Source organism: Mesorhizobium sp. LSHC420B00 (assembly GCF_000503055.1).
Classification (GTDB): Bacteria; Pseudomonadota; Alphaproteobacteria; order Rhizobiales; family Rhizobiaceae; genus Mesorhizobium.
Genome location: NZ_AYVY01000020.1, coordinates 1 through 110,986, shown reverse-complemented (window position 1 = coordinate 110,986; position 110,986 = coordinate 1). Strand labels below are relative to the sequence as shown.

The following is a 110,986-nucleotide window of genomic DNA, read 5'->3' as shown; positions in this document are numbered from 1 at the left end:
AGGCGCTCGAGAGGATTTCCGGTCGGATCGGGAATGATGTTTGCTGCGATGCCGGGCAGGCCCTGCAATGCGGTTTGCCACAGATGCAGTGCGGCCTCTTCCCGCTGGCGGATGCCGGCATGGTCGCGCCGTTCCCAGGCTTCCAGGGCCGCCATGGTGCCGGCAATGCTCTCCTTGCCGACCTTCATGGCGCGCGCAACGCCGCGGTTCTGGAGATAGGCGGCCCGCACCAGATCCTTGCGGCCGGCAACGATGCCGCTTGTCGGCCCTGAGAGAAATTTGTGCCCGCTATAGACGACAATGTCGGCGCCGCGCGCCAGAAAGCCGCGCAAATCGTATTCCGAGGCGGCGTCGACGATCACCGGCACGCCCTTGGCGTGGCAGATCTCGCAGAACTCTTCGAGCGAGAGCATGCCGTATTGCACGGTGTGGTGCGCGACGACGTAGAGGGCTGCCGCCGTCCGGTCCTGGATCGCCTCGCCTACATGATAGTCCTGCGTAACGCTGACCGTGCCGGCGGGCACTGCCTTGGCTCCGGCAAGCCGGATCGACTGGTCGATCGGCGCGCCATAATTGACGATGTGGCCAAGCTGGACGATGACCTCCGATTTGAGGCCCTCGGTGTCGTCCGGCAGCCGCTCGATCGCAAGAAGGCTGGTTCCGGTCATCGCGCCGGCAATCGCCATGGTTATGCCGCTGGCGCAGCATGCGGTGATAAAGCCGGCCTCGCCGCCGGTGAGGCGTGCAATCACCGTGCTTGCGGCGCGCTGCAGATCGTCCATCTCGACCCATTGCGAGGCGATTTCCGACATTGCGGCAATCGCTTCCGGCACGATGATCGAAGCGCCGAGCGCCGTCATCGTTCCGGAAACATTAATGATCGGGCGAAGGCCGAGCCGTTCGCGGATTGTCGTATTGGAACGGTCAGCGGAATAGGTCGTCATCTCTGTAGATCCTGTTTTCAGGCGGCGATCTCGACGACCGCCTCGATTTCAACTGTGATGTTGCCCGGCAGCGAGCCGACACCGATCGCGGAACGGGCGTGTCCGCCAAGCGTATCAAAGACGGCCGCGAAAAGATCGGAACAGCCATTCACCACCTTGGGGTGCTCGCTGAATGTCGGCGTTGCATTGACAAAGCCAAGCAGCTTGACGACGCGCACGATGCGGCCGAGGTCGCCGGCCGCGGCATGCATGACGGCGAGCAGGTTCAGGCCGGTGAGACGGGCATGCCCATAGGCCTCCTCCACGGAGACATCCTCGCCAACCTTGCCGGTGCAGAGCGCGCCATCAGCGCGCAACGGCCCCTGGCCGGAGAGGAAGATCAGCCGTCCGCTCTCGGCATAGGTGACGAAGTTGGCGATGGGCTTCGGCGGCTCGGGCAGCGTCAGGCCCAATTCCGCGAGCCGGATGTAAGGCGTCATAAAAGCTCCTTGCGACAGCTTTCGCCGTCCGGTGTCAAAAATGCGAGGCGCGAAACCGCGCCAGGAAGCTGCGAAGGCGTTCATTGTCGAAGTCCGCAGCCAGGATCTCGGCGGGAGGTCCGACGGCACTGACGCCGCCATCCGCCATGAAAACGATGCGGCTCGATGCATCGCGTGCAAAAGCCATCTCGTGCGTGACCATCAGCATCGTCATGCCGTCTTCGGCGAGGCTGCGTACGACCTCGAGCACCTCGCCAACCAGTTCGGGGTCGAGCGCCGAGGTTATCTCGTCGAGGAGCAGGATCTTCGGCTCCATCGCCACAGCGCGGGCGATGCCGACGCGCTGCTGCTGGCCGCCGGAAAGCTCGGCCGGCAGACTGTCGGCCTTGTGGGCGAGCCCGACCCGGCCGAGCCAGTGCTCGGCAATGGTGCGGGCCTCGGCATTGCTCTTGCCGCGCACCTTGCGCAGGCCGAGCATGATGTTGCCGGCCGCAGTCAAATGCGGAAACAGATTGAAGCTCTGGAACACCATTCCGGTCTCGGCGCGCATCGCCGCCAGGTCGCGCTCGCTGCGTCGCTGGCGTGTTCCCGCCTCGCGGTAGCCGACCTCTTTACCGTCGATACGGATCGAGCCGTTATCATAGCTCTCCAGGAAATTGACGCAGCGCAGCAGGGTGGTCTTGCCGCTGCCGGATGGGCCGATGACCGTCACCACCTCGCCGCGCGTCACCTTGAGGCTGACCGAGCGCAGGACCTCGACGGATCCAAAGGCTTTGGAGACCTCGGAGATATCGAGAAGCGCCGGATTTGCGTGCGAGGCTTTGGACATCTTGTTATTCCCGGATGAAGGAGAAACGCCGCTCCAGCCGCCGGCTGGCCAAGGAGAGGGCGTAGTTGACGGCGAAGTAGACGAGCGCGCCGAGGAGGTAGAGCGGCATCGCCTCATAGGTGCGGCCGATGACCTGGTTGATCGCTTGCATCAGGTCGGTGATGCCGAGCAGCGAGACCAGCGCGCTGCCTTTCACCGCGTCGGTGACGCCGTTGATCCAGGGCGGCAGGAAGCGCCTGAACGCTTGCGGAAAAATGACGTAGGCCAGCCGCTGGCGGAAGGTCAGCCCGATCGCCATCGCCGCCTCGGACTGACCCTTGGGAATCGAGCCGACGGCGCCCCTGAGATACTCGACGACTTGTGCGGTCTTGAAGAGGGTGAGGGCGAGTACGGCCGCCCAAAAGGACTCAAGATGCAGTCCCACCGCGGGCAGGCCGTAATAGACGAAGAAGATCAGCACCAGGATCGGAATGCCGCGTATGGTGTCACTGAAGATGCGCACTGCCCAGCGCAGCGGAGCCGGACCATAGACGAGGCCGACACCCATCAGCACGCCGGCGATAAGCGATAACACTACGACCAGCAGCGACACCCACAAGGTTACGGCAAAGCCTTGGGCGAGGAACGGCAAGGCGTAGATGATCTGGCTCAGCATGTCAGCGCGCCGCCTTGAACCGGCGCTCGACCAGCCGCAGCGCGAAAAGCAGCGCGTAGCCGGTCAACAGGTACATCGCAGTCACCACCAGATAGACCTCGACAATGCGGAACGTGTTGAAGTTGATCCACTGGGCGCCATAGGTGAGCTCGGGTACCGAAATGACCGACGCCACCGACGTGTCCTTGAAGAGCGATATGAAAGTGTTGGAAAGCGCCGGCAGCGTTATGCGCAGCATCGTCGGCAGGCGCACATGGAGCAGCCTTTGCCATGGTGTCAGGCCGATTGCCTTGCCGGCGTCGAGCTGTCCGCGCGGCACCGCCTCGAGCCCCGAGCGAAATACCTCGACCAGATAGGCGCCGCTGTAGAGCGACAGCGTGGCAATGAACGAGGTTTGCGCGCTGTAGGCGATATCGACCACGGTCGGCAGGCCGTAGAAGACCAGGTAGACGAGCAGGATCAGCGGCACGTTGCGGATGAACTCGACATAGCCCGCGATGACGGTCCGCACCGCTCGCCCGGCCGACACGTACCAGACCGCCAGAAGCAGCCCGATGACGATGCCGATCGCGATGGAGATGACGGCCAGCTCAAGGCTGAGCAGCAGCCCCCCCCAGAGCTTGTCGAAATGCCGCCAGATCAGGTTGAAGTTGAGGGTATAGCCCATGCGTCCTGCTTAGTGCCGACAGTCCGGGAACGAGGCGGAAGGGCGCCGGAGGCATCCTTCCGCCTGATGGATCAGATAACCGGGAATCCAGGATGGCGGGCCGGCGGCTCCTGTCCGAAATAATCCTTGAACGCAGCGTCGTAGAGTGCCGTTTCATGGCCGAACATGGCGATGGTGAAGGTCTGGTTGACGAAGGTCAGCCAGTCGAGGTCGCCCTGCCGCAGTGCGGCACCATAAAGCATCGAGAACCAACTCTTGCCGGCATCGAAGTATTTGTCCGGATTGCGCGAGGCGAGCCAGCGGACCGTCGACAGATCGACGGCGGCGGCGTCGGATCGTTTCGATTCCAGTGCCTGCAGCACGTTGGCCTGCGTGTCTATCTGCATCACCTGCGCCTCCGGCAGGACGATGCGCACGTTCGCCTCGGCATCGACGTTTTGCAGGATGGAAATCCGGGTCGCCGAACCGGCGGCAAGCAGCTTGTCGAAGGTCTTGTTCTCTGCGTTCGGAAGGGTCAGCAAGGCGATGCCTTCGACGTAGTAGGGCCTGGAGAAGTGGATCAGCTGCGAGCGCTGGGCGGTCATGGTCATGAACTGGATGGTGATGTCGACCTTGTTGGTGGTCACGTTCGGAATGCGCTGAGCCGGATCCTGCATGACGAATTCGACTTTGGTCGGATCGTCGAAAAGCCCCTTGGCGAGAATGCGACCCATGGTTATGTCCATGCCCACCAGTTCGCCGGCATCGTTCTCGAAGTGCCAGGGCGCGTTGGTGCTGCCGGTGCCGACGATCACCTTGCCGCGCTCGAGAACGGTGCGCAGCAGGCTGTCAGGCGCTGCCTGGGCCGCAGCTTTCTGGACATCGACCGCAGTGGCGGCACTCATCACTCCGGCCGTTGCAAGCCCGGCCATTCCCAGTTTCAGAAATTCACGCCTTTTGGATGTGTCGTTCACGGCGACCTCCTTCGTGTTGTGTTCCCCGTTGGACCAGCAGCGCAGGCATCGGTTGCAACTGACGTCATTGTCCCTTACAAGGGATGCCTGTACTCTGTACAAGACAGATTAACATCAGGAATCGATAATGCAAGAAGGCAATGCCTTGGCCGCTCGACCGGACGCCGGTCTGGACGAAGACAAGAATTCGGGCTCGCGGGAGAAGGGCCTCAACCGGGTCCTCCAGATTCTGGAGTTTCTCCACGCGACCCAGCGCGCGATCGGCATTGGCGATCTTGCCAGAGGGGTGAACGCACCGCGGTCGACGACCTATACGCTGGTGCGCTCGCTGGTCGACGCAGGCCTGCTGGAGATGGCCGGAGACGGCAATCGGGTCTATTTTGGAAAGAAGCTCTATCTCTACGGAATGGACTATGTGCGGGGCAACGACCTGCTCAGGCGAGGGCGCCAGGAAGTCGACCATCTGTCACGCGAGTCCGGCGAGACCTCGGAGCTGTGCATGCTGCAAAGCGGCCGCTACACCATCGTCCATTCAAGCCCGGGAACCAGGCCATTCAGGATCAGCTCGGCGACGGGTCTGCAAATACCGCTTCCCTGGACAGCTTCCGGGCGGCTGCTCCTCGCCGGCTTCGACAGGGCAGCGATCGAGGATATGGTCTCGGAAGACGACCTCGTACTGCCGGACGGCCGCAGGTTGCAGCTCGACGATTTCATAGCCGATATCGCGGTGGCCAAGTCGGCCGGCTACTGCGTCACCTCCGGCCTTGTCGATGCCTACACGAAATGCCTGGCCGCGCCGGTCTTTTCGGCGCCGGGCAGGGTCGAGGCGACGATGTGCCTGGTGGTTCCCATCGATACCTCGACCGAAAAGACCGATGACCTGATAGAGCTGTTGCTCGAGCGCGCCGCGCGGCTTTCGATCGCGGCATAGGCCGCCTTTTCAGCAGGCCAGCGCCGGCGTCCATTCAAGCGATAATGTCTGGAATGATCTTGTCTTCCAGCGCCATCAGCCTGTCCTTCAGGAAAAGCTTCTTTTTCTTCATGCGCTGGATCTGCAGCGGGTCGCAATTCATGGCGATCATCGCATTGATGGCCGCGTCGAAATCGGCGTGTTCCTGCTTCAGCCGGGAATATTCGAGGCGGATATCTGCCTGTTCCTGATCGGACATTTTTACCGTCTGCACGTCTGCGGCGCCCAAACTATGGGCCTGATTGGGCGGGACCGGGGGTCTTCTTGCACCGGCGCGCAGCCCATACCACATTTCATATTGTCGTGGAATGCTACCACGCAGCATTCGACATCGGTGCGCGATGGTGGCACACTGTCATTATGCCGTCACAGAAGCGAGCCTGCGGTGGACGTGCCATGACGGCTGCAATCCGAGGAAACCATGAAAGGGAGAACCAATCATGTCTCTTGCATCCCATCTTGATGAGCTGCAGCGGAAACACGGCGACATCGAACGCGAAATCGACGATGCGATGACCCATCCGTCGGTAGACGACCTCGAAATCGTGAATCTCAAGCGGCGCAAGCTGGCGCTCAAGGACGAGATTGAAAAACTGAAGGCGAAACCGACGACGCATTGACGCCCATCCAGGACTAGCTGCGCCGCCTGGCGCGCGATTTCTTTCCGGTGGCATGTCTCTATGCTGCCGGAAACGCTTATGGATTTGCGGCAAGCTGCCGTCTTGCCATTTCCGATTTGCTAGGTCTGCGCGCCAGTCGCCATTGACAAGCCATCTTTGCTCCTCCACCTCATGCCCGGACCTTCAAGATTAAAGGCAGCCGGCATGACCGGATATTTTTCCTCACCCTTCCCGCGCCGCAGGTCGGTCGGTGTCGACGTCGGCGGCGTGATGGTCGGCGGCGGCGCCCCAGTCGTCGTCCAGTCGATGACCAACACCGACACGGCCGATGTCGACCAGACGGTGGCGCAAGTGGCGGCGCTGCATCGCGCCGGCTCCGAGATCGTGCGCATAACGGTCGACCGCGACGAAAGCGCTGCCGCTGTGCCGGCCATCCGCGAGCGACTGGAGCGGCTCGGGATCGACGTGCCGCTGGTCGGCGATTTCCATTACATCGGCCACAAGCTCCTGGCCGATCATCCGGCCTGCGCCGAGGCCTTGGCCAAGTACCGCATCAACCCCGGCAATGTCGGTTTCAAGGACAAGAGGGATCGGCAGTTCGCGGCGATCGTCGAGATGGCTATCCGATACGACAAGCCGGTGCGCATCGGTGTCAACTGGGGTTCGCTCGACCAGGAGCTGCTGACCCGGCTGATGGATGACAACCAGGCCCAAGGCTTTCCGCTGACCGCGCAGGAAGTGATGCGCGAAGCGATCGTGCAGTCGGCGATCCTGTCGGCCGAAATGGCCGAAGAGATTGGCCTTGCGCGCGAGAAAATCATCCTCTCGGCCAAGGTCAGCGGCGTGCAGGATCTGATCGCCGTCTACACCGAGCTCGCCACCCGTTCCAACCATGCGCTGCACCTCGGCCTGACCGAGGCCGGCATGGGCTCGAAAGGCATTGTCGCATCATCGGCTGCGATGGGCATCCTGCTCCAGCAAGGCATCGGCGACACCATCCGCATCTCGCTGACGCCGGAGCCGAACGGCGACCGCACACGCGAAGTGCAGGTGTCGCAGGAGCTGTTGCAGACCATGGGCTTCCGGCAGTTCGTGCCGATCGTCGCCGCCTGCCCGGGCTGCGGCCGCACGACCTCGACCGTGTTCCAGGAGCTTGCCCAGAACATCCAGGCCGACCTGCGCAAGAACATGCCGGTGTGGCGCGAACAATATCCCGGCGTCGAGAACCTCAAGGTCGCGGTGATGGGTTGCATCGTCAACGGTCCGGGTGAATCCAAACATGCCGATATCGGCATTTCGCTGCCCGGAACCGGTGAGACGCCGACCGCCCCGGTGTTCGTCGACGGCAAGAAGGCGGCGACCCTGCGCGGCCCGTCGATCGCCGCGGATTTCGAGAAAATGGTTTCCGACTACATCGAACGGCGGTTTGGCCAACACGGCAAAGCCGCGGCGGAGTAGTTCGATGCGGCGTTTGCTTGGGGCGACGCTGGTTGTCATTTGCTGGCTGGGCTGGGCGACAGCCGTCCAGGCCGATCCGCCGCGGCCCGCCAAGCAGAAGCTGATCGATCGAGTTTGCGATCTTATCGAGACGCATGCCGACCAGAACGGCCTGCCCCGGGATTTCTTTGCCCGGCTGATCTGGAAGGAGAGTCGCTTCGATCCCAATGCGGTCAGCCCCGTCGGTGCGGAGGGTATCGCCCAATTCATGCCGGGTACCGCCAAGATGCGCGGGCTCGCCAATTCGTTCGATATCGAGCAGGCTATCCCGGCCTCGGCAAAATACCTCGCCGAAATGAAGACCGGCTTTGGCAATCTGGGCCTCGCCGCAGCCGCATACAATGCCGGCGAGAGCCGGGTGACGCGCTGGCTGAATTCCGGCGGCTTCTTGCCGATGGAGACCGAAAGCTACGTTTTGGACGTCATGGGCGAGCCGGCCGACAGGTTCACCGATGCCGCGTATGCCGGCGTCATCCGGCCGCTCGACAAGAAGGCGAGCTTCGCTGCCGCCTGCCGCACGCTGCCGGTGATCATGTCCAGAACCGTGCCGATGTCGTCGATCAACATCAAGCCATGGGGCGTGCAGGTGGCCGGCAATTTCCGCCGCGCCGCGGCGCTCAATCAGTGGAGCAATGTGAAACGGCGGTTTCCAGCCTTGCTCAGCGGTCGCAATCCGGTGGTCAGCCGGGTGCGCACACCGATCGGCAGGCGCGGCATCTATGCGGTGCGGATCGGCGCCGACACCAAAGCCAAGGCCGACGATATTTGCCAGAAGCTGCACAGCGTCGGCGGCGCATGCATTGTGGTGCGCAACCGGTAAAGCCATATGTCGGCGCGTTTCGCGCCATTGCTGCCCATCTCGCTCCCGCTGGGCGCTTCATCTTCGACACGCGATCACATTTTCCGTGAACCCTTAAGCAGAACCGTCAGGCAGGTCTTGCATCGTCGTTGATGCGGGGTAAGGTCCCCGCGATTTTTCGCGAAAGGGATCAGCATGGCCGACTTCAAGACACTGGACGACATCGGCAATATCAGCGGCAAGCGTGTGCTGGTGCGTGTCGACCTCAACGTTCCCGTCACTGAGGGCAAGGTCACCGACGCCACCCGCATCGAGCGCATTGTACCGACCATCGCCGAGCTGTCCGGCAAGGGCGCCAAAGTCATCCTGCTTGCACATTTCGGTCGTCCCAAAGATGGACCGGCGCCGGAATTCTCGCTCGAGCCGATCGCCAAGGCGACGGCGGACGTGCTCGGCCGCCCGGTTGGCTTTGCCACCGACTGCATCGGCGACAAGGCCGCGAGCGCCGTCGCCGCCATGGAAAGCGGCGATGTGCTGCTGCTCGAGAACACCCGCTTCTACAAAGCCGAGGAGAAGAACGACCCGGCCTTCACCGAAAAGCTCGCCGCCAACGGCGACATCTTCGTCAACGACGCCTTCTCCGCTGCGCACCGCGCCCATTCGTCGACGGAAGGGCTGGCGCACGTGCTGCCGGCCTTCGCCGGGCGCACCATGCAGGCCGAGCTCGATGCGCTGGAAAAGGGCCTCGGCAATCCCGTCCGCCCGGTTGTCGCCATTGTCGGCGGGGCCAAGGTCTCGACCAAGATCGACTTGTTGATGAACCTGGTGAAGAAGGTCGACGCGCTGGTCATCGGCGGCGGCATGGCCAACACGTTTCTCGCGGCACGCGGCACCGACGTCGGGAAATCCTTGTGCGAGCACGATCTCGCGACCACCGCCAAGCAGATCATGATCGAGGCGGCCGAGGCCGGCTGCGCCATCATCCTGCCCGCCGACGCCGTTGTCGCCAGGGAGTTCAAGGCCGGTGCCGCAAGCGAGACCGTCGCCATTGCAGACGTACCAGCCGACGGCATGATCCTCGATGTCGGCGCGAAAACCGTGAAAACCATTGCCGAATGGATCGACCGTGCCGCGACGTTGGTCTGGAACGGGCCGCTCGGCGCCTTCGAGATCGAGCCGTTCGACCATGCGACGGTGGCGACGGCCAGGCACGCGGCAGCGCGCACCAAGGCCGGCAGGCTGGTCTCGGTGGCCGGCGGCGGCGATACGGTGGCCGCCCTCAACCATGCCGGCGTCAGCGATGATTTCACCTATGTCTCGACGGCCGGCGGCGCTTTCCTCGAATGGATGGAAGGCAAGCCCTTGCCCGGCGTCGACGTCTTGAAGCGCTGAGCGCGGCGTTAATAACAGCGCGAAGCAGTGCGCTCGCGATTTTCAATCGATTCGCGCTTCTCCGACGAAAGGGTTCGACTTGAACCTGCGTTGCTCTGGTGGTCTGCTGGGTACGGGTCAATTCTTTCAGGAGAAGCACGATGAGCGAACGTCTCGAGGACATTGCCGCCGCGATGGTGGCCAACGGCAAGGGCCTGCTGGCTGCCGACGAGAGCTCCGGCACTATCAAGAAGCGCTTCGACGTCATCGGCGTCGAGTCGACCGCCGACAGCCGCCGCGACTATCGCGAGATGATGTTCCGCGCCAGCGATGCAATGACCAAGTACATTTCCGGCGTTATCCTCTATGACGAGACCATCCACCAGAAGGCCGCCGACGGCACGCCGCTGGTCGACATCATCAAGGCATCAGGCGCCATTCCCGGCATCAAGGTCGACGCCGGCGCCAAGCCTCTGGCAAGATTTCCCGGCGATACCATCACCGAAGGCCTGGACGGCCTGCGCGAACGCCTCGCCGACTATTACAAGCTTGGCGCCCGCTTTGCCAAATGGCGCGCGGTAATCGACATCGATGTTGCCAAGGGGGTGCCTTCCGCCACCTCGATCGGCTCGAATGCCCATGCGCTCGCCCGTTACGCCGCGCTTTGCCAGGAAGCCGGCATCGTGCCGATCGTCGAGCCGGAGGTGCTGATGGACGGCGCTCATGACATCGACACTTGCTACGAGATCAGCAAGGCGACACTGACAAAGCTATACACCGAGCTCTATGCGGCCCGCGTCGTCCTCGAAGGCACCATCCTGAAGCCAAACATGGTTCTCGCCGGCAAGAAATCGGGCAAGGTCAGCAGCCCCGACGAGGTCGCCGAAAGGACGATAAAACTGTTCCGCGAGACGGTGCCAGCCGCGATCGGAGGCATCGCCTTCCTTTCGGGCGGACAATCGGACGAGCAAGCGACCGCCAACCTCAACGCCATCAACGCCATCGGCCCGCATCCGTGGAAGCTGACCTTCTCCTACGGCCGCGCCTTGCAGGCCGCTCCGCAGAAGGCCTGGAGCGGCAAGGCGGCGAACGTCGCCGCCGCGCAGGCCGCCTTCGCCCATCGCGCCCACATGAACCATCTGGCAGCGCTTGGACAATGGCAGCCGTCGCTGGAGCAAGCCGCTTAACCGAATCCATCTTGCGTTTCTCCCGACCCGGGCCACGTGCCCGGGTTTTGCTTGAAAGCAGCAAGGGCTGCAATTTTCTTGCAACTGAAAATGCAGCTCTGTGTCGGCATTCCTCGCTGCCGAACGTCCTCCGTGAAAAGAGGAGCAGACCTATGCCAAACAACAAGACCGTTTCGCAGGAAGACTGGTTTCAGGCGCACAAGGCGCATCTGGCGCGCGAAAAGGAATTGACGCGCTTTCGCGACCGCGTCGCCGCCGAACGCCGCGAATTGCCATGGCTGAAGATCCGCAAGGACTACGTCTTCGAGACCGAGCAAGGGCCAAAGAAACTGCCCGACCTGTTTGGCGGCAACAGCCAGTTGATCGTCTACCATTTCATGTTCGGGCCGGGCGCCGATTATCGTTGCGAGGGCTGCTCGTTCCTTGCCGACCACATCGACGGCGCCAACCAGCATCTCAGGCACCACGATGTTTCGCTTGTGGTGGTGGCGCGGGCTCCGCTGGCCGAGCTTCTGCCCTACAAGCAGCGCATGGGCTGGAAATTCGACTGGGTGTCGTCCTACGCCTCGGACTTCAACTTCGATATGCAGGTGTCATTCACCGACAAGCAGATCGCGGCCGGCGACACGACCTACAATTTCGAGCGGCGCGCGCGGAGATCGAAGGACCTTCCCGGCACCAGCGTGTTCTATCGCGACGAGAAAGGCGACATCTTCCTGACTTTCATCTCGCGCTCCAGAGGCGGCGATCCGCTGATCGGCGCCTATCACTATCTCGACCTGACGCCGAAAGGCCGCAACGAAACCGGGCCGCATCATAGCCTCGCCGACTGGGTGCGGCTGCATGACGAGTATGAAGACCAATCCGGGACGCATGACTGCTGCCATTGAGGCGACAGGCTGTCGCTGCAAGGTCGTTCACCTTCAGTGCAACATGCGCTAAGTGCTGTTCGCTGTGCCTTAAAAGGGATTTGCCATGCGGCGCTTTCCGACCCTTCTCACCTGGCTCGCCTTTCCGGTCTATGTCTGGCAAGGACTTGGCGTGCGTCGCCGCACCACCCGCATGCTGCCGGCACAAGGTCCGGTCATGCACGAGATATCAGGCCAGGCGCCGGCAATCTCGCTGCTGGTGCTCGGCGATTCCTCCGCCGCCTCAGTCGGCATCGGCAATTCCGAAAACGGATTGGCCGCGCAACTGGCCGTTCTAATTGCGCAACGCACCGGCCGCACCGTGCGCTGGCGGGCAGCCGGCTTCAACTCGGCAACCTCTGGCCAGATCCGCGATCATGTGCTGCCCAATCTGTCGGCCGATCCGTGGACGCATATCGTGCTCGCCATCGGCACCAACGACACCAAGAATTTTCATTCGGTACCGCGCTTCAAGCGCGATTTTGGCGGCCTGCTCTACGCGCTGCGCGCCAAATGGCCGGAGGCGCGCGTGGTGTGGTCGCCGGTGCTGGAGTTCACCCGGGCGCCGGCAATGCCGCCGCTGCTCGGCAAGATCCTCGAGATCCGCGCCGGCGAGATGAACCGGATGGGCGAGCGCCTTTGCCTCGAGCGCGGCGCCATACCGGCGCCCCGCCTGCCGATCACCGACGCCGAGGCCGGCTTTGCGTCGGATGGATTTCATGCTTCGGAAGCCGGCTACCGCGCCTGGGCGGAACATCTGGCCGGCTTGGTGCTCGCCAACGAACCGGGCGTCGCGTAGCGGCTGCCGGCACTAAAGCGCGTCGCGTTCGATTGGCCTCATGCGACGCTACTTTAGGTTCTTTGTTTTATGTATGTCGTTGGCGCAAAACCGCTGCACACTTTTGCGCGACATGCATTACGTCCAGTGTCCGAGCACCGCCGTAATCGAAATCGCCGCCATAGCCAACAGCGCCAGCTTCCAGAAATCGCTGCGCCGCTTCAGCCCCGGCCAGCCGAGCGGCTTGATGAGCTGGATGACCATCATGGCGATGATGACGAGCGCGAGAAGTTTCGACATGCAGCCTTTGATCAGCATCGCGGCTGGCTGTCAAAGCGGCTCCGCGATCGCGGTCTTTCCACCGCGGCACGCCTCTTTTCAGCACTGTTCGATCACTTCGGTGGACAAATCGGAACGCCGGTCGCGAGAGCCGCACCCTCCTGACAGACTGCTGTCAGTAGGGGTGTGCGATAGTGCCTGCATCGAAAGAGAGGAGACCAGCCATGAACGGTTTTACCATTCTGCGTAGCGTGCAGCACTATGTCGGCAAGATCCGGACGATGCGCAATGAGATCCGCACCCAGCGTTTCATGAACACCCTGCCGGCGGACATCCGCAAGGATATTGGCTGGCCGGACATGTATGGCGACCGCCACAATGGCGGCAATTGAGGCAATCTTTCTGCCCGGCGTCTGGATGCGGCCCGGCGATAAACAGGCATGCTGAAGCCTCCTGACAGTATGGTGTCAGGAGGCTCGTGCCATAGTGGGATGGCCGTCAGAGACGGACGGCCGAGAGGACGATCGATGAAAAGCTGGACCGACAGGCTGAACACGCCTGGCATCAACGGCATAACACCGTCGCCACGCACCATCGCTGATGTCGTCGAAGGCCAGCCGATGCTGGTTCCCACAGCTCGCCAGGTCGATGCATTCATCTGCGCCATCCCCGAAGGCATGGATATGGATATCCGGGCTTTGCGCACCGCGCTCGCCATCGAGCACGGTGCCGAGGTGACATGTCCGGTCACCATCGGCTATCATCTGCGTACCGTCGCCGAGGCCGCCAACGAGGATCTTGAGCGTGGCATGGCGCTGGGCGACATTGCGCCGTTCTGGCGGGTGCTCGACGCAAGCACGCCGACAACGAGGAAACTGTCCTTCGGCGCGGCCTCCGTCGCCGCGCAGCGCAAGCGCGAAGGGCTAGAGCAATAGACGCCGAGGGACCATACGATGCGCCGCGCCGACAGGCTCTTCCAGATCGTGCAGCACCTGCGCGGTGGCCGTCTGGTCACCGCCCAGAAGCTGGGCACGTGGCTCGAGGTTTCCGAGCGGACCATCTATCGCGACATCGCCGACCTGCAGTCGACCGGCGTGCCGATCGACGGCGAGGCCGGTGTCGGCTACATGATGAGGGAGGGTTTCGACCTTCCGCCGCTGATGTTCACGCGTGACGAGATCGTCGCGCTGGTCGCCGGCGCCCGCATGGTGCGCGCCTTTGGCGGCGCGGCCATGGCGCGAGCCGCCGACGAGGCGCTGGTCAAGATCGGCGCCGTGCTGCCCGACGCCGAAAAGGACCGCATCGCCCGCACCGAGATCCACACGCCGATGTGGGTGGTAAGCGACGCCGCCCGCGAAGCCATCGACCTGATTGAGCGGTCCATCGAGAAACGTCAGGTGCTGACCATCGACTATTCGGATGAGGCCGGCCGCAGCACCGCGCGCGACATCCGCCCACTCGGCCTGTGGTTCTGGGGCAAGGTGTGGACCTTGGTCGCCTGGTGCGAGATGCGCGGCGATTTCCGCGCCTTCCGCATCGACCGCATCGCCTCCGTGGTCATCGCCGGCCGCACCTTCAAGCCGGAGCGCGGCAAGCAGCTCGCCGATTTCTACCGCGCGGTGGAACGCAGCGAGGACTACGGCATGGCACCGGACCGGGCGGCGCGAAGCTGACACGGAAGATCGAAAAAAAAGCCCGCTTGAAAGCGGGCTTTTTGTTTTGGATGCGAGACCTCTATTCCTCTTCGTCCGTATCCTTGTCCTTCGACTTCAGCGCCGAAAGCTTGGCGAAGACGGCGTTGGCGTCGAGTTCGCGGTCCTCGTCCTTCGGCTTTTCCGGCGCCGGCACCAGCCGTTCGGTCAAGGCGGCCGGCAGCAGCGTATCGCCGACCGGCTGCGCCTGCTCGCGGCCGCGCGAGGCGCGGTTGATTTCCATGTCGAGGTCGATCTGCGACGTCAGGCCGAGCGTCACTGGATCCATCGGCTGGAGATTGGCGGAGTTCCAGTGTTTTCTGTCGCGGATCTGGTCGATCGTCGACTTCGTCGTGCCGACAAGGCGGGAAATCTGCGCATCCTTGAGCTCGGGATGGTTGCGCACCAGCCAGAGGATGGCGTTGGGCCGGTCCTGGCGCTTGGACAGCGGCGTGTAGCGCGGACCCTTGCGCTTGGATTCCGGCACCCGCACCTTGGGGTCGGAGAGCTTCAGCCGGTGGTTCGGGTCCTTCTCGGCGCGCGCGATCTCGTCGCGAGTGAGCTGGCCGGTCATGATCGGGTCCATACCCTTGATGCCTTGCGCCGATTCGCCGTCGGCGATCGCCTTGACCTCAAGCGGATGCAGTCCGCAGAACTGCGCGATCTGCTCGAAGGAAAGCGCTGTGTTGTCAACCAGCCAGACGGCGGTCGCTTTTGGCATCAGCAGCGTATTGGCCATTACAAAAATCCTTCTCGTTCGCCCGCGTTCCCGCGCGGGCGGTGGTTTACAGCCACCAAAATGGGAAAATCGCGGTCTATATAACTGCTCACTCGCCATTTCGCAATGTTTTTGGCAGGCGCGCGTCAAGGACGGCATGGCGGCGCGACCAGCAGACCGCGAAGGGTCGGCACATGAAGCCATGCAGTCGAAAGCTTCAAAAAGACAAAGCCCGCCAGACCAAGGTCGGGCGGGCTCGGAACCGACGACGGAAATCCGTCTGCTACGGCTCTGGCTTCTAAGGCTTGATCCCGAACCGCGGCTCGGCGTTGCGGAAAAGCAGCGCCCGGTCTTCGGACAGGATCGTGCTCGAGATCAAAGCCCTTGGCGGGCGATTCTCTCTATGTCGCCGCGGTTGATGCCGAGATCATTGAGCTGACGAGCGTTCAGCCGGTTCAGTTCGCGCACGGTTTCGTTGTACATGCGCCAGTTACGGAAAGCGCGGATCGGGTTCATGGTAGTCCTCCATCGTTTCGATGCCGCGCAAATAGGCATCGGCGATGAAAAATTGAACAGACGCTTTTGCATGGCGGCAATGCGTTTGTTGCATTGCACCATTAAGCCTTCGTTCAGCCTGTTTACCGGCCGTCAGGCGACATCGAGCACAATCTTGCCAATGTGCTCACCCTCCTCCATCCGCTCATGCGCCCGCCAGGCTTCCTTGAGCGGGAAGATCGTGTCCATCACCGGTGCAACCTTGCGCGTGCCGAGCAGCGGCCAAACCTGCGCCTCCAGCGCAGCCGCGACTGCCGCCTTGAAGTCCACCGTGCGTGGCCTGAGCAGCGAACCCGTGTGCACGAGTCGCTTGGCCATGATTTTGAAGAAATCGGCGCTCGCCACCGCTCCGCCCTGCGTCGCGATCTGGACGATGCGGCCCTCCACGGCCGCAGCCTCGTAGTTTCGCGCGACATAATCGCCGCCGACCATGTCGAGGATAACGTTGGCGCCCTTGCCGCCGGTTGCCTCCTTGACCGCGGCGACGAAGTCCTCCTCGCGGTAGTTGACCGCCCGGTCGGCACCGAGCTTGAGGCAGGCGTCGCATTTCTCCTTGCTGCCGGCGGTGGTGACGACATAAGCGCCGAAAGCGGCAGCAAGCTGAATCGCCGTCGTTCCGATACCCGATGAGCCGCCATGCACGAGCAGCGTCTCGCCGCTCTTCAGGCCGCCGCGCTCGAAGACATTGTGCCAAACAGTGAAGTAGTTTTCCGGCAGCGCCGCCGCTTCGGTGTAGGTAAAGCCGGCGGGCAGCGGCAGCACGCTGCCGGCATGAACCTTGACATATTCGGCATAGCCGCCGCCCGCCGTCAGCGCGCAGACCCGGTCGCCGACGCGCCAGCGCGATATCTCGTCGCCGAGGGCGGCGACTTCGCCCGCCGCTTCCAGGCCCGGCAGATCCGACGCACCTGGCGGCGGCGGATAGGCACCCTTGCGCTGCTGCACGTCGGGCCGGTTGACGCCGGCGGCACGCACCCGGATCAGGATCTCGCCAGGGCCGGGTACCGGCACGTCGCGGGTTTCCGGTTTCAGCACCCGCGGCCCGCCCGGCTCCGAGATGGCGATCGCCATCATCCTGGCCGGAATTTTCTGTGCGTTCGCCATGAATTTTCCCGTCGTGTTTCGCCGGTTTCTAGCGCCAGCTATTGCCTGCCATTTGCATCCATACCCCTGCCCTATGTATGCTCATTGGCAAATCAGGCAAATGGGCAATCACGGAGGAGCGACGATGGCGGTCTTCGACGACGAACCCAAGAAGAAAGCGCGCCCGCACGAGATCGGGCAGGATCTGTCGCTGCTTTCTGTCGATGAATTGTCCGAGCGGATCGGCATCCTGCGCGGCGAGATCGCCCGGCTGGAAGCCGAGCTCATGACCAAGGGCTCCACCAAGTCGGCGGCAGAGGCGCTGTTTCGCCGCGGATAGTACTGCGGGCAATTCCAAAAGCTCGGGCACGCCGCCGAAAAGCCCGAATGCCGCTGTCTCCAGACCTGTGCCCCGAACCCCAGCCGGATTGAACAATGTTCGCAAGCTACAGACCGATCCTCTCGCTGCTGCGCGGCACCGCGTTCCTGCTGGCGGCATCCGGGCTGCACGGGCTGCTGTTGCCGCTGCGCGGCCAGGTGGAGGGCTTCTCGACCGCATCGCTCGGCCTGATGGGCACGGCTTGGGCCGGCGGCTTCGTCACCGGCTGCTTCTTTGCGCCACGCATCGTGCGCCGCGCCGGTCATGTCAGGGCTTTCGGCGCCTTTGCCGCATCGGGAGCGATCGTCGCACTGCTCACCGGCCTGATCATTGATGAATATACCTGGATCCTGCTGCGCGCCTTCACCGGCTTCACCATGGCCGGTGCTTTCATGGTCATCGAAAGCTGGCTGAACGAGAAGGCCACCAACGAAAACCGCGGCACCGTCTTCGGCCTCTACATGATGGTCACCTATGCCTCGATCATGGGCGGTCAGATGATCGTTGCCGGCGGCGATGTGAAATCGGCGTCGCTATTCATGATCACCGGCATTCTGTTTTGCCTATCACTGATCCCGACGGCGGTCTCGACGGCGTCGCACCCCAAGCCGCTGCAGGACGTGTCGCTTGACGTCAAAGGGCTCTACGTCAATTCGCCGGTGTCGGCGATCGCCTGCGTGCTGATCGGCATCGCCAACGGCGCCTGGGGCACGCTTGGTGCCGTTTATGGAGCTCGCATCGGCATCTCGACGACCGAGATCGCGCTCATGATGAGCCTGGTGGTCATCGCCGGCGCCGCCATGCAGCTTCCGGCCGGGCGGCTCTCCGACACGACGGACCGTCGTTTCGTGCTGGCGGGCGCGGCTTTCGGCGCTGCGCTGTTCGCCATCGCCATCTTCCTGTTCGAACCGCGCTCCGGCGTCTTCGTTATCGTCTGCACCGCCGCCTACGGCGCCTTCGCCTACACGCTCTATTCGATCGCGGTGGCGCATGCCAACGACCATGCCCGATCGGAAGACTTCGTCAAAGTGTCGGGCGGCCTGCTGCTGCTTTATGGCTTCGGCACGATGATCGGCCCGCTGCTGGCCGCCGGCCTGATGGGCTGGATGCGTCCCGAGGGGCTGTTCCTGGCTACTGCGTTGGCGCATCTCTGCCTGGCCGCCTATACGCTGCTGCGCATCAGCCGTCGCGCGCCGGTGCCAATCGAAGGCCGCGATGCCTTCAAGACCCAGCCGGCCGACCGCTCGGTGACGCCGGAAGCGTTGCGGCTCGACCCGCGCAGAAAAGCTGAAACCGACGGTTGAGATTCGAGACGCTTTGCCCCACAAATAAGGCATGATGCTTTCCGACGCCTTCATGGCGATTGCCGATCCCAACCGGCGCTATCTCTTGGAAGAGCTCCGGCGCGGACCGAAGACCGTCAACGAACTGGCCTCTGGCTTGCCGGTGTCCCGCCCGGCCGTTTCGCAGCATCTGAAGGTGCTGCTTGATGCCGGGCTGGTCAACGCCAAGCCGGAAGGCACCAGGCGCGTCTATACGGTCAGCAATGCCGGCTTCCTAAAGCTCAACATCTGGCTCGACCAGTTCTGGGATGCAGAGCAGCTCGGTTCACCCGGAAGCTGAGAGGCGTCGTCCGCGCGTCGGGCAGCTCGTGCAGCCTCGGGCCTGGAGCAATTCCAGGAAAAGTGTGAAACGGTTTTCCGTCCGGAATTGCGCAAAAAACAAAAGGATAGAGCGGTTCGGCGTTTCCGTGAAACGATGAACCACTCTCTAGCCGTTGTTGTAGGGGAAGAGCTTGAAATAGGGCTGCGCTTCCTCGATCACACGGGCAACCGACGGGCGCCGCAGCAGCCGGTCGTGATAGCGCCTCACCGCAGGATATTTGTCGCCGAACGGCTCGACCTTGTTAGCGTAGAACAGCGCGGGGGCGGCGGCGCAGTCGGCCATGGTGAAGCTCCCGCCCACCGCCCATGTCCTCGACTGCATGTCCTGTTCGATGACGGCGTAGGAGCTGCGCAGCTGGGCGCGCGCCTGCTCGACGCCGAACGGATCGGTCTTGCCCTCCGGCCGCAGCCGGTCGCCGACGATCTTCTGCATCGGTTCCTGGACGTAGAAGTCATAGAAGCGGTCGGCGAGCCGGGTCTGGCGAGCGAGATCGACATCGGCGGGGATCAGTTCGGCCGGCCCAGGATAATACGCGTTGAGATATTCGATGACGATTGTCGATTCCGGCACGGTCCGATCCAGCGCTTCATCACGCAGTACCGGCATCTTGCCGAGCGGCCACAATTTCAGAAACGCCACGCGCGACTGTTCATTGCCGAGATCGACGACAACGGATGTGAATGGCGTGCCGTTCTCATAGAGCGCGATCAGCGGCTTCCAGCAGAAGGAGGCCAGTGGATGAAGATGCATAGTCAGGGACATTGGTTGTCGTTCCTTGGGTGGTTCGTCTCGCGGAAATTCGGTGTTGAGGTCAGGCTTGGTACTATTTGGCTTGGCTGTGGGTGACGATGGCATCGATGATCGCGGCCCAGTCGTCGGGATGCAGCTCGTGGCCGCCGCTCTCGATCCGGACCAGCCTTGCGCCGGCGACCGCGTCGGCAAGAGCGGCGCCATGCTCGACTGGAAAGATCGGATCGTCGGTGCCGTGGATAACGAGGAGCGGGATCTTCATCTCGTGCAGCCGCCCCGTCCAGTCCTCGCCGCTCCGATCTTCGCCGCTCCCATCTTCGCCGCTCTTGAGCATGAAATGATTGGTGGCGCTTAGAAAGCCGCCGGACCGGTCGTAATCCTGTTCGACGAAAGCCCGCGTGCGCTGCTCGTCGAATGAGCGTGCGGTGCCGGTGAGCGCATACGCGTCCTTGACGATGAAATCGACCGCCTGGCCACGGTCAGACCAGTCGACCTTCGCGCCTTCGTCCGAATGTTTCCTGTAGGCCTCGGTGGTTCCGGGCAGATGCGACGTATCAATGCCCAAGGGCGAGCTGCTGATCACCGTAAGCGAAGTGACACGCGACGGGTATTTCAACGCAACGAGCTGCGCAATCACGCCGCCCATCGACATGCCGACCACGTGCGCCTTTCGGATTCCCTGGTCGTCAAGGACGCGGATGGCATCGTCCGCCATGTCGTCGAATGTATAAGGCGGCTCGCCCGGCGCGTATTTCGTCGAACGGCCGGTATCGCGATTGTCATAGCGGACCACGAAGCGACCCTCGCCGGCCAGCTTCCGGCAAAACGCTTCCGGCCACCAGAGCATGGAAGCCATGGCGCCCATGATCAACAATACCGCCGGATGTGCCGGATCGCCGAACGTCTGGGATACGATTTCGGGGTGTCCGGCGTTTCTCATGGCTTTCCTCCTCGGGTCGCGAATCTGATTGCAATTTGCAATCGGTTGCACGATATTAAAACCGATACGATAATGCAACCGGTTTTTGGAGATTCGCATGAACATCGATCGCCGGTCCGGATGTCCGATCAATCTGTCGCTCGAAGTGTTCGGCGATCGGTGGAGCCTGATCATCCTTCGCGACATCATCTTCGGCGGCAGACGCCACTTTCGCGAGCTGCTCAATGGCTCGATGGAGGGCATCGCCTCCAACATCCTCGCCGACCGGCTGAAACGGCTGATGGAGCTCAGCATGCTGACCAAGGCGGACGATCCCTCCCACAAGCAGAAGGCGATCTACAGCCTGACCGAAATGGCTATTACGCTGGTGCCGATCCTGGCGCATCTCGGCGCCTGGGGCCGCGTCTGGCTCCCGGTCAGCGAAGAGCTCTCTATCCGTGCCGAGCTTCTGGAAAAAGGCGGCCCGCCGATGTGGGATAAGTTCATGAACGAGTTGCGCCACGAGCATCTAGGTGCGTCTCCCGCCCCATCTGGACCCACCGTGCGCGCGACCTTGCAGGCCGCATACGATGCGGTGATCGCCCGCAATGCGGAGCGAGTCGGGTGCGATCCGGCGCCATGACCAACTTATTTTCCCAATTGCGGGCTGGCTCTGCTATCAAGGGACTGAAGATAATTTACCGGATTGGATAACGCTCTTGGTCGAGAACTCTAAGGACACTGCCCGTGCGCGGGCCGATTTGCGTTTCAAGAAACAGGAAGAGGCAGCCACGGTGCGCCAGAAGGCCATGGCGGAATATGTCGCCGAGAGCGACGCTCGCCAGGCCAAAACCAACAAGCTGCGGGCGCTGCGCCTCGCCAAGGAAGCGGAAGACCTGGCCAATGCGCCTCCGGCGCCGGTGAAAAAGTCCCGCGCCAAGAAGAAATAAGCCGGCGCTCCTTGGATCGCATTGCTTCGTTTCGTACGCGGAACAGTTTTCACCGCGATCTGTTCTGCCGGTTGATAACTGGCGCGTTTAGGAGGCGGCCATGACCGCACTGACGCTCGACAAAGCCCTTGAGATCATCGCCGCCGCCTTTGCCAAGGGTGCCGAGCTCAAGCTCAGGCCGCTTGGCGTCTCGGTGCTCGATGCCGGCGCCCATCTGGTCTCGTTCCAGCGTCAGGACGGCGCCTCGTTCCTGCGTCCGCAAATGTCGGCCGGCAAGGCCTATGGAGCGCTCGCTATCGGCATGGGCTCGCGCCGGGTGGAGGCTTTCGCCAAGGAGCGCCCGCATCTGATAGCCGGCGTCTCCGACGTGTCGGGCGGACGCGTCCTGCCGGTCGTCGGCGGCGTGCTGATCCGCGATAAGGCTGGCACGATCATCGGCGCCGTCGGCATTTCCGGCGATACGTCGGACAATGATGAAACGGCAGCCATCGCTGGCATCGAGGCGGCTGGCTTCACCGCCGACCCGGGCTGAGCCGGAATCCTTAATTCATGTTGATGTCGCGGCTGGCCGACCGCATCGACACCGAAAAGCCGGCCAGCACGTCGATCAGTGCTATGACCATCAGTGTGAAGAAAACGGAATGGGCGGCGCCCTTCACCAGCAGGAATTCGACCAGATAGGCCACAAAGACGAAGGTCGACAAAAGGTGGTCCATGATCGAGGCATTTGTCGTTCGCGTCGACTTCACCACTTCGACGAACAAGAAGATCAATGCGATCAGCACGATGAGATCGCCGAGGGTCATCGAGAACACCCCGCCCGACATCATCCGGACCGAAAACATTTCGGTCGCCCACGGGTCGTCGCCGCTGCCGAATATTCCCAGAAGCCCGAGATTGTAGAGAATGAAAGGCACGATCAGCAGCGGAATGGCACCGAACATGTGGCGGCTCCGGTTGGACTGATCTTTGTAGAGTGCGCCCGGCGTTCGCCGTCAAGAATTTTCGTGCGGCCCATAAACACGGACAAAGACGGCGTGAAACAACAATGTCAGCCCCGGTCGACACGATCAGTTGTCGACGAACGCAAAAAGACCGGCCAGTAGCCGGTCTTTTGCAATAATAAACCGTCGAAAGCTGTCTCAGCTTTCCTTCGGCTCCAGCACCTGGCGACCGCGATACATGCCGGTCTTCAGGTCGATATGGTGCGGACGGCGCATCTCGCCGGAGTTCTTGTCCTCGACATAGGTCGGGGCCTTCAGTGCGTCGGCGGAACGGCGCATGCCGCGCTTCGACGGAGAGGTTTTTCGTTTCGGAACGGCCATGGATATGCTCCACTACATGGTCAAAACGCCCCGGCGGCCCTCGTGAAAGGGCCACGTCAGGGGCCGGAATCTGAGAAAGTCGGCTGCCTATACACGCCCGATGGCGTTTTGGCCAGCGTCGCGGTGTTTTTTTTTGACACTATCGCAGGCAGCCGACATAGGCGCCGGCGCGGCCCGCGCGCCGTTCGATCAACGCGGCAAGCCGCCTCAGTCCCGGCCCGGGCTTCGCCGGATTGCGCACGATCGGGTTCGGCAAGGTGACGGCAAGCAGCGCTGCCTGTCGGCGCGACAGCTGTTTTGCCGAGACGCCGAAATGATGTTGGGCGGCGGCCTCGATGCCGTAGATGCCCGGTCCCCATTCGGCGATGTTGAGGTAGATCTCCATGATCCGCCGTTTCGACAGCACCGCATCGAAATAGACGGCCAGCGGCAGTTCGACGACCTTACGGACCGAGCCCAACGGCCGCGACCATAGATAAAGGTTCTTTACCGTCTGCATGGTGATGGTCGAGGCGCCACGCGTCATCTCGCCGGCGAGCGCATCGTCGACGACGCCGCGCAACTCGCCTAGATCGACGCCGCGATGGAAACAGAACTGCCCGTCCTCCGACATGATGACCGAATATGCCAGCACCGGCGCCACATCATCGATAGAAACCCAGCGCCGATCGTAGCCGGAAAACGTCGCGAGGTCCTTCAGCATCAATGTCGACACCGGGTGCACGAATGACGGCAGGTACAGAAAGGTCAGAACCACCGGCATCAGCGCCAGCACGATGGCGACAGCGATGCCGCGCCGGACCCAGCGTTGAAGACCGATGCGGCTGCCGCGTCTCGGTCTCGCCATGTCCAACCCTTCGGTTTCGTGATCGACGATCGGTTCCGCCAAGCCACCCAATCCGCGCTACTCCCTGCCCCCGGCATAATGGCGCTTGGCTTCTTGCGCAACGTCTGAGTGTCGGCTACCGCTCCCGACCATGACGAAAGACGACCAAATGGCGTTCGAGGCTGCACTTATTGCCCGGGCAGTTCCGCTCGAGGCGCTGCTGAGGCGGTTGCTCGACGGACGCACGCTTTCAGGCGAGATCGCGCGGCCGGAACGCCTGATGGCCGCGATGCGACATGGCGTTCTGAACGGCGGCAAACGACTGCGCCCCTTCCTGGTCATGGAAAGTTCTGCACTGTTTTCAGCCGACGTCGAGCCGGCGCTGCGCGTCGCGGCAGCGCTCGAATGCGTGCACTGCTATTCGCTCATCCATGACGATCTGCCGGCCATGGACGATGACGATATGCGCCGTGGCCAGCCGACCGTGCACAGGGCTTTCGATGAAGCGACCGCCATTCTTGCCGGCGACGCCTTGTTGACGCTTGCCTTCGACATCCTTGCCGACGAGGCGACAATGCTGCCGGCCGAGCGCAGGGCAGCGCTGGTGCTGGCATTGGCCCGCGCCGCAGGGGCCGGCAGCATGGTCGGCGGCCAGATGCTCGATCTCGAGGCCGAACAAAGCCGGCCGGACGAGGCTGGCATCATTCGGCTTCAGGCGATGAAAACCGGTGCGCTGATCCGCTTTGCCTGCGAAGCGGGCGCCATCGTTGCCGGCGCGCCGTCGGGCGACCGCGAAAGGCTGGCCGAGTTCGGCTCGGCGATCGGGCTTGCCTTTCAGCTTGCCGACGATCTGCTCGACCTGACCGCCGACGCGCATCAGATGGGCAAGGCAACCGGCAAGGATGCCNAAGGATGCCGCGGCCGGCAAGGCGACGCTGGTCGCGCTGCACGGACCGGACTGGGCGCGGGACCAGCTCCATGGCCTCGTCGACCAAGCTCATGCGCTGCTCGAGCCCTATGGCGAACAAGCCGCGCTTCTGAAACAAGCGGCGCAGTTCGTTGCGGCCCGCAACAATTAAGCTGCCCCCTATGGCGCGCCGTACAGCCACGGAGAATTGGCGACTGTTCGGCCAGATGCCCTCGCAGCCGGCCGATCGGGATGATTTCCGGCGATGTCGGACCACATGGACTCGCCACGCCAGTTGCCGAACCATTCTTCAGCCTCGCGGCAGGGCTCCGCGGCTCGGGTCGACGCGGTCAGCCTTCGCCAGTTGTCTTTTCCACCACGGGCTGCGGAACCGGTTCCATTTCGGCCACCGCCTCGACCGCTCGCGCTTCGGCCGGCTTGCGCCGGTTGCGGATGAAGGCGGCGATACGGTCGCGGATTTCGCCGGCGCTGAGGAACACCGGAACGCGTGCCACCGGCGCGGTCGGCTCGAAGGATAGGCCAAGGCCGGTGATCCTGCCCTTGTCGTCGACGTCGCGGACGATCAGCTCGATCGGACCGAGCAGCACGCGGTCGGCATATTCGGCGTGGCCGCCGAGCCGCGCCGTGACCAGATCGCCAATGGTGAGCTTGCGTTCCGCTTCGGTCAGGCCCGGCGCGTAGGCGGTCTCCAGTTCCTCGGCGGAGCGTGACGGATCGACGGCAAAGGCGCCGAAGAAATCCGCATCCTCGGGATCGACCACGGCACGGCTGGCGAACAGCTTGTCGAGCAGGCGCGGATAGCGGTCCGGCACGAAGATGTAGACATGATCGCCAGCCGCCAGCCGGCCCATATCCTGGAAGCGCATCGAGCGTCCGTCTCGCAGCACAAGCGACGGCCGCGCCCAGCGCGGAATGCGTTCGCCCCGCGCCACCGGGCTGCCGGGTGCCACACGGTAGGCAAGAAGCTCATGATGGGCGGAGCCCGGCAGTTCCAATTCGACCTTGTCGAGCGGTCCCAGGCGGGCCGGCACGATAAGGCCGAGGCGGCGCGCCAGCGGCCCGACGGTCCATCCCTGGATGACCAGAGAGACCAGCACGATGATGAAGGCGGTGTTGAAGATGAGGCGGCCGTTCTCAAGACCGCCGAGCAGCGGCGTGATAGCAAGCAGGATCGACACGGCGCCACGCAGGCCAACCCATGAGACAAAGGCGACTTCCGGGCGTGGCAGACGGAACGGCACCAGGCATAGCCAGACGGCGACTGGCCGTGCGACAAATATCAGGAACAGTCCGAGCAGCACCGCCGGCACCAGGATCGCCGGAAATTGCGAAGGCGTCGCGAACAGGCCGAGGATCAGGAACATGATGATCTGCGCCAACCACGACATCCCGTCCTGAAAGCGCTTGAGGATGGTGACAGCCCGGATATCGGAATTGCCGGCGATGAGGCCGGCGAGATAGACCGCCAGGAAGCCGGAGCCGCCGACGGCGCCGGCGGCGGCAAACACCATCAGCGACAGCGTCAGCACGAAGATCGGCAGCAGGCCGTGATCTAGATTGAGGCGATCGACAAGGCGCACGATGGCCATGCCGCCGAGAATACCGATGACCGCACCGAGCCCCATGTTGACAAGGAAACCGACGGCAAGATCGGTAACCAGCACCTTGGCCTCGGGGTGGGTGTTGGCGGCGATGACCTCGACCAGCGTGATGGTCAGGAAGATGGCGATCGGGTCATTGGTGCCGGATTCCACTTCGAGCGTCGAACGCACGCGCTCGCGCAAATTGATCTCGCCGGCGCGCAGCAGGAAGAACACCGCCGCGGCGTCGGTCGAGGCGACGGCGGCACCGAGCAGGAAGGATTCCAGCCATGTCAGGTCGAGCAAATAATAGGCGGCGGCGCCGAACAAGCCAGTGGTCAAAAGGACGCCGAAGGTCGCCAGCGACAGCGCCGGCCCGGCCGCCTGCCGCAAGGCATTGAGCGGCGTGCCGAAGCCGGAATCGAAAAGGATGACCGCCAGCGCCAATGAGCCGGCAAAATAGGCAAATCGGGCATTGTCGAAATGGATGCCGAGACCGTCGGTTCCGGTGGCAAGGCCGATGCAGAGAAACAGCAGCAGGAGGGGGGCGCCGAAACGGAAGGCGATCAGGCTCGAAAACGCGGCGGCAACGACAAGTGCTGCGCCAACGAGCGTCACCAGATAGATACCATGCTCCATTCGTTGGTCGCCCCTAGTCGATATGCTCCGGCATCACGGGAGAGTGGGGCGAAGACATGGCCGCTGCAAGGCAGCAGCGCGGCTTTTCGCCCTACGCTGCCGATAGTCGAATGTTTTGGCACCTCCGAGCAGCTGAGGCTGCCTCGGGGGGGCGTGCTGCAACGAAAAACGCCCGGACTGAGCCGGGCGTTGTCCAAGTCGAGAAGATGGTTCTGCGATCAGGCGATGGTCTTGCCGAAGGCGACAGCGGTGTCGCCCATGCGGTTGGAGAAGCCCCACTCATTGTCGTACCAGGCCAGCACCGAAACGAAATTGCCGTCCATGACCTTGGTCTGGTCGAGCGCCACGATCGAGGAGTGCGGATCGTGGTTGAAGTCGATAGAAACATTGGGATGACGAGTGACGGCAAGGATGTCCTTCAGCTTGCCGTTCGAAGCCGCGATTACCGCGTCGTTGATTTCCTGGACGGTGGTCGACCGCTTGGCGATGAACTTGAAATCGACCAGCGAGACGTTCGGGGTCGGCACGCGGATGGAGATGCCGTCGAGCTTGCCCTTGAGCTCGGGCAGTACCAGGCCGATGGCCTTGGCGGCACCGGTCGAGGTCGGAATCTGCGAAAGCGCGGCGGCGCGGGCGCGGTAGAGGTCCTTGTGCATGGTGTCCAGCGTCGGCTGGTCGCCAGTATAGGAGTGGATCGTCGTCATCATGCCCTTCTCGATGCCGACGGCCTCATTCAGCACGGCCGCCAGCGGCGCCAAGCAGTTGGTGGTGCAGGAGGCGTTCGAGATGACGATGTGGTCCTTGGTCAGCTTGTCGTGATTGATGCCATAGACGACGGTGAGGTCGGCCCCCTCCGCCGGAGCGGAGACGAGAACGCGCTTGGCACCGGCGGTCAGATGGGCGGCGGCCTTGTCGCGGGCGGTGAAGATGCCGGTGCATTCGAGCGCGATGTCGATGCCGAGTTCCTTCCACGGCAGTTGCGTCGGATCCTTGATCGCGGTGACCTTGAATTTTTCCTTGCCGACGATGATCTGATCGCCGTCAACCGTCACCTCATGCGGAAAGCGGCCATGCACGCTGTCGAAGCGCAGCAGATGCGCGTTGGTCTCGACCGGGCCGAGATCGTTGACGGCGACGACGTCGATATCCTTGCGGCCGGATTCGTGGATGGCGCGCAGGATGTTGCGGCCGATGCGGCCGAATCCATTGATGGCAACTCTGACGGTCATTGTTCTCTCCCTGGGAGTTGGGGGCCGAAGATCAAGTCCGCAGCTTCATAACGGCGGACGGGCAAAGAATCCAGCCGCCGAGGCTCGGATTTAAATCGATTAGTGCTCCGCCGGCCGGCAAAACCGCTATGCCAGCCTTTGCGGATCGGGGCTTAATTTCATTTGCCGTGCAGACGGGCTTCCGCCGCCTTCACCGTTGCTTCGGCGGTGATGCCGAAATGCGGATAGAGCTGTTCGATCGTGCCGGAGGCGCCGAAGCCGGTCATACCGATAAAGATGCCTTCGGTGCCGATGAAATAATCCCAGCCCTGACGGATGCCGGCTTCGATGGCAATCTTGAGCGGCGCATTGCCGATCATCCTGCTGCGATAGTCGGCGCTCTGCTTGTCGAACAATTCGAAGCACGGCACCGAGACGACGCGGGTAGCATGGCCGTGCTTTTCCAGCGCCTCGCGCGCGGCCAGGGCGATCTCGACCTCGGAGCCCGAAGCGAAGATTGTCACCGCCGCCTCGCCACTTGCGGCGGCAAGTTCATAGGCGCCGCGGCTGGAGAGGTTTTCCGCAACGAAGTCGTTGCGTACCGTCGGCAGGTTCTGCCGGGTCAGCGCCAAAGTCGAAGGCGTCTTTTCCGATTCAATGGCCAGCTGCCAGCATTCCGCGGTTTCCACCGCGTCGGCCGGGCGGAAGACATTGTGGTTCGGGATGGCGCGAAGTGCTGCCAGATGCTCGACCGGCTGATGGGTCGGGCCGTCTTCGCCAAGGCCGATGGAATCATGGGTCATGACGAAGATCGAGCGGATGCCCATCAACGAGGCAAGCCGCATCGCCGGACGGGCATAATCGGAAAAGCACATGAAGGTGCCGCCATAGGCGACAATGCCGCCATGCAGCGTCAGCCCGTTGAGCGCGGCCGCCATGCCGTGCTCGCGAATGCCGTAGTGGACATAGCGCTGGCCGTAATCGTCGGCAGTGATGTTCTTGGTCTGGCTGGTCTTGGTGTTGTTGGAGCCGGTCAAATCGGCCGAGCCGCCGATGGTTTCGGGCACGGCGCCGTTGATGACCTCCAGCGCCATTTCCGACGATTTGCGGGTGGCGACCTTCGGCTTGTCGGCGGCGAGCTTCTTCTTGTAATCGCCAATGACAGCATCGAAGTTGGCCGGCAGCGTGCCACCGATGCGGCGTTCGAATTCGCCGCGCAATTTGGTGTCGGCCTTGGCAAGGCGGCTTTCCCAGTCGGTGCGCGCCTTGACGCCGGCCCGGCCGGCGGTACGCCATGCGTCGAGGATATCGGCCGGAACCTCGAACGGCGGATAATCCCAGCCGAAGAATTTTCTGGCGCCGGCGATTTCCTCGGCGCCGAGCGGCGAGCCATGCGCCTTGTTGGTACCGGCCTTGGTCGGCGCGCCGAAGCCGATCGTCGTCTTGCAGGCAATCATCGTCGGCTTGTCGGAGTGGCGGGCCGCTTCAATGGCATAGGCGATCGCTTCCGGGTCCTGGCCGTCGATATGGCTGGCGTTCCAGCCGGACGCCTGGAAGCGGGCGACCTGATCGGTGTTGTCGGCCAGCGACACCGGGCCGTCGATGGAGATGTTGTTGTTGTCCCAGAAGACGATCAGCTTGTTCAGCTTCAGATGTCCGGCAAGCGCGATGGCTTCCTGGGACACGCCTTCCATCAGGCAGCCGTCACCGGCCAGCACATAGGTGTAGTGGTCGACGAGATCGTTGCCGAAAGCGGCATTCATGATGCGCTCGCCGAGCGCGAAACCGACCGAATTGGCAAGGCCCTGGCCGAGTGGGCCCGTCGTCGTCTCGATGCCGGCGGCATGGCCGTATTCCGGGTGGCCCGCGGTCCTCGACCCCAATTGGCGGAACTGCTTGATCTGGTCGATGGTGATGTCTTCGTAGCCGTTCAGATAGAGCAGCGAGTAAAGCAGCATCGAGCCGTGGCCGGCCGACAGGATAAAGCGGTCGCGATCCGGCCAATGCGGGTTCTTCGGATCGTATTTGAGAAAGCGGGTGAACAGCACGGTGGCGATGTCGGCACAGCCCATGGGCAGCCCGGGGTGGCCGGAGTTTGCCTTCTCGACGGCGTCCATGGCGAGAAAACGGATCGCATTGGCCATCCGGTCATGTTGTTCGCGCGAGGTCATGCTTCCTCCAAAATGGGGGTTTGGGCCTTGGGAAAGCCCTTGAAAAGGGTGCGCGACACATAGCAGGCGCGGCCTTTTAGTCAACAAATCGGTGTGCTTTTGCCGGTCTTGTGATGGCCATGCACCACTTACATTAGCGTTAGCAGGGGACAGTCGCGATCGCTTTATTGACGTGCGGTTCACACGGCGCGTAATGTTTCAGGGATAACGCGTTCTGAACGTGGATGATTCGGTGATGGGCAGGGCGCAGGACGAAAGCCATGACCGGGGAAACGACCCTCAAGGAAGTCATTGCCAGGCTGGGTAAGGCCATCGAAGGGCTGGAAAACGCCGTCGCGGCCAAGCTCGAGCACGAGCGGGACTATTCGGAAGCCGAGGCCGAAGTGCAGCGGATGAACGCCGACCGCTCGCGGCTGGCGCAGGAACTCGACAATTCCGAGGCCCGCGCCGAACGGCTGGAAGATGCCAACAAGGAAGTGTCGCGAAGGCTGGTGACAGCCATGGAGACCATCCGCGCGGTACTGGACAGGTAGGCCAATGGCACAAGTCACGGTTTCCATCGACGGCAAGCAGTATCGGATGGCCTGCGACGAGGGCCAGGAAGAGCATCTGATCGATCTTGCCGAGCGCTTCGACCGCTATGTCTCGCATCTGAAGGATTCTTTTGGCGAGATCGGCGACCAGAGGCTGACCGTGATGGCCGGCATCATGGTCATGGACGAGCTTTCAGAACTGCAAAAGCGGGTCAAGGGCATGGAAAGCGAAGTGCTGACGCTGCGCAAGACGCGCGACGACGCACTGACCAAGGCCGACAAGAACGATTCCGTGCTGACCGGGGCGCTCGGCGCGTTGGCCCAGCGCATGGAAGACCTGACGACGACGTTAGCAGTGAGCAAGGCCTGAGCCAGCGCAGCGAAAATTCCTGCTGCATTTGCCGAGAAGCAATGAAAATATTTCGCCGCCGGCCTCGATGCCGGCGCAACAGCCGTTTGAAGGATGACGCCGGAGTGGTAGAAAGGCAAAAGCAGCGCCGGTCAACGCCGGCTGCGATCTGCACTCACAAGGTAGGGACATGTCATGAGCCTCCGCATCAACGATATCGCGCCGGACTTCACCGCTGAGACCACGCAAGGACCGATCAGCTTCCATGAATGGATCGGCGACGGCTGGGCGGTATTGTTCAGCCATCCGAAGAACTTTACGCCGGTTTGCACAACCGAACTCGGCACGATGGCCGGGCTCGAAGGCGAGTTCAGGAAGCGCAACGTTAAGATCATCGGCATCTCGGTCGATCCCGTCGAAAGCCATGGAAAGTGGCAGAACGACATCAAGACGGCGACCGGCCATTCGGTGAACTACCCGCTGATCGGCGACAAGGATCTCAAGGTCGCCAAGCTTTACGAGATGCTGCCGGCGGGTGCCGGCGAGAGCTCGGAGGGCCGCACGCCCGCCGACAATGCCACGGTGCGTTCGGTCTACGTCATCGGGCCCGACAAGAAGATCAAGCTGGTCCTCACCTATCCGATGACGACGGGCCGCAACTTCGACGAAATCCTGCGCGCCATCGATTCCATGCAACTGACCGCCAAGCACCAGGTGGCGACGCCGGCGAACTGGAAGCAGGGCGAGGACGTCATCATCACCGCTGCTGTCTCGAATGAGGATGCCATCAAGCGCTTCGGCGCCTACGAGACAATCCTGCCATATCTCAGGAAAACCAAGCAGCCTTCCGCCTGAGCAGGCAGAGGCGGCACGGAGAAATTTTTGGTTTTCCTAGCCGTGTGAGCACGGGGTGCTTGACGACGCCTGGTTGACGGACAACCATGCCTTTCATTTGCCGTGGCTGAGAAAATCATTCCTGCCACGGTGAGAGATCAAGGGGGCTGGGATTGGACGCATTATCGGCTAGGTCGCAGGTCACCGGCTTCTATGACAAGCCGAGCGGGTCCGTCCAGTATGTGGTCGCCGACATGGCGACCCGCAAATGCGCCATCATCGATCCGGTGCTCGACTTCGACGAAAGGTCCGGTGCAACGGCAACGAAAAACGCCGACGCCCTGCTCGACTTCGTCAGGGAAAGCGGGCTGGAGGTCGAGTGGATCCTCGACACGCATCCGCATGCCGACCATTTGTCCGCCGTCCATTATCTGAGGGGGAGAACCGGAGCGCCGACGGCAATCGGCGAGAGGATCATCGACGTCCAGAAATTGTGGAAGGTGATCTACAACTGGCCGGAATTCCCCGCCGACGGTTCGCAATGGGACAGGCTGTTCGCCGACGGCGCGACTTTTTCGGTCGGCGGCCTTCCGGCAAGAGTGCTGTTTTCGCCGGGCCACACCCTGGCCTCGATTACTTACGTCATCGGCGACGCCGCCTTCATCCACGACACGCTGTTCATGCCGGACAGCGGCACCGCAAGGGCAGACTTTCCCGGCGGCAGCGCCGAGCGGCTCTGGCGTTCGATCGAGGACATCCTGGCACTGCCGGACGAGACACGTCTGTTCGTCGGTCACGACTACCAGCCGGGTGACCGCGAAGCGCGCTGGGAAAGCACGGTCGCGGAACAGAAAGGCGGCAACATCCATGTTGCCGGCTGCAAGACGGAAGCCGACTTCGTCGCGCTCCGCCAAGCCCGCGACAGGACGTTGCCGATGCCGCGGCTGATCCTGCACGCGCTGCAGGTCAATATGAATGGCGGACGCCTGCCGGAACCGGAATCCAACGGGCGGCGCTATCTGAAATTTCCGCTCGATTGCCTGTGAGGAGATGGGTCGTTGGCACTACAATGCCATTCAAACTCTGCGATGGTCATCCAAGTTATTGATCCAGATTCGATTTTTGCGATGTTTGAATCCGAGAGGTCCATGCGGGAAGACGGTGGCGGCAGCCGGATGAGGAGCGGCGCAGACGCCAGCTAAGTGTTTAGTCCAGCGTCAGGGTTTTGTTCGGCGGGCTAAATGTTCATACGTGATTTGCCAAGGATCGCTCTCGGAAGATCTTTCCTCGCCGATCCAATGGAAGCTGTTGGCAGTGATCTCAGTGAAACGCCATCGAGTTTTCAGACCGCGCGAGTCATTGCCGAGCTGGACAATGTCCTTACCCTCGGCCCGGCCGATCTGGCGCGAGTGATCCCGGTTGAGCGGGTCGTTCCATATGATATGCCAGCCATCGATCCCAGGGTCGAAGATGCGCAAGGTTGTGCCATACATCGCGGACGGAGCAGGGCGCTTGGGCCTGATCCAAACGTCCTGAACCGCGCGGCCTTCGAGCACCCAGCCAAAATGGCATTCTCCATTCCATTTCTGGATTGTCCCGTCATCGAGGTAGTGGACCGTGTCCATTTCCCAGCTTCCAATTAGCCATCCATACAGGTCCATGTCTTTCGCTCGGTCGGCTGGGGGACCTTCGGATCCGAGAGCGGTCAGAAACGGAGAAATCGTCATCGTCATACTGCCTTTCGTTTCCGAACAGACGAGTTCAACTGCCCGGCGCGGCCCGGCGGCCCGTTGTCGCCCGCCTGCCGCAAGCGCCGCCTTGTGGAATTTTGCAACGGAAGCCCGTGTCGGCGCCGGAACATTGCCGCCACAGCTTGCAGCGTTGCGGTTTCCAGGGCTTGGGGAAAATTGCGGTAATGCCGCTATCGATGAGATCGTCTGCGGACACGATGGCGAGGCTACTGAGCAGTTTGTGGCAGTGGATCGGACATCCGCGAAGGCGCCGCGGAACTGGCAACCCTCTAAAATACAGGCGGCGCCAGTTACGTGGCGCCGCCGTTATTTGTTTCTATCGGGAGGCTTTACGCCGCCGGCTGCGCCTCGATGGTGCGAAGCGCCTGCATCTGGCGCTTGGCCGCGGCCTTGACCGCGTCCTGCACCTTCTCGAATGCGCGCACCTCGATCTGGCGCACGCGCTCGCGGCTGATATCGAACTCGGCCGACAGCTCTTCCAGCGTCAACGGCTCATCGGCGAGGCGGCGCGCCTCGAAGATGCGGCGTTCGCGGTCGTTGAGCACGGCAAGAGCGCCCGACAGCATGCCGCGCCGGTTTTCCAGCTCGTCCTGCTCGATCAGCATCTCTTCCTGGCTTTCGTGGTCGTCGACCAGCCAGTCCTGCCATTCGCCGGATTCGCCTTCGCTTGCCCGGATGGGCGCATTGAGCGAGGCGTCGCCCGACAGACGACGGTTCATCGACACGACTTCCGCTTCCGAGACGTTCAGCCGGGTGGCGATCTCGGTGATCTGGTCGGGCTTCAAATCGCCTTCGTCGAGCGCCTGGATCTTGCCCTTCACCTTGCGCAGGTTGAAGAACAGGCGCTTCTGGTTGGCGGTGGTGCCCATCTTAACCAGGCTCCACGAGCGCAGGATGTATTCCTGGATCGAGGCCTTGATCCACCACATCGCATAGGTGGCGAGACGGAAGCCGCGCTCCGGTTCGAATTTCTTGACGGCCTGCATCAGGCCGACATTGCCTTCCGAGATCACCTCGCCGATCGGCAGGCCGTAGCCGCGATAGCCCATGGCGATCTTGGCGACGAGCCGAAGGTGGCTGGTGACGAGCTTGTGCGCAGCCGTGGTGTCCTCATGCTCGGCGTAGCGCTTGGCGAGCATGTACTCTTCCTGCGGCTGAAGCATCGGAAAACGGCGGATTTCTTCCAGGTAGCGGCTGAGGCCGCCTTCGCCGGAAACGATACTGGGTAGTGACTGGGCCATTATAGCGCCCCCTCTCTATTGGAGTGATGCCCCCGAAACGCGGCAGGCATGTGGCGCGAATGCCAAAGGCACATTCGCGCCAACCGACATATATAGGAACAAAACCAGAAAGACAGGCATTTGTTCAACACGAAACAGTGTGTCACGCTGAAGTGAACAACGCCGGTCAGGTTTTCAGGTGGTGGTTCAAAGCTTGCGGAAGCCGTCGACGAGGTTCTCCATGTCCCACGGTATCGGTGCTTCGAACCTCATCGTTAAATGGGTATCCGGATGCCGAAATGCAAGGAGGCGGGCGTGCAACGCTTGTCGCGGAAATGCTTTCACTTTGCTGGTTAGCGGCGCAGGCAACCGGTTGGCCTTGGTGCGGAAAGCCTGGCCGTATTCGGGGTCGCCAATCACCGGATGGCCGATATGGGCCATGTGGACGCGTATCTGGTGGGTGCGACCGGTTTCCAGCCGGCATTCGACCAGGCTCGCCGTGGCGAATTCCTGCTGCTGCTCGCCAAAGCGCTCAATGACGGTGAAATGCGTTATGGCGTGGCGGGCATCGTCGCGGCCTTGCGGCACCACGGCGCGGCGTACCCGGTCGGCGGCGCGGCCGAGCGGCGCGTCGACCATCCCCGTCGGCCTTGCCGGTATGCCCCAGACCAACGCCAGATAGGCGCGCTCGAGATCGCCGGTCAGGCCGTGGTCGGCAAAGGCCTCCGACAACGCCTTGTGGGCGCGATCGGTCTTGGCGACGACCATGACGCCACTGGTCTCCTTGTCGAGGCGATGGACGATGCCCGGCCGTCTCACCCCGCCGATGCCCGACAGGCTGTTGCCGCAATGATGGATCAGCGCGTTGACCAGCGTGCCGGTCCAGTTGCCGGCGCCGGGATGCACGACCAACCCGGCCGGCTTGTTGATGACGATCAGCTCGCTGTCCTCGTAGAGGACATCCAGCGCAATATCTTCGCCTTGCGGCTCCGCCGGTTCCGGCTCCGGCATGTCGACCGACACGCTGTCACCTTGTGCCATCTTGCGCTTCGTCTCGCTGGCTGGCCTGCCGCCGATCCTGACCGCGCCCTGCTTTATCAGCATCTGCACCCGGCTGCGCGACATGTCGGGGCCGAGCCTGGCCGCCAGCCATTGGTCGAGCCGTTGGCCGGCCGCATCGGCGCCGGCCTCCAGCACGATCTGTCTGGCCCCTATTAATTGTCTGACCTCTTCGTTATGAGCGCTCATCGAAAACAGTTCCGGAATCTGCTGCCATGGCCCAGCCGCTTGCCGACGAAGACGAGGAAAAGCCGCTCGACCCCGAGGTCGAAAAGGTGCGGAGGAAGCTCGTCCGCTTCGTCGCCATCAATCTCGGCCTGCTGTTCCTCGCCCTTATGGTGGTGATCGCGGCGCTTGTCTACAAAGCGCGCAATGCACCGCCTGTCAGCCCTCCGCTGAGCAGCGACATCCAGGTGCCGATCGGCGAACCGGTCAATGGCGACATCGTGCTGCCGGTCGGCGCCAGGGTGGTCAGTCAATCGCTCTCCGGCAATCGCCTGTCGATCGACGCCGAGCTGGCAGACGGCAGCCGCGCCATCTTCGTCTATGACATCACCGAACGACGCATCGTCGGCCGTTTTTCGATCAGGAACAAATGACCGGTTTTGCCGAACACCGCAGCATTGCCACGGTCGCGCTCGTCGTCGCAAATTATGACGAGGCGATCGCCTGGTATGTCGACCGGCTGGGTTTTGTCCTCACCGAAGATGTCGATCTCGGCGGCGGCAAACGCTGGGTCACGATCACGCCAGGCAACGGGCAGGGGGCGCGGCTGCTTCTGGCCGAAGCATCCGGCGATGCGCAAACGGACGCCGTCGGCAACCAGGCCGGCGGGCGGGTTTTTTTGTTCCTCGAAACCGACGATTTTGCCCGTGACCATGCGCTGATGCTCGAAAAGGGCGTCGAATTCCGTGAGGCGCCCCGGCACGAGACCTATGGCACTGTGGCGGTTTTCGCTGATCTCTACGGCAATCTCTGGGACCTGATCGAGCCAAAACGCTAGGCTTGCAGCGGATATTTCACCGGCGCGACAGGCAGCCTTAAGCCTAGTTGCTTTTTGCCAGCCGTCAGCCTATATCGCCGGTTCTTGAACGCGCCCATCGTCTAGCGGTCAGGACACCGCCCTCTCACGGCGGGAACAGGGGTTCGATTCCCCTTGGGCGTACCAAGTAACTCATTGAAATCGCTATCTGTTATTTCGAGATGGTCACAGACCGTTTCGATGGAACAAATATCCGACCAAATATAAAATCGGCAGTTTGGCGGGAATCAGTCCAGGTCTCGCGCCCCGATATCCTGCACGCGCTCGAATAGCGCATGATAGAGATCGGCTCGAAAGCCCTGAGTGTCCTGACCCTTATGATATTTGATGACGATGTATGGGTTCCATAATTGGACGTAGTGCAGGTTACCTGACACACCTGGCTTGGTGATCAGAAATCCCAATTCTTCCAATCTCCTCACCCGCTCCTTCCATGTAGACACTGTCCGCTCGCCGGAGAAGCCGGAGGCGAACGCCGTTTCTGCTTGCTTGCTCAGGGTCACGAAACCATCATCATTACTCCTGCACCAAAGTTCTAGGAACGTCCTAGCGACCGGCTTACCCTTGCCAGATAACGCATCCATGATTGCGCCGATGAGTGGCATGGTGCGAGGAATGGTGGTGAACCCCTTCGCCGTTTTTCGCGACCATGTAAGCTCGGGGTCTAATAGGCCAAAGACCTCCTTTCGAAGCTCCGCCTGCTTGTCTTCGATCGTCTTCTTTGCGACGGCTCTTGCTGCGTTCATTTTTTGCGCTCCCTAAGTTAAATGGGTTGGCTGCGGGTTTGGACCCCGCAGCCGTTAGTGAAGGTGGCTTCGGGATTGGAAGCCGGAGCCGCTAGAAGGTTGGCTGCGGGTTTGGACACCGCAGCCGTTATAGAAGTTCTGCAGCTCGGGTTTGGACGCCGAACTGATTGAACTGCCTAAATGAAGAGTAATTCTCCAATGTTTTCAATGGTTTACTTGGTGCTTCGCGGTATCTCCGATCTGCATATAACGGCAATTCAATTGCCGATCTTTGCACATATGATGTCAACTCGAAAGCCGTTTACCTTTGCGCTAAAGTTCCTTCTCTAGCGAAATCAACGAGTTACGCTGCTTTGCCCGTGCTCCCATGTTATCTTGTTATCCGAATGTGCTCCACTGTGCTCCCGGTGCTCCATATGGGAGTGTGAGGGAACCCGGTCAGCGTTTTTGCTAAGATCGAAAACTACGGCCGTAGGCAGGCGTTCGCCTCGCCCTGTGTATCCGGTGCGCCGGATCGTCCGCGCGCGTCCTGCACAGAGATAGATGGGGCTAGCCACGTATTCGAGACTCAGTAGGATAGCGCTTCGCGGGAGGGTGCTGTGCTAGACACGATTCAATCGGTATTGACTGCCGTCGCTACGGGGGCCGGCATATACGCTGCCTTCGATGGTCTCCACGCGTGGAAGCGAGAGATGACCGGCAAGCGCGACATCGAGCTATGCCAAAAAGTCATCGAGATATTCTACGAGGCCGAACACAAGATGAATGTGCTGAGGTCGCCAATGTCGTACTCTCAGGAGGGCGAGGGCCGAGCGAAAGAAGAAGGCGAAACTGAACGAGAGACGGATCGCCGAAACCATCTGTTTGTTCCATTAGCAAGGTTTAATTCCCAATCCGAATTTTGGTCGGAATTCTTTTCTTATCGATTTCGGATGAGAGCTTTGTTCGGTGATTCAGCATCAGACGCATTCCGCCCGGTAGATGAAGCTGTCCGAACTTTTCGCGCAACAGCAGCGACGAGGTACCAGGCGCTCTTCAGAGATGAACGCGGGTTGAATCCCGAAACAAGCCGATCGTTCGACAATAAAATATGGGCGGGTACGAGCGATCCTGACGTGATTGCCGACAAGATGAAGGAAGCAATCGCCGCTATGGAAGCAATTTGTATTCCAATCGTCCGCGCTACCAAACCGTCCGAATGGTGGAGTGGGATTTATAAGAAATTTCGTTTGTTCTAGTCCGACGAGCCCGCTCTCGCGCGCGCGACCCCCCCTGGAACGAACGTGACGCTCACGTTTGCGCCGGCGTTCCCAGTGCTTTCTCGAAAGCGGCGGTGGCTTCAGTCATCGCCTTGGCGTCCTCAAAGGCGCGGCCTTCCGCTTCGACATCGCGCATCCGTTCGGCTTCGCGGGCGAATGTGTCGACCGCGATGTTGAGGTGTGTCTCGGCAATTTTGAGGTCCTCAAGCTCGGTGTCGAGTGCCGGCGATGTTCGCGAAATAATCAAGTCTTCGATGACCGACATTGGAAGGCCGATCTTGCCGGTGAGCAACGGCGACTGACCCCTGATGCAGGCAATGACCCAATATTCGCCGCGATCGATGGCGGCGTTGATTTCGGCATCGCGTTCCTTTTGCGAAAGGCCGCGCAACACCTGCCGAACCTCATCGGCCTGAGGAAATTTGCCGTTCAGGCCCGACTTTTCGAAGGCTTCCGTGCGGAGGCGTTCGCGGCGATCGCTCAGGGCTTTCCGCGCCTGCTGGGTGATCAACCCGATCTTTGCCAACGCTTGATCGTGCAACTTTCTGTATTCGAACGCTCGCGCTTCCGGTGTTTGGCGGCGATCGGTGGTGGACCGGACTTTGGCCAAGGCCGAATGGAGCTCGCCCATGCGCTCGATGCCCGCGCCCAGAAGGTCGAATTCCGGGACGTTTTTCTCATGGTTCAAATGCCTTACGCCAGCGGCCCTCAACGTTGCTGGTGTTGTTCCTTGGATTAGGTGCCGCATGGCGTTTTACTCCTGAGTTTTGATGAGGTTGAGGTAAGCGTCACGGAAGGAGTTCCGCATTGAATCGCGGTCCATGCTGCCGTCGCCGGTGTTGATGTAGTCGACGCCGCTGAACAGCATGGATCCATTTTCTGGCGCCGGCTCATGATAGCCGACAGGGATGCCCCCGGACCCAGCGCCGTATCGTCCGACCTGCATCTGCGGTGCGTCGGCATCGTTCTTCGCGATGTAAAGACACCCGCACAAAACGTTGGCGTAATCGTCCGAGCCAGAAGTGGGATGGTCGACGCTGTCCTTACCGGAGCGGTGGGTGCGCCTTTCGAGGAGGCGGAGCTCCCGGACCAAAATTGGCAGGTCGGCAAACGAGATCGCGCCACGGACGAAGGAAGGCACTGCCTCGACGTAAAGCTGGCTCTTCGGGACCGGCGCGCGGACATAGGCCATGCCTGCCGCTTCGAACGCGCTTACGACCCATTCGCCCGAATAGTTGTCGCCGGTGACGCTGGAGCAGCCATAGTCCTTCGCCAGCTTGGCGAATTCTTCGGCAACGTTGTTCGGGTCGAAGGGCGGTTTGCGGCCGACGATCGCGGCGGCGACGAAGCGCGAGCCTTCGGTGTAGCCGATGCACATTGAGAAGGCGTCATGACGTCCGGCGCTGGCGTCGACGAAGGCGAAATAGTCGTGCTCGCGCTGCGGCGGAAGCTGGATCGGGCGGTTCGGATCGATCGCCCGGTCAATGGAGTTATCGTCAAGGAGCGCGGAAATGTCGTTGCGGAAATTGCCGCCCCACTCGGAAGCCGCTGCTTCGGGATCGGCTGCATACTCCTCGTCGATCCGAGCTTGGTCGATCGTCGGATTGAGCCGGCGCGTGTCGGCCTTGATGACCAACACCGGGCCGTCCTTGTTGAAGTTGTCGCGGTGCTTTTGGTAGATCAGGCCGATCTTCCTGTAGGGGCTGGAAATGCCGATCAACATGCCGCCGGTGGTGATCAGCGCCGGGATGGTGGCCCGATAAATTTCTTGGTCGGGGTTTGCGGAGGTCTCGTCGCGCCAAAATGCCGTTTCGTCGAAGATGGCCGCGAGCAAGGTCCGGGAGCGAACTGTGCGGAAGGAGTTGGTTGTAACCGCGATCGTGATGCGGTTGTCCAGTTCGATCTCGTCGCTGTTGTGGTTGACGACCATCTGGCGCAGGACTGGGGAGGCGGCGAAGAAGGCCTTAATGTAATTGAAGATTGTCTTGGACTGGTCCTTCGTCGGAGACATCACGACAATGAAGCCAGTTTCGCCGGGAGCGAGCTTGCCCGAATGGTCGAGTGTCGCGATGTAGCTGGCGATGAGGGCTGCTGCCCTCGACTTGCCGCCTCTTCTGCCTGCCAAAACCCAAAGCTCACGGACGCGCTCGGTGGGCGGGGATCGACCTGGCCCTGCCAGTTCGGCGAAGAGGTCTAGCTCATCCTCCGTGAGGGGCTGACCCCACGCGGCGCGAAAGATGGAGCGCCACGTTGCCCATGACGCGAGATCGCCAAGGGCGGCTCCGAGCAAGAGCGGGTCAGCTAGGGCATCGTCGATCGTCTCGTGGATCACAGGCCACCTGCCTGCCGCTGGGCGCGATACTGCTGGAGGGTGGGTGTGACGTTCTTGGCCTTGCGCTCGATCCCCAATGTTTCCAAGATTCGGCGAAGGTGTCCGGCCAGCCGGCCGAAGAGGTCCATGTCGGCGTCGAGGCCTTCCGACAATCGGCCTTCCATCTGTTCGAGTTGGACCGACAGCGTGGCGGCGCGGCGGATGAGGGAGAGTTGGGATTGGGACAACGCCTCTGCCCCGCCAAGGTCGCTCGCGTGCTCCGAGCACAGGTCCTTGTACCGACGAGACCAAGGGCTGTTCCCGTCTCCCTCGATGAACAGCTTGCGGCCGTTGGTAACGGCGCTGCGCTGGGTAGGCGCGAGCTTAGCGGCGGGCGGGCGGTTCGCGGGCATATTTGCTCGGATATTTGTTCGGGAGCGCTGATAATCGCCCGAGAGAGCCATAAAGTCTTGATTTTTGTAGGTTTTCTGGAGTTTGTCTTAGTTCCGTTCCCGCCTGACGAAGGCGAAGCAGCCTAGTCGAGGGATGCCTGCGCAGGAAAATTCTGGGGAAGTGGCGTGTCTTTGGGGCTTGGTTTCCACAAGCCGAGAGGGGGTAAAGAACTACCGGAGATACGGAGATACCGGAGAATTTATGGTCATAGGCTGAAAAAAGGGAGAGGAGCTAAATTCCATAGCTCGCTCGAAATAACCCCGGGAACCCCGGAACTCCGGTAACTGTCATCTCATTCTGGACCACTGCCTAGGGCTTGCCAACTTGGACGATTTTCCAGCGCTTCTGGTTCGCAATCTTGTCATTGGCCCCCTCCAGCCGGCATCCATCGATGATGCGTCCATGATGGCGAGCTAGCCAATGTCCGAGGCGAAGGTTCGATATGCTGCCACGATCGCCCGCAATGACCATTAACGCGGCGCGCAACGCCGGCTTAGCAAGCCTCATCGCTTCAAGCTTGACCGTACCGTCGAAAAGGCCAGATGCTGAACCTATCGCCTCCCCGATCAATTCACCTGTGCTGAGTGGCTTTTCGAAACCTACATCATCACGTAAGGCGATCATGACACTGACGAAGTTTGAACGCTCAGGATCATTGTCGCGGGCAGCTTCTATCGTCGCGCAAGGATCGGCTTTACCCAGCCAGACAAGTGCCGATCTTATAAGGTCAGACCATTCTTCGAACGATCCAAGCTTTGGCAATCGATCAGGCATTCCAGCAACGAAATAGGCACGTACGACGGTCAGCGCCGCCGCAATGTATTTGCCCCGATCTTCAAGCACCCGCGTCACCGGATGGAAATTGAAAGTTCGAAAGTTCGGGTCCTCCATACCAGCATCCATCATGCAGGAGATCGCCCGCCTCACAATGTCACCGGACAGTTGGAGATTGTTCCCATTGGCGACTACGGTGGCCCGGTTCTCAATCGTAATGCTTTCCGAACGGCCTAGTGGCCGGATGTTGACAGACGGACGATCGAGCATCTGGCACAGGGCGTCACCTCGCAAAATTCCGTTCAGGTTATCAATCGAGACGATCGCTTGGCCTGCAATCATTTCGGCCGCAATCCGCTTTTCAAGTTCATCCGAATTCCAACCGGCCGAGATCACTGGGCTTGGCTGACCAAACGCGATGGCCGCGACGGTATCGCCAAGTACAGATTTCCCGGTGCCCGCGACGGGAGCATTAAAGACATGCATGGGGACAGCGGTGCATGCCCCGCGAGCTATGACTGAGAGGATCGCCGATAGCGCTACCGATCGCGATGCATCATCTACAAACGGGAATTTGACGAGGAGGTCGTTTAACAGCGACAGTGATTTTTCGGCGTCTTTCTTTGTCGGCTTGTCCGAGATGGGTGGCATCGGCGGCGGGTCTATAAGGTACAATTGCGTGTCCGGATCGTACCCGGCGGCAGTTAGTATGCTACCGTCCGGGCGAAATGTCGGATGAGAGATCACGCCGGCAAGCTTGCGAAGTTTGTGGCTACCGCCCCTCTGAATCAACGCTTCGGCGGTTCGATGGGGCGGATTGGCAGGAACAAACTTCTTCTGTTTGAGGTCATAGCGGATCCAGTTCGCCGCCGGTGATAGGAACTCAACGGCAAGATTAACGGCCGACAGTTTTACCGCACGGCCGACCTTCGTTGTGCTGCCGCGTCTCGACTTGACTGTCTCGACGCGAGGAGTGACCAGAATGCCGCCGCGATCGAATACGGGCAGTCGCTCTATGCTAAGCGCCTCCTCCGCGTCAGCGAGCATCCGATCTTCTTTACCGGCTGCAATGACGATGGTCATTTTCCAAGGCACGCAGCGATCGGCCAATGACATCAGTTCCTTCTTGATCGCAATATTGGCTGCTGAAGTATTGCCGTCCTTCTTCCTGTTTCCCTTCTTGTATCCGAACTCGCCGCGACAGGCTTCTATCCAATCGCTAGCATCACCGCCGTCATCCCGTAGTTCCGGGAGCTCCAAGACGCGAACACTCTTCGCACCATGTCGCTTAACTGATCGAGCGACACGTTCGGCATGCCATTTCCCTGGCTGATCGTTGTCAGGCAGGATGATGATATCGCGTCCAGCAAGCTCCTTGGAGAATTCGTCGTGCCACACTCCGGGCGCAGTTCCCCCATCGCAAGTCACGGCGACACAGCCAATGCCTCGAACTGCATCACAGTCTTTCTCCCCTTCCGTTATGAAAACGGGAGCAGTGGTGGGCGCGGCCAGATATTCAGGAAAGCGGTACAACAATCGCTCTGTGCCATCTAAACCGTCAACCCATTCTGGCCCACGCTCGGTCGACGGCCGGCTTACGCGGAATGTCTTCGGAACGCCACGTTCTTTCCGGTAGCAGATGTTGCTGAACCGGTCTTTGTAATAATAAGTGGCGTCGACTTTGGTATCTGCTGTCCAAGCAGGGGTTCTCGCGAAATAGTCGTCATTCATTATCGCCGCATCCAATTCACTTAAAGGCGCGGCGGATCGTTTCAAGCTTTACCTCGTGAGTAAAAGCTTATAAGATCAGAGCCGCATTGACCTGCATTTATCGAGAGACGTTCACTGCTGCCGGGTTACATCCATCGCCCGGCAGTTTTTTTCTATATTGGCACCACATCGACAACCGGCTCGTAGGCGATAGGCCAGTTTCTCGGCGACGAGCGAAAATGCCGCGCGATGATGAAAACCGTTTCGAGGTCTCTGTCATCAAGATCGAAAACGCACTCAAGCCAGCCCTCAAAATTGCGCCACAACCACCAAACTTTTTCGGTGTTTCGAACGCTCGGAAACAGGGCCTGATTGACGAAATTGGCGGCTTCTAAGATCGCCCACTGGCGAAGGATGTCGGCCTCATCCTCATCATCCTCCCAGAAGCGCTCGCCCAAGATCGCTTCCTGTTCAATTTGGCGGAGTTCGGTGGCGGAAAATCCGTATGCCTTGGCCAAAATGGCAAGAACGCGCGACCGGTACGGTTGCTCGAAATAGGCAACCATTGAACCCGCCACGGAAATAGTCGTTCCGGGAAAATCTCTCATCGCGTACGCTCCTTTTTCTTCCGGCTTCTGGCGACCGATAGCGCATAGCGATAGCTAGTCACGGCGGCAGGCACCTTGCCGACCTTCATCTCAGCGCGGTAGGCGATCGCAAGCTCGCGAGCGGCCACCATGTCTTCGTCCGAAATGCCATGCCGTTGTTGAGCGGCGACGAGATCGGCGCGCAAGATCGCGCCCCAACCGACAGCCAGCGCGGCGGCTATTTGGGAAACAATGTCACGAGTAATAGCGGTGCCAGGTTCGGCGGCGACAGTCTCAGACATTTAGGCTGCGTTCCGCTGGCGCCGGCCGTTCTTGCGGTCGCGCTCGTTGACCGAATGGGTGGCCTTGGCGACCATCCGTTTCCGAGCCCGCTCAATCGCGGCGGCATCTTCCGGCGACGGGTTTTCCAAACGCTGCTGCCACGCGCGCTCGGCTTCTGCGCTGATACGGACAATGGTTGTGCCGGGAATGCGCATTTCGGAAGGGCCAGTGCCGGCGCTTTTGGCCTTGTGATAGCTGTTGGGGCTAATGCGGTTACGTTTACAGAATTCCCGAATCGTGAACGCGGCGCGCGGCGCTTCATTCGTCTCATCCATGAGAACACTCCATAGGGAGCGCGCGCCGGTAAAGCGCGTCGATGCTCTTCTGCCGTTTGGTGTCTCGTGGTCGAAGGCGACTTATTAGCGGACCCCTATCCGCTGCGGAGACCCCTAGAGATTCCTCTAGAACGTCTCCGAAGTAAAGCGGTATAAAAGAACTTTTCTTTTATTTGTGGATTGCGGTGACGTTACTCACTTCAACAGCACCATAGCGCGGCGCACCCGCCATGATTGCTTCATCGATGAAATTTGAGGTCAGGTGAGCATAATGACGCTCAACCATCGTCGTGTCGCGGTGCCCCAAGTTCATCGCCACGACCATCAGCGGCGTCCCGTTCATCACCGCCAAGGAAGCCCAAGTGTGGCGCAATTGATGAAAGCCGACAGCCGGGACGATCCTGGCCGCTTTGCAGGTCTCCCGCATCGGACGGCCCTGCGATGACTCCTTCCATATTTCGGAGCCGTCGCGGCGGAACATCGGCTCGTCGCCAGCGCGGCCTGCAACGAGCGCGGCGAAAAACTCCACGCCTTCCTCAGTCAAGCGGACGGTGCGTGGCTTCCCGGACTTCGACGTATGGATCATGATCTTGCCGCCCGCGAAGTCGCGGACCTTGAGCGCGCATAGCTCGCCATAGCGACACCCCGTTAGGAGCGCGCCGTGCACGAGGTCCCGAAAGCCGGAGGCGCGATCGGCCGCATTTATCAGACGCTGGGCCTCGGCGACCGACAGGAAGTCCGGGCGCGCGGCGTCGACCTTCCCGAACGGCTTGACCGTGCGCCAGGCGTCCGGCTTGTCGGCAATTTCGTCGTTCTCGGCATAGGCGCGGTTGAGCGCGGCTTTGAGGGTCGTCAGCGTCCTGTTGACTGTCGCCTTGCGGGCGCGAATTTCATTTTCGGTCTCAGGAGCCTTGGCGGTCTTCGGTTCCTTGCCCTTCCTGGATCGAAGGAGCCGGCCCTTTTTGGCGAGGTCGTCGCGCCATTTTTCTATCTGCCGTTTCGTGAGTTCGGACACTTTGTACTTGCCGAGCACTGGAAGGATGAGGGCGTTGGCGCGGCCTTCGGCGTCCTTGCCGCTCTTCTTTTCGGCCTTCAAATAGCGGATGTAGTCTTCAACGGCCTCGGCAACAGTCAGGTTCGCAGTTTTCGGCCTGCCCTCGACAAGGTTGCGATGCAGCAGGGCGAGCTTCTGGGCCTCCTCGAAAGTGAACGTGCCCGGGGCCTTTGAGCTCTCGTCGGCCGTCTCGTGCGCCGTTCCTAGGAGGGACACCCGATAACGCTCACGGCCAACATAGCGCCGGACCAACCAGACGCCGGCCGCGTCCCTAGACTTGCGGCGGTATCCGAGATGAAGCCTTTCCGGAACGAGGGTTTTCCAATGAGGCCGCTTACCAATGGCGAGCGCCTTTCTCGCGGTCGGATTATCCAGTTTCGCGTCTTTTACGGTCTTCGGCACTTCGCCCTCCATCACAACTCGGAACAAATATGAACCAAATATCCGTCCGAGTTTGCCGGAGTTCGCTTTGGTTCGATTTCAACCAAGTATATGATATTGCATGGCTTTTGGATACCCGGAAAAACTCGGAAAGGCTGTCCGGACGCCCTCTCACGGCGGGAACAGGGGTTCGATTCCCCTTGGGCGTACCAAGTCTCTCCAAGCTCTCCGCAAACCATCAATCCGATCCATCGCCTTGGGTCGCGGCGGGTTTGGCTCATTGCCGCTCAGTCATGGCTTCGCACGATACCAAGATATGCTGCGAACGACACATCCACGGCGCGCTCAACCATTCGATCTATTCCGGTAAGCCGAAAAGTGTTTGCGCGCCTGCTATTCCTCCGAGCGGATGACTGCCCATGGCGATCATCGGCTCGGTAGTTTCTGCCTCGAACACTGTCGACGCGAGCACCGTCCGTCCCAACGGCTTGCACAGCCCTTCGATGCGGCTGACAAGATTTACAGCCTTGCCGATAGCGGTGAAGTCCAACCTGCCGGCAGTGCCGATATTCCCCCAGAGTATCTCGCCGACATGCAGGCCAATGCCATATCCGAGCTCAGGGCCGCCATTGCGGCGCCGAGTTTGGTTGAGATGATCTATCCCGGCGCGCGTGGCCTTCACGGCGCGTACCGCAGCGTCACATGCGGCATTTGCATCGCGCTCGCCAATCGGGAAAATCGCGAGGACGCCATCACCTATAAACTTGAGAACCTCACCACCAAATGCGTGCACCGCGCCGGCGACGCAATCGAACCAGGCATCAAGTACCAATACGATCTCGTCTGCATCATGAACCTCGGATAGATCGGTGAAACCTCGAAGGTCCGCGCACAGAAGCGCGGCCCGTATCGTCTCTCCCTTTACTCGACGAGAATGACCGTTGAGCACATGTGCTGCACTGCGCTTTCCCAAATATGCTTCGAGCAATGCGCGTTTCGCGGACCGTTCTGCGAGTGCGGTCATCGGAGCCGCAGCAAACCGGGAGATTTGCCGCAGCAGCTCTGACTGCGCCTCATCCGGAGTATGATCGAACGCCCACACCAAAGTCGGTGCGACACCGCCCGCTCGCTCGTCGAACACCATCGCCCGCGTCGTGCCAAGCCACTCCCGCAGCACGAGCCGGGGATCGGCATTCTGGCGGTCGGCGCCTATGCCCAAAGCCTCGACCACTTCATTCCCAGGCGCTCGCCAGAGCCAGATGCGGCGTGAAATGATCGGGTCGGGAGCATCCTGCGCCAGCGCGCCGGCGATGATCGGCAGGCCGTCTTCCATCAAATGCGTTGAGAGCTGCAATAGAAGTCGCCCACCGTCGCCAATATGCGCGGCGTCGTCCAGAAGGAATGAAAGCGAGTTTGCGAGAAGCATCGGTAGAAGGTCACTCGGCACAGGCTTATGCTTACGCCTCGAACATCTTCTTGCAACTCCCCACATTCGCTTCAATCATGCACGGCATTCGATGCGGATGTGACCTGGAGTGAGCGATGGCGGAATCGGTTTACACAGAGATTGAGGTCGCCGCGCCACAAGCGACCGTGTTCGCGCTTTTGACGGATCCGGACCAGATCGTGCGATGGATCGGGACCGAAGCGAATTTGGATGCATCGCCGGGCGGTCTGTTCCTCGTCAATGTCGGTGGTCGCCATATGGCCCGCGGTGAGTTCACCGAGGTGATCCCGGTCCACCGTCTTGCCTACAGTTTTGGCTGGGAAGACAACGAGACCGTGCCGCCCGGCTCCAGCCATGTCGAGATCGACCTGATCGCGAGGGATGCGGGGACACTGATCCGCTTCACGCACAGCGGACTGCCGAACGCAAAGGAGCGTGACAGCCACCGAAGGGGATGGGAGCACTACCTCTCACGGCTGAAGATCACTGCTGATGGGGGACATGTCGATCCCGACGTGCCGATGAAGAATATGTGATTTTCATCTAAGGGCCGCGGATGCCCGTAATCCGAACCAGGCGCGGCATGCGTCAACGAGGCCCCTTTGACCTGCCGTCGCCAAACCGGCCGCTCGGGAAACCCAGCGACCTGCGGGCTGCCGCACCATTACAGCTGCCGGCGACGGATCGTTTCGGCGAGCTCGGCGAAGGCGTCCGCGATCCCGGTGCCGCTCTTGGCGCCTGCGTGGAGTTCTTGAAACTCAGCGCTTCTGGCGCAACGCCTCGGATTGAATTAGCATCCGTTCATCAAAGCTCCGGCCGCACTCCTGCAGGATGCGGAATGCGGAGCGCAGGCGAGCGAGGCCGGGCGCGGTCACATGCCGGGCGCTGATCCAAGCGCGACTGGGCATCCGAACTTCCGTTCGGCGGCAAGACGGCGTGGCCGGGAGGAGTCAGATGCAGAAGCTGCAATCACAAGGCGTCCATCACATCACGCTGGTCGGCGCCGATCGCCAGAGCTCCATCGATTTCTGGGAAGGCGTGCTCGGCATGCCTTTCATCTTCGAGCAGCCCAACCTCGACAAAGCCAGCGAAAGCCATCTTTATTTCGATCCGGGCGACGGCCGGCTGATCACCGTCTTCACCGACGAGAGCCGCACGCCGGTCAAGCGGCGCACGCCAACCGATACGGGCTGCGTCCATCACATCGCTTTCGCGGTGTCGCGCGTCACCTTTTTGCAGGCGGTCGGCCGGCTCGACGAGCGCGCCATCAAGCACAGCGGCGTCAAGGATCGCGGCTTCATGGACTCGATCTACTTCGAGGATCCGCTCGGCCTGCTGATCGAGCTCGCCTCCTACCGTTTCGAGCCGCCGGCGGGCTTCACCCATGCCGACGTGTTGATGCAGGCGCACAAGATCCGCGTCGCGCGCGGCGACTACGCAATAGCCGAGGTGCATCTCGCCGACGCGATCCAGGCGCTTGTCGAGCGCTCCCGCGCGACCTTGTCGGAAGACCGCGCTCCGAAAGATCCATACTGACGACAGGCCAAACAAAGGGAGGACACAATGGCAAAGACGACAACGAAGAGTGCGAAGAAGCCGGCCGCCAAGGCCGCTCCGAAACCAGTTGCCAAGGCCGCGACAAAGCCTGCAGCCAAGGCGTCGAAAGCGTCCGCCAAGTCGGCAACGAAAGCCGCCGCAAAACCTGCAGCCAAGGCATCCGCGAAGTCCGCGCGGAAGGCCGTAGCGAAATCAGCGAAAAAACCCGCGCTGATGCTCAGCATGCTGAAGCCGAGCGTCAACAATATGAGCGTACGGGTGTTTGCGCGCGCGGCCGGGCTCGACCATTCCGAGACCGACGTATGGGGCCACACGCGCTCGCCTGAATACATGGCGCGAAACCCGGCCCATTTGACGCCGATGATCGAGGACAAGGGCCTGCCGAGAGGTGTCTTGTGGGAAAGCTGCGCCATCATGCAGTACCTCGCCAACAAGCACGGGCTGGAGAAACTATATCCCAAGGCGCCGGCCAAGCGGGCAATGATCGACAGCGCCATGTTCTACCTGATCGGGACGCTCTACCCCTATGTGGCGCGCGCCACCTATCCTGCACTGAATTTCCCGCAATATGCCGGCGAGGTCGGCCACAGCGACGCTCATCCCGACAAGAAGTCGGAAGCCCAAAAGGCCGCTATAGAAGCGATAGCCGAGCCGCTGGAGGTGTTTCACAGCTTCTTCAGGAACGGCAAGCCGTTCATCGGCGGCAAGAACCCGTCGATCGCCGACATCCGTCTGGCGGCGACGCTCGAGTTCCTCGCCGTCATCGACTATGCGCTGCCCCAATGGGCAAAAGACTATATGACGGCGATCGAGAAGAAGCTCGGCAAGGCCTATGCCGAGCCGGCCGGCGATGTGCGCGGCTATATCGCCTATGTGCGGTCGCAGGCCAACGCCTGAGGCACGTGCAGGCCGGCGATCGTCCGTACGTTCTGCAGGAGCCGGTAACGATCTGGGGTAATTCTTTTTTACTCTCCCCTGTTTGCACGATGTGGGGAGCTTAAGGTTTCGTTAACCGAAACCCTTTCTACTGTATCCACCTCCAGCCCGCGACCACGGATGTACTGGCGCGGATGGAAAGCAAAGGTCGGCTGCTCGCCGGCCTTTTGCTTGTTGCAGCCCTGCCGAAGTTGCGGCCGACGGCGCTTCACGACGCCTGCATGGCTGATGAAGCGCGTTGCTGGCACCTTGTCATCGCCGATGTCGGCCCTACCATCGAAGTTAGTCACGTCCTCGAGGGCGGTTCAAGGACAGAGGCCCTGTCATGAAAAGCATTGCTGGAATGGTGGTGATTGCAGGCGCCATGCTGGCGGGCACAGCCGGTCAATCGAATGCAGCAACGCTCAACTCCATGCCCGAGGTCGGGGCTGCCATCCAGGCGTGCTGGACCCCGCCAGCGAATGCCGGGAACTCCACCGTCACCCTGAGCTTCAGCTTCAGGCGCAATGGCACGCTGATCGGCCGGCCCAAGCCGACTGCCATCCGCGTGGCCGGCGACGAGAAGGCGCGGCAAGCTTTTGTCGATGCGGCGATTGCGGCCGTGGACCACTGCCTGCCGTTGAGCCTTTCACCGGCGCTGGCTGAAGGCATCCCGGGCAAGGTGTTCACTCTGCAATTCAACTCGCCCAAACAAAAACAGCCTGCAACGCGGGTGCAGGCTTCGCCTTGATCTTTTCCGACAACCGGATTCTACTTTTCGGGATCTAGCGCATGTCGAGCAAAAGTGTGCAGCGGTTTTGCGACAACGACATGCATAAAACAAGAACCTAAGCGCGTCGCATGAGGCCCGGTCGACCGCGATGCGCTTTAGTGGCGGCTTCGTCTGGCCTCGACATGTCGCGCCAGTTCCGGCATTTCGAAGACATAGTCGCTCCAGGCCGATTCCGGAATCTGGCCGGCGAGATAGCACTCCAGCAAAAGCCTCTGCTCGTGGTCGAGCGGCCTCGGTGTGCGTTCATGGTCCAGCCCAAGTGAATGGAACAGATTCCTGGTCAGGCCCGCGACAGTGAAATGAATCGACATTTGCGGTCTCCTCCTTTGGCCGCTCAACGCCGAACTTGGGGCTAAGGTTTCAGCAACGGCCGGCCGGTAACGCCGGATTGATCGCGGTGCGGAACCGGCCGGGTGCTTCAAACTTCGCCGTGGCGCGAGTTCGCCGGCGTTGCTGCCGGTTCGTCTCAATCTTGAAATAAAAATGTAATATTGAATTTACGCCAGTGGATATAATACACTAGAACTAAAGTCTCTGGTGGCGGGGCGGTCTACTTCAATTAGGTAAAACTGATTTAGCCAGTACTTATCCATAGTCGACAAAGAAATCCTGTTCTCGGCGCAACAAGAACAATGGTCGCTCCAATGACACGCTTCTGGCTTCTCACGATTCTGATGCTGGTGTCGGCAATAGCCGTTGCGCTCGGCACGTCCTCCTCCTATGCGGATAGCTGCGGCGCGATCAGGAGCCAATTGCTTTCGGCGGGGCGTGGCGCCGGGACCAGCCCCGAGCTTGCCCAACTACGCCGGCAACTCGCCGCGATTCAAAGGCTGGAGAGACAGCGCCGATGCACGGCGAAAACGGCCGGGTTCTTCTTCAACCCCTGCGCCGACCTCGTAAGCAGCAAGGCGGAGGTGCAACGGCAGATCGCCAGACTGTCGAATTCGGGCAGGGACACCTCCGGCCTGAAGGCCAGGTTCGTCGCGCTGGGCTGCGCCGCCCCCGCTGCCAAGAAGCAGCAGGCGCAGCAAGACCAGCCGCCGGCGCAGCAGCGCACAGCACCCAAAACCCAGTCCGCAGGCGCAACAATGGGTGGCAATCGGATGCTGTTTTGCGTTCGCTTGTCGGACGGATATTTCTTCCCCGCGCCAAAATCGCAGTTCGCCAAGAACGACGATCTGAAGGAAACGGTCGATCAGTGCCGCTATATCTGCGACGATGCCGGCGTCGAACTCTATACGCTGAGCGATGCCACCCGCGAGACCGAAGAGATGATCGCGCTCGAGACGCAAAAGCCCTATGTGGAGCTTGCGACCGCCTTCAGGTACCGCGACGACGCGAACTTCAAGGCCTGCGACGTCAAGCGCTATTACCAGCGCGTCGCCGAACTCAGGGCACGAACCGTGACACCGGCCAACATGAGCAACGCCATCATTCCGTTGCCGACGGCAAAGCCGGATTTTGGCATCGTCGCGGAAATTCCTGAATCCGGGATCGAAACCGCCGGTACCGCTCTCGCAGGGGCAAAAACGCCGGTTGCCGAGGTGCCAGGGGCTGCCCAGCATCAGTCGGTCGAAAGAGCGATCGGCGCGCGGCCGGTGAGAGTGGTCGGGCCGGCCTTTTTCCCGGCGGACTGACCAGGGCAGGCGATGTCCCGAGACGGCGAACGGCTGGCCGGATAGCCGCTTCAAGGCCTACAGCCGCACGTATCGACCGACGGCCGGTTGGTTATTCGCAGACCATGCGGGCCCGTTTGCCGGGCTGGCTGACATTCCTGCAGGTGAGCGGCTTCGCCGGCTCCGATGACAGCATGGGCGGATTGGCGACCTTCCTTCGTGGCGCTGCAACGGAAGCTGCGCTCCGGCGCACCGCCGGCCTTTTCGGCGTTTGAGGCGCCACAGGAAAGACATCGGTCTCCAGCTGCGACTGTTCGGCTTGCGCCTGCGGAGAAGGCCGGTCCCAGAAACGGCGAACATCGAGCGGCTTGGGAATGATCACGGTGCCGTCATAGCTGCGCGCGCAGCCGGTTCCCAGAAGCAGCGCCAGGCACAGGAAGACAGGCAGAATCCGTCGAAACATCAGCAACACCCCTGCAAGCTTATAACGCTGCTTCGGCCCAACCGACAACCGGCGGAATAGTGCAGAGGGAGTAGGTAAGGTGAAGTAGAAATCGCCGCACTTCCAGTCGAAGGCCCCGCTCGAAAGATCGATCGCCGGGTCGGGCGCGGATGGAGGTCCAGCGCGAGGCGAATTAAAACCTTGCGATTCGTCACCGCTTCCAGCGTAAGGCCATGGTGCGATCGCACCATACCCAATGGCGCGCTCAGTCGCGACAATGGGATATTCGAAGTTCCGCTCCTCCAGTTACGGGCGGGAGCAGCGACCGCCGGCAAGAAACAGGGTCAGATTTACCCCAACGGACCTGTTTCGGCGATGGCGCGGCCATGACACGTTCTGGCTGCATGCAACGCGCTCCCGTCCGGCTTTTTTCTTCTCAAGGTCAGTGGCTGCTATCGTCGAGCGGACAAAGCCGGCCGGAATTCACGCAAGCTGCTGATTCCAGCGGCAAACCGCGGCCCATGCCGACAAAGCCCGCGGCCGTTCCTTCTTAACCCGGCTGGACGACGTTACCGGAGCGACATGAAACTGTCATGCGACTGTAATAATCGGGGGCTATTGGCCTCAGCGGGCGCCGGAGGAATGGCGCCGAGAGACCATATTCCGAACAGGAGCAGGCCACATGAGACATTTCATCCGCTCGGCGGCCGTTGCGATTGCAATGGCTGCGGCGACGACTACCCTCACCCTGTCCGCCGCGCTCGCCGCGGACATCTCCGGCGCCGGCGCCACCTTCCCCTACCCGATCTATGCGAAGTGGGCCGACACTTACAAGAAAGACACCGGCATTGGGCTTAACTATCAGTCGATCGGTTCCGGCGGCGGCATCAAGCAGATCAAAGCCAAGACCGTTACCTTCGGCGCTTCTGATGCGCCGCTGAAAGGCGAAGAGCTTGAATCGTCCGGATTGGCTCAGTTCCCGATGGTGATGGGCGGCATCGTTCCCGTCGTCAACCTCGAAGGCATCAAGCCGGGCGAGTTGGTTCTCGACGGCCCGACGCTGGCCGACATCTTCCTCGGCAAGATCACGAGCTGGGATGACGAGGCGATCAAGAAGCTCAATCCCGACGTCAAGCTGCCTTCGCAGGCGATCGCGGTCGTTCACCGTTCCGATGGGTCGGGCACGACGTTCAACTTCACATACTACCTCGGCGACGTCAGCGCGGACTGGAAAGAAAAGGTCGGCGTCGACAAGGCCGTGGAATGGCCCGTGGGCATCGGCGCCAAGGGCAATGAGGGCGTTGCCAACAACGTCTCCCAGACCGGCGGCGCGATCGGCTATGTCGAATACGCCTATGCCAAGCAGAACAAGCTCACCCACACCGATATGATCAACAAGGACGGCAAGAAGGTCGAACCCACCGCGGCGGCATTCTCGGCGGCAGCGGCCAATGCCGACTGGAGCTCGCAGCCGGGCTATGGCGTCATCCTCGCCAACGAGCCGGGCGCCGAGTCCTGGCCAATGACGGCGGCGACGTGGATCCTCCTGTACAAGAAGCCGGACGACGCGGCGACCACCGGCGAAGCGCTCAAATTCTTCGCCTGGGCATACGACAAGGGCGACGAGATGGCCGGCGAGCTGGACTACGTTCCGATGCCCGACAAGGTGGTCGAGAGCGTCAAGGCCATGTGGGCCAAGGAAGTCGTCGGCAGCGACGGCAAGCCGCTCTACTCGGCTATGTAATCTCCTCCAGGGAGGGCGTCGACGGCGCCCTCCCTGTTGCCTTCAATCGCGAGGACCCAATGACCATCGCTTCCGATGCCATGCTATCATCTGCAGCCCGGGCCAGGGAAGCTACGGTGCGGCGCTTCGCGCTCACAGACGCCATATTCCGCGGACTCACCCGCGCTTCCGCAATTCTTGTGCTGGTCATCCTCGGTGGTGTCGCAATCTCGCTGTTTGCCGGCTCATGGCAGGCCCTGTCGTCCTTCGGGTTCTCTTTCCTGACGACTGAAAGCTGGAATCCGGTAACGGAAAAATTTGGCGCGCTGGCGCCGATCTACGGCACGCTGGTCACGGCGGCCATCGCCATCCTGATCGCGGTTCCGATCGGCATCGGCATTGCCGTGTTTCTCACCGAACTCTGCCCGCGCCCGCTCAGGCGCCCGATCGGCATAGCGGTCGAGCTGTTGGCCGGCATTCCCTCGATCATCTACGGCATCTGGGGCCTGTTCGTGTTCGCGCCGTTCCTGCAGACGACGATACAGCCCTTCATCATCAACATCTTCCACGGCGTGCCGGGACTATCCAGCCTTTTCGCCGGCCCTCCTTACGGCATCGGCCTTCTGACCTCGGCGCTGATCCTCGCCATCATGGTGCTGCCCTTCATCACCTCGATCACCAAGGACGTCTTCGATACGGTGCCGGCGGTGCTGAAGGAATCGGCCTACGGCATCGGTTGCACGACCTGGGAAGTGACCCGGCGCGTGGTCATTCCCTATACCCGCATCGGTATCATGGGCGGCGTCATGCTTGGCCTCGGCCGCGCGCTCGGCGAAACCATGGCGGTGACCTTCGTCATTGGCAACGCCCACCGCATCAGCGCCTCTCTGTTCGCGCCGGGCACGACGATCTCGGCGACCATCGCCAATGAGTTCACCGAGGCCGACGGCGATCTCTACACCTCCTCTCTGGTTTCGCTCGGCCTGATCCTGTTCGTCATCACTTTCCTGATCCTTGCCGCCGCCCGCTATATGCTGATGCGGATCGACGCCCGTACGGGAGTCTGACCGATGTCGACATCCTCATCGCTCCACAGCCGCCGCAAAGCCAGGAATTCGGTGATGATGGCGCTTTGCGTCGTCGCCGCCGGCATCGGGCTTGCCTGGCTGGCGCTCATTCTCGGTGCACTGGTCTATAAGGGCACAGCCGGGCTTTCGTTCGCGGTCTTCACCGAGATGACGCCACCGCCAGGCGAGGCCGGCGGCCTGCTCAATGCAATCGCGGGCAGCCTGCTGATGACGATCATCGCCGTTGTCGTCGGCACGCCGATCGGCGTGCTGGCGGGAACCTACATGGCCGAATATGGGCGTTTCTCGCGCATCACCACCGTCGTGCGCTTCATCAACGACATCCTGTTGTCGGCGCCGTCGATCATCATCGGCTTGTTCGTCTATGAACTGATGGTGCGGCCAATGGGACATTTCTCGGCCATAGCCGGCGCCGTTGCGCTTGCCATCCTGGTCATTCCGGTGGTCGTGCGCACCACTGAAGACATGCTCAACCTGGTGCCGAACGCGTTGCGTGAAGCCGGCGCCGCGATCGGCGCGCCGCGCTGGGTGGTGATCCGCTCGGTCGCCTACCGCGCCGCATTGTCCGGCATCGTCACCGGCATATTGCTGGCGATAGCACGCATTTCCGGCGAGACGGCGCCGCTGCTCTTCACCGCGCTCAACAACCAGTTCTGGAGCAGCAATATCAACGCGCCGATGGCCAGCCTGCCGGTGACCATCTTCCAGTTCGCTCTCAGCCCTTATGAGGAATGGCAGCAACTGGCGTGGACCGGCGCACTCATAATCACCCTGACGGTTCTGGGCTTGAGCATCCTCGCCCGCAGCCTTACCGGACGCAGAGAGGACAGATGACACAGATGTTGTCCCCGGACATGACGATGACCGAAACGGTCGCCGAGAAGACGAAGATCGAGGTCAAGAACCTCAACTTCTACTACGGCCAGAGCAAGGCGTTGAAGGACATCACCTTGTCGCTGCCCGAGCGCAGCGTCACTGCCTTCATCGGCCCTTCGGGCTGCGGGAAATCGACGCTGCTGCGTGTGTTCAACCGCATCTACGAACTCTACCCGAAGCAGACAGCCGAGGGCCAGGTGCTGCTCGACGGCAAGAACATTCTCGACCGCTCGCAGGACCTCAATCTCCTGAGGACCAAGATCGGCATGGTGTTCCAGAAGCCGACGCCGTTCCCGATGTCGATCTACGAGAACATCGCCTTCGGCGTCAGGCTTTATGAGAATCTGGGCAAGTCCGAAATGGACGGCCGCGTCGAACAAGCGTTGAAGCGGGCCGCGCTGTGGGGCGAGGTCAAGGACAAGCTCAACGCCAGCGGCTTGAGCCTGTCAGGCGGCCAGCAGCAGCGGCTTTGTATTGCCCGCACCGTGGCGGTGAAGCCGGAAGTCATTCTGCTCGACGAGCCGGCTTCGGCACTCGACCCGCTGTCGACCGCCAAGATCGAGGAACTGATCGACGAATTGCAAGCCGACTACACGATCGTCATCGTCACCCACAACATGCAGCAGGCGGCGCGCGTGTCGCGCCAGACCGCCTTCATGTATCTGGGTGAACTGGTAGAGTTCGACCGGACCGAGAAGATCTTCACGTCGCCCCGCGAGAAGCGCACGCAGGATTACATCACCGGCCGCTTCGGCTGAGCCGTTCCGATCACGCATATGAGGACAGGACCATGGGCGAACACACAGTCGCTTCTTTCGACGAGGATCTCGAGCAGATCAGCAAGCTGATCCGCGACATGGCCGACCTCGCCGGTTCGATGGTCGGCGGGGCGACCAAGGCCCTGTTGAATTCTGACAACGTGCTGGCGCAACGCGTCGTTTCCGACGATGCCATCATGGATGCGCGTCAACGCGAACTGGACGACCGCGCCATCACCCTGATCGCCAAGCGCCAGCCGATGGCCCACGATCTGCGCCATGTCGTCGGGGCGATCCGCATGGCCGGCGATCTCGAACGCATCGGCGACCTTGCCAAGAATATCGCCAAGCGTGTGAGTGCGGTCGGCCTTAGCGTCACACCGCGCGACCTATCGCATTCCATCGATGCGATGGCGCAGCTGGTGCTCATCCAGGTGCAGGGCGTCATCGAGGAGTATGCTGCAGGCGATGCGGCCGCGTTGGCCAAGCTACGCGCCGCCGACGAGCGCATCGACGTCAAATATACGTCGGTGTTCCGCGAACTGTTGACCTACATGATGGAAGACCCGCGCAACATCACCGCTTGCACGCATCTGCTGTTCTGCGCCAAGAATCTGGAGCGGATCGGCGACCATGTCACCAACATCGCCGAAAATGCGTATTATGTGCTGACCGGCGAGCAATTGCCGGTCAATCGTCCGAAGCAAGACGAAACGACAATGTCCGCACCGGCGACATGATGGGGGTGCCCAGCCGATGATCGCACCACGCATAATGGTGGTGGAGGACGAGGAGCCGTTGGGTGTGCTGCTCCGCTACAATCTCGAATCCGAAGGCTACCAGGTCGAGGTGGTGACACGCGGCGACGAAGCCGAGATCCGTTTGCAGGAGAATGTGCCCGATCTTCTGGTGCTCGACTGGATGATACCAGCGGTTTCCGGCATCGAGCTCTGCCGCCGGTTGCGGGTGCGCCCCGAAACCGAACGGCTGCCGATCATCATGCTGACCGCGCGCGGCGAGGAGAGCGACCGGGTACGCGGTCTTTCGACCGGCGCCGACGACTATCTGGTCAAACCGTTTTCGACACCGGAATTCATGGCCAGGGTCAAGGCGCTGCTGCGCCGCGCCAAGCCGGAAGTGCTGTCCAGCGTGCTGAAGGTCGGCGACATCGTGCTCGATCGCGAATCGCACAGGGTGTATCGCAAGAAGACCGAGATCCGGCTCGGGCCGACCGAATTCCGGTTGCTCGAATTCATGATGCGGCATCCGGGCCGCGTCTTCTCGCGCAGCCAGTTACTCGATAATGTCTGGGGCGAGACGATCTATATCGACGAACGCACCGTCGACGTGCATGTCGGGCGGCTGCGCAAAGCCGTCAACAACGGCCGCATGCCTGATGTCATCCGCACCATCCGCGGTGCCGGCTACGCGATCAGGGAAGATTGACCCGCCCAGTCAGGCTACGTTCTTTCTGACGCCGGGCCTCATTTGCGCGCCCGGCGCGAAAATCTGCTGGTCGACGAAGCTTAACGCCCGCATTGCACAGCCTTCGCGGATCAGCGGCAATTCGTTCGGCTCGGTATCGAAGGAGATCGAGCCCGAATGCTGGCCGCCGGCGGTCTGGGCGATGGCCTTCCGCAAGGCCGGCTCGATCAGATCAAAGGCGGCGGCACTGGCGCCGACCATTGCGACCGGTGCCGGATCGATCAGCGCGAACAGCGAGCCGAGACCGAAACCCAGCGCTTCGCCGGCCTTGCGGTAGGCTTCGCGTTCCGGCCCGTCCTTCTCGCGCGCCCGAACCGCCAGCGCGCGCATGTCGGCGTCGCTGACGTCGGCGACCGGTTGGCTGTCTTCGCTCATCTGCGTGGCGTTGCGCCAGATGGCGTAATTGCCGGCATAGGCCTCGATGCAGCCGCGCCGCCCGCAACGGCAGAGCGCGCCGCCCGGACGATGGATCATGTGGCCAAACTCGCCGCCCGAGGAATGCGTGCCGGTGAACAGCTCGCCCTTCAACACCAGCCCCATGCCGATGCCGTGCGAAAGCAGGATGGCGATGAAGTCGTCGCGATAGCGATCCGGATCGCGCCAGCGCAAAGCCACCGCCATCATATTGCAGTCGTTCTCCACCGTGGCCGGGATGCCGAATTCATCTTCCAGCATGTCGGCAAAGGCGATGTCCGTCTGCGGCGTGATCGGCGACCACAGCATGGCGCGTGCAGGGGAGTCGGTAATTCCCTGAATCGCCAGGGCGATGCGGGCGACACTGCGGACGTCAAGATCTGGATCGTCCAGCCGGCGCCGGACGATGGCCATGCATTCGCGGATCAGTTCGTCGCGCGGCATGGTCAGCGTGTCCAGCCGGCGCTGTTCCTCGGCGACCACCTGCCCCGCATAGTCGATGATGGCGGCCGACAGGAAATTCAGCGACAACACCACGGTCAGCACCGCCGCCGCTTCCGGATTGAGGGCGAGGCCGACCTGCGGACGACCGCGTTTCAACGAAACGGGTTCGCTTGCCTTGCTCTCGGCGAGGATGCCTTCCCGTATCAGGTCGGAGGAGATCGCCGATATGGTCGAATGGCTGAGGCCGGTGGTTGCGGCGATCTCCGTACGCGATGGCTGGCCGGCCCGGCGCACGGCCGAGATCACCATCGCCCGGTTGCGCCGGCGCAAATCGTCATGGCGGATTCCGACCGACATCGTTTTGCTTTCCTCCCGGTTTGCCGCGGCCGCTCATGAACCGGAAGCCGTCGGTAATGCCGACAAATAGTGTCGGATGAGGCAAATAGTGTCAGATGCAGGTGGCGCTGTCATCGTTTATTCCGAAGCTCGAAAAAACTCGCAGCAACATCAAAATCCATCAGAATCGATGTTGACAGCAGCGGGAGATCGGGCCAGTATTTTTTCGAGGCTCGAAAAAATTAGCGCCTCTAAGCTGGCCTTTGGGGCCAATTGGTCACGCCGTACGCGGCGCAGGGAGGATATGATGAAGAAATTCACGACCGCCATTCTGGCGGGTGTCGCCATGACGCTGGCGCTTGCGTCGGTGGCGCAGGCTAAGGACAAGGTCATCGGCGTTTCCTGGTCGAACTTCCAGGAAGAGCGCTGGAAGACCGACGAAGCCGCAATGAAGGCGGCCATCGAGGCTGCCGGCGACAAGTATATCTCCGCCGACGCACAGTCCAATCCGGGCAAGCAGCTAACCGACGTCGAGAGCCTGATCTCGCAGGGCGCCAACGCACTGATCATCCTGGCGCAGGACGCCTCGGCGATAGGGCCGGCCGTGCAGAAGGCGCTGGACGAAGGTATTCCGGTTGTCGGCTACGACCGGCTGATCGAGAACAAGGACGTCTTTTACCTGACCTTCGACAACAAGGAAGTCGGCCGCATGCAGGCCCGCGACGTGTTCAAGGTGAAGCCGGAAGGCAACTATGTCTTCATCAAGGGCTCGGGCGCCGATCCGAATGCCGATTTCCTTTTTGCCGGTTCGATGGAAGTGCTGAAGGACGCCATCGACAGCGGCAAGATCAAGAATGTCGGCGAGGCCTATACCGACGGCTGGCTGCCGGCCAACGCTCAGAAGAACATGGAACAGTTCCTGACCGCGAACGACAACAAGGTCGATGCGGTGGTCGCCGCTAACGACGGCACTGCCGGCGGCGTCGTCGCCGCACTGACGGCGCAAGGGTTGGCTGGATCGGTTCCGGTCTCGGGCCAGGACGGCGANCTCGGCAAGAACGCCGCCGAGATCGCCTCGCAATTGGCCGACGGCAAGCAGATGACCGACATTGCCGGCGTGAAGGATTTCACCACGCCCGGCGGCAACACCGTAAAGTCCCTGTTCCTGACCCCGGTCGCCATCACCAAGGACAACCTCAACGTCGTCATCGACGCCGGCTGGATCAAGAAAGAAGAGGTCTGCGCGGGCGTGGCGGCGGGCGCTGTTCCGGTCTGCAACTGATCCGAGTTTCCGAGAAGTCCGAACGCCGCGGCCGCTTGCCGCGGCGTTTTTTCAAGAAAGAATTGTTTTTCCGCTTCCGGCGGATAACTTCTAGGCTGCTTCCGGCATCCGCGGCAGACGGCAACCCGGCGGGAGAAACATCATGACCGACACGACTTCCAACACGCCGGTCGACAGCTCGACGGCAGACCGGGCGCGGGAATCGGAGCTCGGCGTCGTTGCCCGATTTCTGAAGGCAACCGAACTCGACACGCGCATGCTCGGTATGGTCGGCGCGCTGCTGGTCATCTGGGTCGGGATCCACATACTGTCGGGCGGGCTCTTCCTGACGCCGCGCAATCTCTGGAACCTTTCGGTGCAGACCTCGTCGGTGGCGATCATGGCGACCGGCATGGTGCTGGTCATCGTGATGCGCAACATCGATCTTTCCGTCGGCTCCGTGGAAGGCGTGATCGGCATGGTGATGGGCGTGGCGCAGGCCGAATTCCTCGTCCGCATCATGGGATTTCAGCTTGGCAGCCCCTGGCTGTGGGTCATCGCACTGGCCGCCGGCCTGGTGCTCGGCCTGGCTATCGGAGCGTTTCAGGGTTTCATCATCGCCTATCTCCAGGTTCCTGCCTTTATCGTGACGCTCGGCGGATTGCTGGTCTGGCGCGGCATGGCATGGCTGATCACCAGCGGGCGCACCGTTGCGCCGCTGGACAGGACCTTCCAGCTGATGGGCGGCGGACCACGGGGCTCGATCGGCGCCACCTNCGCCACCTGGAGCTGGATCGTCGGTGTCCTCGCCTGCGCGGCCGTTGCCTTCATGCTCTTCAACGGCCGCTCGCAGCGCAAGCGCTTCAACTTTCCGCTGCGCCCTGTCTGGGCGGAAAGCTTGCTCGGCGTGATAGCCTGCGCCGCCATCCTCGGCGCCGTGTGGATCGCCAATTCCTATCCTTGGCCGGTCGGCATCGTACGCCAATATGCCCAGCAGAACGGCATCACCGTTCCCGAGGGCGGGTTGTTCATCGCCCACGGCATCGCCATACCTGTGCTGATGGCCGTGGCCGCGGGCATCGTCATGACCTTCATCACCAGACGCACCCGTTTCGGCCGCTATGTCTTTGCCATAGGCGGCAATCCGGAAGCGGCCGAACTCGCCGGCATCAACACACGCTGGGTCACCATGAAGGTGTTCATGATCATGGGCGTGCTGGCCGCGATCAGTGCGGCGATCGCATCGGCGCGCCTCAACGCGTCGACTAATGCGCTGGGGACCCTGGACGAGCTGCTGGTCATCGCGGCGGCCGTGATCGGCGGCACGTCGCTCGCCGGCGGCTCCGGCACGGTGCTCGGCGCCATGCTCGGCGCGCTTTTGATGCAGTCGCTGCAATCCGGCATGGTGCTGCTCGGCATCGATTCGCCGCTGCAGAGCATCGTTGTCGGCGCCGTGCTGGTGGTCGCGGTGTGGCTCGATACCGTCTATCGCAAACGGGTCTAGTGAGGAGAACGAGCATGGCAGACAGGACCGCTCCCACGGGCACGCCGCTGATCGACATGCGCAACATCTCGATCGCCTTCGGCGGCATTCGCGCCGTCGACGATGCCTCGGTCGATCTTTTTCCGGGCGAGGTGATGGCTTTGCTCGGCCATAACGGTGCCGGCAAATCGACGTTGATAAAAATCCTGTCCGGCGCCTACAAGCGCGATGCGGGCCAGATTTTCGTCAACGGCGAGGAGGCTTCGATCTCCAATCCCCGCGACGCCAAGAAGTACGGTATCGAGACGATCTACCAGACGCTGGCGCTGGCCGACAATGTCGACGCGGCTGCCAACCTGTTTCTCGGCCGTGAGCTGATGACCGGCTGGGGTACGCTCGACGACGTCGCCATGGAGGCTGAGGCGCGCAAGGTGATGGGCAGGCTCAATCCGCGCTTCCAACGCTTCAAGGAGCCGGTGGTAAAGCTTTCGGGCGGCCAGCGGCAGTCGGTTGCGATCGCCCGCGCCATCCTGTTCAACGCCCGCATCCTGATCATGGACGAGCCGACAGCGGCACTCGGGCCGCAGGAGACGGCACAGGTCGGCGAACTGGTCAGGCAGCTCAAGGCCGACGGCATCGGCATCTTCCTGATCAGCCATGACATCCATGACGTGTTCGAGCTTGCCGACCGCGTCTGCGTCATGAAGAACGGTCGGGTTGTCGGCACGGCGCGCACGACCGATGTCACCCAGGACGAGGTGCTCGGTATGATCATCCTCGGCAAGTGCCCGCCCGGCGCCATCCCAGGGCCGGGCGCCCTGAAGATCGCGGCCTGAACGAGAATTAGCCGGCTAATCACAAGTCGCCAAAATGTGCCAGCAGTCACCATGCTTTGGCCTCGCCATTGTGTTGGCGTCGGGAGTTGCCCATAAAGATGCCGAACCGTCCACGGGACGTATCGGCAATTGAAGAAACTCTTTCCGACCGTAGCTTTCATCGCCGTCGCGCTGATCAGCCTGACGATGGCGGGTTTTGCCTATTTTGCCACCCAGGAAGCCGCCCGTATAAAATTCGAGGCGACGGCGGACGACGCGCTTAACCGGATCGAAAGCCGCATCGACCTGGACCTGTCGCTGCTGCGCTCAACCCGGGCATTGTTCGATGCGCGCAATGGCGGTATCTCGCAAGGCGAGTTCAAGGCTTTCTTCAACGCGCTCGACATCGACAATAATTTCGCCGGCCTGCGCGGCATCGGCTTCCTCCGCCTGGCGAAAACTGAAAACGAGGCGGCGGTCGAGCGCGATATCCTGCACGATCACGGCGCAAGCCATCCGATCTATCCCGACACGAACTTGCCGTGGCGTACGCCCATCGTGCTGTTCGAGCCGCTGGACCCGTCCAATAAATCCAGCATCGGTTATGATATGTTCACCGGGCCGGTGCGGCGCGAGGCGATCGAAAAGGCGATGGTCGACGACCAGCTGCACGCCAGCGGGCTCGTGCAGCTCGGCAAGGATACGGGTGCCGCGCAGACCTTCACCGGGTTCCTCGTCTTCGTCCGGCTCAATGTCGAAACCGCGCCGGACGCCGTCAACGCATCGAGATCTTCGACTGCCGGCTTCCTCTATGCGGCCTTCCGCTCCCGGGACCTGTTCCAGGCTGCGCTCAGCCGGGCACCTCTGTTGCCGGTCAACACCGAAATCTATGACGGCGCTGTGAACAGTGACAACCTGCTGTTCCAGTCGGAAACGCCGCCTGTTTCAGCCCTTGGCGACAGGCTGCTGATCACCCGCAAGATCACCGTTGCCGGTCGGCCGTGGGTCGTCCTGTTCAGGCCGACAAGTGCTTTCTCGCAACCTTCCTCGCGTGCCATTCCGGTGATGCTCGGATTGTTCGGGCTACTGCTTGCGGGCGCCATCGCGCTGGTGGCCCGCTATCAGGAGCGGGCCTATGAGGCGGTCTCGCTGCTTCACGAAACGACCGAAAAGAGCCTGCTGGAAAAAGACCTGATGCTGCAGGAGATGAAGCATCGCATCAAGAACTCGATCACGCGGGTGCTGGCAATCGCGCGCCAGACAGCATCGCACACCGCCGACGTCCAAGAGTTCTCGGCATCATTTTCGGCTCGGCTGCAGGCGATGGCGGCTTCCCAGGACATGCTGACGCGCTCACGCTGGCAGAAAGCCGATCTCGGCGACCTGCTGCGCATCGAGCTTGGCCAGGTGTTCGGAAGCGAGCTTCCTGAAGGGCTGTTGTCGGGACCGGAGGTTCTTCTCGACGAAAAGACGACGCAGGCACTCGGCCTCGTCTTTCACGAACTGGCGACGAATGCGCTGAAGCATGGCGAAACCGGCAATTCAGTCGGTGCGCTCAAGGTCGACTGGTCGCTCGAAGGCCGCGGCGGAGCCCGGACATTGGCTCTCAACTGGCGCGAGGCCGGGCAGAGGAAGCTCGAGACACCGGCGAAGAGCGNGTGACGATCTCTGTATTGGCAGTAGCCATTTTGCAGACGGCGAACGAGCAGACCGCCAATCGCACCAGCGCCGGCGCCGATCAAAGCGCCCTTGCCGCCGCCGACAGCGCCACCAATGAGCGCGCCGCCCACAGTGCCGATACCCACGTTCTCTTCCGTGGTGGTGCAGCCGCTGACCGCAACCACGGCAACCATGGCAATAATCATCTTCCGCATGGAGTCATCCTCACTTTTGTCCTCACTTTAATAAGCTCCAGCCGCCATTTAGCATGAAAGTACGGCCTTTGCCCGCACGATTTCATTGTTGATTAAGATAGTCTTTTTCGGGGCGTGCGCCGTTCGATGCTACCACGAACCCGGAAATCTCCAAGGACGCATCGAGCGTGCCGTTGGGACGCACGTTCCAGACGATCCTGTCATAGTCGGTCTCGCCGGATCGACGGCAAGGCATCTGGCGACGGCATGTTGGGCCTGGCCCTGCAGGTCGGTGACCGCGAACGGGCACGGCCGAGCACTCGGGCAGTGGTTTCAAAGCGATCAAGCAGAGGCGAGTTCGATTCAGATCAGTTGGGACGCGGCGGTCAGGACGATCGCGGCCATAAGCGCGACGGCGGCGAAGCGGAGGGGCGAAGCACGAGGCGCGGGCGCTGCGGACGCGTCGGGATCCTGAAAACCGCCCATCGAGACGCGAGCGGCCTGTTCCAGTCTGTTCAAGTCGGCAGCCGTCAAGGCCCATTCCCTTCATTTTGTGCCAAACTCAATCCGGTGGATCGGCACGTTCGGACAGGATCGGACTTTATGGTGAACAGTCGGTTAAAGATGGCGATGCGCAGCAAGCCTTCGCGCGCAGACCGCCGCTCGTTAATCCGTCTCGAAATTGCCGTGAGGAACGACAAGGCGGTATTCGAGGCGGTTCCCGGTGATCTCAAGTGTCGCCGTTCCATTCAATGAAGTGGGCACGACGCGTTCGAGCGCGACGCTGCCAAAACGCTTCTCACTGCGCTGATTGTCGTTGGCTCCGATCACTTCGGCCCATGTCAGCGACAGCGCAGGCTCGCCAGCGGAAGCTGCCGTCAGATCGGCCGTCACCTCGACGAAACCGTCGCTGCGCGACAGCGCGCCATAGCTGACCGAATTGACGGCGAGCTCATGCATGGCCAAGCCGATGTGCAAGGCGGCATTGGGGTTGAGATATGGATTTGCGCCGCGGAAGCGTAGGCTGTGCAAGGGATCCGCGCCGTACCTGCCGACCTGACCGGAAACCAGCTCGCGCAGCGCCGCTCCCCGCCAGTTGGATGACGTAACCAAATCCTGCGAGGAGGCCAGCGACTGCAATCGGCCCCGGAAGCGCGTCAGGAAATCGTCAATGCTGCCGGAATAACGGCCCGTCTGGGTGGCGATGCTCTGGATGATGGCCAAAAGGTTCTTGGAGCGATGACTGACTTCGCGCAGCAGCGCCTTCAACGTCTGCTCCCGGCGTTTCTGCTCGGTTGTTTCGACCATGGTGGTCACGACGCCCTGCACCGCGCCGGTCTCGCTGCGGTCGGCGTCTATCCACACCTGAAACCAGCGGGCGCCGTCATCGGCCGGCACGCTGAGTTCAAGATGTTGAGGATTGCCGGATGCGATGACGTCGTGCTTGGCGGCGCCGATACGCTCCGCCTGCGCCGGCGGCAAGATGCCGTTGTTGTCGGAGGCATCGGAAGTCCAGGGCGCGCGCATGTTGCGCGCCCACACCGTCTTCATCTCGCGATCCTGGTACAGGACGGAAATCCCGGCATTGTGCAGTGCATGGAGAAGGGCCCGGCCAAGCTGCATCCCGCTTTCGGCAGGATGCAAAGCGATGATCTCATCACTCTGGCCGCGGTCTTTCATTTTTCCGACTCTGGAACGCATCGGTCAATTTGCTCAACCCATGTCGGGCTGAACGGTTCGCGGAAAAATGGGTTCCAAAAGGAGGAGCTTCGTATCAAGCCTTAAAAAGCGGTCCGCCGAGCGGCATCCCGTTGGAGGACACTGCCCGGCGGTGGCTGGAAACCGTTTGAGGGGTGCGGCTTCCAGTGTTCGCTTGAATGGCCGCTTGGCATTCACGCTCGTCTGATCAGGCCGGCAATAAGCGATATGATCAGGAAGGCGAGAAAGATGAAGAACAATATCTGCGCTATGCCGGCCGAGGTGCCAGCGATACCGCCGAAACCAAGCGCACCGGCGATGATCGCCACGACGAGAAATACGAGCGCCCAGTAAAGCATGATCCATCTCCTTCCAATGCTGCGGTGAAAACGTGATTCGCCTCCGTTTGTTCCACCATTTCCCGAAAAAGACGATGCTGAAAATCGTTACGGCCCGAATTGCTGCGGTGTGTGCGAAAAGGTTCTCGTCAGGTTCGGCAGCAGTTGGCTGTCGTGTGTTAAGTCGGCGTCACGCCCCCATCCGGTCCAAGGGGAGTGGCTATCCCACACCCTGGCGGCCGCAACTCGGTCGCCAGCTGTTTTATGCCGCGGCCTTCGCGTGCCGGTCAAAGAACAGGGCCTGGCTGATAAGAGCCTTGACCATATCCGGGTTGAATGGCTTGGTGACGAGGAAAGCCGGTTCCGGCCGCTCGCCGGTGAGCAACCGCTCGGGAAAGGCGGTGATGAAGATCACCGGCACCGAGGTGGACGACAGGATTTCATTGACGGCCGCGATGCCCGAACTGCCGTCGGCGAGCTGAATATCGGCAAGCACCATCTTTGGCCGCGCCTTGCCGAACATCGCCACCGCCTCCGCGTGGGTGCGCGCTGTTCCGACGACGCGGTGGCCGAGGCTTTCGACCATTTCCTCGATATCCATGGCGATCAGCGGCTCATCCTCGATGATCAGCACGTCGGTTGCCACCTGACGGGAGATCTCGTTGCTCGCCTGAGCGAGAAGTTCTGAGAATTCCTGTTCGTCGACGTCGAGAATCTCCGCCGCCTCGTCTTCGCTGAAGCCTTCGACGGCGACCAGCAGAAAGGCCTGGCGGGGACGAGGCGCGATTGCATTCAGATTGGCCGCGGCGCGCTGCTCCCATGCCGATTGGGCATGCTCCTGCGGAACGCGAATGGCCACCGAGGTGAAGAGCTTGGCAAAGACCTTGTAGAGTGCGATGCGGTCGTTCGATGCGTCCGGAAAGATATCGACATCGGCAATGATGGCCTCGAGCATTGCGGCGACCAACGCGTCGCCGCTCTCCTGCGATCCGGATACCGCGCGCGAGAAGCGGCGCAGGAACGGCAGGTGCGGAGCGATGGTTGCTGATAGGCTCATATCGGACGTCTCCCTCATATGACGTGATTACATGTTACAGCTAAAAACGGTTCGCAAGCCCAAAGTTAAAAACGCGGGTTGTGCGAAAAAGTTCCGGTCATGCGGAACTAAGTATGCGGGCTGGCGTTTAGGGCGGGGTTGGGCAACCAGACGAGGCTGCCGCTTGCCTTGCGTTATGTGTTGAAGGGCGGCTTAAGGCTGGGACAAAGGGCGAAATGAAGAACATGACGAAAGCTACCACGGCTGGCGTTGGCAACGGGCGCCGGGCTGCTTCCCGCGACCCGCTTGGGCCGAACTCGGAAATCGGCCGCAAACTCAAACAATATTACGACGAGCTGGTCTCCGACAATGTGCCGGATCGCTTCGCACAACTGCTCAGCCAGTTGGAAAAGGCCGAACCTGTACAGAAGAAGGACTGAGGCATGGCGGCCGTCTCCCAGGGCTTCAAGACCGACTTGCTCGGCTCGATCCCGAGCCTGCGGGCTTTTGCCGTGTCGCTGACGCAAAATGCCGACAAGGCCGACGACCTGGTGCAGGAAACATTAGTCAAGGCCTGGGACAAGCATGAAAGCTTCCAGCCCGGCACCAATCTGAAGGCATGGCTGTTCACGATCTTGCGCAACGAATTCTATTCGCAGATGCGCAAGCGCGGCCGCGAGGTGCAGGACAGCGATGGCGTCATGACGGCCAGACTTGCCGTTCATCCGGCCCAGCACGGCCAGCTTGACCTCGAAGACTTTCGCGGCGCGCTCGAGTTGCTGCCCGAAGACCAGCGCGAAGCCATTATCCTCATCGGCGCATCGGGCTTCTCCTACGAGGAAGCGGCCGAGATCTGCGGCTGCGCCGTCGGAACGATCAAGAGCCGCGTCAGCCGCGCCCGCACGCGGCTGCAGGAAATCTTGAAGATCTCCGGTGAAGACGAGTATGGCCCGGACGCAATTTCGGCTCAGGTAACGGGGTCGACGGCAGCGTGAAGCGTGGGCGTGTTCGAGCCGCTCCGCGCCCTCAGCGCCTGCAGGCCGCTGCCACTGCCTCGACGAGATCGTCTCCCGAATAGGGCTTGGTGACCAGTCTGACGCCGGGAAAGGATTTCTTGATCTCGTCCATATCCGACTGGCCCGAGGCGAAGACGAACGGGATGCCAGCTTCACGCAGCCGTGAAGCAAATTGAAGCGTCGAAACGCCGCTCAGCATGAGGTCGACGATGGCCACGTCGAACTGCGCGGTAACGTCTTGCTGTTCGATCTCAGTCAGATCACGGGCGATGACCACATCGAGCGCGCCGTAGTCGCGACAAAGCTGCTCGATATCCATGGCAATCAGGAACTCATCTTCCAGGATAAGAATCCGCAAACCGTCAAGCGATGGGCCCACGCAGCAATATCTCCTTAAATGCGCCTCTATCTTCAAACCGGGGAAGTCATGATCGCTATTTGGCATGCTGTCATTTAAAAAGACATGCCGGCGGATGCGTCGGCCGCGGCCCTTGCAAGGCATTTGCAACGAGCGCTGCCGGAGATAGGGTTAGAAGAGGTTCGTGCCGGAACCTTGGGGTCTGTTGGGCGTTTTCGACCGAGCAAAAGCAAGGAGAGTGAAGCAATGGCGACTGCCGCAGGAAAGGCCGCGAACGAAGCCCGCACGAATTCCGATATTGAGGCCGACATCGCACAACTGAAGGCCGACATCGACCAACTTACCAAGCTGTTGGCCAAAACTGGCGAACATGGCTACGGGGCTGCGCGGCGCGCCGCCGCCGAGGGCGTCGAGCAGTTGCGAACCCAGGGCGAAGCAGCCTTCGACAGCCTGCGCAGCAACGCCAAAGACATCGAGGCGCAGCTGATAGCCCATATGCGCGAAAAGCCTGTGACTTCGCTGGCGATCGCCGCAGGCGTCGGGTTCCTCTTCGCACTCCTCGCGCGCCGCTAGTTCTGCACGCATGGGAATGCTTGCATCGCTGATCTCGGGCCTCGCCTCGGGCGAAACCATTGCGGCGATACAACGCGCGCGCGTCGCTGCGATGGTCTATTCGGTCGCAGCACTCGCGGCGCTGTGCGGCCTCGGCTTCCTAGTCGGGGCAGCCTATATCTGGACGGCGGCCCGCTATGGACCGATGGCAGCGTCGTTGAGCTTCGGGATCGGCTTTCTGGCAATCGCCGGTCTCATCCTGCTCGTCTACCGGATGTCGGCCGGCTCGCGCGCCAGACGCCGGGCGAAGCGACGCAACGCCGACATGAAGGCGGTCGGCATCGCCGCAGCACTCGCCGTGCTGCCGGCGCTGCTCAAGGGCAAAGGTGGCGTGGCGAAGGGCGGATTGGGCGCCATTCTCGGCCCGGCGATAGCACTCGCAGCCTACGCCATCTACCGCGAGAACGTGAAGCCCGACTCCGACGATCCGGATACCGGCAAAGGGAAATAGTTCGGAAGCGGATAGTTCGGCCCAAACGATTCTGGCGCCCGGTCGAAAAATCCTCGCGTCACAAATCGTCGAGCGGCATCGATATTTCCGCGATTACGCCGTCGGGCCGGAATTCATGGGTCACCTCGCTGGAAATGACCTTGGCCAGGCTGCGGCGGATCAGGATCGAGCCGAAGCCATGGCGTTCGGGCGGCGCAACCCGCGGGCCGCCGCTTTCACGCCAAGCCAGCAACAGACGTCGTGCACCCTTCCTGCCTTGCACCTTCCAATTGAGATCGACCTTTCCGGAAGAAACCGAGAGCGCCCCATGTTGTAGTGCGTTACTTGCCAGTTCATGCAGGATCAGGCCGAGTCCGACTGCCTGGTCGGGTGAGAGCAGGACATCGGTGCCGGAGATCGCCATGCGCGATTGTCCAGCGGTTTGAAACGGCTTTACTTCGATCTCCACCAACTCCCGAATGCCGATGCCGCGCCACTCGCGGTCCGACAGCAGGCTGTGCGCAACGCCCAGCGCCTGCAGCCTGGCGCTGAAAGCTTCAAGGAATTCGCTTGGCTGACGGGCATGGCGAACGGTCTGCGTCGCCAGCGCCTGTACGGTTGCCAAAGTGTTCTTGACGCGGTGATTGAGCTCGCGCAGCAACAGCCGTTGACGTTCTTCGCCAAGCTTGCGTTCGGTGATGTCGTAGTTGACGCCGAAGATCAGCGTCGGCTTGCCCTCGCCGTCGCGCTCTATGACGCGGCCGCGCGTTGCGATCCATCGCGGCGGATCGAGGCCTTTGACACGGTATTCGCCAAAATAATCGTCGCTGCCGGTCAGCGCGTCGCGAAAGCGTGTTTCGGTCTGATGAACGTCGCGCGGGTCGATGGCGGTCAGGATGTCGCGCGCTCTCAGCCTGTTCGACTTGGGCAAGTTGAACAATTCGGACAGCAGGACATCGCAGTCGATCATGTCGCTGCGGATATCCCATGCCCAACTGGCGAGCGAAGCTGCATCGAGCGCAATAGCGCGCCGCTTTTCCTCTCGAGCCAGTGCGGCCTCGGCAATCGCTGCGCTGCGGGTTGCATCCTTCAGCGTGAACAGGCTCGCGGCGAGGCCAGCTAGCGCCGACAGTTGGTCGATCTGGACAGAAGAGGGACGTGCGTGCGGCTTCCGGTCGAGCACGCAGAGCGTGCCGATCAGTGCGCCGTCGACTACGATCGGCACGCCGGCGTAAAAGCGGATATGATGCTCGCCGGTGACCAGCGGATTGGCTTTGAACCGCGGATCCGTCGCCGCGTCGGCCACCACCATCGGCACGTCGCCGGCTGCGATGGTATAGGCGCAGAACGATGTCTCGGTTGCGGTTTCGGTCTCGTTGAGGCCGATACAGGACTTGAACCACTGCCGCTCGGCATCGACCAGCGTGATCAGTGCGACAGGCGTTTGCATCGCCGAAGCGGCAAGACCGCTGATACGGTCGAAATCAGGGTCGGCAGCCGTATCCAGCGCGTCGAGGCCGTGCAGCACGGCAAGGCGGTCCGCAGCGCCCACCACATGGCGAATATCGACCGGCAGGCCCGGCTTTGTCTGGCTATTGTCGTCCACTACGCCCCCAGTGGCCGGCCCCGCTGATTGATCAGGCCAACCGGCCCGTTTGCCGCCTTGTCGAGCCGGAACTTTCGCAGCGGGGAGCCGTTACCAGCCAATGCCCTGCTAGCTACGCCTGCCGGCGCCAAATATGGAGCCAGACCATGCCAAAAATCGTTCCTGAAAACAAAGCCCGACAAGGGCGGCGGGGTCAGCATGTCCTTCGTATCCTGATCGCCGCGCTGTTGCTGGCTTTTATCGCCTGGGGCGTCGCCGAAATCTACGGCTGGATGATCGAGACGCCTAAGACCGAGCAGGGCAACACACCCAGCGGCTAGACTCTCTCCATCTCTCGTGCCAACCCGCATCACGCAACCCCACATCACGCTACCTCACGTCAGGCAACCTTTGCCTCGGCGGCGCGCGCCGGGACGAGAACATTCAACGCGCGCGGATGGATTTCGACGGTCGTCTCGCGATCGAGCTTTACCAGTTCGCCGTCCATGACGGCCTGAACTTTCCTGTTCGTCGAATGGATTTTCAAAACGGCGCGGTTTGCCTGATGGATTTCGACATGCTCGTTGCCGCGCCATTTCCCACGGGCGACGTCAAAGAGGAACCTGATCAATTCGCCGCGCCGCCGTGCCACGGTGACATAGATGCCCAGCACGCCGCCTGCCGGATTGTCGGCATAGGGCAGGTGGCCCTCGCCGAACAGATTGTTGGTGATGCCGATACCGGTGATCCGGGTTCTGATCTCGGCCTCACCGACCGTCAGCGTTACGTTCATCGCCGGTGGATTGTTGATCGTTGCCCAAGCGGCTCGCACCGAAGCACGCATCTTCCCCAGCCGCGAGCCGAATTCCATCTTCTGGCGCAGTTGCACCATCCTGGCGTGCATGCCGATCGAGAATTGATGCACGAAAGGCCGGCCGTTGGCTGTTGCAATGTCAATCGCCATCACCTCGCCGTCCGCAAACGATTTCAGTGCCGCATCGAGGGTCTGCGGAATACCGAGGCCGCGCGCAAAAAGGTTCATTGTGCCAGCCGGCAGAATTGCCAGCGCCTTCTCCCCATTCATCAAACGGGCTGCCGCGGCCGAAATGGTGCCGTCGCCGCCGCCCGCCAGCACGACGTCGATGCCGCGCCTGGAAGCTACGCCGTCCAGCGTGGCGACGATATCCTTGCCGGCGACGATTTCGATATCGATCGAGTGGCCGGCAGTCTCAAGCGTGCCGCGCATCCAGCTGGCGAAGGCCTCAAGATCGATGGTGCGCAGGGTGCCCCCGTCCTTGTTCAGCACCGCTGCAAACCGCATGGCCGTTCCATTTTCCAGCACCTATCGGGCCGGGGCGGGGCCCCAGCCGGGAGTGGAACGGGGCGGCCGAGAAAATGTTCCGTTCGACCAGCGCGGCGAATCCGAGAACCATTGACATCGCACAGGGTGCACCGCGGCTTTTTTCGGAACAACAGTGTGGTCACAACGTTGTGAACATGCAGAAGACGCTGCGCCCGCAGTGACGCCAGGCGGGCAGGGCGTGCACGAAATCACCGACGAGGAGACACTAAGATGATCCGCACCCTTTTAACCACGACAGCAGTCGCAACATTGATTGCGACGGGTGCATTTGCGCAATCGGCGACGACCCCGGCGCCGGCGCAACCACCCGCCGCCCAGGATACCGCTCCGGCGATACGTGCCGAGGGCAGCCTTGCCACCAACATCATCGGCGAATCCGTCTATAATGGCAGCGGCGACGATGCCCAGAATATCGGCAACATCAGCGACGTCGTCTTCGACGAGCGCGGCGAGGTAAAATCCGTCGTCATCGGCGTCGGCGGTTTTCTTGGCATAGGAACCAAGAACGTCGCTTTCGACTACAAAAAGATGCAATGGGCCGAAAGAAATGGCGACCGTTGGCTGATAGCGCAAACGACGAAGGATGAGTTGACGGCTCAGCCGGATTTCGACCGGAGGCCTTACGATCCGCCTCCGCCACCAGCTTCGGCGGATAATGCGGCGCCTGCCGCCCCTTCCACCAGCGCGCAAAATACAACCCCGGCGCCTGCCGCGCCGGCTGAGCCAGTGAAGCGCGCCGAGGGCAATCTCGCCACCAATATCATCGGCGAGACCGTCTATAACGGCACCGGCGACGACGCCCAAAACATCGGTGACGTGAACGACATCGTCATCAACAAGGAAGCCAAGGCGCAATCGCTGATCATCGGTGTCGGCGGCTTCCTCGGCATCGGCGAAAAGAACGTCGCCTATGATTTCGACAAGGCGCAGTGGGCCGAGAGGAACGGCGATCGCTGGCTGGTCGCGCAAACGACCAAGGAAGAGCTGCAGGCACAGCCGGACTTCAACCGCAAGGCCTATGATCCGGCCCCGGCAACCACTGCGTCGAACGATGCCGCGGCTACTGCGCCTGCCACCGTCACGCCTACCGTGACGGCCAGCAACACCGCGACGACCAGCAACACTGACCAAGCCAGTAAAACGGCTCAAAATGCCCCGGCGCCGGCGCCCACGGCTAATTCCGCGGCCGACCAGACCAAGACCGGCTCGATCGACAAGTCGACGCTGACTGAAATGCCGATAGGCGAAATCCGGGCCGAGGATCTGGTTGGAACAACCGTTTACGGCGCCAATGATGCCAATGTCGGCGAGATCGGCGACGTCGTGCTGAGCGGCGACAAGAAGGTCGACGCAGTCATCATCGACGTCGGCGGCTTCCTCGGCGTCGGCGAGAAGGAGGTGGCAGTCGGTATGGACAACCTGAAATTCATGACCGACAAGAACGGCAAGCGCTATCTCTACACGAACTTCACCAAGGAGCAGCTCGAGGCGCAGGCCGCCTATGACAAGGGCAGCTATGCGCAAAACCGCGACAAACAGCGCATGATCATGCGGTAAGCTGCATCTCAGTCGACAGGTAAGCCCGCGCCGGCAACGGCGCGGGCTTTCTCATGTCGACGCAAAAGGCAGGCCCGCGACATGGCCGGTAACGCCGTCATGCGTCAATTCGGCGAGCGCCAGCGACTGGTCGAGATGCTCGGCCCGCCAGGCAAGGAGCTTTTCGGCAAGTTCCAGCCGCGCCGGCCGATAGGCTGGGTCGTCCGCGACGCTGGTCACCTCGCCGGCGTCTTTCTCGAGGTCGAAGAGCAAGGGCGGCAGGCCACCGCCGAAATGCACATATTTGTACTTTTCCGTACGGATGACGGCGAGATTGCACTGGCGTTGACCGATGCCAAAATACCGTTCGGCATCACCATCCGCGATCGAGCGGAAATCGAACTCCCAATGGGCCGCGTCGCGCCAGGCGTCCGGCTCCGTCGCGTCCAGGAAAGGCGCCAGCGAGCGGCCGTCGAGATGCGGCAGCACTTCGCCGCCAGTGAGCTCGAGCAAGGTCGGCGCCAAATCCACCGCCTCGGTGAAGCGGTCGACGCTGCTGCCGACAGCCTTTCGGCGGCGCGGATCGCGAATGATCAGCGGAATATGGAAGCTGCCGTCGAAGAAGCCGCCCTTGCCCAGCATGAAATGGTCGCCCATCATCTCGGCGTGGTCGGAGGTCAGCACGATGACGGTGTCGTCCCATGCATCGGCCGCCTTGACTGCTTGCCAGACCCGGCCAAGCTGCGCATCGCTCTCCGAGATCATGCCGTAATAAAGCGCCCGAATGCGGCGAAAATTATCGTCGCCCCAGTCGCGCACCTTGCCCTCCGAGCCGGGCCGGAATTTCGACCGTTCCTGCCGGTCAAGTTCATAGGCGAGATAAGGGTGGCTTGCTGCTTCGGCCTGCCAGCTTTCGGCGCGGTCAAAAGCTGGACCGATGGCCAGATCGTACATGGCGTTGTAAGGCGCCGGCACGATGAAGGGTGGGTGAGGACTGATGAAGGAAAGGTGCGCGAACCACGGCGCATCGCGCTCCTGTTCGCCGAGCCAGCGGATAAATTCGCCGGCCAGGAAGGCCGACGGCGTTTCGTCCTTCGAATAGACGGGCGGGGCGTTGCTAACCCCGCCGTCGTTTTCCGGGATTTCACCCACCGGGAGATGGATGTCGGGGGAGCCGGCGCCGGCATCGACGCCGCGCGCCTTGAGCCATGACAGCCAAGGCTTCTGGTGCTCGGGCAGAAGCTGACGTACGGTGAAGCCGGGCAGCACGCCTTCATAGCTCTTCAGCTGCGGGTCGCCAGGCGCCAGCGTACGCGGATCGCGTGCCATATCAGTATAGCCGAACAGCGTCGGTTCATAGCCGAGGGCACGCGCCCGGAGCGCTATGTTGCCGTGGCGGGCGTCGAGCGGTGTGCCATTGCGGCAGACACGATTGTTCATCTGGTAGAGGCCGGTGTAGAGGCAGGCGCGCGCCGGCGAGCAAGGCGCGGCGCCGCCATAGTGCTTCTTGAAAAGAATGCCCTCTGCAGCCAACGCGTCGGCATTCGGCGTTCTTACCACCTTGTGGCCAGCAGCCGATAGGCAGTCGCCGCGCCACTGGTCGCAGGTGATCAGGAGAATGTTGGGGCGTTTTCCAATCAACCGCTATATCCTCATGCCGGCTACGTCGCTCATGGAGCGCAATTTCGGCGAATATGCAAGCCGGTCCAGTTTGCCGAATGGTGAACAAAACCTGTTTGATCGTTCACTTTAACAGCACAGTCCATTCTGTGTTTGCCATCTTTGCAGCCAGGAGCCGGATCCTCATATTTGCGTGGACAGCGGCAAGGGCCGCACCAGTACAAGGGAAGGAGCAGAAACATGCTCGACCAGGTCAAGGGCCTGCATCACGTCACCTCGATGGCCAGCGACGCGCGCCAGAACAATGAATTCTTCACCGGGACGCTCGGCCTGCGGCGGGTCAAGAAAACCGTCAATTTCGACGCGCCCGACGTCTACCACCTCTATTACGGCGACGAGGTCGGCATGCCCGGCTCGGTGATGACCTATTTCCCCTTCCCCAACATCGGCAAGGGCCGCCATGGAGTCGGCGAAGTCGGCACAACCACTTACTCGGTGCCCGAGGGCACGCTCGGCTATTGGGAGAAACGGTTTGCCGAGCAAGGTGTCACAGGGCTTTCTCGCGAGGAGACGTTCGGCGAGAAGCGTCTTGCCTTCGCCGGTCCCGACGGCGACGGTTTTGCGCTGGTCGAGGACAGAGCGGACAGCCGAGCGCCCTGGGCCAAGGGTGGCATTCCCACTGACGAGGCGATCCGCGGCTTTCACTCAGTGTCGCTCAGGCTGAAAGATAGTGGCGCCACCGAAGAGTTGCTGAAATTCATGGGTTATGAGGAGGTCGACAAGTCCGGCAATGTCAGGCGGCTAACGGTGAAGAACGGCAACGGCGCCGATGTCGTCGATATCGAATCGCTGCCAGGGGCCGGCTTCGCCAATCTCGGCGCCGGCTCGGTCCACCATGTCGCCTTCGCCGTCGAGAACCGCGCCAAGCAGCTCGAAGTGCGCAAGGCGCTGCTCGATACCGGTTATCAGGTGACGCCGGTAATCGACCGCGACTATTTCTGGGCGATCTACTTCCGCACACCGGGCGGCGTGCTGTTCGAAGTCGCTACCAACGAGCCCGGCTTCGACCGCGACGAGGACACCGCCCATCTTGGTGAGGCGCTGAAGCTGCCGTCACAACACCAGCATTTGCGGCCCTATCTCGAGCAGCATCTGCAGAAACTGGAAGACTGAGGGCAACGTCGTGAGTAAGGATTCGTATATTCACAAGGTGCTGCCCGGTTCGCCTGATGGACCGCTGCTCTTCGTCTTCCATGGCACCGGCGGCGACGAGGCCCAGCTTCTGTCGCTTGGACGCGATCTTGTGCCGCAGGCGACGATCGTCGCTCCGCGCGGCGATGTTTCGGAACAAGACGCTGCACGCTTCTTTCGCCGCGCCGGCGAGGGCGTCTACGACATGGGCGACCTCACGCGAGCGACAGAGAAGATGGCCGGCTTCGTCAAGGCACATGTCGAGGCGGCAAAGCCATCTTCGGTGCTCGGCCTCGGTTACTCCAACGGCGCCAACATCCTGGCCTCGGTGCTGTTTGCCGAGCCGTCGCTGTTCGACGCAACGGTGCTGATGCATCCGCTGATCCCGTTCGAGCCGGAGGTCAAGGGCAGCCTTGGCGGCAGTCACATCCTGGTCACCGCCGGCAGGCGGGACCCGATCTGTCCGCCTAATTTGACGGTGCGGCTCGAAGCCTATTTGCGCGCCGATGGCGCCGATGTCACAGTCGAGTGGCATGACGGCGGCCATGAGGTGCGGCCGAGCGAGATCGAGGCGGCGCGGCGGTTGTTCGCCGTGGCGCCGGACGAAAGGACCGCAAGCCATGTCTGACCTATTGCCGGAGATCGAACTGCAGGACCGCGGCTCGAAGGGCCGCTATCTCCTGCGTGGGCCGGGCGGCGCCGAGGCGGAGATGACTTTCACCAAGATCGGCGAGCACCAGATCATCATCGACCATACCGAAGTGCCGGATGCATTTCGCGGCCAGGGCGCGGGGCTTCGCCTGGTCACCCGTGCCGTCGAGGATGCGCGTGCGGCGGGCAAAACGATCATCCCGCTTTGCCCGTTCGCCAATGCCCAGTTCCGTCGCCATCCGGAATGGGCGGACGTGCTGAAGCGGTAAGAGACAGCCATCGATGAATGACAGGAGAAAGGGTGCGCGGCTTTACCGCGGGCCTCTTCGGCCATTGGAGGCGTACAAACACACCGGCAACATGCGGGATTTGCGAAAAGCGCCCGTCTTGCCTAAGTATTGCCAACAAACCGGCTCGCCGTCTGCGGCCCGACCACTTCAACCGAATGGCCCTCCATGACCGAATCCGATCTCGTTCCCGTCTTCGACGGCCACAACGATACGCTGCTCAGGCTCTACCAGTCGAAGGATGCGGACGTCGAAAAGCTGTTCGTCGAGGGGACGCCGGGTGGCCATATCGACCTGCCGCGCGCGAAGAAAGGCGGATTTGCCGGCGGCATGTTCGCGATCTTCCCGCCGCCTGTCGAGAAATCCAAACGCGGCTCGGTGCCGCTGGCGCCGAGTGACAGCGAGCCCTTGCCGCCCGAGGTTCCGCGCGCCGATGCGCTCAACTCCACCATGGCGATGGCCTCGATCCTGTTCAGGCTGGAGCGGGCTTCGGCGCTCACCGTTTGCCGCAGCGCCGGCGACGTGAGGAAGGCGATGGCGCAAGGCTCGATCGCGGCGGTGTTCCATATCGAAGGGGTCGAGGCGATCGATCCTGAGCTCACCCTGCTTGACGTCCTCCACGCAGCCGGCCTGCGTTCGCTCGGTATCGTCTGGAGCCGTCCCAATGCCTTCGGCCACGGCGTGCCGTTCCGTTTTCCGTCGTCGCCCGATACAGGGCCAGGGCTGACCGATGCCGGCAAGGCGCTGGTGAAAGCCTGCAACCAGCTGAAGATCATGATCGATCTTTCGCATCTCAACGAAAAAGGTTTTCGCGACGTCGTCGAAATCAGCGATGCACCGCTGGTCGCGACCCACTCCAACGTGCACGCGATTTGCGGCCATTCGCGCAACCTCACCGAATGGCAGCTCGGCGCAATCCGCGACTCGGGCGGCATGGTCGGGCTGAACTTCGCCACCGGGTTCCTGCGTGAGGACGGCAGGATGAACGCCGACACCAGCCTCGACATCATGGTGCGCCATGTCGATTCGCTGCTGCAGGCGCTGGGCGAAGACGGCGTTGGCCTCGGCTCGGATTTCGACGGCGCCATGATTCCTGCCGTGATCGGCGACGTTGCCGGCATGCCGAAGCTGCTCGACGCGTTCGCAGCACGCGGCTTCGGGCGCGCGTTGATCGAGAAGATCGCCTATCGCAATTGGCTCAGTATGCTGGAAAAGACCATCGGCTAGGGCACCCAAAAGTACGCTCCGCTCCGGTTCTCGGAACCCACAATTTTCGACTCGGCCTGACCTGAATCTCAACACGCCCCAGGGCGAGTTATTCAAAACCTATGCGTTTAAGCCAGTCCTGGCCAATGCCGCGATCGCGGATGATCGGCAGCGGATCGGTCGAGTCCAGCCTCGCACAAATGCGGTAGACCTCCAGCGTTTCAGCGCTCATCTCGCCGCGTTTGTAGAAGAACATGGCCGCGGCATAGCGGGTGCGGCCCGACCATTTTTCGCCGAGCGGCGTGTTGACCAGCTGCCACTGTTCGGCGGCTTCGGCGTCATCCTCATGACGTTCGGCTTCGTCGGACATGCTCAGAAATCCGCGGGCGGATTGGCGGTGCGGCGGTCGAGCCTGACGAACGGCCGCGCCACGATTTTGGCCCGCTTCATCAGCTTCTGGTACTGCAGCTCGCGCATGGCGTAGATCTCGACCCAGAGGTCGTCGACGATGGTCTCGCCGAACGGCCGCGTCAGCGAGGCGATGGCGATGTTGCGCTTGGCCATTGGCGACCACATGGCGGCGCTGACCAGCCCGACCTCCTGGCTTTTCCTGTGGTAGACGATCGCGTGCTCGGCCGGGATATTGCCCTCGATCTGCAACCCGACCAGGACATGGCGAAGACGCTTCTTCGCCCGTGCGTGGAGTATTGCGCGGCGGCCGTTGAAATGACCCTTTTCCAAGTCGACCATGAAGCCGAGGCCGATCTCGTCCGGCATGCGCAGGCGATCGGCGCGGATGGCATGCTCGGCGGTGACGAAATCTGCATTGGCGACGATCAGCCCGGCTTGGAGCCGGGCGCGGTTCAATGCGGCGTAGCCGATGGCGCGGATGCCGCGCAGCTCGCCCGCCGTCATCAGCCGATCCCAGAGGCTGAGCGCCTTATCCGTTTGCACGAACAACTCGTAGCCGAGATCGCCGGTGAAGCCGGTGCGCGAGATGGTGATGGTGACGCCGTCATGCGGAAACTCGGCGAGGTCGAATATTTTCAGTTTTTCTATACCTGCAAAACCTACATCGCGCAGCACGGCAAAGGAGGTCGGGCCTTGCAAGGCGAGGCCGGCGACGGTTTCGGTCTCTTCTTCAACCGCCACGTCGAAGCCAATGGCGCTGTCCAGAAGCCACGGCAGATGCCGCTCCTGCGAGCACAGCCGGAACCGTGTCGGCGATAGCCGAAACAACGTGCCGTCGTCGAGGACAAAGCCCTGATCGTCGCACCAGGCGGTGTAGTTGACGCGGCCGGGCTTCAGCCTAGTTACGTCGCGCAATGTCAGGCGGTCGAGGAAGGTCTCGGCATCCGGTCCCTCGATGCGGTACTTCGTCATCGGCGAGATGTCGAACAGAGCGGCCTGGCTGCGGATGGCGAAATATTCGAGATCCTCGTCCCATAGGGAATGTGGGGCGCGATAGCCGGCCCAATTGTACCAGTCGTTCGTCTTCGCCAGCGCATCAATGCGCGCCTGGAACGGCGTGTCGAGGCGCAAACTGCGGAAATGGGATTGTGCCGCGATGCGGGCATCGGATGGGCCAATGGGCTGATGGTTCATCACGGCGTTCTTTCGCCGTGGAGCACGGTCTTGGCTCGTTGCACCATGACAGCTACCCCCTCACCGTAATGATGCGCCTTGCGGCATTCAGGCCCGGCACGCCGGAGACCCCGCCGCCCGGATGCGAGCCGGCGCCTGCAAGGAACAGCCCGTCCACCGGCGTGTCGTAGCCGGACCAGCCGGAGATCGGCCGTGACATCAGCATCTGGTCGGCCTGCAGTTCGCCGTGGTGCCAGTGCCCACCCGGCATCCGGTAGCGCGCCTCGATGTCGGCCGGCGTCAGCAGGTCGGCATGGAGCACGCTGCCGCCGATTCCCGGCGCATAAGCCTCGAGTTCAGCCATTAAGACTTTGAGGAATTTCGGCTTGCCGACGCTCCAGCCCTCTTTCAAGGCATAGGGGGCGTATTGCACCACCGCGGACAGCACGCAGGCCCCCTCGGGCGCGAGCGAGGCGTCCGACAGCGAGGGCAGCGTGATCTCCATCACCGGTTCGGGTGAGAATTCGCCATATTTCGACGGGTTGAAGGCGCGCTCGACATGATCGGTCGAGGGCGCGATGACGAGACGGCCACGGTGGCCGGCGGCATCGACGCCGACGAATTGCGGTGGCTGGTCGAGCGCCAGATTGAGCTTCGCAGCATCGCCCTTCATGCGGATATTGCCGACCTTGCGAACGAAGCCGGTGTCGACTTCACGCGGGCCGACAAGGTCGACCATGGTCGTCGCCGGGTTGATGGCGGACACGACCGTTGTCGCGCGGATTTCCTCGCCGCTGTCGAGCAGCACGCCGACGGCGCGGCACTTCTCGACGATAATCTTTGCCACCGGCGTCGCGGTGCGGATGGTCACGCCGGCCTGTTGCGCCGATGCGCGAATGGCGGCTATGACGGCGCCCATGCCGCCCTTCGGCATCATCTGCGCGCCGGCGGAACCGCCGGTCTCGCCGGCCAGGCGGTAATAGAGACCGAGCAGCGAGGTCGGCGAGCGCGGGCCAAGATGGCTGCCGAGCGTAGCGTCGAAGGCAAGCAGGCCCTTCAGCCGGTCGTCGGCAAGCTGCTCGTCGAGCAGGTCGGCAACGTTCATCAACAGCACGCGCAGGAAATCGCGCATGTCCTCCTTGCCAAGCTTCTTCAGCGCCAGTCCGGTTTGGCCGAGCGCTGCCGTGTTGGCGAGCGACATGGCGCCGAGATCGGGCGGCCGGCGTGACAAGAACAGCTTCAGGATGCCGGCGTAGCGCAGCAGCTGTGCCCGCAACTCCTTCCAGGCGGACTGCTCGGCAGGACTGGTGCCGGTCAGCACCTCGCCATAGGCGCCATGCAGGAAAAGCGGCGGACCGCTTTTCGCCAGCACCACCGACGGCGCGAAGTCGCCGCGTGCGACCTGCAGCCCGTGCTTCTCCAGCTCCAATACCTTCACCACATCGGGGTGCAGCCGGTTCAGCAGATGGGCGATCGACGAAACACGAAATCCGGGCGCGAATTCCTCCGTGCGCGCGGCGCCGCCGACCTCGCCGGCGGCTTCCAGCACCAGCACCTTGCGGCCGCTCTTCGCCAGAACGGCGGCGGCGACGAGGCCATTATGGCCGCCGCCGATGACGACAACATCCCATTTGTCAGATGACGTCATGGGCCGGGCTCATATGCTGATTTGGCTTGGCGAGATCACGCAGGATCTCGGCGGCGGCATTGCGGCCCGGCGCGCCCATGACGCCGCCACCGGGATGGGTCGAGGAGCCGCAAATGTAGAGTCCATCGACCGGCGAGCGGTATTGTGCGTAGCCCGGCACGGGGCGGTTGAACAACAACTGGTCGAAGGTCAATTCACCCTGGAAGATATTGCCTTCGGTGAGGCCGACCTCGGCCTCGATCTCGCGCGGCGTGCGCACTTCCATGTGGACGATGCGGTCGCGGAAGCCCGGCGAATAGTCCGATATCTGCGCGATCACGCTTTCGGCAAAGCCGTCGCGGTCGGCGTCGGTCCAGCCGCGGCCGTCCACCTTCGGTGGCGCATATTGCACGAAGCAGCTCATGAAATGCTTGCCGGGTGGAGCCATGGTCGGGTCGAGCGTCGTCGGGATCACCATGTCGAGGAAAGGATCGGCCGACCAGCGCCCGGCCTTCCAGTCGTCATAGGCACGCTCCATGCGCTCGATCGAATCGGTGAAATGCATGTCGCCACAATAGACGGGCGAATCCTTCGGCAGCGCCGGGAATTCCGGCAGTGAATCGAGCGCGATGTTGACCTTGCCTGACGAGCCGCGGATCTTGAAATTCCTGACCCGGCGCAGGAAAATCTCGGGCAATTCCTTTTCCTCGACCAGCTTGAGGAAGGTGCGCTTCACGTCGGCGTTGGAAACCACGAGCTTGCCGTATATTTCCTCGCCGCCGGCCAGCACCACGCCATTGGCCTTGCCGCGCCGGATCAGCACATGGTCGACCTCGGCGCCGGTACGGATGGTGCCGCCCGAAGCCTGGAAGGATGCGGCGAGCGCCTCGGTGACCGCGCCCATGCCGCCGCGCGCATAGCCCCAGGCGCCGACCGAGCCGTCGACCTCGCCCATATAATGATGCAGCAGGACATAGGCGGTGCCGGGCGACATCGGCCCGAGCGCGGTGCCGATGATGCCGGACAAAGCGAAATTCGCCTGATCACGTCGGTCTCGAAATATTCGTCGAGAAAGTCGGAGATCGACATGGTCCAGAAGCGCAGCGTCAGCGCCATTTCCTCCGCAGTGAGCCCCGTGAACTTCTTGCCGAGATAGAGCAGTTCGCCAAGGTCGCGCGGCCGCAGGCTGGTCGGGTCGGGCGCCGTGCGCATCAGCAGCGGCTGGATGAAGCGGCACTGCCGCGTCACGTCGCGGGCATAACGATCATAGGCCTCGGCATCGCGTTTGGGGAACCGCGCGAATTCGCGCCGGTGGGCATCGTGGTCGCGGTAGTTGGCGAGATAGTCGCCATCGCGGGTGAACACCGCGCCGCCCTCATAGGAGATCACCTGCAGGCCGAAGCGCGGCAGCTCGAGGTCGCGCATGATCTCCGGGCGGAACAGCGAGCAGACATAGGAGCAGTTGGAATAGAGGAAGCCGGGCGTCAGCTCGCGGCTGGTGGCGGCACCACCGACCCAGTCGTTCTTCTCGACGACCAGCACGTCGAGCCCGGCACGCTGCAGGTAGCAGGCATTGACCAGCCCGTTATGCCCGCCGCCGATGACGATCGCGTCCCAGCTCTTCACTTTGGCCCAGCCTTCATCGTGCCCGACCTTCTTTTCGTGTGATGCCCCCCAATAAGCCGAATTTCGCACGAAGACGGTCATCCTGTCCAGCCATATTGAATGAATGTTCAACAAATGATGTTGCGTTTTCGTGTTTATGCGCTAGGCTTTGGCTCATTCGAGGATAGCCTTGGGACCAGGGTTTGATGATCGAAACGGCAGAGGCCGAACCGGAGTATGACGACACCGCCATCCGCTTCCTCGAGGCGCTGTGGGGCGACGGCTATTTGTCGCCGGGTGGGCCAGAAGAGGTCGACCGGGTCGTCGAAGGGCTGTCGCTTGCGGGCAAGACAGTCCTCGACATGGGCTGCGGTTCCGGCGGCATCACGCTGCATCTCATCGAGCGTCACCGCGCGGCCCACCTCACAGGCTTCGACGTCGAACGGCCCGTGATCGAGACGGCCAGGAAGCGGGCCGCTGCGCGCGGGCTCGCGCGTCGCGCCGATTTCATCCAGGCGGCGCCAGGACCGCTGCCTTTTGCCGACGGTGCCTTCGACGTCGTATTTTCCAAGGACGCGCTGCTGCACGTGGCGGACAAGGATGCATTGTTCGCCGAGATATTCCGCGTCCTGAAGCCTGGCGGCGTCTTTGCCGCGTCGAACTGGATGATCTCGCATGATGGCGAGCCGTCGCCCGAGATGAAGGCCTATGTCGCCGCTGAAGGCCTGTCCTTCGCCATGGCATCGCCGGCCCGCTATGTGCAGGCGATGCGCCAGGCCGGCTTTGCCGACATCACCGTGCGCGACCGCAATCCCTGGTATCGCGAGATCGCGGGGGAGGAACTGAACCGCTTGAAGGGGCCGCTCTACCCGGTGGTCGCGGCTGCCGTCGGCGCGGCCTATGTCGACAAGAATATACGAACCTGGGAAGCCATGCAGAAGGTGCTTGACACAGGCGAGCACCGTCCCACTCATCTTCGCGGCCGAAAGCCGGTTGGCTAGCCGGCGATGCTGGAGACCATCAATCCCATGAAGACAACAGAGGCGCGCGAAGCCCTCCTCGAGGCGACGCGAAAGAGCGACACCGAAAAGCGTGGCCGCAAGGCGTCGAAAGAGACCAGGCAGCTTCAACTGATCGAAGCGACGATCGATTCACTGGCCAAGCGCGGCTATTCGGATACGACGATGGCCGACGTTGCCGACGGTGCCGGCCTGTCGCGCGGCATCGTCAATTTCCATTTCGAAAGCAAGGAGAAGCTGCTCGTCGCGACTTTGCAATACATGTATGACGAGTATTCGGCGCATTGGCGCAGCGCCTTGCAGAAGGCCGGCGATGATCCCGCCCGCCAGTTGCAGGCATTGGTCGCGGCCGATTTCGACCGCTCGATCTGCAACAAGCGCAAGCTGGCGGCCTGGTGTGCGTTCTGGGGCGAAGCCAAATCGCGGCCGACCTATCAGGCGCTGAGCAGCGCACGCGACGCCGTCTATCAGAACATCTTTATCGACCTTTGCGCGACGCTCAAGCAGAGCGGCGGCTATTCTTATGAGCCGCAGGTGATGGCGCTGGCGCTCAGCGCCATGCTGGAGGGACTGTGGCTGCGGCTGATGATGGGCACCGAAGACACCACGCGCGAGACTGCGCTGCAGGCCGCGAACGCGTTCCTGTCCGCGGCATTTCCCAAGCATTATCCGTGGCCGACAGCCGGCGGTGCCAAGCCGGCGTGAAACAATCAAAAGAGGATGGAACAGCAATGAAGACAATGACGCGACGCCCGACGCTGACATTGACGCTGACATTGGCATTGGCCGGAGCGCTCGCCGCTTCGGCGGCGGCGCTGGCTGCGGACAGGGATCTCGTCGTGTTCGACTGGTCTGGCTACGAGGAGCCCGGCTTCCATCCGAAATATGTCGAAAAGAACGGCGATTCGCCGACTTTCACCTTCTTCGGCGACGAGGACGAGGCGTTCGAAAAGGTCCGCTCCGGTTTCAAGGCCGATCTTGGCCATCCCTGCTCGCAAAGCGTGGTGAAATGGCGCGAGGCCGGCCTGCTGCAGCCGCTCGACACCTCGAAGATATCAGGCTGGAAAGACCTCAATCCCGGCATAATGGCGATGAAGGATCTCGCCACCACCGCCGACGGCAAGGCCTGGTTCATGCCTTGGGACTGGGGCAACACGCAGCTGACCTACAATTCCGACAAGATCGATGCGAAGGACGTGCAGTCGTTGAAGGCCTTCGCCGATCCGAAGTTCAAGGGCCGGGTTTCCGTCGGTGACAATGTCGACGACGCCTACGCGCTGGCCAGTCTCGCCATCGGCCTGAAGGACTGGACCAAGATGACGGACGACCAGTTCAAACAGGCATCAGGCTTCCTGCGCCAGGTGCACAAGAACGTCCGCTCCTACTGGACCGACTCAACCGATATCGTGCAGCTGTTGAGCGGCGGCGAGGTCGATCTCGCATGGGCCTGGAACGACGCGACGGTGCAGTCTGTCGCCGCCGGCGTGCCGATCAAGGCCAAGAAGGACACCGACGAGGGCATTTCGACCTGGGTCTGCGGCTATGTGCTGTTCAAGGATGCGCCCGGCAATGCCGACAAGGCCTATGATTATCTCAACGCCGTCAACGATCCGGAAGTCGCCAAGGTCCTGGTCAAGGACTGGGGCTACGGCCAGGCCAATGCCAATGGCATGGCCGGCGTCGACTAAAGGAGAAAGGCTATGACGATGTGCAGAAGTTCGTCGACAAGACGCTGTTCCAGTCGCCGGTTCCATCCGATCTCAAGCTCAAGATGATCGCCGAGTTCGAGAAGATCAAAGCCGGCTATTGAGCTCTCCTCGCCTGGCCCGTCTGCCCACGGACATAGCGGGCGGACGGGCTCGCCAAAGCTCCCGAATTCTCCTAACGTCGCCGCGGTGTTTCCCGCGATGAGGAGCTTTGCGCCATGAATTCCGTGCTTCGCCGCCTGGCCATCGCCGCGGCCTGCGCAATCGGCGCAGGCACAGTCGCGGCACTTGCGGCAGGCGGCGGCGACCTCGTCGTGTTCGACTGGTCGGGCTATGAGGACCCGCTGCTGCATCCGGCCTACACCGCCGAACAAGGCGCCGAGCCGACCTTCGCCTTCTTCGGCGACGAGGAAGAGGCCTTTCAGAAAATGCGGGCCGGCTTCAAGGCGGACATTGCGCATCCCTGCTCGCAAAGCGTGGTGAAATGGCGCGAGGCCGGCATGCTGCAGCCGCTCGACACCAGCCGTATCGCCGGCTGGAAGGATCTCAATCCCGGCATCATGGCGATGAAGGATCTCGCCACCACCGCTGACGGCAAGGCCTGGTTCATGCCTTTCGACTGGGGCAATACGGCCCTGCTTTACCGCACCGACAATGTGACGCCGGATCAGGCGCAGTCGCTCAGGATCTTTGCCGATCTGAAGTTCAAGGGGCGCGTTACCATTGGCGACAATGTCGACGACGCCTACGCGCTGGCCAGCCTGGTCATCGGCCTCAAGGACTGGAACAAGATGACCGACGCGCAGTTCAAGGGCGCCTCGGCATTTCTGCGTGACGTGCACAAGAACATCCGCTTCTACTGGACCGACGACACCGATATCAATCAGGCCTTCTCCGGCAACGAGGTCGATCTCGCCTGGGGCTGGAACGAGACTTTCGTCACCCTCAAGGGCCAAGGCGTGCCGATCGCCATGAACCGCGATACCAAGGAAGGCCTGTCGACATGGGTGTGCGGCTATGTGCTGATGAAGGACGCACCGGGTGATCTCGACCAGGCCTATGATTTCCTGAACGCTGTCAATGCGCCTGCTGTATCCGACTATCTGGTCAAGACGTTCGGCTATGGCCATGGCAACGCCGCTGCCATGGCGGCGATCGATCCCAAGATCCTGGCCGAGCGCGGCTTCGACGATCTCGACAAGTTCCTCGACAAGACGCTGTTCCAGCAGCCGGTGGCGCCGGAGCTCAAGCAGCGGATGATCGCCGAATTCGAGAAGATCAAGGTCGGCTATTGACGTCCGAGATCGAACGAGCCGAGGTGGTCGTCGTCGGCGCCGGCTTCACCGGCCTGTCGGCGGCGCATGAGCTGAACAACGCTGGCGTCGATTTCGTGCTGCTCGAAGCCCGCGACCGCGTCGGCGGACGCGTCGAAGCCATGCCGAACGGGCTCGGCGAGCGCATCGACAGCGGCGGCCAGTTCCTGTGCGAGGACATGCCCGAACTGATGGCGCTGGTGCGGGCACGCGGCAAGACGCTGGTCGGGACGCATTTCGCCGGCGAATTCATCACCCAACCGCGGATGAGCGAGGCGCAAGCCGAGCGCACTTATGGCACCGCCTTGCGAATACGCGAGCGGATGAACGCGATTGCACCGGACGATCCGGCCATTGCCGGTTTGACCGTCGCGGCATGGCTCGATCGCCAGAATGATCCCGATGAAGCCAAGGCGGTCTTTCATTCGCTGATCGAGGGCCTTTGGTGCCTGGCAATGGAAAGGCTGCCGCTGTGGTACCTGATCGACAACGACCGCCGCATCACCAACGAGGTGTCGGAACTGCAGTATTTCGTGCGCGAAACCATGCATTCGCTGGCAGACGACCTGGCCCGCGACCTCGGTGGTCGCCTGCGGCTGAACACGCCGGTCAAGACCATCGAGCGTCGAGCGGAAGGGGTTCGCGTCGTCTCGGCCGCAGGCTCAATCGAGGCGCGAGCGGTGCTGGTCGCAGTCCCGCCGATGATGGCGTCGAGACTGGATTTCGTACCGCTGCTGCCGGCTGCGCTGGAAGCAGCGCTCGGCGTCTGGCAAAGCGGCGCGGTAATCAAGATGCTGGCGCGTTATCCCACGGCCTTCTGGCGCGACAGGGGCTTGAGCGGCATGGTGATGTGGCGCGATCCGCACGGGCTTTTTGCCTGCGACGCCGGCAATGACGACGGTCATCCAGCACTTGTCGTCTTCATCGGCGGGCCGCTGGCCCGGCGCTGGCGCGAACTGGGCGAGGCGGAACTGCGCGCTAAGGTGACGTCAAAACTGGAGCAAGCGCTCGGCGCCGAGGCGGCTGGCTTCTCCGATCTCAGCTACCGTGACTGGACGGACGATCGCTGGAGCGGTGGCGGCTACAGCGACCTTATCGTCGATGCGACGGCAACCAATGCCGAACGCATCATCCGCGCCGGCGCGCCGCCGGTCCATTTCGCCTCGTCGGAGCTGTCGCCGTCATTCCCAGGCTATGTCGAGGGTGCAATCGTCGCCGGGCGAAAAATGGCGCGGCGGTTGATCGAGGAGATCTGAGCGGTATGAAAACGGTCTCGAAGATCGTACTCACCGGTGCCGTCATGGCAGTTACAGGATTTGCGGCTGGCTATTATTCGGCGCCCCACCCAATCGAGATTGGTGAACTCGACAATACCTTAAAGAAGGTCTGCGAATACTCGGCAAGCTCACTTAAAGCTGACCTTCAGGGCGGCTGGCCGATCAACTCATTTGCTGTTTGGAAGTCCGGCGACCGTGCGCATTATCACGTGCTTAGCCAATTGGGTAATCTCAAGTGCGGGTTCGACCCGGAGCTTACAGTCGTCTATTTGCAGAACCATGGATTGGTCGACATTGATGATCTTAAAATGCTGCTGGAGGATTCAAAGAAGGCAGGCGACCATCGATTAAGTGACTATCTGTCCGCCGAATTGGAGGTGAGATAGCGTCAATCTGCCATCGCCACCAAGGCCTCTGGGTCGTAGGCGAGGCGGATCGTGGTGCCGACCGGAATGTCGTCGGCGCCGAAGTCGTTGGTCTCGGTCACCGACAACGGCTTTTCCAGCCCTGGTATCTCGACGATCAAATGGGTGATCTCGCCAAAATAATGGCGCTCGACCACCTTGCCGGCGACCTCGAATTTTGCCGTCGCATCGTCCCACAGAACGCGCAGGCGCTCGGGCCGGATGCCAAGCGTCGCGGCGGCGCCATTGCGCACAAAAGCTTTCGGCTTGTCGGTCTTGACGCGGCCGAAGCCCAGCGTGTCGAGCACCAGCGAGGCGCCGTTCTCCTCGACGATCTCCGCTTTGACGAAATTCATGCCGCCGAGGAAGTCGGCCACCTGGCGATTGACCGGCCGCTGGTAGATCTCCTTCGGCGATGCGACCTGCGCAATCATGCCGCCGAACATCACTGCGATGCGATCCGACATCGCCAGTGCCTCATATTGGTCGTGGGTTACCAGGACAAAGGTGATGCCGACCGCCTGCTGCAGGCGGCGCAGTTCGACCTGCATCTGCTCGCGCAATTTCTTGTCCAGCGCCGACAGCGGCTCGTCGAGCAAAAGCACTTTTGGGCGCATCACCAGCGCGCGGGCCAGCGCCACGCGCTGGCGCTGGCCGCCGGAAAGCTCGGTGGCGAGCCGCTTGCCGAGGCCGGTCAGCGACACCTGGGCGAGGGCTTCCTCGACGCGGCGCCTTTCCTCCGTGCCGGCCAGCTTCAGCCGCTTCAAGCCATAGGCGACGTTCTGCTCGACATTGAGGTGCGGGAAGATGGCGTAGCTCTGGAACACCATGTTGGTCGGCCGGCGGTTGGCGGGGATGCCTTCCATCGGTTGGCCATCGACGGAGATCGAGCCGCTGGTCGGGTTGTCGAAACCGGCAATCATACGCAACAGCGTGGTCTTGCCGCAGCCGGACGGGCCAAGCAGCGAAAAGAATTCGCCCTCTCTGATGGTCAGCGAGGCGTCGTCCAGCGCCTTGAACGAACCATAGCTGCGCGTGACGTTGCGGATCTCGATCATAGAGCGCTCGATTTGGGGCCGCTCAGGCATGGAGGCCTCCTTCGTTCTGGGTGCGTCTGGCCGCGCGGCGGCGCAGGATTTCGGCGATGGTCATCAAAAGAAACGAGGCAACCAGCAACAGCGTGCCCAGCGCCAGCACGCCGGGCAGTTTCGCGGCGAAACGCAACTGGCCCCAGATATAGATCGGCAGTGTAGCCTCGGTGCCGGTCAGGAAGAAGGCGATGAGGAACTCATCGAGCGAAATGGTGAAGCAGACGAGCAGGCTTGAAATGATCGCCGGCGCCACCATCGGCAGCGTCACCCGCCGAAACGTGCCGAAGGCGCTCTCGCCGAGATCGGCGGAGGCTTCCTCCAGGCTGCGGTCGAAGCCCTCGAAGCCGGCGGTCAGCACCGTCATTGAATAGGGAACGCAGACCAGGACGTGGCCAAGCACGACGGTGAACAGCGACAGGCTCAAACCGAGTTGCAGGATCACCAGTAGCAAGGAGATGGCAACGATGATTTCGGGCAGTACCAGCGGCGCCATGATCAGGCCGTTGATGGCGCGGCGGCCGGGATAGCGGTAGCGGGTGATCGAGCGCGCGGCGAGGATGCCAAGAACGGTCGACAGGATGGAAGCCGATACCCCGACGACCAGGCTGTTCCAGGTGGCGTCGAGCAGCGCCGGCGTGCGCGGCAGGTCGTGGTACCATTTCAAGGTGAAGCCGGAGAGCGGGAATTTCGGCGTCGCGGCGGTGTTGATGGAGAAGATCGGCAGGAAGATAACCGGCAGATAGAGAAACACGACGTAGAGGAACGCATAGGCCGGCAGCAATCGGCCCGGCAGCAAGCGGCGCATCGCCGTCATCGCGCCGGCCTCATCGCGCCAGCCTCATCGTGCCAGCCGCTGGGCGGCACGGATGATCAGAACCGTGGCGCCTGCGATCAGCGTCACAACCAGCATCGTGGTGACGGAGAGTGCAGCACCCAGCGGCCAATTGGAGGCCTTGCCGAATTGCGCCTGGATGGCATTGGCGATCATGACGCCGTCTTTGCCGCCGACAAGCTTCGGCGTGACGTAATCGCCGACCGTCGGGATCATGACGATCAGCGCTGCCGAAATGATGCCGGGCGCCGAAAGCGGCAGCGTCACGCGCAGGAAGGAACGGACAGGGCCATCGCCGAGGTCCGTGGCCGCCTCGACCAGCGTGCGGTCGATTTTTTCCAGCGAGACGAAGATCGGCAGGATGGCGAAGGCTGCCCAGGCGTGGGTCAGCGTGATGATGACGGCAGTCGAATTGTAAAGCAGCGCGGTCGACGGCTCGTCGATGATGCCAAGGCCCATCAGGCCGGAATTGAGCACGCCATTATAGCCGAGGATGACCTTCCACGACATTACCCGCAGCAAATAGCTGGTCCAGAACGGGATGGTGATCAGGAACAGCCACAGGCTCTTGTGGCGGCCGCCGTGGAACGAGATGAAATAGGCGATCGGATAGGCGAGCACGACCGTGAAGAAGCTCACCGTCAGCGAGATGTAGAGCGAGCGCCACAGCAGGTCGCGATAGATCGGCTCGGTCAGCGCGAGGCGGTAGTTTTCAAGCGTGAAGGTATGGTCGACAGTGAGGTAATTCTTCGTCCAGAAGGAGTGCGCGATGACCGCCAGGATCGGCAGCACCAGAAGTATCAGCGCGTAGACGAGGGTCGGGCTGATCAGGGCAAGGCCCTGAACGGGTTCGGATTGCAGAAGGGCATTGCGCCTGGCCCGCGTCATACCGAAAGCGGGCGACCCTTCCGCGGCCGCTGTCATTGCAGGCTCTCGGGCAGGGTCCCCGGCGTGATTTCGGTTGCTGGCGCGGACTGTCCTGCCATGCGGCATCCCATTGCTGGAACCGGCTATCTGTACCCACTTTTATGCCCAGGGCGCAATCGTGCTCCGAGCTTGCCGGCTTTCTTTCATCATGAGCGCATCGGCGGATTGAAATCAAGCGCTATTTCTGCAATATTGATTGAACGGCCATTCAAAATTGACGAAGAAAGCCGAGCTTTCCTGGAGTGTGGACTAGCTCTGTGTCTGTTGAATTGCGGCATACAATGCGAGGCGACGATGGCGGCGGTAAGAGATGTCACTTCGACCGAAATGGCTGGAGCCGGCGCTCAGGATGCCGTCGAACTGGCCAAGCGCCATCTTGTCCAGCCCTGGCCGTTCGCCGGCTCGGTCGGCGCGGAGGCACGCGCCCTGATCGGCGCGGGCGAGGGCATATATATCACCGATGCCACCGGCAAGAGGCTGATCGACGGGCCGGCCGGCATGTGGTGCATCAATGTCGGCCACCGTCGCGAGGAGCTCGCCAAGGTGATGTACGACCAGGCGATGGCGCTGTCCTACAACACGCCGTGGTACACGATGAACGCGCCGTCGGCGGAACTGGCCATGCGCATCGCCGGCCACGCGCCGGGCGATCTCAGCCATGTTTTCTTCACCACCGGCGGCTCCTCGGCGGTCGAGACGGCGCTGCGCTTCATGCAATTTTACAACAATGTGCGCGGTCGCCCGGAAAAGAAGCTGATCCTGAGCCGGGGCGGCGCCTATCACGGCTCGACCTATCTGTCTGCTTCGCTTAACGGGCGTCCGCGCGACCGTGACTGGATGGACGGCGCCGACGAGCTGGTCGTCAAATTGTCCTCACCCGATCCGTTCCGCCGTCCGAAGGGCATGAGCGTTGCCGCTTTCACCGATGCGCTGGTCGCTGAATTCCGCGATATGGTCGCCCGTGTCGGCGCCGACAGGATCGGTGCTTTCGTCGGCGAGCCGGTGCAGGCGTCGGGCGGCGTCATCGTGCCGCCGGAGGGCTATCTCCAGCGCATCCGGACGATCTGCCGCGACAACGACATCCTCTATATTTCCGACGAGGTGGTGACCGCCTTCGGCCGGCTTGGCCATGTCTTTGCCTCCGGCGAGGTGTTCGGCATCGAGCCCGACATGATCACCTTTGCGAAAGGGGTGACCTCAGGCTATTTCCCGCTCGGCGGCGTCATCCTTTCGGAACGGCTGCTGGAGGAGCTGCGCCGCTCGAACCATCCGGACGCCATGTTCGGCCATGGCCTGACCTACACCAGCCATCCGGTCGGCTGCGCGGTGGCGCTGAAGAACCTCGATATTCTGGACGAAAGCGTGCTGGCCCATACGCGCGAGGTCGCGCCCTACTTCCAGGCGCAACTGAAGACGCTGGAGGAATTGCCGCTGGTCGGTGAGGTGCGCGGCATGGGGCTGATGGGCTGCGTCGAATGCGTCGCCGACCGCGACAGCAAGGATCCACTGCAGCTCGACAAGGATGTCGGCAAACGCATCGACGCGCATTGCCACGAGCTCGGCCTGTTGGTCCGGCCGCTGATTAACATGTGCGTGATGTCGCCGCCATTGATCATCACGCGCGAGCAGATCGACGACATGGTGTCGATCCTGCGCGAAGGCATTTCGCGCACGATGGACGATCTGCGCCGGGAAGGCGTCTGGCGGGGATAAGCGTTTATCGCCGGCAATCTCGCCATTGCTGACAGCGGTCGTTCGCGCTTACGATGTACGGCAGGGCCTCGATCGCCTGCATCTGGCCGCATCTCTGGGAAACAAACATTGACCGACCTATCGGACCTGTTCGGCCTCGCCGGCAAAACCGCTTTCATCTCCGGATCGAGCCGCGGAATCGGCTTTGCCATGGCGAAGGCGCTGGCGAGCGCCGGCGCGACGGTGATCATCAATGGGCGGGACGAAGACCACGTTCAAAAGGCACTCGGATCGTTGGCCGAATCCGGTATCCAGGCGATCGGCTCCACCTTCGACGTGACCGTGGCTGAAGACGTCGAGCGTGAAATCGGCAGGCTGGAAGCAGAGCGCGGCCCGATCGATATTCTCGTCAACAATGCCGGCATGCAGCACCGCGCGCCATTCGCCGATTTCCCGCTCGACATGTTCGACAGATTGATGCGGACAAACCTTTACAGTGCATTCTATGTCACCCGGCCGGTGGTCCGCTCGATGATGGCCCGCAAGACCGGATCCATAATCAACATATGTTCGGTGCAAAGCGAACTGGGGCGTTCCTCGATCGTGCCATACACGGCATCGAAGGGTGCGATGAAAATGCTGACCAAGGGGCTTGCCACCGAGCTTGGCCCACACGGCATCAGAGTCAATGGTATCGGCCCAGGCTACTTCCGGACAGAACTGAACGAGGCGCTGGTGCAAGACGCCGAGTTTTCGCGCTGGCTGGTCGGGCGCACACCGCTGGCAAGGTGGGGCGAAGTCGACGAACTGGGCGGCGCCGCGATCTTCCTGGCTTCCGACGCATCGAGCTTCATGACGGGCCAGATCATCTATGTCGACGGCGGCATGACCGGCTCGGTGTGAGCGCGGGCGTCGCGGTCGCTGTTGGGGCACGATCAGGGCGCCGCGCCGCCATCCTTTGGCTAGCTTCGGCGACCCTCATCTCGACACGTCCAGCGCTGCTGAACATCCCTTAGACGATGGCTCGGTCCCAGCCGCCATAATGCGCAGCGCTGCGCGTGCCGCGCGGCAGGCTGAGCCCGACCAGCAGCGCTCCGATCGCCAGATTGGCGAGGCTCGCCGCCGCACCGCCGGCGAGGATAAAGGGAGAGAGGGCGATCCAGGCTCCAAGCGCGATGTTCAGAAAGCGGACGGCGCGCGCCACTTCGGCCATCGCCGTAACGGCGACCATTATGACCAGGCAGCCGGTGACATGGTCGCTGAAGTAGAGCGGCGGGCTTGTGCCGAAGGCGAGCGGCGTGATCATCAGCAGGGCGCCGGCGAGGGTGCTGGCGACTAGGGTCCATGGGAAGTTCACACCGCCGGTGACGAAGTCCCGCGCCACTTCCGACAGCGGCCGGTCGAGATCCGGCGCCGGCGTCTGGTCCTCCGAAAGTGCCGGGCCTCCGCACCAGAATGTGCGCCAGAACGGCTCTCCCGCCTGTTTCGCACGCCAAAGATACTGGCAGCTCGCCAGCACCTCGTCGACCGAATAGGGGATGAGCACGACGGTGACGGCAGCCTGGACGATGCAGAGCGTGCACAGCGCTCCGATGAGCGGCGGCTGGATGATGATGAAGCTGACGCTGACCACGCCGAGCGGGACGACCAGCAAGCCGAACAAAAGCACCATCCACGGCATCGTGCGCCAGCGGCGGCGGTCGCCGATCGCGCCGGCGAGAATGTCCAGCGCATAGGCAAAGGCGCCCAGACCGGCATCGGCGATCGGAAAGCCCTTGGAGACCCAGGAGGTGACCACCGCCTCGCTGCCATTGCCGGCCGGCGTTTCGCCCGGGCCGAAGAACGGTTCCCAAAGGCCATCGATATGGCCAAGCTGATAGGCAGCGAGATAACGCGAGACGAACAGGCCGACAAAGGCGAGGCCGATTATGGGAATGCGCTGGGTGAAGAGCGAGGGCGAATAGCTCCAGCCGAGCGGCCGGTCGTCATCGGCGGCAAGGGCACGCCGGCTGATACCCGGCGTTGGCGGGACCATCACCGCGAACGCGACGATCAGCATGCCGGCCAGCGTGTCGGTCGCGTAGGCTCCGGCGCTGGTGGTCCAGAACAGGAGCGGCGCGAACATCACCCAAACCCCGATCGAGGCGGTGATCCATTGCAGCCCGTGCCAGCGCCGGCGCATGCCTACAAGCGCCAGCGACAGGATGGCGAGGCCGGATACGATCTCACTGATGCCGAGCCTGCCGTCGCGCGTCTCCGGCGAGGCGATCTCATGTCCGAGCGCCGGCGGAATCGGTGCTGAAGCGGGATCGAACAGGCCGAGCGTGAAGGGCGACGCCACGAGCCACAGCCCGATCGCAACATTGGTCAGTGGCGCCCAGAGCGTTGCGGTGGCGTTCGGTTTCCGCCTCGACCTCGTCGTCCGAGCGCTCGAGCGGACGCTGCAGCCGTTCGGCGGCCTGGTCGAGCTCGGGCGCGGAAGCGGCGACCGCCGATGGTTCAAGCTTGTTCTTCTTGTACCAGTCGGTGGGATCCGCCTTCAGCCGCCGGATCATTTCCGGCAAGGTAGCGGTCAGGCTGTGCCGCGGCTTCCAGCCAAGCAGCCTGGCGCGGGAGATGTCGATCTCGTAGTGATCGTCGGCGTTCTCGATCATCCATGGCTTGATGTCGGTCTCCTGGTCGAGGACCTTCTCCTGCATCCAGGCGCCGAGCTTAGTCACCTCCTTGGGCAGGGACAGGGTCCGCCAGGTCTCGCCATGCAGGAGCCGCCCAATCTGCTTCTGCATCTCGTCGTAGGACGGCGTCTGCTCTTCGCCGATCAGCAGTACGGTCTCGTCGGGAAGCTCGCTGCGCCGGTCGACGGTGCGCACTACGGCGTCGACGAGATCGTCCAGATGGAGGTAGGGCTGGCCGGTGGTGATGTCGCCGGTGAAAAGATAGGCGGTCGGCATGCGCTCGAAAATGCGGGCGATCTGCTGGGCGATGAAGGCGGCGTGGCAATCCTCGTCATAGACACCCGCCAGTCGCAGGATCGCAACCTTGATGTCGCCGTGCTCCTTCAGGATCAGTGTCTCGGTCTCGGCCTTCGATCTCGGATAGGCCCAGGCCGGATCGATCGGCGATCGCTCGTTGATCTTGGCGCCCTTCGCCGGGCTCGGCGCATGCACCAGCAACGTGCTCGAAAACACGAACTGCTCCGTCTCGAGCCCCCTCAGCGCGTTCAGCAGCCGGCGCGTTCCCTCGACGGTCACCGCGCCGTATTTCGGATTATCCTCGCCGGTCGTGTCGTAATAGGCCGCGAGATGGATCACCGAGGCAATGCGGCCGCCACTCCGTTCGCGCACCTCGGCCAGCGCCTTCGCCGCGCTCGTATCCGAGGTAAGGTCGATCTCGATCGTCTCGACGCCGGGCAAGGACCGCCTGGCAACATCAAGGCCGATGATGTCGTGGCGCTCCGTCAGGCCGCGAGCGATGGCCTGGCCCAGAAACCCGCTGCTGCCTGTGATCAGGACGGTGGGACGGGTTTTGCCGGTCATGGCGAATCTCCTTGGCGGTAGCGAGATGAAAGGGGCCAAATGCTTTCAGTCGCACACTCGGAACCATGTTCGTTGAGAACGGTTCCCGATGAGGTGGCATCACGGAATGGATGCGCGCGGCGATCCGTCAGACCGACTGCCATTCGCTCCGGCGGATTGCATTCGTGCACAAGTGCAGGACGACTGCCATTGGCCTACCGGTCGCGAAGTGCAGCAGTCAGAATGTCGATCAGCAGCTTGCCGCAGCGACGATCTGGATCGCGGTCGGGATCATAGATCGTCACCTCCATCCCAATCACGCGTGAATCATTGCACCATGTGCGAAGAGCTTCGACGGCTTCGTCGGGCAAGACACCGCCGGCTTCCGGCGTATCGACAGCCGACATGATCTCGCTGTCCAGCACGTCGACATCGAAGTGAACGAATACACCCTCGACGTCCTGCCCTGCGACCGCGTCAAGCGCTACGCGTGCAGCATCGGCGACGCCGCGCCGCCGCACTTCAGCCAAAGCCATCCGGTGAACATCGGTGTCGAAGACGGCCTTGGACGTGTAAGTCGCGGGGTCCTGCACATCGCGGTAGCCGAATGCGACCACGTCGGCCTCACGGAACAAAGGAGTGTGCTCGCCGAAATCGGTCAGGAGCTTCGGTCCATGGCCGGTCACGAAGGCCAAATCCATGCCCGCGGCTCCCTTTGAGGGCGACGTATCCGGCAATTTGAAATCCGTGTGCCCATCGAAAAAGATAAGGCCGTAGCGGCCACGACGCCGTAGCGCGAGCGCGGGGCCAAGCAACACGCTGCAATCGCCGCCGAGTATGAGCAGGAACCCTCCCGAGTTCAGCTCCTCGCCGACGCCTTCGGCAAGCGTCTCGGAATACTGGCGCAGCGCCTGGGCATTGCGCACGCCCGTCGCAGGGTCCACCTCAGGCCGATAGGGCGGAGCCCGAACCGTGCGCAACGGACCGGCGCCCAAACGGTTGGCAAGACCAAGCGATTGAAGTACCTCCGGCGCCTTCCATGCGCCGGGCTCCGGCTCACCCTCCTGCGGCATCAGCCCAAGATTAGAGGGCGCGCCGAGCAAAGCGATATGTCTCGCCTGAGGGGTGGTTCGTGGCATTGTCGTGCTGGCTACTGAGGACATGATCAGAGTTCTCCGCGTTGTGGGCAATAGGCATCTGCTCAAGAAACAGGCTGCGCTTTCCTCCCGGTCTCCCGTCGACTTTGCCGCCGAGTACCTCCGGGGCCTTGCCGCCGAGTACCTCTGGGTCGGTGTTACGCGTAAGGGAACATTTCGAGCGAAGACGTCGATGTTGTCCCGCAGATGCAGTCACTGATTCGCCTTGGGCAGCGGCACCGTCCCACGCTGCAGGAGCGGAGCTCGATACCGGTCGTTTGGGCCATATCGGGTTTCCTAGAGCCGAACTGCCATCTTTGAACTATGCGTGGTGTGCCCGCGTTCTGGCGGCCTTTTGCGCCGCCGCCTTCCTTCCGCTGGCGCCTTTCGTCTCGGCGGCTTTCTTTGCGGCTGCGGAACGCTCCTCAGCCGTCCGGCGCGAGGCCGCACGCTTTGCCTGCTGCGCCAGCGCCTCGTGCGACGCTGTGCTCTTCGGCTCGTGCTCGAGCACCTTGGAGACGGCTTTCGAGACCCGCGGGCGGCGTTTCGGCGTGCGTTCGCCCTGGCCGGCCTCATAGGCGTATTCGGCGCTTTTGCGCGTGCTCTCCTTCACCTTGCCCTTTTTGGGCGGGGGCAGGTCTACGCCTGCGCGTCTCGCCTCGGAAAGCCCGATGGCGATAGCCTGCTGGGTCGAGCGCGCGCCGTGCTCGCCGCGGCGGATTTTATCGATCTCCTCGTGCACGAACTCGCCGGCCTGCGTGCTCGGCGATTTGCCCTCGCGCTTGTCCTTTCGGGCCTTCTCGATGGTTTTCTTGTCCGGCATTGTCTTTCTCCCAACTAGGGGTTGCGACAGCCATTTGGGTTGCAGCTGCGCGCTGTTTTACGAGGACCTTAACGCGTTGAGGACGCAAATGATCCCGGGACTGGTGATCCAACCTCCAGCTGTCAGGACGTGGACGCCGATCTGTCCGAAATCAGATGGCGCAAGAACCATCGGCTCGCGAGATCCGCGACTTCGTCCAGCGCTGCCATGGGCGAAGAGCACAAGGCCGCGGGCATCCGGGGTAACGAAAGATTGCCCTCGTGCGTGATAGGCCCCGCGGGAACATGCACGACGTGCTCGCTATCCCGGTCCATATCCACCTCCGCTATGTCGATCTGGTGCCAGGCGCCGGACCCGCACTCGCGTGCCCAGCCAATTCCTCTTCGGAAGCGGCAGGTTTGTCGGAAGCGGAAGGCTTGGGCACGGACCTGGCGAGGAGCGCGCGGACCTCTTCATCGCTCGTCTGTGAGAAATCCACGTACCACCGCCCGACACCGAGCAGCGGCTCTGGTGTCGTCGCGCAAACGACCTCGTCGGCGTCCGCCCGCATCGCGTCGCAAGTGTCGGGGCTACCGACGGGAACGGCCGCGACGATATGGGCGGCGTGGTTTTTTCGCAGCGCCTTGATCCCGGCCCGCATGGTCGATCCGGTCGCAAGCCCGTCATCCACGAGGATAATGGTTCGTCCATTCAACTGCGGTGGGGGTCGCCGGTTCCTATAGAGGTGCTCGCGGCGCAGAAGCTCTTTTTCCTCCTTTGCGGCGACCGCGTCGATGACATGTGGCGGGATCGCGAGACTGCTGACGATTTCGTCGTTGAGGACGCGTACGCCGAAGGGCGCGATCGCTCCCATGGCCAGCTCCTCGTGACCGGGGACGCCGAGCTTGCGCACGACGAAGACGTCGAGCGGTGCCTTGAGCGCCTGCGCGACCTCGTAGCCGACCGGCACGCCGCCTCTGGGCAGCGCCAACACGGTTACGTCGTCGCGCCCGGCAAAGCGAACGAGCTCTCCGGCGAGTCGCCGCCCGGCCTCGCGGCGATCTGAAAAGATGATAGCCAGGATCTTCAATCCGCGTGCATCTGTTTTTCCGGTGGATGTTTTTCACCAGCCTGCGGCGACATCCCGTGGGATGGCGGCGACGCCGGTTACCGTTTTGGAACTCGCTCGCTGCCTGGACGTTCCAAGAATAGTTTCGATCGCGAGGTGCCGGTACGTGCATTGGCGCGGGATCGAGAGGATAGCGATCGCAGCCTCGTCCGGCCAGCTGGCAATCTCGCGATGCGCGGCAACAGCGCCTTTGGCAACTTGTTGCCTCAGCAATCAGAGAGAGGAAATATCCCATGCAAGTTCAGGAGATCATGAGCCGTCGGACCGAACTGGTCGGCCCGAACACGACAATCAGGGATGCCGCCCGGAAAATGCGGGCCGACAATCTCGGTGCCCTTCCGGTCGGCGAGAATGACAGGCTGGTCGGCATGGTGACCGACCGCGACATCGTGATGCGCGGCGTCGCCGAGGAGCGCTCAGCCGGCAACACGACCGTTCGCGAGGTCATGTCCGAGCATGTCTATTGGTGCTTCGACGATGCCGATATCACCGATGCGGCGAAGATCATGGCCAAGCATCAGGTGCGTCGTCTTCCGGTGATCAACCACGACAAGCGCCTCGTCGGCGTCATTGCCTTGGCCGACCTCGGGCGGACCGATGAGGAAGCCGCCAAGATCGCTCTCGAAGGCGTTTCCGAGGCGACGGACGATCCCCGGCGCTAGACGCTCGCCCTGAGCGGTTGCCGCCGTGCTCGCCGCTCTCCTTCCACAGGGGCTGAACGCCGCCTGATCAGGCAACCTTCAGTTTGGCAACTATCGCGCTTTCACTTCTATGCAGCGTGTTTTGTCCTTTGCAGCGGGATTCTTCGGAAGCTCGACAGCCAAAACGCCGTTCCTGAAAGTGGCCTGCACCTTATCGGCATCGATCTCCGTTTCTCGGGGGATGGTCCGCTGAAATCGGCCATAACTGCGTTCGCTGTAAGTGCGGCCACCGTCGCCTTCCTTGTGCTCCGAACGCTTCTCGCCCGTAATGGAGAGGGTGTTGTCGCGCAGCTCGAACTCAACATCCTTCTGCTCGAGCCCCGGCAATTCGGCGGTGACCTTATAGGCTTGGTCTGTTTCGTATACGTCGACGCTCGGCCAAAGACCGCCGGCCGTAGTCGCTTCGGCCATTGGCGCAAAGAAGTCGTCGAACAGGCGATCAATCTGCCGGTGAAATGACGTGAGCGGGTCTCGCGCGGATGGGTAGAGGCTGCGCGATGGCGTCCTGGGCGCCAAATCGTGATGTGCCATGGTTCTTCTCCTGTTTTTCGTGTCTGCATCACTCGTCGCCATGTGATCGGCGACGGCAAATAAAACTCGTCCGCCCAGGAGGATGTTCCGAGCGCGCCGGCCAAGAAAGGCGGTCGAAAAAACAGCGGCAAAAAGCCGGCCCAAATTCCTTCATGACGGGACCTCCGACAATGAATGCGCGTCAGATGCCCATCGGGGAACAACGGGCAGGTACGGCTGTTTGGTCACATCGGGCGTAGTCGGATTTGAACGGAAGGAGGATTTCGATGAACGCCACCGGACTCGACGTATTCGACAAGACGCTGCAGACCACCAACACCTGGCTCGACGAGATCATGGACGAGATTGGACCGGATCGGCAGGTCGACTGGCACGTTCTCGGCGCGGTGCTGCACGCGCTGCGCGACCGTATGCACCCGGACCTTGCAGCCCACCTCGGCTCGCAGCTGCCGATTCTGGTGCGCGGCGCCTTCTATGACCAATATCAGCCTTCCAAAGCTCCCGAGAAGGTGCGGTCGCTCGACGAGTTTCTGGCCAAGATCAAGGCGGAGCTGGAATTCACCCGTCCGGTCGATTCCAAGGATGCCTTCAGGGTCGTGTCCAAGGTGCTCGCCCATCACGTCGGAGAAGGACAGATGCACAAGGTCTGGGAATCCCTGCCAGGAGAGATCAGACGCGTCGCCGAAGCTCAACAAGCGGCGTGAACGGCGCCGGCGCGGGTTTCTCGGTCGCAACCTCCTTGGGGAAATAGCAATGCCACTTACCCTTATCAGCCCGGCGTTCCCGGCAGGCGGAACAATTCCCGAAAAATATGCGCGTGACGGCCAGAACGTCTCGCCGCCGCTGAAGTGGTCCGGTGTTCCGGATGGTACCAAGAGCCTTGTTCTTGTCGTGCAGGATCCCGATGCACCAAGCGGGGTTTTCGCGCACTGGGCGGTCTTCAATATCCCGCCGGATGCCGGCGGACTCGCCGAGGCCGAAGACGGCAAGCCCGGCCCGTCGGCACTCAGGCAAGGCACCAACGATTTCGGCAATGCCTATTACGATGGTCCGCAGCCGCCTGCAGGGCACGGCGTCCACCATTACCACTTCCTACTGGCCGCGCTCGATGTGCCGAGCCTCAGCGTACCAGGACAGGCGGGCGTGCATCAGGTCTGGAAGCAAGCCCAGAAACACGCATTGGAGGAGACGGAGTTGGTCGGAACCTACGAACGGCCGGCGTGACGCGGGCCGCGCCGATCGCCGCCTTCACAGTGGCCGCCTTCACAATGTAATCTGGGCAAGCGGTTTTCGGGCAGGGCCGTGGATGACCGAACCGTCGGCGGCGAAGATCGAGCCGTGGCAGGGACAATCCCAGGTGTGGTCCGCATTGTTCCAGGTTACGGTGCAGCCTTTGTGGGTGCAGGTCGCCGAAACCGCCTGGAGTGCGCCTTCGGTGTCTCTCCAGGCCGCAATCTTTTCGTCTCCCCTGACGATCACGCCACCCATGCCGGGCGCAATGTCGTGGGTGCTCGAGACGATCGATTGACTGCGGCCATTCTTGTGGAAGTCCTCGGGATAGGGCCGCGCCGGATCGTAGAGTTTTTGCCATGGGCTCGGGCGGGCGCAGATCAGGTCGGCTATCATCGTGCCCACGGCCGTTCCGTTGGTGATGCCCCAGGCGTTAAAGCCCGTGGCAATGTGGAAGCCGGCGGCCTTGGGATCGGGTTCGCCGGCGTATGGGATCCTGTCGGCCGTATCATAATCCTCATTGCACCAGCGCCACGCGACGTCGCCGACCGGAAGGTTCTTTCTTGTCCATTTTTCCAGTTCGACAAACCGCTTCGCCACGTCGCCATCCCAGCCGGTGTTGAATTTGGGGCCAAGCGTGACCAGCAGTGGACCTTCGGCATCACGGCCTGTGCGAATGGAATGCGTCGGCTCGTCGATGCCGATGAACATGCCGTCGACAGGGAGGGGATCATCGGTCCGAAAGGCCATCACGGTGTGGCAGCGCGGTTGCGTCCGGTTCGCCATGCCGACGGGGCTCTTCACCGTCATGTTGGTGGAGACGACGACGTGCCCGGCATCAACGGCGCCGCCATCGGTGACGACGCGCCAGCGGCTTGCTTCGTCGATCGAGGTGGCGCGGCTGTTTTCAAAGATCCGACCGCCACGGGCCGTCACCGCTTCCGCCAGACCAACCAGATACATCGCCGGATTGAACTGCGCCTGGTCGGGGAACCGTAATGCCGCGGCCGTTTCGAAAGGCAGCGGTGCGCGTTCGAGAACCTCGGCCTCTAGCCCGACCTGGCGCGCGGCCTCCGCCTCGGCCGCGACCTCCGCGCGCCGGCGATCGTCGCAGGTGTAGGTATAGGCTTCCTTGCTCTCGAGATCGCAGGCGATGGCGTAGTTGTTAACCCAATCGCGGATTTGTCGGGCGCCGGCGGAATTCGCATCGGCGTAGACCTGGGCCAACTCCCGGCCGACAGTGTCGATGAGATGACGATAGATCAGCGTATGCTGCGTGGTGATCTTGGCCGTCGAGCGGCCGGTCACCTGGCCGCCCGTGCGCAGGCCTTCGAGGACGACCACCGATCGGCCCGCCTCGCAAAGCCGAAGCGCCGTCGTCAGCCCGACAATTCCAGCCCCCACGACAACGGCGTCCGCATGGATCGAACCTTCGAGCTGGGGATAGTTCGTGGATCTGGCTGCCGCCACCCAACAGCTTCCCGGTTTTCCCAAGAGAATGGCCATTTCAACCGCGTTCCTTGCGTCTCGGTGCACTTCCATCGACAACCGCGCCGGCAGAGGAACGTTCCCGAGCTTGGTCGCTTTCAATCATTGTCTCGCCGCCCCGGGTCAGAAAAGCACCAGGAAGATGTGAGGTGCAGGCCATCACCCACGTGATCGCCTCGCGGTCGTATTCGTCGCCGGAGCGCCAGTCCTCGAAGAAGGCGTTCAGCCTATCGACACGCCCCAGCCAGATACCGGCGGCCTGCAGGCCGAGCGAAACGCCGTAATTGGTGAAGGCGAACTTGGTGTCGCCCAGCCATGGCGCACGGCTGAAATAGCCGGGCGGGTCGACCCATATCGTTTCCAGGGTTCGCAGGGAACGCCTCGTCTGGGCCTCGGCCCACGGCTCGTCGGGAAAGAAATGGGCGAGCCACAGCATCATGCCGAGGCCGAGGTCCTGCTCGATGTCGAGGGTGCGCCAATCGCGCTGCATCAGATCACGCATTTGCGCGATCTCGGGCGCCAGTGCGTCCTCATCGAGCGTCCGGTAAGAGACGTAGCCGTCATAGGCATCCATGCTGCCGAGACCGTAGCCAGGATATGGGCTGCTTAGATCCTCCTGCATCTTCCAGATCACACCGCGGCCGGGGACCACAAATGCCGGGTGAATGTCACGCGCCAGCGCAATGCCGCGCTTGCGGTATTCCGGCTTCAGATCGCCGAGGCGCGCCAAGGCGAACAGCCACATCGCGAGATAGTGGAAGTACTGGCCGTCGCGATCGGCCGCTTCGCCGATCCTCAGTCCGCGCCGGCGGCCGAGCACACGCTCGACATCGGCGACCAGCCGCTCGGCCGCGTCCAGCCAGCGCTGTTCGCCAGTTTCTGTGTAAAGCGAGACGTAGAGCACGACCCCGAATGCATCGGTCCACAGATATCGCAAGCCGTTGGGCCAGATGCCTTCGGCGCGCATCGAGTCGAGTTTTCGCAGGACGTAGTCGACGTCACGCAGCATCGTGCCAAAGCCCGAACTGGCCGAGCCGGCCGATGTTCGGTGTCGCGCGATTGTGAGCATGCAGAATTTCGAGCATGTCTCTCCTCCGTTGCTGTCGATCTGGCCAGATACCGCGAAACGATCTGATCGGCGGCAGGTTCCTTGGCGCTTTCAACGGCGCGACCGGGAACCCTCCGCCTGGTCATAAGTTTGCGAATTGGCCTTGGACGGTGCGGGGACCACGTGGCCCGAACTCATGCCCGGACTGGCCGAGCGGAGCAGTACAGAAAGCGACAATCGCGCGAACAAGACAAAGTGCACTGTCACCGTATTTGTGTTTTGGAAGTCAGTTGCCGCGTCTATTTTTCCACGGAACCTTCCAGCGAGAGCATCGTAAACAACGGGATGCGGGAGGTTGCAGCCTTTCGATCGAGGAGGCAAAATTGCGACACCGCCAAGTCAAAGTTAACGGAGACGCTATTTTCTTTCGCGAGGACGGCCCGGCCGACGCTCCGGTGCTTCTGCTGCCGCACGGCTATCCCTGCTCGTCCTATCAGTTTCGAAGGCTGATGCCTGGACTGGCAGATCGCTGGCACACGTTCGCGCCGGATTTTCCTGGCTTCGGTTACAGCGCCACGCCCGACATGGCTGCATTCGGCTACGATTTCGATGCCTATGCCGGGTTTCTGGCGGCTTTCGCTGACGCGCTCGGCCTATCCCGCTATGCGCTGTGGCTGCACGACTATGGCTCGCAGATCGGATTGCGCCACGCCATCGCCTATCCGGAGCGCGTTGCCGCGCTTATCATCCAGAACGGCGACATCTACGAAGACGTGCTCGGCCCGAAATACGCAGCCATCAAGATGTATTGGAACGACAAGACGTCCGAGAAGCATCGCCCGCTGGAAGATGCGGTCAGCGAGGAGGGCTTCCGGCACGAGTTCATCGGTGAAGTTGGCGAGGCCGTGGCCGAGCGCGTGCCACCGGATCTGTGGAAACTCCATTGGCCTCTGATGGACACGCCAGCCCGTCGGCGGCTTGCGGTCGGCCTGATGGAGAAGCTGGAGGGGAACCTCAACTGGTTCCCGAAATACCAAGCTTATCTGCGCAAACGGCAACCGCCGACACTGATCGTCTGGGGTCCCGAGGACGGCTATATGCCGGCCGCATCGGCCCGCGCCTACAAACGCGACTTACCGCAAGCTGAGTTCCACCTCCTCGATGGCGCCGGCCACTGGCTACTGGAAACCCATTTCGATGAGGCGCTTGCGTTGGTGCGCGACTTCCTTGCACGCGTCCACGGCTGATGACCGATGCATCCCTCGGGTAACCTATTGAAAGCATGGTGAACCGACCGGTCTGTGGCGAACCAGTCTCCGTTTGATTTCCTGCTAACAGGCAAAAAGCAGGATATTTGTGCGAAATGCGCGCTTTGGGCGGGCAGAACATCAATATCTTGTAGCGATGTCAGCTACTTAGTGGGAGATTTCCTGCGCGAGGCGTCAGGGAATATCGACCAGATTTGCGTGAATATTCGCGGCCGCCGGTGAATTAACAGGGAAATCCGTTGTCGTTATGTGGGATGCGATTGCCGTTAGCTGGGATCGAATGTTCGTTATCCGGGAACGCGCTGCCGTCTTGCGGAAAATGAACGCGCAATAACGGTTCGAATCGCGCTTGCGAGGGAATGCAATGCTCTCACCCGGAAAGACATTGTCATAGCGCGGGAGGCGATTGTCGACTCGCAAGAGGCTATCTCAAGGCGATGAGCAGTAACCGACGGCGGGGGTGAATAGGGGTATTTTGCTGACTTGGCCGTTCATGAGACGCAGAGTGTAGTTTACGATATCTCGGTTCTGGATCGAGGCCCGGCTTTGATCTGATGGACCTAGGCCGCTCGCCGTCGATCCGGCCAGTTGTTAGGTCCGCCGCTTCAACGAACTAGCTGAGCTGAGCTTAACGATTCGGTATTGATTTGAGCGTTTCGAACTCGATCAGGTCGAGGGTAGCTGTGGTGACCTCCTCTACTCGCACGCGATGCACACAGTAGACGCCACCGGGATTGTTCGGCTTGCACAAGTTGGGAGCAGCGCATTGGCAGGGCAGCCGAGGCGCCACGATCCGATGCGGAACTCCGAGCGGCCCCCATATGTCCGGCGGTGTCAAGCCGTAAAGGCCGACGACAGGAGTCCCTACTGATGCCGCCAGATGCATGGAACCACTCTCATTTGCTAGAAAGATAACGGCGTCGCCAAGCAATGCCGTCAGTGCGACTAGCACCCCGTGCCGGGTCAACCTCGCCGTCGGGAAGTACCGACCGGTGCGGAACCAAGCGGATTCACGCTTGTCGGCAGCGGACGCCGGCGGTGGCGGTCTGCACTCGAGCAGGCTCCCAATTAGCGAGACAAACGTCCAGAGCGGAGGCCAATCTTGGCACGCGACTTCGCCAGCCTGAACGACCGCTCTCCTCGGCTTAGTCAAGCATACCTACGGAATGATGCGCCTGGCCGGTGACAAATGAATCTCTGCTGGACCGCCGATGATATGGGGAGGCGCTCGCAAATCGCGCCCTACGCGCGGGTTGATCGGTGGAACAACATCAAAGCTTGAATATGAGAAATGCGCTAACTGTGACGGCGGTGGTCACCGTGGCTCGAGTGTCAGCAGATGTGGTAAGGTTGAGTGTCGGCGAGTAGCAGAGGTCCAGCAACAATGACTTTGAGGCGAACCAGAGCTTACGGCGCATCCGGCTTGGCTCTAGCGGTTTGCACTGTGTTTGCTTGGCAGAACGCCACTGCTGCTCACAATTGCCACGCAGCCGCGACGCCTGGCGTTAATTGGCACGAGTGTGACAAGAAGCTTCTCATCCTAGAAGGACAGGACCTGAGCGGGGCGAACCTGTTCGGTGTTGATTTCACTTCGACCGACCTCAGGAACAGCAATCTCCTTGCGGCAAATCTTGAGAAGGCAACGCTTGTGCGTGCTTCCCTGGCCGACTCGACCGCCAAAGGCGCCCGGTTCGACAGAATCGAGGCCTACAGGACCGACTTCAGCCGTATGGACGCGCAGGGCGCTGTGTTTGCGAGCGCGGAAATGCAGCGCTCGAATTTCCAGGACGCCAATCTGACCAATGTTGATTTCACAAAGGCAGAA

At 61.9% G+C, this 110,986-nt stretch carries 117 protein-coding genes, 1 tRNA gene and 5 pseudogenes (1 of these 123 cut by a window edge); 64 read left to right on the top strand and 59 right to left on the bottom strand.

From position 1 onward, the window contains the following. From X760_RS63585 to X760_RS63560, 6 genes are all read right to left on the bottom strand, one after another. Nucleotides 1-944, bottom strand: partial view of an aminotransferase class V-fold PLP-dependent enzyme gene (locus X760_RS63585; RefSeq protein ID WP_031194547.1) — the 5' portion only. The gene continues 262 nt to the left of window position 1, outside the view; 944 of the gene's 1,206 nt are visible here — the first part of the coding sequence; it begins with the start codon at nucleotides 942-944; its stop codon lies off the left edge, out of view. Between the two features lie 17 nt (nucleotides 945-961). Beyond that, a complete protein-coding gene (locus tag X760_RS63580) occupies nucleotides 962-1,423 on the bottom strand; it encodes a RidA family protein (protein WP_023678474.1) in 462 nt (153 codons plus the stop codon). A 34-nt stretch (nucleotides 1,424-1,457) separates the two neighbouring features. Further along, nucleotides 1,458-2,252 (bottom strand): amino acid ABC transporter ATP-binding protein, encoded by a 795-nt coding sequence (locus tag X760_RS63575; protein ID WP_023720990.1) that lies wholly within the window; start codon nucleotides 2,250-2,252, stop codon nucleotides 1,458-1,460. A gap of 4 nt (nucleotides 2,253-2,256) precedes the next feature. Next, complete coding sequence (locus tag X760_RS63570; protein ID WP_023720989.1) at nucleotides 2,257-2,907, bottom strand: amino acid ABC transporter permease; 651 nt, start codon at nucleotides 2,905-2,907, stop codon at nucleotides 2,257-2,259. A 1-nt stretch (nucleotide 2,908) separates the two neighbouring features. After that, on the bottom strand, nucleotides 2,909-3,574 hold the full coding sequence (locus X760_RS63565) for an amino acid ABC transporter permease (protein ID WP_023720988.1): 666 nt from the start codon (nucleotides 3,572-3,574) through the stop codon (nucleotides 2,909-2,911). 71 nt (nucleotides 3,575-3,645) lie between these two features. Continuing rightward, nucleotides 3,646-4,527, bottom strand: a complete 882-nt coding sequence (locus tag X760_RS63560; RefSeq protein WP_031194546.1) for a transporter substrate-binding domain-containing protein — start codon at nucleotides 4,525-4,527, stop codon at nucleotides 3,646-3,648. Between the two features lie 127 nt (nucleotides 4,528-4,654). Between X760_RS63560 and X760_RS63555 the strand changes: the two genes are divergently transcribed. Continuing rightward, the gene (locus tag X760_RS63555) at nucleotides 4,655-5,458 is read left to right on the top strand and encodes an IclR family transcriptional regulator (RefSeq protein WP_023720986.1); all 804 of its coding nucleotides are present in this window, start codon (nucleotides 4,655-4,657) and stop codon (nucleotides 5,456-5,458) included. 34 nt (nucleotides 5,459-5,492) lie between these two features. Here X760_RS63555 and X760_RS63550 read toward each other — a convergent pair whose 3' ends face one another. Then, nucleotides 5,493-5,696 (bottom strand): YdcH family protein, encoded by a 204-nt coding sequence (locus X760_RS63550; RefSeq protein WP_023678480.1) that lies wholly within the window; start codon nucleotides 5,694-5,696, stop codon nucleotides 5,493-5,495. 241 nt (nucleotides 5,697-5,937) lie between these two features. Here X760_RS63550 and X760_RS63545 point away from each other — a divergent pair, with 241 nt between their 5' ends. From X760_RS63545 to X760_RS63515, 7 genes are all read left to right on the top strand, one after another. Continuing rightward, complete coding sequence (locus X760_RS63545) at nucleotides 5,938-6,117, top strand: YdcH family protein (protein ID WP_023678481.1); 180 nt, start codon at nucleotides 5,938-5,940, stop codon at nucleotides 6,115-6,117. A 204-nt stretch (nucleotides 6,118-6,321) separates the two neighbouring features. Next, the gene (gene ispG / locus X760_RS63540; protein ID WP_023720985.1) at nucleotides 6,322-7,575 is read left to right on the top strand and encodes a flavodoxin-dependent (E)-4-hydroxy-3-methylbut-2-enyl-diphosphate synthase; all 1,254 of its coding nucleotides are present in this window, start codon (nucleotides 6,322-6,324) and stop codon (nucleotides 7,573-7,575) included. Nucleotides 7,576-7,579: 4 nt separating this feature from the next. Next, the gene (locus X760_RS63535; protein WP_023720984.1) at nucleotides 7,580-8,434 is read left to right on the top strand and encodes a lytic transglycosylase domain-containing protein; all 855 of its coding nucleotides are present in this window, start codon (nucleotides 7,580-7,582) and stop codon (nucleotides 8,432-8,434) included. A 174-nt stretch (nucleotides 8,435-8,608) separates the two neighbouring features. Then, nucleotides 8,609-9,805 carry a phosphoglycerate kinase gene (locus X760_RS63530; RefSeq protein WP_023720983.1) on the top strand — a complete coding sequence of 399 codons (1,197 nt, stop codon included), beginning with the start codon at nucleotides 8,609-8,611 and terminating at the stop codon, nucleotides 9,803-9,805. A 140-nt stretch (nucleotides 9,806-9,945) separates the two neighbouring features. Beyond that, the gene (locus X760_RS63525; protein WP_023720982.1) at nucleotides 9,946-10,971 is read left to right on the top strand and encodes a class I fructose-bisphosphate aldolase; all 1,026 of its coding nucleotides are present in this window, start codon (nucleotides 9,946-9,948) and stop codon (nucleotides 10,969-10,971) included. 152 nt (nucleotides 10,972-11,123) lie between these two features. Next, a complete protein-coding gene (locus tag X760_RS63520) occupies nucleotides 11,124-11,861 on the top strand; it encodes a thioredoxin family protein (RefSeq protein ID WP_023720981.1) in 738 nt (245 codons plus the stop codon). 85 nt (nucleotides 11,862-11,946) lie between these two features. After that, the gene (locus X760_RS63515) at nucleotides 11,947-12,678 is read left to right on the top strand and encodes an SGNH/GDSL hydrolase family protein (RefSeq protein ID WP_023720980.1); all 732 of its coding nucleotides are present in this window, start codon (nucleotides 11,947-11,949) and stop codon (nucleotides 12,676-12,678) included. A gap of 117 nt (nucleotides 12,679-12,795) precedes the next feature. On the opposite strand, the gene X760_RS63510 is transcribed toward X760_RS63515, so the two are convergent. Then, the gene (locus tag X760_RS63510) at nucleotides 12,796-12,957 is read right to left on the bottom strand and encodes a hypothetical protein (RefSeq protein WP_008873884.1); all 162 of its coding nucleotides are present in this window, start codon (nucleotides 12,955-12,957) and stop codon (nucleotides 12,796-12,798) included. Nucleotides 12,958-13,160: 203 nt separating this feature from the next. Here X760_RS63510 and X760_RS75120 point away from each other — a divergent pair, with 203 nt between their 5' ends. The 3 genes from X760_RS75120 to X760_RS63500 all read left to right on the top strand — a co-directional run bounded on the left by X760_RS75120 (nucleotide 13,161) and on the right by X760_RS63500 (nucleotide 14,609). After that, the gene (locus X760_RS75120; protein ID WP_023720979.1) at nucleotides 13,161-13,328 is read left to right on the top strand and encodes a hypothetical protein; all 168 of its coding nucleotides are present in this window, start codon (nucleotides 13,161-13,163) and stop codon (nucleotides 13,326-13,328) included. A 135-nt stretch (nucleotides 13,329-13,463) separates the two neighbouring features. Beyond that, complete coding sequence (locus X760_RS63505; protein ID WP_023720978.1) at nucleotides 13,464-13,871, top strand: hypothetical protein; 408 nt, start codon at nucleotides 13,464-13,466, stop codon at nucleotides 13,869-13,871. 18 nt (nucleotides 13,872-13,889) lie between these two features. Beyond that, entirely contained in the window at nucleotides 13,890-14,609 is a 720-nt protein-coding gene (locus X760_RS63500; protein ID WP_023678491.1) for a YafY family protein, read from the top strand. A gap of 61 nt (nucleotides 14,610-14,670) precedes the next feature. On the opposite strand, the gene X760_RS63495 is transcribed toward X760_RS63500, so the two are convergent. The 3 genes from X760_RS63495 to X760_RS63490 form a co-directional block, all read right to left on the bottom strand. Then, nucleotides 14,671-15,366 carry a DUF1013 domain-containing protein gene (locus tag X760_RS63495; protein WP_023720977.1) on the bottom strand — a complete coding sequence of 232 codons (696 nt, stop codon included), beginning with the start codon at nucleotides 15,364-15,366 and terminating at the stop codon, nucleotides 14,671-14,673. Between the two features lie 354 nt (nucleotides 15,367-15,720). Beyond that, nucleotides 15,721-15,861 carry a DUF1127 domain-containing protein gene (locus X760_RS75115; RefSeq protein WP_023720976.1) on the bottom strand — a complete coding sequence of 47 codons (141 nt, stop codon included), beginning with the start codon at nucleotides 15,859-15,861 and terminating at the stop codon, nucleotides 15,721-15,723. A gap of 132 nt (nucleotides 15,862-15,993) precedes the next feature. After that, nucleotides 15,994-17,004 carry an NAD(P)H-quinone oxidoreductase gene (locus X760_RS63490; protein WP_031194545.1) on the bottom strand — a complete coding sequence of 337 codons (1,011 nt, stop codon included), beginning with the start codon at nucleotides 17,002-17,004 and terminating at the stop codon, nucleotides 15,994-15,996. A gap of 124 nt (nucleotides 17,005-17,128) precedes the next feature. Between X760_RS63490 and X760_RS63485 the strand changes: the two genes are divergently transcribed. From X760_RS63485 to X760_RS63475, 3 genes are all read left to right on the top strand, one after another. After that, nucleotides 17,129-17,323, top strand: a complete 195-nt coding sequence (locus X760_RS63485; protein ID WP_023720974.1) for a DUF1192 domain-containing protein — start codon at nucleotides 17,129-17,131, stop codon at nucleotides 17,321-17,323. 95 nt (nucleotides 17,324-17,418) lie between these two features. Next, complete coding sequence (locus X760_RS63480; RefSeq protein WP_023720973.1) at nucleotides 17,419-18,666, top strand: MFS transporter; 1,248 nt, start codon at nucleotides 17,419-17,421, stop codon at nucleotides 18,664-18,666. A gap of 31 nt (nucleotides 18,667-18,697) precedes the next feature. After that, on the top strand, nucleotides 18,698-18,985 hold the full coding sequence (locus X760_RS63475) for a metalloregulator ArsR/SmtB family transcription factor (protein WP_023720972.1): 288 nt from the start codon (nucleotides 18,698-18,700) through the stop codon (nucleotides 18,983-18,985). Nucleotides 18,986-19,132: 147 nt separating this feature from the next. On the opposite strand, the gene X760_RS63470 is transcribed toward X760_RS63475, so the two are convergent. Together X760_RS63470 and X760_RS63465 are read right to left on the bottom strand one after the other, a co-directional pair. Next, nucleotides 19,133-19,789 carry a glutathione S-transferase family protein gene (locus X760_RS63470; protein WP_023720971.1) on the bottom strand — a complete coding sequence of 219 codons (657 nt, stop codon included), beginning with the start codon at nucleotides 19,787-19,789 and terminating at the stop codon, nucleotides 19,133-19,135. 61 nt (nucleotides 19,790-19,850) lie between these two features. Further along, nucleotides 19,851-20,717 carry an alpha/beta hydrolase gene (locus X760_RS63465; protein WP_023720970.1) on the bottom strand — a complete coding sequence of 289 codons (867 nt, stop codon included), beginning with the start codon at nucleotides 20,715-20,717 and terminating at the stop codon, nucleotides 19,851-19,853. A 97-nt stretch (nucleotides 20,718-20,814) separates the two neighbouring features. Here X760_RS63465 and X760_RS63460 point away from each other — a divergent pair, with 97 nt between their 5' ends. The 3 genes from X760_RS63460 to X760_RS63450 all read left to right on the top strand — a co-directional run bounded on the left by X760_RS63460 (nucleotide 20,815) and on the right by X760_RS63450 (nucleotide 22,178). Then, nucleotides 20,815-21,339: a helix-turn-helix domain-containing protein gene (locus X760_RS63460; protein WP_023720969.1), complete on the top strand. Its 525-nt coding sequence runs from the start codon at nucleotides 20,815-20,817 to the stop codon at nucleotides 21,337-21,339. 76 nt (nucleotides 21,340-21,415) lie between these two features. After that, a complete protein-coding gene (locus X760_RS63455) occupies nucleotides 21,416-21,646 on the top strand; it encodes a hypothetical protein (protein WP_023720968.1) in 231 nt (76 codons plus the stop codon). Between the two features lie 100 nt (nucleotides 21,647-21,746). After that, complete coding sequence (locus tag X760_RS63450) at nucleotides 21,747-22,178, top strand: heme-binding protein (RefSeq protein ID WP_023720967.1); 432 nt, start codon at nucleotides 21,747-21,749, stop codon at nucleotides 22,176-22,178. Between the two features lie 10 nt (nucleotides 22,179-22,188). Here X760_RS63450 and X760_RS63445 read toward each other — a convergent pair whose 3' ends face one another. The 3 genes from X760_RS63445 to X760_RS63435 form a co-directional block, all read right to left on the bottom strand. After that, nucleotides 22,189-22,590, bottom strand: coding sequence for a hypothetical protein (locus X760_RS63445; RefSeq protein WP_023720966.1), 402 nt, complete (start codon nucleotides 22,588-22,590; stop codon nucleotides 22,189-22,191). Between the two features lie 198 nt (nucleotides 22,591-22,788). Then, entirely contained in the window at nucleotides 22,789-22,971 is a 183-nt protein-coding gene (gene rpmF, locus X760_RS63440; protein WP_006203806.1) for a 50S ribosomal protein L32, read from the bottom strand. A 139-nt stretch (nucleotides 22,972-23,110) separates the two neighbouring features. After that, nucleotides 23,111-23,869: a transglycosylase domain-containing protein gene (locus tag X760_RS63435; protein ID WP_031194544.1), complete on the bottom strand. Its 759-nt coding sequence runs from the start codon at nucleotides 23,867-23,869 to the stop codon at nucleotides 23,111-23,113. A 79-nt stretch (nucleotides 23,870-23,948) separates the two neighbouring features. Between X760_RS63435 and X760_RS63430 the strand changes: the two are divergent. Next, a pseudogene (locus X760_RS63430) lies at nucleotides 23,949-24,876 on the top strand (polyprenyl synthetase family protein). Nucleotides 24,877-25,054: 178 nt separating this feature from the next. Here X760_RS63430 and X760_RS63425 read toward each other — a convergent pair. The 3 genes from X760_RS63425 to tkt all read right to left on the bottom strand — a co-directional run bounded on the left by X760_RS63425 (nucleotide 25,055) and on the right by tkt (nucleotide 30,323). After that, a complete protein-coding gene (locus X760_RS63425) occupies nucleotides 25,055-26,944 on the bottom strand; it encodes a potassium/proton antiporter (protein WP_023720962.1) in 1,890 nt (629 codons plus the stop codon). A 218-nt stretch (nucleotides 26,945-27,162) separates the two neighbouring features. Continuing rightward, nucleotides 27,163-28,173, bottom strand: coding sequence for a type I glyceraldehyde-3-phosphate dehydrogenase (gap, locus tag X760_RS63420; protein WP_023720961.1), 1,011 nt, complete (start codon nucleotides 28,171-28,173; stop codon nucleotides 27,163-27,165). Nucleotides 28,174-28,331: 158 nt separating this feature from the next. Beyond that, entirely contained in the window at nucleotides 28,332-30,323 is a 1,992-nt protein-coding gene (tkt, locus tag X760_RS63415; protein WP_023720960.1) for a transketolase, read from the bottom strand. A 260-nt stretch (nucleotides 30,324-30,583) separates the two neighbouring features. Between tkt and X760_RS63410 the strand changes: the two genes are divergently transcribed. From X760_RS63410 to X760_RS63395, 4 genes are all read left to right on the top strand, one after another. Further along, nucleotides 30,584-30,856: a DUF4164 domain-containing protein gene (locus X760_RS63410; RefSeq protein ID WP_006200774.1), complete on the top strand. Its 273-nt coding sequence runs from the start codon at nucleotides 30,584-30,586 to the stop codon at nucleotides 30,854-30,856. A gap of 4 nt (nucleotides 30,857-30,860) precedes the next feature. Continuing rightward, complete coding sequence (locus X760_RS63405) at nucleotides 30,861-31,226, top strand: cell division protein ZapA (protein WP_023720959.1); 366 nt, start codon at nucleotides 30,861-30,863, stop codon at nucleotides 31,224-31,226. 174 nt (nucleotides 31,227-31,400) lie between these two features. Continuing rightward, nucleotides 31,401-32,060, top strand: a complete 660-nt coding sequence (locus tag X760_RS63400; protein ID WP_023720958.1) for a peroxiredoxin — start codon at nucleotides 31,401-31,403, stop codon at nucleotides 32,058-32,060. Nucleotides 32,061-32,212: 152 nt separating this feature from the next. Beyond that, the gene (locus X760_RS63395; RefSeq protein ID WP_023720957.1) at nucleotides 32,213-33,085 is read left to right on the top strand and encodes an MBL fold metallo-hydrolase; all 873 of its coding nucleotides are present in this window, start codon (nucleotides 32,213-32,215) and stop codon (nucleotides 33,083-33,085) included. A gap of 171 nt (nucleotides 33,086-33,256) precedes the next feature. On the opposite strand, the gene X760_RS63390 is transcribed toward X760_RS63395, so the two are convergent. The 3 genes from X760_RS63390 to X760_RS63380 form a co-directional block, all read right to left on the bottom strand. After that, entirely contained in the window at nucleotides 33,257-33,772 is a 516-nt protein-coding gene (locus tag X760_RS63390) for a hypothetical protein (protein ID WP_036245367.1), read from the bottom strand. A gap of 347 nt (nucleotides 33,773-34,119) precedes the next feature. After that, on the bottom strand, nucleotides 34,120-35,031 hold the full coding sequence (rpoH, locus tag X760_RS63385; protein WP_023720954.1) for an RNA polymerase sigma factor RpoH: 912 nt from the start codon (nucleotides 35,029-35,031) through the stop codon (nucleotides 34,120-34,122). 186 nt (nucleotides 35,032-35,217) lie between these two features. After that, a complete protein-coding gene (locus tag X760_RS63380) occupies nucleotides 35,218-36,258 on the bottom strand; it encodes an RluA family pseudouridine synthase (RefSeq protein ID WP_023720953.1) in 1,041 nt (346 codons plus the stop codon). Between the two features lie 26 nt (nucleotides 36,259-36,284). On the opposite strand from X760_RS63380, the gene X760_RS63375 reads away from it, so the two are divergent. The 3 genes from X760_RS63375 (at nucleotide 36,285) to X760_RS63365 (ending at nucleotide 37,237) form a co-directional block, all read left to right on the top strand. Next, nucleotides 36,285-36,668 carry a hypothetical protein gene (locus X760_RS63375; protein WP_023720952.1) on the top strand — a complete coding sequence of 128 codons (384 nt, stop codon included), beginning with the start codon at nucleotides 36,285-36,287 and terminating at the stop codon, nucleotides 36,666-36,668. Then, on the top strand, nucleotides 36,665-37,072 hold the full coding sequence (locus tag X760_RS63370; protein WP_023720951.1) for a VOC family protein: 408 nt from the start codon (nucleotides 36,665-36,667) through the stop codon (nucleotides 37,070-37,072). The genes X760_RS63375 and X760_RS63370 overlap by 4 nt, the downstream gene beginning before the upstream one ends. A gap of 90 nt (nucleotides 37,073-37,162) precedes the next feature. Continuing rightward, nucleotides 37,163-37,237: transfer RNA gene (locus X760_RS63365), tRNA-Glu, on the top strand. 101 nt (nucleotides 37,238-37,338) lie between these two features. On the opposite strand, the gene X760_RS63360 is transcribed toward X760_RS63365, so the two are convergent. Next, on the bottom strand, nucleotides 37,339-37,857 hold the full coding sequence (locus tag X760_RS63360) for a hypothetical protein (protein WP_023720950.1): 519 nt from the start codon (nucleotides 37,855-37,857) through the stop codon (nucleotides 37,339-37,341). A gap of 692 nt (nucleotides 37,858-38,549) precedes the next feature. On the opposite strand from X760_RS63360, the gene X760_RS63355 reads away from it, so the two are divergent. Further along, nucleotides 38,550-39,095 (top strand): hypothetical protein, encoded by a 546-nt coding sequence (locus X760_RS63355; protein ID WP_198030529.1) that lies wholly within the window; start codon nucleotides 38,550-38,552, stop codon nucleotides 39,093-39,095. Between the two features lie 52 nt (nucleotides 39,096-39,147). On the opposite strand, the gene X760_RS63350 is transcribed toward X760_RS63355, so the two are convergent. The 9 genes from X760_RS63350 to X760_RS63320 form a co-directional block, all read right to left on the bottom strand. Beyond that, nucleotides 39,148-39,804: a hypothetical protein gene (locus X760_RS63350; RefSeq protein WP_023720948.1), complete on the bottom strand. Its 657-nt coding sequence runs from the start codon at nucleotides 39,802-39,804 to the stop codon at nucleotides 39,148-39,150. A gap of 66 nt (nucleotides 39,805-39,870) precedes the next feature. Further along, a complete protein-coding gene (locus tag X760_RS63345; RefSeq protein WP_051409723.1) occupies nucleotides 39,871-41,241 on the bottom strand; it encodes a hypothetical protein in 1,371 nt (456 codons plus the stop codon). A gap of 203 nt (nucleotides 41,242-41,444) precedes the next feature. Further along, nucleotides 41,445-41,840, bottom strand: a complete 396-nt coding sequence (locus X760_RS63340) for a hypothetical protein (RefSeq protein WP_023720946.1) — start codon at nucleotides 41,838-41,840, stop codon at nucleotides 41,445-41,447. A gap of 349 nt (nucleotides 41,841-42,189) precedes the next feature. Further along, a complete protein-coding gene (locus tag X760_RS73815; protein WP_156948163.1) occupies nucleotides 42,190-44,430 on the bottom strand; it encodes a hypothetical protein in 2,241 nt (746 codons plus the stop codon). A gap of 107 nt (nucleotides 44,431-44,537) precedes the next feature. Next, nucleotides 44,538-44,972 carry a hypothetical protein gene (locus X760_RS63330; RefSeq protein ID WP_156948162.1) on the bottom strand — a complete coding sequence of 145 codons (435 nt, stop codon included), beginning with the start codon at nucleotides 44,970-44,972 and terminating at the stop codon, nucleotides 44,538-44,540. Further along, nucleotides 44,969-45,253, bottom strand: a complete 285-nt coding sequence (locus X760_RS0138870) for a hypothetical protein (protein WP_031194540.1) — start codon at nucleotides 45,251-45,253, stop codon at nucleotides 44,969-44,971. Before X760_RS0138870 ends, X760_RS63330 begins: the two co-directional genes overlap by 4 nt. Then, nucleotides 45,254-45,568 carry a hypothetical protein gene (locus tag X760_RS63325; RefSeq protein WP_023720942.1) on the bottom strand — a complete coding sequence of 105 codons (315 nt, stop codon included), beginning with the start codon at nucleotides 45,566-45,568 and terminating at the stop codon, nucleotides 45,254-45,256. Between the two features lie 169 nt (nucleotides 45,569-45,737). Further along, nucleotides 45,738-47,024, bottom strand: coding sequence for a site-specific integrase (locus X760_RS0138865; RefSeq protein ID WP_031194539.1), 1,287 nt, complete (start codon nucleotides 47,022-47,024; stop codon nucleotides 45,738-45,740). A gap of 337 nt (nucleotides 47,025-47,361) precedes the next feature. After that, the gene (locus X760_RS63320) at nucleotides 47,362-48,429 is read right to left on the bottom strand and encodes an adenylate/guanylate cyclase domain-containing protein (protein WP_023720940.1); all 1,068 of its coding nucleotides are present in this window, start codon (nucleotides 48,427-48,429) and stop codon (nucleotides 47,362-47,364) included. A gap of 116 nt (nucleotides 48,430-48,545) precedes the next feature. Here X760_RS63320 and X760_RS63315 point away from each other — a divergent pair, with 116 nt between their 5' ends. The 4 genes from X760_RS63315 (at nucleotide 48,546) to X760_RS63295 (ending at nucleotide 51,673) form a co-directional block, all read left to right on the top strand. Beyond that, nucleotides 48,546-48,986, top strand: coding sequence for an SRPBCC family protein (locus X760_RS63315; protein WP_023678521.1), 441 nt, complete (start codon nucleotides 48,546-48,548; stop codon nucleotides 48,984-48,986). A gap of 418 nt (nucleotides 48,987-49,404) precedes the next feature. Next, complete coding sequence (locus X760_RS63310) at nucleotides 49,405-49,986, top strand: VOC family protein (RefSeq protein WP_023720938.1); 582 nt, start codon at nucleotides 49,405-49,407, stop codon at nucleotides 49,984-49,986. A gap of 27 nt (nucleotides 49,987-50,013) precedes the next feature. Next, the gene (locus tag X760_RS63305; RefSeq protein WP_023720937.1) at nucleotides 50,014-50,904 is read left to right on the top strand and encodes a glutathione S-transferase family protein; all 891 of its coding nucleotides are present in this window, start codon (nucleotides 50,014-50,016) and stop codon (nucleotides 50,902-50,904) included. 364 nt (nucleotides 50,905-51,268) lie between these two features. Further along, nucleotides 51,269-51,673 carry a hypothetical protein gene (locus tag X760_RS63295; RefSeq protein WP_023720935.1) on the top strand — a complete coding sequence of 135 codons (405 nt, stop codon included), beginning with the start codon at nucleotides 51,269-51,271 and terminating at the stop codon, nucleotides 51,671-51,673. Between the two features lie 137 nt (nucleotides 51,674-51,810). Here X760_RS63295 and X760_RS63290 read toward each other — a convergent pair whose 3' ends face one another. Further along, nucleotides 51,811-52,026 carry a hypothetical protein gene (locus tag X760_RS63290; RefSeq protein WP_023720934.1) on the bottom strand — a complete coding sequence of 72 codons (216 nt, stop codon included), beginning with the start codon at nucleotides 52,024-52,026 and terminating at the stop codon, nucleotides 51,811-51,813. A gap of 333 nt (nucleotides 52,027-52,359) precedes the next feature. On the opposite strand from X760_RS63290, the gene X760_RS63285 reads away from it, so the two are divergent. Next, complete coding sequence (locus X760_RS63285) at nucleotides 52,360-53,352, top strand: DUF2865 domain-containing protein (RefSeq protein ID WP_023720933.1); 993 nt, start codon at nucleotides 52,360-52,362, stop codon at nucleotides 53,350-53,352. Nucleotides 53,353-53,443: 91 nt separating this feature from the next. On the opposite strand, the gene X760_RS63280 is transcribed toward X760_RS63285, so the two are convergent. Continuing rightward, the gene (locus X760_RS63280) at nucleotides 53,444-53,794 is read right to left on the bottom strand and encodes a hypothetical protein (protein WP_023720932.1); all 351 of its coding nucleotides are present in this window, start codon (nucleotides 53,792-53,794) and stop codon (nucleotides 53,444-53,446) included. Between the two features lie 661 nt (nucleotides 53,795-54,455). On the opposite strand from X760_RS63280, the gene pstS reads away from it, so the two are divergent. The 6 genes from pstS (at nucleotide 54,456) to phoB (ending at nucleotide 59,664) form a co-directional block, all read left to right on the top strand. Further along, entirely contained in the window at nucleotides 54,456-55,517 is a 1,062-nt protein-coding gene (gene pstS / locus X760_RS63275) for a phosphate ABC transporter substrate-binding protein PstS (RefSeq protein WP_031194537.1), read from the top strand. 80 nt (nucleotides 55,518-55,597) lie between these two features. Next, complete coding sequence (gene pstC, locus X760_RS63270; protein WP_156948166.1) at nucleotides 55,598-56,563, top strand: phosphate ABC transporter permease subunit PstC; 966 nt, start codon at nucleotides 55,598-55,600, stop codon at nucleotides 56,561-56,563. Nucleotides 56,564-56,566: 3 nt separating this feature from the next. Further along, nucleotides 56,567-57,418 carry a phosphate ABC transporter permease PstA gene (gene pstA / locus X760_RS63265; RefSeq protein WP_023720929.1) on the top strand — a complete coding sequence of 284 codons (852 nt, stop codon included), beginning with the start codon at nucleotides 56,567-56,569 and terminating at the stop codon, nucleotides 57,416-57,418. Next, nucleotides 57,415-58,218, top strand: a complete 804-nt coding sequence (gene pstB / locus X760_RS63260; protein WP_023720928.1) for a phosphate ABC transporter ATP-binding protein PstB — start codon at nucleotides 57,415-57,417, stop codon at nucleotides 58,216-58,218. Before pstA ends, pstB begins: the two co-directional genes overlap by 4 nt. Nucleotides 58,219-58,250: 32 nt before the next feature. Next, the gene (gene phoU, locus X760_RS63255) at nucleotides 58,251-58,958 is read left to right on the top strand and encodes a phosphate signaling complex protein PhoU (protein ID WP_023720927.1); all 708 of its coding nucleotides are present in this window, start codon (nucleotides 58,251-58,253) and stop codon (nucleotides 58,956-58,958) included. Nucleotides 58,959-58,974: 16 nt separating this feature from the next. Next, nucleotides 58,975-59,664, top strand: coding sequence for a phosphate regulon transcriptional regulator PhoB (phoB, locus tag X760_RS63250; protein WP_031194536.1), 690 nt, complete (start codon nucleotides 58,975-58,977; stop codon nucleotides 59,662-59,664). A gap of 9 nt (nucleotides 59,665-59,673) precedes the next feature. On the opposite strand, the gene X760_RS63245 is transcribed toward phoB, so the two are convergent. Continuing rightward, entirely contained in the window at nucleotides 59,674-60,918 is a 1,245-nt protein-coding gene (locus X760_RS63245; RefSeq protein WP_023720925.1) for an ROK family protein, read from the bottom strand. Between the two features lie 286 nt (nucleotides 60,919-61,204). On the opposite strand from X760_RS63245, the gene X760_RS63240 reads away from it, so the two are divergent. The 4 genes from X760_RS63240 to X760_RS63225 all read left to right on the top strand — a co-directional run bounded on the left by X760_RS63240 (nucleotide 61,205) and on the right by X760_RS63225 (nucleotide 66,118). After that, a complete protein-coding gene (locus X760_RS63240; RefSeq protein ID WP_023720924.1) occupies nucleotides 61,205-62,179 on the top strand; it encodes a substrate-binding domain-containing protein in 975 nt (324 codons plus the stop codon). 142 nt (nucleotides 62,180-62,321) lie between these two features. Continuing rightward, nucleotides 62,322-63,662 (top strand): sugar ABC transporter permease, encoded by a 1,341-nt coding sequence (locus X760_RS63235; protein WP_023720923.1) that lies wholly within the window; start codon nucleotides 62,322-62,324, stop codon nucleotides 63,660-63,662. A gap of 14 nt (nucleotides 63,663-63,676) precedes the next feature. Further along, a complete protein-coding gene (locus X760_RS63230) occupies nucleotides 63,677-64,477 on the top strand; it encodes an ATP-binding cassette domain-containing protein (RefSeq protein WP_023720922.1) in 801 nt (266 codons plus the stop codon). A 129-nt stretch (nucleotides 64,478-64,606) separates the two neighbouring features. Further along, nucleotides 64,607-66,118 carry a CHASE domain-containing protein gene (locus X760_RS63225; RefSeq protein WP_023720921.1) on the top strand — a complete coding sequence of 504 codons (1,512 nt, stop codon included), beginning with the start codon at nucleotides 64,607-64,609 and terminating at the stop codon, nucleotides 66,116-66,118. Here the strand turns inward: X760_RS63225 and X760_RS77305 are convergent. The 5 genes and pseudogenes from X760_RS77305 to X760_RS63210 form a co-directional block, all read right to left on the bottom strand. Beyond that, nucleotides 66,115-66,330, bottom strand: a pseudogene (locus X760_RS77305) (YMGG-like glycine zipper-containing protein); the annotation flags it as partial. The gene X760_RS63225 and the pseudogene X760_RS77305 overlap by 4 nt on opposite strands. 342 nt (nucleotides 66,331-66,672) lie before the next feature. Beyond that, entirely contained in the window at nucleotides 66,673-66,843 is a 171-nt protein-coding gene (locus X760_RS77300; RefSeq protein WP_023678539.1) for a hypothetical protein, read from the bottom strand. A gap of 132 nt (nucleotides 66,844-66,975) precedes the next feature. Then, a complete protein-coding gene (locus X760_RS63220) occupies nucleotides 66,976-68,010 on the bottom strand; it encodes a sensor histidine kinase (RefSeq protein WP_023678540.1) in 1,035 nt (344 codons plus the stop codon). A gap of 191 nt (nucleotides 68,011-68,201) precedes the next feature. Next, on the bottom strand, nucleotides 68,202-68,366 hold the full coding sequence (locus X760_RS75100) for a DUF1328 domain-containing protein (RefSeq protein WP_023678541.1): 165 nt from the start codon (nucleotides 68,364-68,366) through the stop codon (nucleotides 68,202-68,204). A 241-nt stretch (nucleotides 68,367-68,607) separates the two neighbouring features. Next, complete coding sequence (locus X760_RS63210; protein ID WP_023678542.1) at nucleotides 68,608-69,402, bottom strand: response regulator; 795 nt, start codon at nucleotides 69,400-69,402, stop codon at nucleotides 68,608-68,610. A gap of 224 nt (nucleotides 69,403-69,626) precedes the next feature. Here X760_RS63210 and X760_RS63205 point away from each other — a divergent pair, with 224 nt between their 5' ends. After that, entirely contained in the window at nucleotides 69,627-69,821 is a 195-nt protein-coding gene (locus X760_RS63205; protein ID WP_031194532.1) for a NepR family anti-sigma factor, read from the top strand. Nucleotides 69,822-69,824: 3 nt separating this feature from the next. Continuing rightward, nucleotides 69,825-70,376: a sigma-70 family RNA polymerase sigma factor gene (locus X760_RS63200; RefSeq protein WP_023678544.1), complete on the top strand. Its 552-nt coding sequence runs from the start codon at nucleotides 69,825-69,827 to the stop codon at nucleotides 70,374-70,376. A gap of 31 nt (nucleotides 70,377-70,407) precedes the next feature. Here X760_RS63200 and X760_RS63195 read toward each other — a convergent pair whose 3' ends face one another. After that, complete coding sequence (locus tag X760_RS63195) at nucleotides 70,408-70,776, bottom strand: response regulator (RefSeq protein ID WP_023720918.1); 369 nt, start codon at nucleotides 70,774-70,776, stop codon at nucleotides 70,408-70,410. A gap of 225 nt (nucleotides 70,777-71,001) precedes the next feature. Here X760_RS63195 and X760_RS63190 point away from each other — a divergent pair, with 225 nt between their 5' ends. Together X760_RS63190 and X760_RS63185 are read left to right on the top strand one after the other, a co-directional pair. Beyond that, nucleotides 71,002-71,328 (top strand): DUF883 family protein, encoded by a 327-nt coding sequence (locus tag X760_RS63190; protein WP_023720917.1) that lies wholly within the window; start codon nucleotides 71,002-71,004, stop codon nucleotides 71,326-71,328. A gap of 10 nt (nucleotides 71,329-71,338) precedes the next feature. Further along, the gene (locus X760_RS63185) at nucleotides 71,339-71,818 is read left to right on the top strand and encodes a hypothetical protein (RefSeq protein WP_023720916.1); all 480 of its coding nucleotides are present in this window, start codon (nucleotides 71,339-71,341) and stop codon (nucleotides 71,816-71,818) included. 58 nt (nucleotides 71,819-71,876) lie between these two features. Here X760_RS63185 and X760_RS63180 read toward each other — a convergent pair whose 3' ends face one another. Continuing rightward, nucleotides 71,877-73,403 carry an HWE histidine kinase domain-containing protein gene (locus X760_RS63180; protein ID WP_023720915.1) on the bottom strand — a complete coding sequence of 509 codons (1,527 nt, stop codon included), beginning with the start codon at nucleotides 73,401-73,403 and terminating at the stop codon, nucleotides 71,877-71,879. Between the two features lie 146 nt (nucleotides 73,404-73,549). On the opposite strand from X760_RS63180, the gene X760_RS77295 reads away from it, so the two are divergent. Beyond that, entirely contained in the window at nucleotides 73,550-73,723 is a 174-nt protein-coding gene (locus X760_RS77295; RefSeq protein ID WP_023720914.1) for a hypothetical protein, read from the top strand. Between the two features lie 59 nt (nucleotides 73,724-73,782). Here the strand turns inward: X760_RS77295 and X760_RS63175 are convergent, their stop codons facing one another. Then, the gene (locus X760_RS63175; RefSeq protein WP_023720913.1) at nucleotides 73,783-74,703 is read right to left on the bottom strand and encodes a diacylglycerol kinase family protein; all 921 of its coding nucleotides are present in this window, start codon (nucleotides 74,701-74,703) and stop codon (nucleotides 73,783-73,785) included. A gap of 252 nt (nucleotides 74,704-74,955) precedes the next feature. On the opposite strand from X760_RS63175, the gene X760_RS63170 reads away from it, so the two are divergent. After that, complete coding sequence (locus X760_RS63170) at nucleotides 74,956-76,302, top strand: PRC-barrel domain-containing protein (RefSeq protein ID WP_023720912.1); 1,347 nt, start codon at nucleotides 74,956-74,958, stop codon at nucleotides 76,300-76,302. A gap of 51 nt (nucleotides 76,303-76,353) precedes the next feature. Here the strand turns inward: X760_RS63170 and X760_RS63165 are convergent, their stop codons facing one another. Then, nucleotides 76,354-77,922, bottom strand: a complete 1,569-nt coding sequence (locus tag X760_RS63165; RefSeq protein ID WP_023720911.1) for an alkaline phosphatase family protein — start codon at nucleotides 77,920-77,922, stop codon at nucleotides 76,354-76,356. Nucleotides 77,923-78,141: 219 nt separating this feature from the next. Between X760_RS63165 and X760_RS63160 the strand changes: the two genes are divergently transcribed. From X760_RS63160 to X760_RS63145, 4 genes are all read left to right on the top strand, one after another. Further along, a complete protein-coding gene (locus tag X760_RS63160) occupies nucleotides 78,142-79,074 on the top strand; it encodes a VOC family protein (RefSeq protein WP_023720910.1) in 933 nt (310 codons plus the stop codon). 10 nt (nucleotides 79,075-79,084) lie between these two features. Further along, a complete protein-coding gene (locus tag X760_RS63155) occupies nucleotides 79,085-79,720 on the top strand; it encodes an alpha/beta hydrolase (RefSeq protein WP_023720909.1) in 636 nt (211 codons plus the stop codon). Further along, nucleotides 79,713-80,012 (top strand): GNAT family N-acetyltransferase, encoded by a 300-nt coding sequence (locus X760_RS63150; protein ID WP_023720908.1) that lies wholly within the window; start codon nucleotides 79,713-79,715, stop codon nucleotides 80,010-80,012. Before X760_RS63155 ends, X760_RS63150 begins: the two co-directional genes overlap by 8 nt. Before the next feature lie 186 nt (nucleotides 80,013-80,198). After that, nucleotides 80,199-81,257 (top strand): dipeptidase, encoded by a 1,059-nt coding sequence (locus X760_RS63145; RefSeq protein WP_023720907.1) that lies wholly within the window; start codon nucleotides 80,199-80,201, stop codon nucleotides 81,255-81,257. Between the two features lie 88 nt (nucleotides 81,258-81,345). On the opposite strand, the gene X760_RS63140 is transcribed toward X760_RS63145, so the two are convergent. The 4 genes and pseudogenes from X760_RS63140 to X760_RS79165 all read right to left on the bottom strand — a co-directional run bounded on the left by X760_RS63140 (nucleotide 81,346) and on the right by X760_RS79165 (nucleotide 86,073). Beyond that, nucleotides 81,346-81,606, bottom strand: coding sequence for a hypothetical protein (locus tag X760_RS63140; protein ID WP_023720906.1), 261 nt, complete (start codon nucleotides 81,604-81,606; stop codon nucleotides 81,346-81,348). Nucleotides 81,607-81,608: 2 nt separating this feature from the next. Next, nucleotides 81,609-82,841, bottom strand: a complete 1,233-nt coding sequence (locus X760_RS63135) for an aminomethyltransferase family protein (protein WP_023720905.1) — start codon at nucleotides 82,839-82,841, stop codon at nucleotides 81,609-81,611. A gap of 52 nt (nucleotides 82,842-82,893) precedes the next feature. After that, nucleotides 82,894-84,468, bottom strand: a complete 1,575-nt coding sequence (locus X760_RS63130; RefSeq protein WP_023720904.1) for an NAD(P)/FAD-dependent oxidoreductase — start codon at nucleotides 84,466-84,468, stop codon at nucleotides 82,894-82,896. Continuing rightward, nucleotides 84,455-86,073 (bottom strand): annotated as a pseudogene (locus X760_RS79165) (NAD(P)/FAD-dependent oxidoreductase). Before X760_RS79165 ends, X760_RS63130 begins: the two are co-directional and overlap by 14 nt. Nucleotides 86,074-86,258: 185 nt before the next feature. Between X760_RS79165 and X760_RS63120 the strand changes: the two are divergent. The 6 genes and pseudogenes from X760_RS63120 to X760_RS0138845 all read left to right on the top strand — a co-directional run bounded on the left by X760_RS63120 (nucleotide 86,259) and on the right by X760_RS0138845 (nucleotide 91,753). Next, nucleotides 86,259-87,053, top strand: a complete 795-nt coding sequence (locus tag X760_RS63120; RefSeq protein WP_023720903.1) for a methyltransferase domain-containing protein — start codon at nucleotides 86,259-86,261, stop codon at nucleotides 87,051-87,053. A 27-nt stretch (nucleotides 87,054-87,080) separates the two neighbouring features. After that, a complete protein-coding gene (betI, locus tag X760_RS63115; RefSeq protein ID WP_023720902.1) occupies nucleotides 87,081-87,776 on the top strand; it encodes a transcriptional regulator BetI in 696 nt (231 codons plus the stop codon). A gap of 26 nt (nucleotides 87,777-87,802) precedes the next feature. Then, a pseudogene (locus tag X760_RS63110) lies at nucleotides 87,803-88,881 on the top strand (ABC transporter substrate-binding protein). Nucleotides 88,882-88,995: 114 nt separating this feature from the next. Next, complete coding sequence (locus tag X760_RS63105; RefSeq protein ID WP_023720901.1) at nucleotides 88,996-90,072, top strand: extracellular solute-binding protein; 1,077 nt, start codon at nucleotides 88,996-88,998, stop codon at nucleotides 90,070-90,072. Continuing rightward, on the top strand, nucleotides 90,069-91,346 hold the full coding sequence (locus X760_RS0138850) for a flavin monoamine oxidase family protein (RefSeq protein WP_031194529.1): 1,278 nt from the start codon (nucleotides 90,069-90,071) through the stop codon (nucleotides 91,344-91,346). Before X760_RS63105 ends, X760_RS0138850 begins: the two co-directional genes overlap by 4 nt. A gap of 5 nt (nucleotides 91,347-91,351) precedes the next feature. Then, nucleotides 91,352-91,753: a hypothetical protein gene (locus X760_RS0138845; RefSeq protein WP_031194528.1), complete on the top strand. Its 402-nt coding sequence runs from the start codon at nucleotides 91,352-91,354 to the stop codon at nucleotides 91,751-91,753. 2 nt (nucleotides 91,754-91,755) lie between these two features. Here the strand turns inward: X760_RS0138845 and X760_RS63100 are convergent, their stop codons facing one another. The 3 genes from X760_RS63100 to X760_RS63090 are packed head-to-tail and all read right to left on the bottom strand — an operon-like array spanning nucleotide 91,756 to nucleotide 94,618. Next, nucleotides 91,756-92,829, bottom strand: a complete 1,074-nt coding sequence (locus X760_RS63100) for an ABC transporter ATP-binding protein (RefSeq protein WP_023720899.1) — start codon at nucleotides 92,827-92,829, stop codon at nucleotides 91,756-91,758. A 22-nt stretch (nucleotides 92,830-92,851) separates the two neighbouring features. Next, on the bottom strand, nucleotides 92,852-93,676 hold the full coding sequence (locus X760_RS63095; protein WP_023720898.1) for an ABC transporter permease: 825 nt from the start codon (nucleotides 93,674-93,676) through the stop codon (nucleotides 92,852-92,854). Nucleotides 93,677-93,700: 24 nt separating this feature from the next. After that, entirely contained in the window at nucleotides 93,701-94,618 is a 918-nt protein-coding gene (locus tag X760_RS63090) for an ABC transporter permease (protein WP_031194527.1), read from the bottom strand. 297 nt (nucleotides 94,619-94,915) lie between these two features. Between X760_RS63090 and X760_RS63085 the strand changes: the two genes are divergently transcribed. Next, entirely contained in the window at nucleotides 94,916-96,334 is a 1,419-nt protein-coding gene (locus tag X760_RS63085) for an aminotransferase (protein WP_023720896.1), read from the top strand. Nucleotides 96,335-96,442: 108 nt separating this feature from the next. Continuing rightward, nucleotides 96,443-97,216, top strand: a complete 774-nt coding sequence (locus X760_RS63080) for a glucose 1-dehydrogenase (RefSeq protein WP_031194526.1) — start codon at nucleotides 96,443-96,445, stop codon at nucleotides 97,214-97,216. A gap of 109 nt (nucleotides 97,217-97,325) precedes the next feature. Here the strand turns inward: X760_RS63080 and X760_RS63075 are convergent. The 4 genes and pseudogenes from X760_RS63075 to X760_RS63055 all read right to left on the bottom strand — a co-directional run bounded on the left by X760_RS63075 (nucleotide 97,326) and on the right by X760_RS63055 (nucleotide 102,856). Then, nucleotides 97,326-99,849 (bottom strand): annotated as a pseudogene (locus X760_RS63075) (NAD-dependent epimerase/dehydratase family protein). Nucleotides 99,850-100,043: 194 nt separating this feature from the next. Beyond that, the gene (locus X760_RS63070; protein WP_198030528.1) at nucleotides 100,044-100,931 is read right to left on the bottom strand and encodes an arginase family protein; all 888 of its coding nucleotides are present in this window, start codon (nucleotides 100,929-100,931) and stop codon (nucleotides 100,044-100,046) included. Nucleotides 100,932-101,286: 355 nt separating this feature from the next. After that, entirely contained in the window at nucleotides 101,287-101,787 is a 501-nt protein-coding gene (locus X760_RS63065; protein WP_023678569.1) for a DUF6496 domain-containing protein, read from the bottom strand. A gap of 325 nt (nucleotides 101,788-102,112) precedes the next feature. Beyond that, nucleotides 102,113-102,856 carry a phosphoribosyltransferase gene (locus X760_RS63055; protein ID WP_245278664.1) on the bottom strand — a complete coding sequence of 248 codons (744 nt, stop codon included), beginning with the start codon at nucleotides 102,854-102,856 and terminating at the stop codon, nucleotides 102,113-102,115. 272 nt (nucleotides 102,857-103,128) lie between these two features. Here X760_RS63055 and X760_RS63050 point away from each other — a divergent pair, with 272 nt between their 5' ends. Beyond that, nucleotides 103,129-103,557, top strand: a complete 429-nt coding sequence (locus tag X760_RS63050) for a CBS domain-containing protein (protein ID WP_023677862.1) — start codon at nucleotides 103,129-103,131, stop codon at nucleotides 103,555-103,557. A 90-nt stretch (nucleotides 103,558-103,647) separates the two neighbouring features. Here X760_RS63050 and X760_RS63045 read toward each other — a convergent pair whose 3' ends face one another. After that, entirely contained in the window at nucleotides 103,648-104,127 is a 480-nt protein-coding gene (locus X760_RS63045) for an Hsp20/alpha crystallin family protein (RefSeq protein ID WP_023720890.1), read from the bottom strand. Nucleotides 104,128-104,393: 266 nt separating this feature from the next. On the opposite strand from X760_RS63045, the gene X760_RS63040 reads away from it, so the two are divergent. Both X760_RS63040 and X760_RS63035 read left to right on the top strand, forming a co-directional pair. Next, nucleotides 104,394-104,831 carry a DUF2267 domain-containing protein gene (locus X760_RS63040; RefSeq protein ID WP_023720889.1) on the top strand — a complete coding sequence of 146 codons (438 nt, stop codon included), beginning with the start codon at nucleotides 104,394-104,396 and terminating at the stop codon, nucleotides 104,829-104,831. Between the two features lie 49 nt (nucleotides 104,832-104,880). Next, the gene (locus X760_RS63035; RefSeq protein WP_023720888.1) at nucleotides 104,881-105,351 is read left to right on the top strand and encodes a YbhB/YbcL family Raf kinase inhibitor-like protein; all 471 of its coding nucleotides are present in this window, start codon (nucleotides 104,881-104,883) and stop codon (nucleotides 105,349-105,351) included. 39 nt (nucleotides 105,352-105,390) lie between these two features. Here the strand turns inward: X760_RS63035 and X760_RS63030 are convergent, their stop codons facing one another. Beyond that, nucleotides 105,391-106,863, bottom strand: coding sequence for an FAD-dependent oxidoreductase (locus X760_RS63030; RefSeq protein WP_023720887.1), 1,473 nt, complete (start codon nucleotides 106,861-106,863; stop codon nucleotides 105,391-105,393). Between the two features lies 1 nt (nucleotide 106,864). Further along, nucleotides 106,865-107,914 (bottom strand): hypothetical protein, encoded by a 1,050-nt coding sequence (locus X760_RS63025; RefSeq protein ID WP_245278663.1) that lies wholly within the window; start codon nucleotides 107,912-107,914, stop codon nucleotides 106,865-106,867. A 362-nt stretch (nucleotides 107,915-108,276) separates the two neighbouring features. On the opposite strand from X760_RS63025, the gene X760_RS63020 reads away from it, so the two are divergent. After that, nucleotides 108,277-109,140, top strand: coding sequence for an alpha/beta hydrolase (locus X760_RS63020; protein WP_245278662.1), 864 nt, complete (start codon nucleotides 108,277-108,279; stop codon nucleotides 109,138-109,140). Between the two features lie 649 nt (nucleotides 109,141-109,789). On the opposite strand, the gene X760_RS75090 is transcribed toward X760_RS63020, so the two are convergent. Continuing rightward, on the bottom strand, nucleotides 109,790-110,113 hold the full coding sequence (locus tag X760_RS75090; protein WP_245278661.1) for a glycosyltransferase family 9 protein: 324 nt from the start codon (nucleotides 110,111-110,113) through the stop codon (nucleotides 109,790-109,792). Between the two features lie 432 nt (nucleotides 110,114-110,545). Between X760_RS75090 and X760_RS63015 the strand changes: the two genes are divergently transcribed. After that, the coding region (locus tag X760_RS63015) for a pentapeptide repeat-containing protein (RefSeq protein WP_031194523.1) at nucleotides 110,546-110,986 on the top strand (441 nt) is incomplete at its 3' end.

Bases quoted from the DNA above. Each gene is read 5' to 3' on its own strand.
- X760_RS63525 (WP_023720982.1), top strand. From the start codon at position 9,946: ATGAGCGAACGTCTCGAGGACATTGCCGCCGCGATGGTGGCCAACGGC.
- X760_RS63555 (WP_023720986.1), top strand. From the start codon at position 4,655: ATGCAAGAAGGCAATGCCTTGGCCGCTCGACCGGACGCCGGTCTGGAC.
- X760_RS63545 (WP_023678481.1), top strand. From the start codon at position 5,938: ATGTCTCTTGCATCCCATCTTGATGAGCTGCAGCGGAAACACGGCGAC.
- X760_RS63130 (WP_023720904.1), bottom strand. From the start codon at position 84,468: ATGACGTCATCTGACAAATGGGATGTTGTCGTCATCGGCGGCGGCCAT.
- phoB (WP_031194536.1), top strand. From the start codon at position 58,975: ATGATCGCACCACGCATAATGGTGGTGGAGGACGAGGAGCCGTTGGGT.
- X760_RS63295 (WP_023720935.1), top strand. From the start codon at position 51,269: ATGAAAAGCATTGCTGGAATGGTGGTGATTGCAGGCGCCATGCTGGCG.
- X760_RS63580 (WP_023678474.1), bottom strand. From the start codon at position 1,423: ATGACGCCTTACATCCGGCTCGCGGAATTGGGCCTGACGCTGCCCGAG.
- X760_RS63410 (WP_006200774.1), top strand. From the start codon at position 30,584: ATGACCGGGGAAACGACCCTCAAGGAAGTCATTGCCAGGCTGGGTAAG.
- X760_RS63045 (WP_023720890.1), bottom strand. From the start codon at position 104,127: ATGGCACATCACGATTTGGCGCCCAGGACGCCATCGCGCAGCCTCTAC.
- X760_RS63495 (WP_023720977.1), bottom strand. From the start codon at position 15,366: ATGGCCAATACGCTGCTGATGCCAAAAGCGACCGCCGTCTGGCTGGTT.
- X760_RS63230 (WP_023720922.1), top strand. From the start codon at position 63,677: ATGGCAGACAGGACCGCTCCCACGGGCACGCCGCTGATCGACATGCGC.
- X760_RS63505 (WP_023720978.1), top strand. From the start codon at position 13,464: ATGAAAAGCTGGACCGACAGGCTGAACACGCCTGGCATCAACGGCATA.
- X760_RS63040 (WP_023720889.1), top strand. From the start codon at position 104,394: ATGAACGCCACCGGACTCGACGTATTCGACAAGACGCTGCAGACCACC.
- X760_RS63025 (WP_245278663.1), bottom strand. From the start codon at position 107,914: ATGCTCACAATCGCGCGACACCGAACATCGGCCGGCTCGGCCAGTTCG.
- X760_RS77295 (WP_023720914.1), top strand. From the start codon at position 73,550: ATGCCAAAAATCGTTCCTGAAAACAAAGCCCGACAAGGGCGGCGGGGT.
- X760_RS63460 (WP_023720969.1), top strand. From the start codon at position 20,815: ATGAACATCGATCGCCGGTCCGGATGTCCGATCAATCTGTCGCTCGAA.
- X760_RS75115 (WP_023720976.1), bottom strand. From the start codon at position 15,861: ATGAACCCGATCCGCGCTTTCCGTAACTGGCGCATGTACAACGAAACC.
- pstC (WP_156948166.1), top strand. From the start codon at position 55,598: ATGCTATCATCTGCAGCCCGGGCCAGGGAAGCTACGGTGCGGCGCTTC.
- X760_RS63190 (WP_023720917.1), top strand. From the start codon at position 71,002: ATGGCGACTGCCGCAGGAAAGGCCGCGAACGAAGCCCGCACGAATTCC.
- tkt (WP_023720960.1), bottom strand. From the start codon at position 30,323: ATGACCTCGCGCGAACAACATGACCGGATGGCCAATGCGATCCGTTTT.
- X760_RS63315 (WP_023678521.1), top strand. From the start codon at position 48,546: ATGGCGGAATCGGTTTACACAGAGATTGAGGTCGCCGCGCCACAAGCG.
- X760_RS63145 (WP_023720907.1), top strand. From the start codon at position 80,199: ATGACCGAATCCGATCTCGTTCCCGTCTTCGACGGCCACAACGATACG.
- X760_RS63290 (WP_023720934.1), bottom strand. From the start codon at position 52,026: ATGTCGATTCATTTCACTGTCGCGGGCCTGACCAGGAATCTGTTCCAT.
- X760_RS63220 (WP_023678540.1), bottom strand. From the start codon at position 68,010: ATGCGTTCCAGAGTCGGAAAAATGAAAGACCGCGGCCAGAGTGATGAG.
- X760_RS63030 (WP_023720887.1), bottom strand. From the start codon at position 106,863: ATGGCCATTCTCTTGGGAAAACCGGGAAGCTGTTGGGTGGCGGCAGCC.
- X760_RS63380 (WP_023720953.1), bottom strand. From the start codon at position 36,258: ATGAGCGCTCATAACGAAGAGGTCAGACAATTAATAGGGGCCAGACAG.
- X760_RS63140 (WP_023720906.1), bottom strand. From the start codon at position 81,606: ATGTCCGACGAAGCCGAACGTCATGAGGATGACGCCGAAGCCGCCGAA.
- X760_RS63470 (WP_023720971.1), bottom strand. From the start codon at position 19,789: ATGTCCCTGACTATGCATCTTCATCCACTGGCCTCCTTCTGCTGGAAG.
- X760_RS63160 (WP_023720910.1), top strand. From the start codon at position 78,142: ATGCTCGACCAGGTCAAGGGCCTGCATCACGTCACCTCGATGGCCAGC.
- pstA (WP_023720929.1), top strand. From the start codon at position 56,567: ATGTCGACATCCTCATCGCTCCACAGCCGCCGCAAAGCCAGGAATTCG.
- X760_RS63575 (WP_023720990.1), bottom strand. From the start codon at position 2,252: ATGTCCAAAGCCTCGCACGCAAATCCGGCGCTTCTCGATATCTCCGAG.
- X760_RS63550 (WP_023678480.1), bottom strand. From the start codon at position 5,696: ATGTCCGATCAGGAACAGGCAGATATCCGCCTCGAATATTCCCGGCTG.
- X760_RS63065 (WP_023678569.1), bottom strand. From the start codon at position 101,787: ATGCCGGACAAGAAAACCATCGAGAAGGCCCGAAAGGACAAGCGCGAG.
- X760_RS63340 (WP_023720946.1), bottom strand. From the start codon at position 41,840: ATGCCCGCGAACCGCCCGCCCGCCGCTAAGCTCGCGCCTACCCAGCGC.
- betI (WP_023720902.1), top strand. From the start codon at position 87,081: ATGAAGACAACAGAGGCGCGCGAAGCCCTCCTCGAGGCGACGCGAAAG.
- X760_RS63150 (WP_023720908.1), top strand. From the start codon at position 79,713: ATGTCTGACCTATTGCCGGAGATCGAACTGCAGGACCGCGGCTCGAAG.
- X760_RS63085 (WP_023720896.1), top strand. From the start codon at position 94,916: ATGGCGGCGGTAAGAGATGTCACTTCGACCGAAATGGCTGGAGCCGGC.
- X760_RS63320 (WP_023720940.1), bottom strand. From the start codon at position 48,429: ATGCTTCTCGCAAACTCGCTTTCATTCCTTCTGGACGACGCCGCGCAT.
- X760_RS63520 (WP_023720981.1), top strand. From the start codon at position 11,124: ATGCCAAACAACAAGACCGTTTCGCAGGAAGACTGGTTTCAGGCGCAC.
- X760_RS63450 (WP_023720967.1), top strand. From the start codon at position 21,747: ATGACCGCACTGACGCTCGACAAAGCCCTTGAGATCATCGCCGCCGCC.
- X760_RS63120 (WP_023720903.1), top strand. From the start codon at position 86,259: ATGATCGAAACGGCAGAGGCCGAACCGGAGTATGACGACACCGCCATC.
- X760_RS63535 (WP_023720984.1), top strand. From the start codon at position 7,580: ATGCGGCGTTTGCTTGGGGCGACGCTGGTTGTCATTTGCTGGCTGGGC.
- phoU (WP_023720927.1), top strand. From the start codon at position 58,251: ATGGGCGAACACACAGTCGCTTCTTTCGACGAGGATCTCGAGCAGATC.
- X760_RS63305 (WP_023720937.1), top strand. From the start codon at position 50,014: ATGGCAAAGACGACAACGAAGAGTGCGAAGAAGCCGGCCGCCAAGGCC.
- X760_RS0138870 (WP_031194540.1), bottom strand. From the start codon at position 45,253: ATGTCTGAGACTGTCGCCGCCGAACCTGGCACCGCTATTACTCGTGAC.
- X760_RS63280 (WP_023720932.1), bottom strand. From the start codon at position 53,794: ATGTTTCGACGGATTCTGCCTGTCTTCCTGTGCCTGGCGCTGCTTCTG.
- X760_RS63310 (WP_023720938.1), top strand. From the start codon at position 49,405: ATGCAGAAGCTGCAATCACAAGGCGTCCATCACATCACGCTGGTCGGC.
- X760_RS0138845 (WP_031194528.1), top strand. From the start codon at position 91,352: ATGAAAACGGTCTCGAAGATCGTACTCACCGGTGCCGTCATGGCAGTT.
- X760_RS75100 (WP_023678541.1), bottom strand. From the start codon at position 68,366: ATGCTTTACTGGGCGCTCGTATTTCTCGTCGTGGCGATCATCGCCGGT.
- X760_RS63050 (WP_023677862.1), top strand. From the start codon at position 103,129: ATGCAAGTTCAGGAGATCATGAGCCGTCGGACCGAACTGGTCGGCCCG.
- X760_RS63390 (WP_036245367.1), bottom strand. From the start codon at position 33,772: ATGACGATGACGATTTCTCCGTTTCTGACCGCTCTCGGATCCGAAGGT.
- X760_RS63515 (WP_023720980.1), top strand. From the start codon at position 11,947: ATGCGGCGCTTTCCGACCCTTCTCACCTGGCTCGCCTTTCCGGTCTAT.
- gap (WP_023720961.1), bottom strand. From the start codon at position 28,173: ATGACCGTCAGAGTTGCCATCAATGGATTCGGCCGCATCGGCCGCAAC.
- X760_RS63205 (WP_031194532.1), top strand. From the start codon at position 69,627: ATGACGAAAGCTACCACGGCTGGCGTTGGCAACGGGCGCCGGGCTGCT.
- X760_RS63170 (WP_023720912.1), top strand. From the start codon at position 74,956: ATGATCCGCACCCTTTTAACCACGACAGCAGTCGCAACATTGATTGCG.
- X760_RS63135 (WP_023720905.1), bottom strand. From the start codon at position 82,841: ATGAACCATCAGCCCATTGGCCCATCCGATGCCCGCATCGCGGCACAA.
- X760_RS63490 (WP_031194545.1), bottom strand. From the start codon at position 17,004: ATGGCGAACGCACAGAAAATTCCGGCCAGGATGATGGCGATCGCCATC.
- X760_RS63325 (WP_023720942.1), bottom strand. From the start codon at position 45,568: ATGGATGAGACGAATGAAGCGCCGCGCGCCGCGTTCACGATTCGGGAA.
- rpmF (WP_006203806.1), bottom strand. From the start codon at position 22,971: ATGGCCGTTCCGAAACGAAAAACCTCTCCGTCGAAGCGCGGCATGCGC.
- X760_RS63210 (WP_023678542.1), bottom strand. From the start codon at position 69,402: ATGAGCCTATCAGCAACCATCGCTCCGCACCTGCCGTTCCTGCGCCGC.
- X760_RS63370 (WP_023720951.1), top strand. From the start codon at position 36,665: ATGACCGGTTTTGCCGAACACCGCAGCATTGCCACGGTCGCGCTCGTC.
- X760_RS63465 (WP_023720970.1), bottom strand. From the start codon at position 20,717: ATGAGAAACGCCGGACACCCCGAAATCGTATCCCAGACGTTCGGCGAT.
- X760_RS63035 (WP_023720888.1), top strand. From the start codon at position 104,881: ATGCCACTTACCCTTATCAGCCCGGCGTTCCCGGCAGGCGGAACAATT.
- X760_RS63480 (WP_023720973.1), top strand. From the start codon at position 17,419: ATGTTCGCAAGCTACAGACCGATCCTCTCGCTGCTGCGCGGCACCGCG.
- X760_RS63510 (WP_008873884.1), bottom strand. From the start codon at position 12,957: ATGTCGAAACTTCTCGCGCTCGTCATCATCGCCATGATGGTCATCCAG.
- X760_RS63175 (WP_023720913.1), bottom strand. From the start codon at position 74,703: ATGCGGTTTGCAGCGGTGCTGAACAAGGACGGGGGCACCCTGCGCACC.
- X760_RS63475 (WP_023720972.1), top strand. From the start codon at position 18,698: ATGATGCTTTCCGACGCCTTCATGGCGATTGCCGATCCCAACCGGCGC.
- X760_RS63565 (WP_023720988.1), bottom strand. From the start codon at position 3,574: ATGGGCTATACCCTCAACTTCAACCTGATCTGGCGGCATTTCGACAAG.
- X760_RS75120 (WP_023720979.1), top strand. From the start codon at position 13,161: ATGAACGGTTTTACCATTCTGCGTAGCGTGCAGCACTATGTCGGCAAG.
- rpoH (WP_023720954.1), bottom strand. From the start codon at position 35,031: ATGGCCCAGTCACTACCCAGTATCGTTTCCGGCGAAGGCGGCCTCAGC.
- X760_RS63330 (WP_156948162.1), bottom strand. From the start codon at position 44,972: ATGAGAGATTTTCCCGGAACGACTATTTCCGTGGCGGGTTCAATGGTT.
- X760_RS63285 (WP_023720933.1), top strand. From the start codon at position 52,360: ATGACACGCTTCTGGCTTCTCACGATTCTGATGCTGGTGTCGGCAATA.
- X760_RS63530 (WP_023720983.1), top strand. From the start codon at position 8,609: ATGGCCGACTTCAAGACACTGGACGACATCGGCAATATCAGCGGCAAG.
- X760_RS63405 (WP_023720959.1), top strand. From the start codon at position 30,861: ATGGCACAAGTCACGGTTTCCATCGACGGCAAGCAGTATCGGATGGCC.
- X760_RS63185 (WP_023720916.1), top strand. From the start codon at position 71,339: ATGGGAATGCTTGCATCGCTGATCTCGGGCCTCGCCTCGGGCGAAACC.
- X760_RS63355 (WP_198030529.1), top strand. From the start codon at position 38,550: ATGACCGGCAAGCGCGACATCGAGCTATGCCAAAAAGTCATCGAGATA.
- pstB (WP_023720928.1), top strand. From the start codon at position 57,415: ATGACACAGATGTTGTCCCCGGACATGACGATGACCGAAACGGTCGCC.
- X760_RS63090 (WP_031194527.1), bottom strand. From the start codon at position 94,618: ATGACAGCGGCCGCGGAAGGGTCGCCCGCTTTCGGTATGACGCGGGCC.
- ispG (WP_023720985.1), top strand. From the start codon at position 6,322: ATGACCGGATATTTTTCCTCACCCTTCCCGCGCCGCAGGTCGGTCGGT.
- X760_RS63100 (WP_023720899.1), bottom strand. From the start codon at position 92,829: ATGATCGAGATCCGCAACGTCACGCGCAGCTATGGTTCGTTCAAGGCG.
- X760_RS63425 (WP_023720962.1), bottom strand. From the start codon at position 26,944: ATGGAGCATGGTATCTATCTGGTGACGCTCGTTGGCGCAGCACTTGTC.
- X760_RS63570 (WP_023720989.1), bottom strand. From the start codon at position 2,907: ATGCTGAGCCAGATCATCTACGCCTTGCCGTTCCTCGCCCAAGGCTTT.
- X760_RS63200 (WP_023678544.1), top strand. From the start codon at position 69,825: ATGGCGGCCGTCTCCCAGGGCTTCAAGACCGACTTGCTCGGCTCGATC.
- X760_RS63485 (WP_023720974.1), top strand. From the start codon at position 17,129: ATGGCGGTCTTCGACGACGAACCCAAGAAGAAAGCGCGCCCGCACGAG.
- X760_RS63360 (WP_023720950.1), bottom strand. From the start codon at position 37,857: ATGAACGCAGCAAGAGCCGTCGCAAAGAAGACGATCGAAGACAAGCAG.
- pstS (WP_031194537.1), top strand. From the start codon at position 54,456: ATGAGACATTTCATCCGCTCGGCGGCCGTTGCGATTGCAATGGCTGCG.
- X760_RS63105 (WP_023720901.1), top strand. From the start codon at position 88,996: ATGAATTCCGTGCTTCGCCGCCTGGCCATCGCCGCGGCCTGCGCAATC.
- X760_RS63245 (WP_023720925.1), bottom strand. From the start codon at position 60,918: ATGTCGGTCGGAATCCGCCATGACGATTTGCGCCGGCGCAACCGGGCG.
- X760_RS63095 (WP_023720898.1), bottom strand. From the start codon at position 93,676: ATGACGGCGATGCGCCGCTTGCTGCCGGGCCGATTGCTGCCGGCCTAT.
- X760_RS63445 (WP_023720966.1), bottom strand. From the start codon at position 22,590: ATGTTCGGTGCCATTCCGCTGCTGATCGTGCCTTTCATTCTCTACAAT.
- X760_RS63400 (WP_023720958.1), top strand. From the start codon at position 31,401: ATGAGCCTCCGCATCAACGATATCGCGCCGGACTTCACCGCTGAGACC.
- X760_RS63500 (WP_023678491.1), top strand. From the start codon at position 13,890: ATGCGCCGCGCCGACAGGCTCTTCCAGATCGTGCAGCACCTGCGCGGT.
- X760_RS63375 (WP_023720952.1), top strand. From the start codon at position 36,285: ATGGCCCAGCCGCTTGCCGACGAAGACGAGGAAAAGCCGCTCGACCCC.